108 protein-coding genes and 1 other RNA gene (1 of these 109 cut by a window edge) are annotated in these 112,282 nt (G+C 62.1%); 57 read left to right on the forward strand and 52 right to left on the reverse strand.

The window, feature by feature from the left end; all coding sequences use genetic code 11:
* The 3 genes from Q7U49_RS04110 to Q7U49_RS04120 form a co-directional block, all read left to right on the forward strand.
* Positions 1-232, forward strand: a 232-nt coding sequence (locus Q7U49_RS04110) for an FAD-binding protein (RefSeq protein WP_304762488.1), incomplete at its 5' end; no start/stop codon positions are given.
* A gap of 68 nt (positions 233-300) precedes the next feature.
* Positions 301-1,074 (forward strand): SDR family oxidoreductase, encoded by a 774-nt coding sequence (locus tag Q7U49_RS04115; protein ID WP_304762489.1) that lies wholly within the window; start codon positions 301-303, stop codon positions 1,072-1,074.
* A 16-nt stretch (positions 1,075-1,090) separates the two neighbouring features.
* The gene (locus Q7U49_RS04120) at positions 1,091-1,447 is read left to right on the forward strand and encodes a nuclear transport factor 2 family protein (RefSeq protein WP_304762490.1); all 357 of its coding nucleotides are present in this window, start codon (positions 1,091-1,093) and stop codon (positions 1,445-1,447) included.
* Between the two features lie 12 nt (positions 1,448-1,459).
* Here Q7U49_RS04120 and Q7U49_RS04125 read toward each other — a convergent pair whose 3' ends face one another.
* From Q7U49_RS04125 to Q7U49_RS04135, 3 genes are all read right to left on the reverse strand, one after another.
* Positions 1,460-1,777, reverse strand: coding sequence for a CcdB family protein (locus Q7U49_RS04125; RefSeq protein ID WP_304762491.1), 318 nt, complete (start codon positions 1,775-1,777; stop codon positions 1,460-1,462).
* Positions 1,777-2,049 (reverse strand): type II toxin-antitoxin system CcdA family antitoxin, encoded by a 273-nt coding sequence (locus Q7U49_RS04130; protein ID WP_304762492.1) that lies wholly within the window; start codon positions 2,047-2,049, stop codon positions 1,777-1,779. Before Q7U49_RS04130 ends, Q7U49_RS04125 begins: the two co-directional genes overlap by 1 nt.
* 103 nt (positions 2,050-2,152) lie before the next feature.
* Positions 2,153-2,965: an enoyl-CoA hydratase gene (locus Q7U49_RS04135; RefSeq protein ID WP_304762493.1), complete on the reverse strand. Its 813-nt coding sequence runs from the start codon at positions 2,963-2,965 to the stop codon at positions 2,153-2,155.
* Between the two features lie 112 nt (positions 2,966-3,077).
* Here Q7U49_RS04135 and Q7U49_RS04140 point away from each other — a divergent pair, with 112 nt between their 5' ends.
* The 13 genes from Q7U49_RS04140 to Q7U49_RS04200 all read left to right on the forward strand — a co-directional run bounded on the left by Q7U49_RS04140 (position 3,078) and on the right by Q7U49_RS04200 (position 18,942).
* Entirely contained in the window at positions 3,078-3,857 is a 780-nt protein-coding gene (locus tag Q7U49_RS04140) for an SDR family oxidoreductase (RefSeq protein WP_304762494.1), read from the forward strand.
* Between the two features lie 57 nt (positions 3,858-3,914).
* Positions 3,915-4,892 (forward strand): bifunctional MaoC family dehydratase N-terminal/OB-fold nucleic acid binding domain-containing protein, encoded by a 978-nt coding sequence (locus Q7U49_RS04145; protein ID WP_304762495.1) that lies wholly within the window; start codon positions 3,915-3,917, stop codon positions 4,890-4,892.
* Between the two features lie 11 nt (positions 4,893-4,903).
* Positions 4,904-6,007: an acyl-CoA dehydrogenase family protein gene (locus tag Q7U49_RS04150; protein ID WP_304762496.1), complete on the forward strand. Its 1,104-nt coding sequence runs from the start codon at positions 4,904-4,906 to the stop codon at positions 6,005-6,007.
* A gap of 4 nt (positions 6,008-6,011) precedes the next feature.
* Entirely contained in the window at positions 6,012-6,419 is a 408-nt protein-coding gene (locus Q7U49_RS04155; protein WP_304762497.1) for a MaoC family dehydratase, read from the forward strand.
* A 27-nt stretch (positions 6,420-6,446) separates the two neighbouring features.
* On the forward strand, positions 6,447-7,625 hold the full coding sequence (locus Q7U49_RS04160; RefSeq protein WP_304762498.1) for a lipid-transfer protein: 1,179 nt from the start codon (positions 6,447-6,449) through the stop codon (positions 7,623-7,625).
* A 23-nt stretch (positions 7,626-7,648) separates the two neighbouring features.
* Entirely contained in the window at positions 7,649-8,830 is a 1,182-nt protein-coding gene (locus tag Q7U49_RS04165) for an acyl-CoA dehydrogenase family protein (protein ID WP_304762499.1), read from the forward strand.
* Between the two features lie 28 nt (positions 8,831-8,858).
* Positions 8,859-10,667, forward strand: a complete 1,809-nt coding sequence (locus Q7U49_RS04170) for a long-chain-acyl-CoA synthetase (RefSeq protein ID WP_304762500.1) — start codon at positions 8,859-8,861, stop codon at positions 10,665-10,667.
* Complete coding sequence (locus Q7U49_RS04175; protein WP_304762501.1) at positions 10,664-11,707, forward strand: MBL fold metallo-hydrolase; 1,044 nt, start codon at positions 10,664-10,666, stop codon at positions 11,705-11,707. Before Q7U49_RS04170 ends, Q7U49_RS04175 begins: the two co-directional genes overlap by 4 nt.
* 20 nt (positions 11,708-11,727) lie before the next feature.
* Positions 11,728-12,915: an acyl-CoA dehydrogenase family protein gene (locus tag Q7U49_RS04180; RefSeq protein WP_304762502.1), complete on the forward strand. Its 1,188-nt coding sequence runs from the start codon at positions 11,728-11,730 to the stop codon at positions 12,913-12,915.
* 39 nt (positions 12,916-12,954) lie between these two features.
* On the forward strand, positions 12,955-14,094 hold the full coding sequence (locus tag Q7U49_RS04185; RefSeq protein ID WP_304762503.1) for an acyl-CoA dehydrogenase family protein: 1,140 nt from the start codon (positions 12,955-12,957) through the stop codon (positions 14,092-14,094).
* Between the two features lie 4 nt (positions 14,095-14,098).
* A complete protein-coding gene (locus Q7U49_RS04190) occupies positions 14,099-15,805 on the forward strand; it encodes a class I adenylate-forming enzyme family protein (RefSeq protein ID WP_304762504.1) in 1,707 nt (568 codons plus the stop codon).
* 178 nt (positions 15,806-15,983) lie between these two features.
* Entirely contained in the window at positions 15,984-17,366 is a 1,383-nt protein-coding gene (locus Q7U49_RS04195; RefSeq protein ID WP_304762505.1) for a DUF1329 domain-containing protein, read from the forward strand.
* 22 nt (positions 17,367-17,388) lie between these two features.
* A complete protein-coding gene (locus tag Q7U49_RS04200) occupies positions 17,389-18,942 on the forward strand; it encodes a DUF1302 domain-containing protein (RefSeq protein WP_304762506.1) in 1,554 nt (517 codons plus the stop codon).
* Between the two features lie 122 nt (positions 18,943-19,064).
* Here the strand turns inward: Q7U49_RS04200 and Q7U49_RS04205 are convergent, their stop codons facing one another.
* The 3 genes from Q7U49_RS04205 to Q7U49_RS04215 are packed head-to-tail and all read right to left on the reverse strand — an operon-like array spanning position 19,065 to position 22,876.
* Positions 19,065-19,505, reverse strand: a complete 441-nt coding sequence (locus Q7U49_RS04205) for a nuclear transport factor 2 family protein (RefSeq protein ID WP_304762507.1) — start codon at positions 19,503-19,505, stop codon at positions 19,065-19,067.
* Between the two features lie 9 nt (positions 19,506-19,514).
* On the reverse strand, positions 19,515-21,878 hold the full coding sequence (locus Q7U49_RS04210) for an RND family transporter (protein ID WP_304762508.1): 2,364 nt from the start codon (positions 21,876-21,878) through the stop codon (positions 19,515-19,517).
* Positions 21,875-22,876, reverse strand: coding sequence for a YCF48-related protein (locus Q7U49_RS04215; protein WP_304762509.1), 1,002 nt, complete (start codon positions 22,874-22,876; stop codon positions 21,875-21,877). Before Q7U49_RS04215 ends, Q7U49_RS04210 begins: the two co-directional genes overlap by 4 nt.
* Positions 22,877-23,077: 201 nt before the next feature.
* Here Q7U49_RS04215 and Q7U49_RS04220 point away from each other — a divergent pair, with 201 nt between their 5' ends.
* Together Q7U49_RS04220 and Q7U49_RS04225 are read left to right on the forward strand one after the other, a co-directional pair.
* Positions 23,078-24,292 carry a thiolase family protein gene (locus Q7U49_RS04220; RefSeq protein ID WP_304762510.1) on the forward strand — a complete coding sequence of 405 codons (1,215 nt, stop codon included), beginning with the start codon at positions 23,078-23,080 and terminating at the stop codon, positions 24,290-24,292.
* A gap of 2 nt (positions 24,293-24,294) precedes the next feature.
* On the forward strand, positions 24,295-25,239 hold the full coding sequence (locus tag Q7U49_RS04225) for an OB-fold domain-containing protein (RefSeq protein WP_304762511.1): 945 nt from the start codon (positions 24,295-24,297) through the stop codon (positions 25,237-25,239).
* 147 nt (positions 25,240-25,386) lie between these two features.
* Here the strand turns inward: Q7U49_RS04225 and dmpG are convergent, their stop codons facing one another.
* Genes dmpG through Q7U49_RS04250 form a run of 5 tightly spaced genes read right to left on the reverse strand, consistent with a single transcriptional unit; the run spans position 25,387 to position 30,011 of the window.
* Positions 25,387-26,424: a 4-hydroxy-2-oxovalerate aldolase gene (dmpG, locus tag Q7U49_RS04230; RefSeq protein ID WP_304762512.1), complete on the reverse strand. Its 1,038-nt coding sequence runs from the start codon at positions 26,422-26,424 to the stop codon at positions 25,387-25,389.
* 11 nt (positions 26,425-26,435) lie between these two features.
* On the reverse strand, positions 26,436-27,353 hold the full coding sequence (locus tag Q7U49_RS04235; protein ID WP_304762513.1) for an acetaldehyde dehydrogenase (acetylating): 918 nt from the start codon (positions 27,351-27,353) through the stop codon (positions 26,436-26,438).
* A gap of 9 nt (positions 27,354-27,362) precedes the next feature.
* Positions 27,363-28,154, reverse strand: coding sequence for a fumarylacetoacetate hydrolase family protein (locus Q7U49_RS04240; RefSeq protein WP_304762514.1), 792 nt, complete (start codon positions 28,152-28,154; stop codon positions 27,363-27,365).
* A gap of 4 nt (positions 28,155-28,158) precedes the next feature.
* Positions 28,159-29,001, reverse strand: a complete 843-nt coding sequence (locus Q7U49_RS04245) for an alpha/beta fold hydrolase (protein WP_304762515.1) — start codon at positions 28,999-29,001, stop codon at positions 28,159-28,161.
* A gap of 14 nt (positions 29,002-29,015) precedes the next feature.
* The gene (locus tag Q7U49_RS04250; RefSeq protein WP_304762516.1) at positions 29,016-30,011 is read right to left on the reverse strand and encodes a flavin reductase; all 996 of its coding nucleotides are present in this window, start codon (positions 30,009-30,011) and stop codon (positions 29,016-29,018) included.
* A gap of 199 nt (positions 30,012-30,210) precedes the next feature.
* Between Q7U49_RS04250 and Q7U49_RS04255 the strand changes: the two genes are divergently transcribed.
* From Q7U49_RS04255 to Q7U49_RS04285, 7 genes are all read left to right on the forward strand, one after another.
* The gene (locus Q7U49_RS04255) at positions 30,211-31,407 is read left to right on the forward strand and encodes an acyl-CoA dehydrogenase family protein (RefSeq protein ID WP_304762517.1); all 1,197 of its coding nucleotides are present in this window, start codon (positions 30,211-30,213) and stop codon (positions 31,405-31,407) included.
* A 47-nt stretch (positions 31,408-31,454) separates the two neighbouring features.
* Positions 31,455-33,173 carry an FAD-binding protein gene (locus tag Q7U49_RS04260; protein ID WP_304762518.1) on the forward strand — a complete coding sequence of 573 codons (1,719 nt, stop codon included), beginning with the start codon at positions 31,455-31,457 and terminating at the stop codon, positions 33,171-33,173.
* A 2-nt stretch (positions 33,174-33,175) separates the two neighbouring features.
* Positions 33,176-34,849, forward strand: coding sequence for an FAD-binding protein (locus Q7U49_RS04265; protein ID WP_304762519.1), 1,674 nt, complete (start codon positions 33,176-33,178; stop codon positions 34,847-34,849).
* Positions 34,850-34,895: 46 nt separating this feature from the next.
* Positions 34,896-35,660, forward strand: coding sequence for an SDR family oxidoreductase (locus tag Q7U49_RS04270; RefSeq protein WP_304762520.1), 765 nt, complete (start codon positions 34,896-34,898; stop codon positions 35,658-35,660).
* A gap of 2 nt (positions 35,661-35,662) precedes the next feature.
* A complete protein-coding gene (locus Q7U49_RS04275) occupies positions 35,663-36,721 on the forward strand; it encodes a ferredoxin--NADP reductase (protein WP_304762521.1) in 1,059 nt (352 codons plus the stop codon).
* 4 nt (positions 36,722-36,725) lie between these two features.
* Complete coding sequence (locus tag Q7U49_RS04280) at positions 36,726-38,330, forward strand: FadD3 family acyl-CoA ligase (RefSeq protein WP_304762522.1); 1,605 nt, start codon at positions 36,726-36,728, stop codon at positions 38,328-38,330.
* Positions 38,331-38,865: 535 nt separating this feature from the next.
* The gene (locus Q7U49_RS04285; protein WP_304762523.1) at positions 38,866-39,684 is read left to right on the forward strand and encodes an HpcH/HpaI aldolase/citrate lyase family protein; all 819 of its coding nucleotides are present in this window, start codon (positions 38,866-38,868) and stop codon (positions 39,682-39,684) included.
* 20 nt (positions 39,685-39,704) lie between these two features.
* On the opposite strand, the gene pyrC is transcribed toward Q7U49_RS04285, so the two are convergent.
* The 4 genes from pyrC to Q7U49_RS04305 all read right to left on the reverse strand — a co-directional run bounded on the left by pyrC (position 39,705) and on the right by Q7U49_RS04305 (position 43,726).
* A complete protein-coding gene (pyrC, locus tag Q7U49_RS04290) occupies positions 39,705-40,751 on the reverse strand; it encodes a dihydroorotase (RefSeq protein WP_304762524.1) in 1,047 nt (348 codons plus the stop codon).
* Positions 40,752-40,759: 8 nt separating this feature from the next.
* Positions 40,760-41,734 carry a LysR substrate-binding domain-containing protein gene (locus tag Q7U49_RS04295; protein WP_304762525.1) on the reverse strand — a complete coding sequence of 325 codons (975 nt, stop codon included), beginning with the start codon at positions 41,732-41,734 and terminating at the stop codon, positions 40,760-40,762.
* A 46-nt stretch (positions 41,735-41,780) separates the two neighbouring features.
* Positions 41,781-42,386, reverse strand: a complete 606-nt coding sequence (locus tag Q7U49_RS04300; protein ID WP_304762526.1) for a hypothetical protein — start codon at positions 42,384-42,386, stop codon at positions 41,781-41,783.
* 326 nt (positions 42,387-42,712) lie between these two features.
* Positions 42,713-43,726 (reverse strand): aldo/keto reductase, encoded by a 1,014-nt coding sequence (locus tag Q7U49_RS04305; protein ID WP_304762707.1) that lies wholly within the window; start codon positions 43,724-43,726, stop codon positions 42,713-42,715.
* A 128-nt stretch (positions 43,727-43,854) separates the two neighbouring features.
* Here Q7U49_RS04305 and Q7U49_RS04310 point away from each other — a divergent pair, with 128 nt between their 5' ends.
* A complete protein-coding gene (locus Q7U49_RS04310) occupies positions 43,855-44,316 on the forward strand; it encodes a hypothetical protein (RefSeq protein WP_304762527.1) in 462 nt (153 codons plus the stop codon).
* A 92-nt stretch (positions 44,317-44,408) separates the two neighbouring features.
* Positions 44,409-44,840: a hypothetical protein gene (locus Q7U49_RS04315; RefSeq protein ID WP_304762528.1), complete on the forward strand. Its 432-nt coding sequence runs from the start codon at positions 44,409-44,411 to the stop codon at positions 44,838-44,840.
* 32 nt (positions 44,841-44,872) lie between these two features.
* On the opposite strand, the gene Q7U49_RS04320 is transcribed toward Q7U49_RS04315, so the two are convergent.
* The gene (locus tag Q7U49_RS04320) at positions 44,873-46,711 is read right to left on the reverse strand and encodes an ABC transporter ATP-binding protein/permease (RefSeq protein WP_304762529.1); all 1,839 of its coding nucleotides are present in this window, start codon (positions 46,709-46,711) and stop codon (positions 44,873-44,875) included.
* A 43-nt stretch (positions 46,712-46,754) separates the two neighbouring features.
* Between Q7U49_RS04320 and Q7U49_RS04325 the strand changes: the two genes are divergently transcribed.
* Positions 46,755-47,171 (forward strand): acyl-CoA thioesterase, encoded by a 417-nt coding sequence (locus Q7U49_RS04325; RefSeq protein ID WP_304762530.1) that lies wholly within the window; start codon positions 46,755-46,757, stop codon positions 47,169-47,171.
* A 50-nt stretch (positions 47,172-47,221) separates the two neighbouring features.
* Here Q7U49_RS04325 and Q7U49_RS04330 read toward each other — a convergent pair whose 3' ends face one another.
* The 10 genes from Q7U49_RS04330 to Q7U49_RS04375 all read right to left on the reverse strand — a co-directional run bounded on the left by Q7U49_RS04330 (position 47,222) and on the right by Q7U49_RS04375 (position 59,593).
* Complete coding sequence (locus tag Q7U49_RS04330; protein ID WP_304762531.1) at positions 47,222-47,710, reverse strand: thioesterase family protein; 489 nt, start codon at positions 47,708-47,710, stop codon at positions 47,222-47,224.
* 16 nt (positions 47,711-47,726) lie between these two features.
* Positions 47,727-48,266: a TlpA disulfide reductase family protein gene (locus Q7U49_RS04335; protein WP_304762532.1), complete on the reverse strand. Its 540-nt coding sequence runs from the start codon at positions 48,264-48,266 to the stop codon at positions 47,727-47,729.
* Between the two features lie 4 nt (positions 48,267-48,270).
* On the reverse strand, positions 48,271-49,047 hold the full coding sequence (locus Q7U49_RS04340) for an enoyl-CoA hydratase (protein WP_304762533.1): 777 nt from the start codon (positions 49,045-49,047) through the stop codon (positions 48,271-48,273).
* A 32-nt stretch (positions 49,048-49,079) separates the two neighbouring features.
* Positions 49,080-50,276, reverse strand: a complete 1,197-nt coding sequence (locus Q7U49_RS04345) for an acetyl-CoA C-acyltransferase (protein ID WP_304762534.1) — start codon at positions 50,274-50,276, stop codon at positions 49,080-49,082.
* Positions 50,277-50,345: 69 nt separating this feature from the next.
* Positions 50,346-52,766 (reverse strand): 3-hydroxyacyl-CoA dehydrogenase/enoyl-CoA hydratase family protein, encoded by a 2,421-nt coding sequence (locus tag Q7U49_RS04350; RefSeq protein WP_304762535.1) that lies wholly within the window; start codon positions 52,764-52,766, stop codon positions 50,346-50,348.
* Positions 52,767-52,827: 61 nt separating this feature from the next.
* Positions 52,828-53,280 (reverse strand): DUF2147 domain-containing protein, encoded by a 453-nt coding sequence (locus Q7U49_RS04355; protein WP_304762536.1) that lies wholly within the window; start codon positions 53,278-53,280, stop codon positions 52,828-52,830.
* Positions 53,281-53,324: 44 nt separating this feature from the next.
* Complete coding sequence (locus tag Q7U49_RS04360; RefSeq protein ID WP_304762537.1) at positions 53,325-55,121, reverse strand: acyl-CoA dehydrogenase C-terminal domain-containing protein; 1,797 nt, start codon at positions 55,119-55,121, stop codon at positions 53,325-53,327.
* Between the two features lie 28 nt (positions 55,122-55,149).
* The gene (locus tag Q7U49_RS04365) at positions 55,150-55,833 is read right to left on the reverse strand and encodes a TetR/AcrR family transcriptional regulator (protein ID WP_304762538.1); all 684 of its coding nucleotides are present in this window, start codon (positions 55,831-55,833) and stop codon (positions 55,150-55,152) included.
* Between the two features lie 180 nt (positions 55,834-56,013).
* Positions 56,014-57,051: a serine/threonine protein kinase gene (locus Q7U49_RS04370; protein WP_304762539.1), complete on the reverse strand. Its 1,038-nt coding sequence runs from the start codon at positions 57,049-57,051 to the stop codon at positions 56,014-56,016.
* Entirely contained in the window at positions 57,044-59,593 is a 2,550-nt protein-coding gene (locus Q7U49_RS04375; protein WP_304762540.1) for a GspE/PulE family protein, read from the reverse strand. The genes Q7U49_RS04370 and Q7U49_RS04375 overlap by 8 nt, the downstream gene beginning before the upstream one ends.
* 136 nt (positions 59,594-59,729) lie before the next feature.
* On the opposite strand from Q7U49_RS04375, the gene Q7U49_RS04380 reads away from it, so the two are divergent.
* From Q7U49_RS04380 to Q7U49_RS04410, 7 genes are all read left to right on the forward strand, one after another.
* Positions 59,730-61,328 carry a GMC family oxidoreductase gene (locus tag Q7U49_RS04380; RefSeq protein ID WP_304762541.1) on the forward strand — a complete coding sequence of 533 codons (1,599 nt, stop codon included), beginning with the start codon at positions 59,730-59,732 and terminating at the stop codon, positions 61,326-61,328.
* 43 nt (positions 61,329-61,371) lie between these two features.
* Positions 61,372-62,415: an L-glyceraldehyde 3-phosphate reductase gene (mgrA, locus tag Q7U49_RS04385; protein ID WP_304762542.1), complete on the forward strand. Its 1,044-nt coding sequence runs from the start codon at positions 61,372-61,374 to the stop codon at positions 62,413-62,415.
* Positions 62,382-63,299, forward strand: a complete 918-nt coding sequence (locus Q7U49_RS04390) for a DMT family transporter (protein WP_370653958.1) — start codon at positions 62,382-62,384, stop codon at positions 63,297-63,299. Before mgrA ends, Q7U49_RS04390 begins: the two co-directional genes overlap by 34 nt.
* A gap of 28 nt (positions 63,300-63,327) precedes the next feature.
* The gene (locus tag Q7U49_RS04395; protein WP_304762543.1) at positions 63,328-64,530 is read left to right on the forward strand and encodes a threonine ammonia-lyase; all 1,203 of its coding nucleotides are present in this window, start codon (positions 63,328-63,330) and stop codon (positions 64,528-64,530) included.
* A gap of 182 nt (positions 64,531-64,712) precedes the next feature.
* Positions 64,713-66,560, forward strand: coding sequence for a phosphoenolpyruvate carboxykinase (GTP) (locus Q7U49_RS04400; protein ID WP_304762544.1), 1,848 nt, complete (start codon positions 64,713-64,715; stop codon positions 66,558-66,560).
* 136 nt (positions 66,561-66,696) lie between these two features.
* A complete protein-coding gene (locus Q7U49_RS04405; RefSeq protein ID WP_304762545.1) occupies positions 66,697-67,116 on the forward strand; it encodes a universal stress protein in 420 nt (139 codons plus the stop codon).
* Between the two features lie 88 nt (positions 67,117-67,204).
* Positions 67,205-68,308, forward strand: coding sequence for an NDP-sugar synthase (locus Q7U49_RS04410; protein WP_304762546.1), 1,104 nt, complete (start codon positions 67,205-67,207; stop codon positions 68,306-68,308).
* A gap of 3 nt (positions 68,309-68,311) precedes the next feature.
* Here Q7U49_RS04410 and Q7U49_RS04415 read toward each other — a convergent pair whose 3' ends face one another.
* The gene (locus Q7U49_RS04415; RefSeq protein ID WP_304762547.1) at positions 68,312-69,580 is read right to left on the reverse strand and encodes an anion transporter; all 1,269 of its coding nucleotides are present in this window, start codon (positions 69,578-69,580) and stop codon (positions 68,312-68,314) included.
* A gap of 59 nt (positions 69,581-69,639) precedes the next feature.
* On the opposite strand from Q7U49_RS04415, the gene Q7U49_RS04420 reads away from it, so the two are divergent.
* Positions 69,640-69,864, forward strand: a complete 225-nt coding sequence (locus Q7U49_RS04420; RefSeq protein ID WP_304762548.1) for a hypothetical protein — start codon at positions 69,640-69,642, stop codon at positions 69,862-69,864.
* Positions 69,865-69,874: 10 nt separating this feature from the next.
* Here the strand turns inward: Q7U49_RS04420 and Q7U49_RS04425 are convergent, their stop codons facing one another.
* A complete protein-coding gene (locus Q7U49_RS04425; protein ID WP_304762550.1) occupies positions 69,875-70,801 on the reverse strand; it encodes a LysR family transcriptional regulator in 927 nt (308 codons plus the stop codon).
* Between the two features lie 86 nt (positions 70,802-70,887).
* On the opposite strand from Q7U49_RS04425, the gene Q7U49_RS04430 reads away from it, so the two are divergent.
* Positions 70,888-72,249, forward strand: a complete 1,362-nt coding sequence (locus Q7U49_RS04430; protein WP_304762551.1) for an aspartate aminotransferase family protein — start codon at positions 70,888-70,890, stop codon at positions 72,247-72,249.
* A 68-nt stretch (positions 72,250-72,317) separates the two neighbouring features.
* The gene (locus tag Q7U49_RS04435) at positions 72,318-73,841 is read left to right on the forward strand and encodes a CoA-acylating methylmalonate-semialdehyde dehydrogenase (RefSeq protein WP_304762552.1); all 1,524 of its coding nucleotides are present in this window, start codon (positions 72,318-72,320) and stop codon (positions 73,839-73,841) included.
* Positions 73,842-73,852: 11 nt separating this feature from the next.
* Here the strand turns inward: Q7U49_RS04435 and Q7U49_RS04440 are convergent, their stop codons facing one another.
* Positions 73,853-74,284: a YbaN family protein gene (locus tag Q7U49_RS04440; protein ID WP_304762554.1), complete on the reverse strand. Its 432-nt coding sequence runs from the start codon at positions 74,282-74,284 to the stop codon at positions 73,853-73,855.
* Positions 74,285-74,347: 63 nt separating this feature from the next.
* On the opposite strand from Q7U49_RS04440, the gene ald reads away from it, so the two are divergent.
* Together ald and Q7U49_RS04450 are read left to right on the forward strand one after the other, a co-directional pair.
* The gene (gene ald / locus Q7U49_RS04445) at positions 74,348-75,463 is read left to right on the forward strand and encodes an alanine dehydrogenase (protein ID WP_304762555.1); all 1,116 of its coding nucleotides are present in this window, start codon (positions 74,348-74,350) and stop codon (positions 75,461-75,463) included.
* 43 nt (positions 75,464-75,506) lie between these two features.
* Positions 75,507-77,483, forward strand: a complete 1,977-nt coding sequence (locus tag Q7U49_RS04450; protein ID WP_304762556.1) for an ATP-binding cassette domain-containing protein — start codon at positions 75,507-75,509, stop codon at positions 77,481-77,483.
* Between the two features lie 35 nt (positions 77,484-77,518).
* Here the strand turns inward: Q7U49_RS04450 and Q7U49_RS04455 are convergent, their stop codons facing one another.
* On the reverse strand, positions 77,519-78,007 hold the full coding sequence (locus tag Q7U49_RS04455) for a MarR family winged helix-turn-helix transcriptional regulator (protein WP_304762557.1): 489 nt from the start codon (positions 78,005-78,007) through the stop codon (positions 77,519-77,521).
* Between the two features lie 66 nt (positions 78,008-78,073).
* Positions 78,074-78,832 (reverse strand): 4-hydroxy-tetrahydrodipicolinate reductase, encoded by a 759-nt coding sequence (locus Q7U49_RS04460; protein WP_304762558.1) that lies wholly within the window; start codon positions 78,830-78,832, stop codon positions 78,074-78,076.
* A gap of 154 nt (positions 78,833-78,986) precedes the next feature.
* Between Q7U49_RS04460 and Q7U49_RS04465 the strand changes: the two genes are divergently transcribed.
* The 3 genes from Q7U49_RS04465 (at position 78,987) to hemG (ending at position 81,616) form a co-directional block, all read left to right on the forward strand.
* Positions 78,987-80,321 (forward strand): chloride channel protein, encoded by a 1,335-nt coding sequence (locus Q7U49_RS04465; RefSeq protein ID WP_304762560.1) that lies wholly within the window; start codon positions 78,987-78,989, stop codon positions 80,319-80,321.
* A gap of 213 nt (positions 80,322-80,534) precedes the next feature.
* On the forward strand, positions 80,535-81,053 hold the full coding sequence (locus tag Q7U49_RS04470) for a flavin reductase family protein (RefSeq protein ID WP_304762561.1): 519 nt from the start codon (positions 80,535-80,537) through the stop codon (positions 81,051-81,053).
* A 14-nt stretch (positions 81,054-81,067) separates the two neighbouring features.
* Complete coding sequence (gene hemG, locus Q7U49_RS04475) at positions 81,068-81,616, forward strand: menaquinone-dependent protoporphyrinogen IX dehydrogenase (RefSeq protein ID WP_304762562.1); 549 nt, start codon at positions 81,068-81,070, stop codon at positions 81,614-81,616.
* Here hemG and Q7U49_RS04480 read toward each other — a convergent pair.
* The 3 genes from Q7U49_RS04480 to Q7U49_RS04490 form a co-directional block, all read right to left on the reverse strand.
* Positions 81,606-82,178, reverse strand: a complete 573-nt coding sequence (locus Q7U49_RS04480) for a YceI family protein (protein WP_304762564.1) — start codon at positions 82,176-82,178, stop codon at positions 81,606-81,608. The two genes, hemG and Q7U49_RS04480, sit on opposite strands and share 11 nt — an antisense overlap.
* 56 nt (positions 82,179-82,234) lie before the next feature.
* Positions 82,235-82,807, reverse strand: coding sequence for a YceI family protein (locus tag Q7U49_RS04485; protein ID WP_370653959.1), 573 nt, complete (start codon positions 82,805-82,807; stop codon positions 82,235-82,237).
* Between the two features lie 68 nt (positions 82,808-82,875).
* The gene (locus Q7U49_RS04490; protein ID WP_304762565.1) at positions 82,876-83,451 is read right to left on the reverse strand and encodes a cytochrome b; all 576 of its coding nucleotides are present in this window, start codon (positions 83,449-83,451) and stop codon (positions 82,876-82,878) included.
* Positions 83,452-83,633: 182 nt separating this feature from the next.
* Here Q7U49_RS04490 and Q7U49_RS04495 point away from each other — a divergent pair, with 182 nt between their 5' ends.
* Positions 83,634-84,428: a class III extradiol ring-cleavage dioxygenase gene (locus Q7U49_RS04495; protein ID WP_304762566.1), complete on the forward strand. Its 795-nt coding sequence runs from the start codon at positions 83,634-83,636 to the stop codon at positions 84,426-84,428.
* Here Q7U49_RS04495 and Q7U49_RS04500 read toward each other — a convergent pair whose 3' ends face one another.
* Both Q7U49_RS04500 and Q7U49_RS04505 read right to left on the reverse strand, forming a co-directional pair.
* Positions 84,429-85,679, reverse strand: coding sequence for a CaiB/BaiF CoA-transferase family protein (locus tag Q7U49_RS04500; RefSeq protein ID WP_304762567.1), 1,251 nt, complete (start codon positions 85,677-85,679; stop codon positions 84,429-84,431). It lies immediately after the preceding gene.
* Positions 85,680-85,684: 5 nt separating this feature from the next.
* Entirely contained in the window at positions 85,685-86,878 is a 1,194-nt protein-coding gene (locus Q7U49_RS04505; protein WP_304762568.1) for an acyl-CoA dehydrogenase, read from the reverse strand.
* Positions 86,879-87,040: 162 nt separating this feature from the next.
* Here Q7U49_RS04505 and Q7U49_RS04510 point away from each other — a divergent pair, with 162 nt between their 5' ends.
* Positions 87,041-87,970, forward strand: coding sequence for a LysR family transcriptional regulator (locus tag Q7U49_RS04510; protein WP_304762570.1), 930 nt, complete (start codon positions 87,041-87,043; stop codon positions 87,968-87,970).
* Here Q7U49_RS04510 and Q7U49_RS04515 read toward each other — a convergent pair.
* Positions 87,944-89,449, reverse strand: a complete 1,506-nt coding sequence (locus Q7U49_RS04515) for a potassium/proton antiporter (protein WP_304762571.1) — start codon at positions 89,447-89,449, stop codon at positions 87,944-87,946. The two genes, Q7U49_RS04510 and Q7U49_RS04515, sit on opposite strands and share 27 nt — an antisense overlap.
* 164 nt (positions 89,450-89,613) lie before the next feature.
* On the opposite strand from Q7U49_RS04515, the gene Q7U49_RS04520 reads away from it, so the two are divergent.
* Together Q7U49_RS04520 and htpX are read left to right on the forward strand one after the other, a co-directional pair.
* Positions 89,614-90,750, forward strand: coding sequence for an aminotransferase class V-fold PLP-dependent enzyme (locus Q7U49_RS04520; protein WP_304762572.1), 1,137 nt, complete (start codon positions 89,614-89,616; stop codon positions 90,748-90,750).
* Positions 90,751-90,884: 134 nt separating this feature from the next.
* Positions 90,885-91,760, forward strand: a complete 876-nt coding sequence (gene htpX / locus Q7U49_RS04525; protein ID WP_304762573.1) for a protease HtpX — start codon at positions 90,885-90,887, stop codon at positions 91,758-91,760.
* Here htpX and Q7U49_RS04530 read toward each other — a convergent pair.
* Together Q7U49_RS04530 and cysK are read right to left on the reverse strand one after the other, a co-directional pair.
* The gene (locus Q7U49_RS04530; protein WP_304762574.1) at positions 91,732-93,471 is read right to left on the reverse strand and encodes an NAD(P)/FAD-dependent oxidoreductase; all 1,740 of its coding nucleotides are present in this window, start codon (positions 93,469-93,471) and stop codon (positions 91,732-91,734) included. The two genes, htpX and Q7U49_RS04530, sit on opposite strands and share 29 nt — an antisense overlap.
* A gap of 75 nt (positions 93,472-93,546) precedes the next feature.
* Positions 93,547-94,464: a cysteine synthase A gene (gene cysK, locus Q7U49_RS04535; protein ID WP_304762575.1), complete on the reverse strand. Its 918-nt coding sequence runs from the start codon at positions 94,462-94,464 to the stop codon at positions 93,547-93,549.
* Positions 94,465-94,578: 114 nt separating this feature from the next.
* On the opposite strand from cysK, the gene rnpB reads away from it, so the two are divergent.
* Positions 94,579-94,922: RNase P RNA component class A (rnpB, locus tag Q7U49_RS04540), an RNA gene on the forward strand.
* 1 nt (position 94,923) lies between these two features.
* Here rnpB and Q7U49_RS04545 read toward each other — a convergent pair.
* Positions 94,924-95,451: an Rrf2 family transcriptional regulator gene (locus tag Q7U49_RS04545; protein WP_304762576.1), complete on the reverse strand. Its 528-nt coding sequence runs from the start codon at positions 95,449-95,451 to the stop codon at positions 94,924-94,926.
* 138 nt (positions 95,452-95,589) lie between these two features.
* Between Q7U49_RS04545 and nhaR the strand changes: the two genes are divergently transcribed.
* Entirely contained in the window at positions 95,590-96,486 is an 897-nt protein-coding gene (gene nhaR, locus Q7U49_RS04550; RefSeq protein WP_304762578.1) for a transcriptional activator NhaR, read from the forward strand.
* A gap of 34 nt (positions 96,487-96,520) precedes the next feature.
* Entirely contained in the window at positions 96,521-97,069 is a 549-nt protein-coding gene (gene ddpX / locus Q7U49_RS04555; RefSeq protein ID WP_304762580.1) for a D-alanyl-D-alanine dipeptidase, read from the forward strand.
* On the opposite strand, the gene Q7U49_RS04560 is transcribed toward ddpX, so the two are convergent.
* The 3 genes from Q7U49_RS04560 to Q7U49_RS04570 are packed head-to-tail and all read right to left on the reverse strand — an operon-like array spanning position 97,066 to position 100,450.
* A complete protein-coding gene (locus tag Q7U49_RS04560; RefSeq protein ID WP_304762581.1) occupies positions 97,066-97,881 on the reverse strand; it encodes an RNA pseudouridine synthase in 816 nt (271 codons plus the stop codon). The genes ddpX and Q7U49_RS04560 overlap by 4 nt on opposite strands.
* 30 nt (positions 97,882-97,911) lie before the next feature.
* Entirely contained in the window at positions 97,912-98,727 is an 816-nt protein-coding gene (locus Q7U49_RS04565) for a zinc-dependent peptidase (protein ID WP_304762583.1), read from the reverse strand.
* Between the two features lie 13 nt (positions 98,728-98,740).
* Positions 98,741-100,450, reverse strand: coding sequence for an MBL fold metallo-hydrolase (locus Q7U49_RS04570; protein WP_304762585.1), 1,710 nt, complete (start codon positions 100,448-100,450; stop codon positions 98,741-98,743).
* A gap of 81 nt (positions 100,451-100,531) precedes the next feature.
* On the opposite strand from Q7U49_RS04570, the gene Q7U49_RS04575 reads away from it, so the two are divergent.
* Positions 100,532-100,807 (forward strand): type II toxin-antitoxin system ParD family antitoxin, encoded by a 276-nt coding sequence (locus tag Q7U49_RS04575; protein WP_304762586.1) that lies wholly within the window; start codon positions 100,532-100,534, stop codon positions 100,805-100,807.
* Positions 100,804-101,097 (forward strand): type II toxin-antitoxin system RelE/ParE family toxin, encoded by a 294-nt coding sequence (locus Q7U49_RS04580; RefSeq protein WP_304762588.1) that lies wholly within the window; start codon positions 100,804-100,806, stop codon positions 101,095-101,097. The genes Q7U49_RS04575 and Q7U49_RS04580 overlap by 4 nt, the downstream gene beginning before the upstream one ends.
* Before the next feature lie 34 nt (positions 101,098-101,131).
* Here the strand turns inward: Q7U49_RS04580 and Q7U49_RS04585 are convergent, their stop codons facing one another.
* A complete protein-coding gene (locus tag Q7U49_RS04585) occupies positions 101,132-101,287 on the reverse strand; it encodes a hypothetical protein (protein WP_304762590.1) in 156 nt (51 codons plus the stop codon).
* Between the two features lie 281 nt (positions 101,288-101,568).
* Between Q7U49_RS04585 and Q7U49_RS04590 the strand changes: the two genes are divergently transcribed.
* From Q7U49_RS04590 to Q7U49_RS04610, 5 genes are all read left to right on the forward strand, one after another.
* Positions 101,569-102,015 carry a prepilin-type N-terminal cleavage/methylation domain-containing protein gene (locus Q7U49_RS04590; protein WP_304762592.1) on the forward strand — a complete coding sequence of 149 codons (447 nt, stop codon included), beginning with the start codon at positions 101,569-101,571 and terminating at the stop codon, positions 102,013-102,015.
* A gap of 103 nt (positions 102,016-102,118) precedes the next feature.
* Positions 102,119-103,810 (forward strand): PglL family O-oligosaccharyltransferase, encoded by a 1,692-nt coding sequence (locus Q7U49_RS04595; protein WP_304762594.1) that lies wholly within the window; start codon positions 102,119-102,121, stop codon positions 103,808-103,810.
* A gap of 47 nt (positions 103,811-103,857) precedes the next feature.
* The gene (locus Q7U49_RS17405; protein ID WP_370653960.1) at positions 103,858-104,070 is read left to right on the forward strand and encodes a hypothetical protein; all 213 of its coding nucleotides are present in this window, start codon (positions 103,858-103,860) and stop codon (positions 104,068-104,070) included.
* Positions 104,067-104,345 carry a type II toxin-antitoxin system RelE/ParE family toxin gene (locus tag Q7U49_RS04605; protein WP_304762596.1) on the forward strand — a complete coding sequence of 93 codons (279 nt, stop codon included), beginning with the start codon at positions 104,067-104,069 and terminating at the stop codon, positions 104,343-104,345. The genes Q7U49_RS17405 and Q7U49_RS04605 overlap by 4 nt, the downstream gene beginning before the upstream one ends.
* A gap of 23 nt (positions 104,346-104,368) precedes the next feature.
* Complete coding sequence (locus tag Q7U49_RS04610; RefSeq protein WP_304762598.1) at positions 104,369-104,674, forward strand: HigA family addiction module antitoxin; 306 nt, start codon at positions 104,369-104,371, stop codon at positions 104,672-104,674.
* A 227-nt stretch (positions 104,675-104,901) separates the two neighbouring features.
* Here Q7U49_RS04610 and Q7U49_RS04615 read toward each other — a convergent pair whose 3' ends face one another.
* The 8 genes from Q7U49_RS04615 to Q7U49_RS04650 all read right to left on the reverse strand — a co-directional run.
* The gene (locus tag Q7U49_RS04615; RefSeq protein WP_304762600.1) at positions 104,902-106,047 is read right to left on the reverse strand and encodes a hypothetical protein; all 1,146 of its coding nucleotides are present in this window, start codon (positions 106,045-106,047) and stop codon (positions 104,902-104,904) included.
* Positions 106,048-106,189: 142 nt separating this feature from the next.
* Positions 106,190-106,738 carry a crossover junction endodeoxyribonuclease RuvC gene (ruvC, locus tag Q7U49_RS04620; RefSeq protein ID WP_304762602.1) on the reverse strand — a complete coding sequence of 183 codons (549 nt, stop codon included), beginning with the start codon at positions 106,736-106,738 and terminating at the stop codon, positions 106,190-106,192.
* Entirely contained in the window at positions 106,735-107,724 is a 990-nt protein-coding gene (locus tag Q7U49_RS04625) for a phosphatidate cytidylyltransferase (RefSeq protein WP_304762711.1), read from the reverse strand. The genes ruvC and Q7U49_RS04625 overlap by 4 nt, the downstream gene beginning before the upstream one ends.
* Positions 107,725-107,733: 9 nt before the next feature.
* On the reverse strand, positions 107,734-108,402 hold the full coding sequence (locus Q7U49_RS04630) for a 1-acyl-sn-glycerol-3-phosphate acyltransferase (RefSeq protein ID WP_304762604.1): 669 nt from the start codon (positions 108,400-108,402) through the stop codon (positions 107,734-107,736).
* A complete protein-coding gene (locus tag Q7U49_RS04635; protein ID WP_304762606.1) occupies positions 108,399-109,172 on the reverse strand; it encodes a transglycosylase domain-containing protein in 774 nt (257 codons plus the stop codon). Before Q7U49_RS04635 ends, Q7U49_RS04630 begins: the two co-directional genes overlap by 4 nt.
* A 4-nt stretch (positions 109,173-109,176) precedes the next feature.
* On the reverse strand, positions 109,177-110,013 hold the full coding sequence (aroE, locus tag Q7U49_RS04640; protein WP_304762609.1) for a shikimate dehydrogenase: 837 nt from the start codon (positions 110,011-110,013) through the stop codon (positions 109,177-109,179).
* A 21-nt stretch (positions 110,014-110,034) separates the two neighbouring features.
* On the reverse strand, positions 110,035-110,892 hold the full coding sequence (locus Q7U49_RS04645; protein ID WP_304762611.1) for an energy transducer TonB: 858 nt from the start codon (positions 110,890-110,892) through the stop codon (positions 110,035-110,037).
* Positions 110,889-112,282 carry the 3' portion of a ribonuclease catalytic domain-containing protein gene (locus tag Q7U49_RS04650; RefSeq protein ID WP_304762614.1) on the reverse strand. The gene runs 670 nt beyond the window's last position, so 1,394 of the gene's 2,064 nt are visible here — the last part of the coding sequence; its start codon lies off the right edge, out of view; its stop codon occupies positions 110,889-110,891. Before Q7U49_RS04650 ends, Q7U49_RS04645 begins: the two co-directional genes overlap by 4 nt.

Below are 112,282 nucleotides of genomic sequence, written 5' to 3' on the forward strand. Positions count from 1 at the left end.
CGCCGCCAACGACCTGCAGGTGGGCCAGACCGGCAAGATCGTGGCGCCCCAGCTCTACATTGCGGTGGGCATCAGTGGTGCCATCCAGCACCTCGCCGGCATGAAGGACAGCAAGGTCATCGTGGCCATCAACAAGGACCCTGAGGCGCCGATTTTCAGCGTGGCCGATTACGGCCTGGAAGCTGACTTGTTTGTGGCCGTGCCTGAACTCACCCAGGCGCTGGCACACTGAGGCCTGAACCTGGTCTGTTGTCGCCCTGGTCGCGAGTCATCATTTCAATCACACAAAGGAGTCATTTCATGCCCTGTACCCTCATCACCGGTTCTGCTTCCGGCATCGGCGCTGCGGCCCGTCAAGCGCTGCTGGCGGCTGGCCATATCGTCATTGGCGTCGATTTGCGCAATGCCGATATCATCGGCGACCTCTCCAGCGCCGAGGGCCGCAAGGCCGTCATTGCCGAGGCGCTGGCGCGCTGTGGCGGCGTGCTCGACGGACTGGTCCTGTGCGCGGGGCTTGGTGTGCAGACCAAGCCGGTCAGCCTGGTGGCCTCGGTCAACTACTTTGGCGCAGTCGAGTTGCTCGATGCCTTGCTGCCGGCGTTGCAAAAAGGCGTTAATCCGGCGGCGGTTGTGATTTCCTCTGTCGCCTCGGCGCACCTGCCCTGGGACAAAAATCCGCTGGCCGCCGCCTGCGAGGCCGGTGACGAGGCCCGGGTCAACGCCATCGTCAACGGTGCCGGAGAACACGGTGGCAATCTGGCCTACGCCGGCTCCAAGAATGCCCTGACCGTGGCCGTGCGCCGCCGCGCCGCCGCCTGGGGCAAGGCCGGTGTGCGCTTGAACACGGTGGCACCCGGTGCCACGGAAACCCCGCTGTTGCAGGCCGGCCTGGACGACCCGCGCTACAGCGAATCGATCAAGAACTTTGTCGCCCCGATCGCGCGCCGCGCCGACCCCAGCGAGATGGCTTCGGTGATCGCCTTCTTGATGAGTCCGCAGGCCAGCTTTGTGCATGGTGCGCAGTTCTATGTCGATGGTGGCGTGGACGCGCTGATGCGTCCGACGCAGTTCTGACAGACCGGAGCCAACCATGCTGAACCCCGAGCAGATGCAGGCTGCCGTGCACGAGTACGTGCGGGCGCTCAACGCCGCCGACTTGGACGCCATCGTCGCCCTGTTTGCTGACGACGCGGTGGTGGAGGACCCGGTGGGCTCCGAGCCCCGGCGCGGCCTTGCCGCGATCCGAGACTTTTATGCCGCCTCGGTGGCCATGAAACTGGTGGTGGCGCTGGAAGGGCCGGTGCGGGCGGTGGCCAATGAGGCGGTTTTCCCATTCAGCGTGTCGCTGGTGTTCAATGGCCAGCCGGTGGTGATTCGCCCGATTGACCATTTCCGCTTCAATGAGGCCGGGCGCATCGTGCAGATGCGGGCCTTTTTTGGGGGGTGACAACGCTCGCGTTCAATAACCTTGGAACAAAAAGTCCAACGCAGCGGTAATGCGCGCCTGATCATCACCCAGTGAAACGACGCAGTCTTTCAAGATGCGCTGGGGCACTGCACCCATTTTGGGTGTCTCCAGCAAGTAGTCCTTGCCCAGGATGTTGAACACCGGTGTCAATCGGGTGGGGAGTTTGACTGGTGCAAAGTGATCCAGGCTGCGTAGCGGAATCACCATGCGGCTGTCCAGGCTGTCGAGCAAATCGCTTTGGACATCGAGTAAATACGGCGTGGTTCTGGTCTGTGCACCCGGGTTGGGGTACACATCAAAACGCGCCATCAGAAAGTTCTCCACTGATCCAGCGGCAGACCTTCAGTTCCGATCGTGGCGTTATAGGCAGCAATGAAATCAGCATGCTCACTTCGCCAGCGATGCCGCTGTTCTTGCGCCACCAGTTCACGCAAGTAGCTGTCGCAGACCTGCGAGATATTGAGTTCAAGGGCCTTGGCTGCGTCGAGTACGTCGGCGCTCAAGCTCAAATTGGTGGCTCTTTTTAAGGGTTGACGAACTCGGACGCTGCGTTTTGCTGCGGTGGTTTGAATGGCAGACATATTGACTCTCAATGCGCATTAAATGATGCGCATATCTTAGCGACTATTTAATCGACACACTGTTTTTGTTCTTTTACCCGTGGCCAACAACCCTATCGCCGTTTCAGTTGCCCTTGAACTCCGGCTTGCGCTTCTCGATGAAGGCTTGCATGCCCTCTTTCTGGTCGCGGGTGGCAAACAGCAACTGGTTGGCCTTGCGCTCCAGCATCAGGGCGGCCTCCAGCGAGGCATCCACGCCCGCCAGCACCACCTCCTTGATTTGCATGGCTGCCAGTGGTGGCATGGCCGCAATCAGCTGCGCCATTTTCAACGCTTCGGGCAAGACCTGGTCATCTGGCAACACCTGGCTGACCAGCCCCATGATGCGCGCTTCTTCGGCGCTGACCGCTTTGCCGGTGAGCAGGATGCGCATGGCGTTGAACTTGCCCACGGCGCGCACCAGACGCTGGGTGCCGCCGATGCCGGGCATGATGCCGATGCGGATTTCAGGCTGGGAAAAGCTGGCGCTTTGGCCGGCCAGGATGACGTCGCAGTGCATGGCCAATTCGGCCCCGCCGCCAAAGGCGTAGCCGCAGACGGCGGCGATGATGGGTTTGGGGCAGCGTTCAATCGGGGCCCAGACGCGCTCGGTGTGGCGCTGCATGATCTCGATGGCGCCGCAACCCTCCATGCTTTTGATGTCGCCACCGGCGGCAAAAACGCGTTCGCCACCGGTCAGCACGATGGCGCGCACGCGCTCGTCGGCACTCAGTGTGCCAAAGACCTCTGAGAGCTGGGCCTGCAGCGTCAGGCTGAGCGCGTTGGTGGCCTCAGGGCGGTTCAGCCGCACCACGGCCACGCCGTCGCTGGGGTAGTCGAGAAGAATTTCTGGAGCTGTCGGGCTGGCAGACGGTGGCAATGGGGCGCTGGAAATCATGCAGAGGTCCTGTGGGTGATGGCACCACCGGATCGTCGTTCTTCCAAAGTGCCGCGACATCGTCCTTTTGGACGTATCTGGCAACAGCTGCAGCACTTAAATTCAAGACCATATGAATACAAATCCAGATTTTGATCAGCGTGTGGTTCTTGTCACCGGTGGCACCAAGGGCATCGGGCGCGGCATTGCAGAAGGCTTTTTGGCCGCGGGTGCCACCGTAGTGGTCTGCGCCCGCAGCACGCCCGAGACCCTGCCCGCGGCCCAAGGGCGCAGCGCCAGTTTTTTGCCCTGTGATGTACGGGACGCTGAGGCGCTGGCGGCGCTGATGGACTCGATCGTGCAGCAGCATGGCCGGCTCGATGTCGTCATTCATAACGCGGGCGGCAGTCCATCGGTGGAGGCGGCCACGGTGTCGCCACGTTTTCACGAGGGTGTGATTCGCCTGAACTTCATTGCCGCGCTGCACACGGCGCAGGCCGCCAATCGGGTCATGCAGCGCCAGGAGCAAGGCGGCGTCATTGTTTTGATTGGCAGTGTCAGCGCCATGCGCCCCTCGCCCGGTACGGCGGCTTATGGCGCTGCCAAGGCGGCGGTGCTGAGTCTGGCCTCGTCACTGGCCGTGGAATGGGCGCCCAAGGTGCGCGTGGTGGCGGTGAGTCCGGGGCTGGTGCGCACCGAGCAATCCGATTTGCATTACGGCGATGCCGCGGGAATCTCGGCGGTTGCTGCCACGATTCCCGCCGGTCGCCTCGCAGAGCCGGCTGATGTGGCGCAGGCGTGTTTGTTTGTCGCTTCATCGCGCGCTTCCTACCTCAGCGGCACCAATTTGCTGTTGCATGGCGGCGGCGAGAAGCCGGCGTTTCTGGAGGCGGCCCAAAAGGGCAAGGCATGACGATGGCAATGGCAATGGCCTCACAACAAGGAGAAAGTCTTGGCTGAACAAGCGTTTATGAAAGATGTCCGCGCACTCGTGGGCAAGGTGTATGGGCGTGTCTATGCATGGGACAAGGTGAATGCACCGATGATCCGGCAATGGTGCGAGGTGATGGGGGTGGACAACCCGCTCTACACCGACCCGGCGTTTGTGGCCAGCTCGGCGCACCAGGCGCCACGAGGCTTGGTGCTGGCGCCGCCTGCCATGCTGCAGGTCTGGTGCATGGAGGGCATGCACGCCAACAACTACCCGCCTGGCTCCACTACCGAGAACCCCTATGAGGTGCTCAAGCTGTTTGAAGCGCAGGGCTTCCCGGCCGTGGTGGCGGTGAACTCTGACTTGAGCTTCGCGCGCTACCTGCACGAGGGCGAGCGCGTTTATTACACGACCCTGCTGGAGAGCGTGGGGGAAGAAAAAACCACTGGTCTGGGCACCGGCTATTTCGTCACGCTGATCATGACCTTCTTTTCAGAGCAAGGCGAGGGCGCGGACGAGCAAGTCGGGCAGCTGTTGTTCCGTGTCTTCAAGTTTCGTCCGGCGGCTGCGAACAAGCCCGCCACCGATCAGGCGGCGCCAGCTGTTGCACCGGTCGTCAAACGCCCGCGTCCGGGCATCAGCGACGACACACGCTTTTTCTGGGACGGCGCACGCGAAGGCAAGCTGCTGATCCAGCGCTGCAAAAGCTGTGGTGCATTGCGTCACCCGCCCGGCCCGGTGTGCCCGAGCTGCCACTCGTTTGAGTGGGACACGCTGCAAGCGTCCGGTCGCGGCACGGTCTATTCCTTTGTGGTCATGCATTACCCCGAGGTGCCACCGTTTGATCACCCGAACCCGATTGCCCTGATCGAACTTGAGGAAGGGGTGCGGCTGATTTCGCAGTTGGTCGGTGTCAAGCCCGGCGCTGTGCAGATTGGCGCTACGGTGCAAGTTGAGTTCAATACCTTTGATGGCGACCTGGTGTTGCCCCAATTCCGGCCGGTGGCCGCTGACTGAGGACCTCCAAGATGGATTTTCAATTTTCCGAGGACCAGCGCGCCTTTGCCGACATGGCACAAGGCTTGTTCGCTGATTTTTGCAGCGATGAACAACTGCGCAAACATGACGTTTCTGGCGCGCCCTTCATGCACGATTTGTGGCAGCAATGCGTCGCGGCCGGTTTGCACACCATGATTCTGTCTGAGGCTGACGGCGGTCTGGGGCTGGGCATGACCGAACTGCTGGCCGTGTTGGAGCAGCAGGGCCGGGCCTTGGCGTTGGTGCCCTTGTGGGAACAGCAGGTGGCGGCGGCGGCGCTGGCCCGGTTCGCACCGCAAGCCAGTGCTGACGCACTGGCGCAGGCGCTGGCGGGTCAACCGCTGGCGCTGTCGCTGGCCGCCTTGTCGGCGTCCCGGGGGCCGGCCTTGCAGGTGCGGGATGGCCAACTGCTTGGCTTGGCACCGGCGGTGGCGCTGGCTGGGCAGGCATCGTTTGCCCTGCTGGCTGCCGACGATGCGGGCAGCTTGCGCCTTGCTCTGGTTGATCTGAGCCAGCCAGCAGTTCGGCTTGAGACGGGTTTGAGTCAGCACCACCTGGGACTGGCGGACGTGCATTGTGATGCTGCTGCCGTGCTGGCGCTGCTACCTGTTGAGGCCACCGTCTGGGTCGAGCAGCGCGCGATTGCCGCACTGGCGGCATTACAGCTGGGGGTGACCGAGCAGCAACTGCGGCGCACGGTCGAGTACGTCAGCGAGCGCAAACAGTTTGACCGGGTGATTGGCAGCTTTCAGCTGGTGGCCGGCCAAATGGCCGATGGCTACATCGCGCTAGAGGCGCTGCGCAGTTCGCTGAGCCAGCTGGTGTATCGCCTGGATGCCGGCCTGGGTTGTGAGCCGCAGGCGCTGGCCACACGCACCCTGTCCAACGACACCGGCCACCGCGTCGGCCATATGGCACAGCATGTGCACGGTGGCATTGGTGTTGATCTCACGTACCCGATCCACCGCTTTTTGTACTGGAGCCGCGCGCTGGGCAGCACGCTGGGCGGTACCGAACAGCACCTCGAAAAGCTGGGCAACTGGCTGGCGGACAACGACACCCTGGGATGGAAATATGACCTCGCCGAAAACTGATCTCATGACCCAAGGCTTTGACAGTGTGGCGCTTGGCACTGAGTTGCCGCCGCTGGCCGTGCCCATCACGGTGCCGCTGATCGCGGGTGGCGCCATTGCCACACGTGACTATTTTCCGGGCCATCACGACCTGGAAGCCGCGCGTGGCTTGGGCACACCGCACATCTTCATGAACATCCTGACCACCAACGGGCTGGTGCAGCGCTTTGTGGAAGCCTGGTGTGGTCCGGGCGGCGTGTTCTGTGATCTGAAAATCAAACTGGGCGCGCCCAATTTTCCGGGGGACACCATGACCTTCAGCGGCACGGTCAGTGACAAGCGCGATGCCGACCGCAGTGTGGAGATCACGCTCAAAGGCAAAAACTCGATGGGCAATCACGTCACCGGCACGGTGCGTGTGCGCCTTCCCTGACGTGGCATGACCAGGAATCTTCCCTCTATGAACGACACAAACATCTCCGGTCGCGCCGCCATTGTTGGGCTTGGCGCCACGGAATTTTCCAAGAACTCGGGTCGCACCGAGATCAGACTGGCCATGGAGGCCACGCTGGCGGCGCTGGCCGAGGCGGGCATTGACCCTTCTGAAGTGGACGGCTTTTCGTCCTATTCGATTGACAAGGTGCCCGAGTACGAAATCGCCCGCCTGCTGGGCGCCAACAACATCAAGTTCTTCTCCCAGGTGCCGCACGGCGGTGGCGCGGCTTGCGCCCCGGTGTTACATGCCGCCATGGCGGTCGCCACCGGCATTGCCAAGACCGTGGTGGTCTACCGTGCCATGAACGAGCGCAGCTGGTACCGCTTTGGCAACGGCAATTACGGCTTTGGTTCCTCGCCGATTGTCGAGAACGTCAATTACGGTTGGTACATGCCTTACGGCTTTCACACCCCGGCGGCCTGGGTCGGCATGTTTGCCCAGCGCTACATGCACACGTATGGTGCGACCAGCGAAGACTTCGGCCGGGTCGCGGTGGCAGCGCGTGATTTTGCCGCCACCAACCCGGCGGCATTCTTCTATGGCAAGCCGATCACTTTGGCCGACCACCAGGCCTCGCGCTGGATTTGTGAACCGCTGCATTTGCTGGACTGCTGCCAGGAGTCTGACGGTGCGGTGGCCATGGTCATCACGTCTGCTGAGCGGGCCCGTGACCTGCGCGCCAAGCCCGTCATCATCAAGGGCGCGGCGCAAGGCATGAGCGATGGCCAGCAAATCATGACCTCCTACTACCGCGAGGACATCACCGGCCTGCCCGAGATGGGCCTGGTCGCCAGGCAGCTCTGGCAGCAAAGCGGCCTGACGCCGCAGGACATCCAGACCGCCGTGATTTACGACCATTTCACGCCCTTTGTGCTGCCCCAGCTCGAAGAGTTTGGTTTTGTGAAGCGGGGCGAGGCGAAAGACTTCATCCGTGCCGGCCAGCATGCACGCGGCGGCAGCCTGCCCATCAACACCCACGGCGGCCAGCTCGGCGAAGCCTACATCCACGGCATGAATGGCATCGCCGAAGGCGTGCGCCAGGTGCGTGGCAGTGCCGTCAACCAGGTGGCCAATGTGCACAACGTGCTGGTCACGGCCGGTACCGGCGTGCCGACCAGCGGCCTGATCCTTGGCGTCGACTGATTCATCCAGCAGGAGCAACACCCATGTTCATCGATTTAACCCCCGAACAGCACCGCCTGCGTCTGCAGGTGCGTGACTACTTCAATGCCTTGATGACGCCCGAGTTGCGCGTCACGCTGCGCGGCGCCGAAAGCGGCGACGACTACCGCCAGACCATTCGCCAGATGGGCCAGGACGGCTGGCTGGCCATTGGCTGGCCCAAGGCTTTTGGTGGCCAGGGTCTTTCGGCCACGGAGCAGCTGATCTTTTTTGAAGAGGCCAATATCGCGGGCGCACCGCTGCCCTTCGTGACCATCAGCACCGTGGGGCCGGCCCTGATGGAGTTCGGTACCGCGGCGCAAAAGGCGCGCTACCTGCCGGGCATGGCGCTGGGTGAGACGATTTTTGCGATTGGTTACTCAGAGCAGCAGGCCGGTTCTGACCTGGCGACCCTGAAAACGCAGGCCCGCCTGGAGGGCGATCTGGCCACCGGCCGTTTCATTGTGAATGGCGCCAAGCTCTGGACCTCGGGCATCGAGGCGGCCGACCATGTCTGGCTGGCGGCCCGCACCAGCCCGGACCTGCCGCGTCACAAGGGCATCTCGCTGCTCATTTTGGACACCGGCGCACCGGGTTTGTCGCACACGCTGATCCAGACCGTGGGTAATTACACCTCGGCCACCTACTACGACAACGTCGAGGTGCCCGCCGACCGGCTGGTGGGGGAGTTGCATGGTGGCTGGAAATTGATCACCGCCCAGCTCAACCATGAGCGCCTCGGCCTGGGTTCCTGGGCCGACAAGGTGTTTGGGCCGTTTCGCAAAGTCTTGTTGTGGGCCAAGGCCCGTGATGAGCAGGGCCGCCGCGCGGTCGATCAGCCCTGGGTGCGTCGCGCGCTGGCTGAATGTTATGCGCGGATGGAGGCCATGCGCCTGATCAATTTCCGTATCGCGGCCAGTCTGGACGCGGGCGGCATGGACGTGGCGCTGGCGTCTGCCACCAAGGTCTATGGCTCGGAAGGCATGGTGGACATCCTGCGCCGCTTGATGGACATCGTCGGATCCAGCGCCCTGGTGCGTGACGGCTCCAGCGCCGCCTTTTTGATGGGTGAGCTGGAGTACGAGCTGCGCTCGGCCGCCATCAACACCTTTGGCGGCGGCACCAATGAAATCCAGCGCGAGTTGATCGCGCAGTTTGGCCTGGGTATGCCGCGCCCGGTGCGCTGACATTGAAGCCGTTAAAAAAGGAGATCACGTGACAGCAGCAAATACCGTACCGCGTGAAGTGACACAGGCCAAGCTCGACCGCCGTGCGGCAGTGAGCATGGCCTTTCGGGCCTCGCAAACGGACACCACCGCCGAGCGTGTCGAGGCGTGTGCGCAGCAGTTCGGTGCGCGCCCCTGCATTTATTACGGTGACCAGCGGTGGAACTACAGCCAGTTCAATGAAGCCGTCAACCAGGTCGCCCACGCGGCGCAGGCACTGGGCGTGCGCAAGGGCGACACCGTGGCTTTGGCCATGGAAAACCGGCCTGAATTTTTCTTTGCCTGGATGGGACTGAGCAAGCTCGGCGCCGTGGTGGCCTTCATCAACACCCATGTCAGTGGCAAAGTGCTGACACACGCCCTGGACGTGCTGGGGGCCAAAACGGTCATCGTCGGCGAAGAGTGCCTGCCCCACTTCGCCACGACCCCTGGCTTGCCCGCAGATCTGCGTTGCTGGCTCTGGCCTGACGTGGAGCATCCCGCCACACCCGCGCAGCGTGCCCTGTGCGCGCTTGACCTGGGCGCGTTGGTCCAGGCGGCACCACGGACCAACCCGCCGCTTGCGTGGCGCGCCGGCCTGGTGGCGGGTGATACCGCCCAGTACGTCTTTACCTCGGGCACCACCGGCCTGCCCAAGGCTGCCGTCATCAGCCATGCGCGCTGGCTGATGGCCGGTGCCAGCATGAAAGAGGTCTGGGAGGTTAAGCCTGAAGACTGCATTTATTGCTTCCTGCCGCTGTACCACGGTGCCGCTTCCATGTCGGCCACCGCCACGGCCCTGGCTGCGGGTGCCAGCCTGGCGGTGCGGCGCAAGTTCAGCCGGCGTGAATTCTGGGGTGACGTGAGGCGTTATGGTGTCACCATGTGCCAGTATGTGGGCGAAATCTGCCGTTTCCTGCTCAGCACGCCCGCTAGTCCGGACGACAAGAATCACACCCTGCGAAAAATGACCGGCACGGGTATGGCGCCCGAGGTCTGGAACCAATGGGTGGATCGGTTTGGTGAGACCCAGATTTTTGAGGGGTGGGGGTCGACGGAAGCCAATGCCAGCACCATCAACCTGGACAACCGGATCGGTTCCTGTGGCCGTGTCCCATTTTGGGACAAGACCAATCTGCGTTTGGTGCGTTACGACATTGAGACCGATAGCCACCCGCGCGACGCCAACGGCTTCATGCAACTCGCCGACATCGACGAGCCGGGCGAGGCCATCGGCATGATTTATGACTACCCCGACATCGTGGCGGGCCGCTTTGAGGGCTATACCTCCGTGGAGGCGACCGAGAAGAAAATCTTGCGCGACGTCTTCCAGAAAGGTGATGCCTGGTGGTCCTCAGGCGACATGCTGCGCTGCGATGCCGACGGTTATTGCTGGTTTGTCGACCGCATTGGCGACACCTTCCGCTGGAAGAGCGAGAACGTGTCGACCACTGAGGTGGCTGATGCCCTGGGAGATTTTCCGGGTCTGGATGCCCTGACCATTTACGGCGTACGTGTGCCGGGCCATGACGGGCGCGCCGGCATGGCTGCGTTGGTGCTGCATCCGGGCGCCAGCTTTGACCCGGCGGCGTTCTGGGCCTTGGCGCTGGCGCGCCTGCCGCGCTACGCCGCACCGCTGTTTTTGCGCCTTGCCGCCACCGCCGACATGACGGGCAATTACAAGTTGCGCAAGGTCGATTTGCAGCGCGAGGGCTTTGACCAGGCGCTCGTACGCGACCCGTTGTTTGTGCGCGACGACAAGGCCAAAACCTATGTGCCGCTGGAAACCGCCAGCCTGCTGCGGAGCACTTCGGCATGACGCGCCTGCATGCCAGCGCCGTGCTTGACTACCCGTTTGAGGCACCAGCCACCGATGGCTCGGTGGTCGAAATTGCACCGGGCATCTTGTGGGCGCGCATGCCCATGCCGATGGCGCTGGACCACATCAACGTGTACCTGCTGCGCGGCGACGCGGGCTGGACCCTGATCGACACCGGCTTGAACACCGACACCGCACGCGCGCGCTGGGAACATATCGCGGCCAAGCACCTGCAAGGCCTGCCCATCGTTCGTCTGGTCTGCACCCACATGCACTATGACCATGCCGGGCTGGCGAGCTGGCTGTGCGAACGCTTTGACATTCCGCTGCACATGACGCATGGTGAATACTTCATGATGCGTGCGTTGTCCGAGCCCATACCCGACCCCCTGCCACCGTCGCAAATGCTGTTTTACCAACGTGCCGGGCTGCCCCAGGAGCGGCTGGACCGCATGTGGAACGCCATGCGTCAGGACCCGTTCCGGGCCCCGCAACCGCAGTCGTTCACGCGGCTGCGCGGGGGCGACGTGATTCGGCTCGGCACGCGCGACTGGCGTGTGGTCATTGGCGAAGGCCACTCGCCTGAACATGCCTGCCTGTACTGCGAGCAGGAGCGCATTTTGATTGCGGGCGACCAGCTGCTGCCACGCATCAGCTCCAACGTGCTGGTCACCAGCATCGAGCCCGAGGCCAATCCGCTGCAGCTGTGGTTAGACTCGCTGTCCCGTCTGGAGGGGCTGGCGCCCGACACGCTGGTGTTGCCCTCACACGAGCGGGTATTTCGCGGGCTGCATGCGCGCACCCAGGAGCTGCGCGAACACCATCAGCGCCAGTTCGACATGCTGCGGGAGCACCTGGCCGAACACCAGGCTTGCACCGCATTTGAGGCCATGCTGTGCCTGTTTCCGCGCTTGCGGGGGCCGGTGGACGACATGCTGGCCCTGGGCGAGACCATTGCGCACCTGTCGTGGCTGCGCTACGCTGGCGTGCTGCGTCGTGTGCTCGATGAAGATGGTGTTTACCGTTTCAGGCTGGCTTAACAAAACGCAAGGAAGCTTTTATGCAAGACATGGATACATTTCGCAATGAAACCAGGCAATGGCTGGAAGCCAATTGCCCGATCGCCATGCGTGAGCCGCTGACCGCCGATGGCATGGTTTGGGGCGGTTCGCTAGTTGAGTTTGGTAACGAGGACCAGCGCGTCTGGTTCGAGCGCATGCGCGACCGCGGCTGGTTTGCGCCAGGCTGGCCTGCCGCTTATGGCGGCGGTGGCCTGTCGCCCAAGCAGGCGCGCATTGTGGATGAAGAGATGCAGCGCCTGGGTTGCCGCCAACCCCAGTTCAACCTGGGGGTCTGGATGCTGGGTCCGGTACTGCTGGAGCTGGGCACCGAAGAGCAAAAGCTGGAACACCTGGTGCCGATGATGCAGGGTCGGGCGCGCTGGTGTCAGGGCTTCAGCGAGCCCAATGCCGGCTCCGACCTGGCCAGCCTGAAGACGTCTGCGCGCAAGGACGAGCACGGCGATTTCATCGTGAATGGCTCAAAAATCTGGACCTCTTACGGCGACAAGTCCGACTGGATGTACGCCCTGGTGCGCACCGACACCACGGTGCGTAAACAAGAAGGCATCAGTTTCCTGCTGATCGACATGAAAGCCCCGGGCATCACCGTCAAGCCGATCGAACTCATCAGCGGCAAGTCGAGTTTTTGCCAGGTATTTTTTGACGAGGTACGGGTGCCAGCGAAACAACTGGTCGGCCCGCTCAATGGCGGCTGGACCGTGGCCAAGAAATTGCTGCAACACGAGCGTGCCGCCATGTCCAAGTTCAGCGAGGGTGCAGCGCCCTCTCACGATGCGCTGGCGGTGGCACGGCCCTTCCTGCTCGACGAGACCGGTGCCGTTTGCGAGCCCGTGTTGCGCGACCGCCTGGCCGGACTGCTGATGGATGCCCATGCGTTCTCGCTGACCCATCGCCGGGTCATGGCGCAGGGTATGGCACGCATGGATGTCAGCGGCCCGCTCTCCATCATGAAACTGGTGCAAACCGAACAAGAGGTAGCCAAGTACGAGTTGCTGATGCAAGTCATGGGGCTGCGCGGCCTGAGCTGGGAGGGGCCGGAGTTCAGCCAGGACGAGCATGACATTGGCCGCCAGTGGATGCTGGCCAAGACCACCACCATTGCGGGCGGCAGCAGTGAGGTACAGCTCAACATCATTGCCAAGCGCGTGTTGGGGATGCCGGGTTAAAACAAATGATGCAAGCACAACACAACAGAGAGCCATGTGATGAATTTTTTGCTGAATGATGAACAAAGACAGCTCGCTGACAGTGCCCGCGAATTCCTCGCCGCCCAGTCGCCCGTGAGCTTGCAGCGCCGCCTGCGCGACACCCGTGCGCCGTTGGCTTATGACACGGCGCTGTGGCAACAGGTGATTGATCTGGGTTGGCCTGCAGCCGTTTTTCCGGAAGACGAGGCTGGCCTGGCTGTGGGTTACATGGGGCTGGGTGCCGTTTTTGAGGCCATGGGGCGCACGCTGGCCGCCTTGCCGCTGCTGTCCTCGGTGGCCCTGTGTGGCGAGTTGCTGCTGGCGGCCGGTGACGCGGCGCAACGGGCGCGCTGGCTGCCCGGCCTCATGACCGGCGAAGCGCGCATGGCGCTGGCGCTCGATGAGCGTGGACGCCACGACCCGACGCGCATTACCACCCGTGCCCGGCACCAGGATGCCGGCTGGGTGCTGGATGGCGAGAAGTGGTTTGTGATGGACGGTATCGGCGCCCAGGCACTGATGGTGGTGGCCCGTGTGCTCGGCGCAGCAGGCGAAGACGAAGGTCTGGGCCTGTTTGTGGTTGAGACCGATCAGCCCGGCGTGACGCTGGCGCCGACCTGTCTGGCCGATAGCCGAAATTATGCCCGGCTGACCCTGACGGGTGCGCAAGTCGCGGGCGATCACCGCCTGAATGAGGCCAGCGATGTCAAACAGGCGCTTGATGCGGCGCTTGACCGGGCTTGCGCCTGCCTGGCGGCCGAGGCGCTTGGCGTGGTGCGCGAGGTCTTTGAGCGCACCGTCAGTTACCTGAAGGAGCGGGTCCAGTTTGACGTGGTCATCGGCAGCTTTCAGGCCTTGCAGCACCGGGTCGCCCGGCTGTATGTCGAGCTGGAAATGTTGGAGAGCTGTGTCCGTGCTGCACTGGCGGCGATCGACGCGGCGGACCCTGAGTTGCCGCTGCTGGCCAGCCTGGCCAAGGCACGGGCCGCCGATTTGTGTGAAAAAATCGCCAACGAGGCTATTCAATTACACGGTGGCATTGGCGTCACCGACGAGTTTGACCTGGGCCTCTTTGTCAAGCGTGCCCGGGTGTTGCAACAAAGCTTGGGCGACGGTTTGTATCACCGCAATCGCTATGCTCAACTGAAAAGGTTTTAAAGCCATGACGACCCATTTGTCTCATTCTGATTTGCTCGCCAGCGCGGCGCAATGCCGCGCCCAACTGACCGGGCCAGGTGCCCCGTTCGAGCTTGAAACCATTGCGGTGAATGGCCAGGCGATGCAGGTCTACCGCCATGCCTCCAGCAGTTTGCCCGCATTGATCAATGCCGGGCGTGTCCATGCTGATCTCGAATTCATGGTCTATGAAGGTGATCGCTGGAGCTTCGGCCGATTCTTTGCCGCCGTCGATGCGCTGGCCGGGCGCTTGCAAGCCGATCACGGCGTGCAAAAGGCAGACCGGGTGGCGATTGCCATGCGCAACCGTCCTGAGTGGGCTGTGGCCTTTGCGGCCGTGGCACTGCTGGGTGCGATACCGGTGCCACTGAACAGCTTTGGCTTGCATGACGAATTGATGGACAACCTGCGCGATGTTCAGCCCGTGCTGTTGGTCTGCGACCAGGTCCGTCATGAGCGTGTTGCTGCTGATCTGCCTGCTATCGGATGCCGTTCCATCGTGGTCGATGCGCCGTCGTCCGGCACCCCGGACTGGGCGGCCCTGATCAGTCCGGGCGGGCCCGTGATGGTCAGCCCAGCTTTGCAGGCCGATGATCCCGCGCTGATTCTCTTTACCTCGGGGGCCAGCAGCAAGGCCAAGGGGGTGCTTTCTACCCAGCGCGCCGTGTGTCAGGCACTTTTCAATATTGACTACATCGGGGCGATTTCGGCCATGACTTCGCCCGCAGTGATCGCGGTGATGATGGCGCGCCGGTTGCAGCCCACCACTTTGACGGCTGTGCCGCTGTTCCATGTCAGCGGCTTACATGCGCAGTTGCTGGCCTCCTTGCGCCACGGCCGTCGCCTGGTGTTCATGCACCGTTGGGATCCAGCCACAGCGCTCGAAACAATTAGGGCCGAGCGCATCACCCAATTCAATGGGGCACCGGCCATGGTTCAGCAATTGCTGGCCCAACCCGGCTTTGACGACCCCGCACTTACCAGCACGCTGATGGGCATCGGGTTTGGCGGCGCCGGCTTGCCGCAGCGCCTGATTGACGAGGTGCTCAAGCGCCGTGGCGACGGCATGAACGGCGTTGGTTTTGGCATGACCGAGACCAACGGTGTCGGCGCAGCTGCAGCGGGCAGCTTGTTCAAGGCCTACCCGGATAAATCAGGCTTGCTGTCGCCCATCATTGAGCTGCGGGTGGCTGAATTCGATGGCACCCCTTTGCCTGCCGGCGAGGCCGGCGAGTTGTGGTTGCGCGGAGTGACAGTAATGCAGGCTTATTGGGCCCAACCCGAAGCCACTGCCGCCGTGTTCAGCGATGGCTGGTTGCGCAGCGGCGACATTGGTTTTCTGGATGCCAACGGCTTCATTCGCGTGGTGGACCGCATCAAGGACGTGATCAACCGCAATGGCGAAAAAATTGCCGCCGCCGAGGTCGAGTCCTGCCTGTTGCAACACCCCGGACTGGTCGAGGCAGCCGTCTTTGCCCAGCCTGATGACGTGACTGGTGAAGCGGTGGTGGCAGTGGTGGTGACGCAACCAGGTGTTGTCTTGACGCAGGCCGCCGTACGTGACCACGTTGCCGCGCATCTGGCCGCCTACAAGGTGCCAGTTCGGGTGTACTTGCGCGATGAGCCCTTGCCTCGCAATCCGGCAGGCAAGATGCTCAAGACCGTGCTCAAACGCGAATTGCTAAAAACTTGAGTATTGCGGGATTAGGGTCCACCATTAGTCTAATTAGACGATGAAGCGACGGACCACCGCGCCAACAATAACAAGGTCGAAACATTTGTATGCGCAGGATGCCTGCCAGCTTCAGCAACTGTATCGACAGTCGCATCCAGCGGCAAATGATCAGCTATCCCTACCGAAGGAAACTTGAATGAAAAATGTGATGACTTACGCGCCCATCGTCGTTGCGATGAGCCTGCTAACTGCTGGCGCAGCACTGGCCAAAGTGCCCGCCGCTGAAGCCGACAAACTTGGCAAGGAGCTGACCTGTCTCGGTGCTGAAAAAGCGGCCAGCAAAGACGGCAGAATCCCCGAGTTCTCCGGCAAGTGGCTGGGTACCCCACCGGGAATCCAGTACACCCCGCACGTGGGTCAGCACCCGGTGGACCCCTACCCGAATGACAAACCGCTGTTCAGCATCACGGCCGACAACATGGCCCAGTATGCGGACCGCTTGACCGAGGGGCAGAAGGCACTTTTTGCGAAGTTTCCAAAAGCTGCGCGCATGGACGTGTACCAGAGCCGCCGCGACTTCCGCCACCCCGATTCCGTCTGTGAGATCGCCAAGAAGAACGCCCTGAGCGCGGAGCTCACTGAAACAGGCATGGGCGTCAAGGGCGGCTTCAAGGGTGCGATTCCGTTCCCGATGCCAAAGAACGGCAACGAGGTCATCATGAACAACATGACGCCCTACCGCGCGTTCACCGAAACCACAGTGCGCGATTTTGCCGGCGTCCTGTCCAATGGCAACATCACGTGGGGCCGCCAGGACAACAGTAGCCTGAACATTGTTGGCGCGCCGGGCGAGATCGGCAAACCGCTCGAAGGACTGATGGCGAAGAGCCGCGTCAAGACCTTGTTGCCCGAGCGCGACAAGGGCGGCATGAGTGTGTCGCAGGAGCCGCTGGATTTTGGCAAAGACAAGCGTTTGGCCTGGGTCTACGATCCTGGCACACGTCGCGTTCGCATCGTGCCCGAATATGGTTTTGACCAGCCTATTGGCGGCAGCGGTGGCAAGATGACGATTGACTCTGACCGTCTGTTCAATGGCTCGCCCGAGCGCTACAACTTCAAACTGGTGGGCAAGCGCGAGGTGTTCATTCCGGCGAATGCCTACAAGGTGCACGGCAAGGACGTCAAGTACGCAGACCTGCTCAAAGTCGGTGTGCCCAACCCCGATTTCATACGCTGGGAAGCACGCCGCGTGTGGGTGGTGGAAGGCACCGTCAAGGAAGGTTACCGCCACCTGTATGCCAAACGCGTGATCTACTTCGACGAGGACACCTGGCATGCCGTGATGTCTGATTTTTATGACGCCCGTGGCCAGTTGTGGCAGTACGCCTACATCAACTACTACTACGCCTTCGACATCAATGGCTGGCAGGCGGGTACCAGCTTCTACCATGACCTGAACGCAGGCAGCTACATCGGCTACAACCTGTTCCAGGAACGTGACAAGGGTCCGGTGCTCAACAAGGGCGACCTGAAGGACGCCATGTTCACTCCTGAATCCGCTCGCTCGGCAGGCAACTGATCCCCTTCAAGGACTACTCATTATGAAAACTCGTCTCCTCTTTACCCCTGTCGCCGCCGCGGTGCTGGCACTGACAGCCGGTGCCGCCGCCCATGCCGGTGAAACCATTGAATTCGAAAACGGTGCCAAGCTGGAATGGCGTGTCAACGCCAACTACACCCTGGCGCAGCGCATGGAAAGCCCCGACGCCGTGCTCGCCGCCAGTGCCGCGGGCAATGACGGCAACAACAATTTTGCCAAGGGCGCACTCACGGCCAACCGGCTCGCCCTGTTGTTCGAAAGCAAGTTGTCCAAGGGGGACAGCGGTTTTGTGCTGTCGGCCAGCAGCTTCTATGATGCGGTTTACCACGGCACCAATGACAACAATCCGTCTGCGGCGAACCCCAACCGGGTCAGCAAACCGGCTCCGTTCAATGAATTTACGAACGACACCAAACGCTACCACGGCGGTTACAGCCGCATCCTGGATGCGTACGGTTACACATCCTTTAACTTGGGCGATACGAGTCGCGCGACCGTGCGCCTGGGGCGCCACGTGGTCAATTGGGGCGAGGCCTTGTACTTTCCCAACATCGCTGCGGCTCAAGGCCCGTTTGATGGCACCAAGGCAGCCGTTCCCGGGACCGAGGTAAAAGACTCCATCCTGCCCGAGGACCAGATCTCGGCCAGCTTCGAGATCTCGCCGCGCTGGACGGTGGTGGCGCAGGCGCAATACGGCTTTCACGAGACGCTGGCGCCAGCCGCTGGCTCGTTCATGAGCACCTCGGATGTCACTGGCAATGGCGCCGTGTGTGCTGGTGTGTACTTTGGCTCGACGTGCTTCGGCATGACCCGCCAGGCCGATATTGTTCCTGGCGACACCGGCCAGTGGGGCATTGGTACACGTTTTCGCGTCACCGACGAGACCGAGGCCGGACTGTACTACCTGAGCTACAACGACCGGATGCCGCTACCGATCATGAAGCCTACTGGCCCGACGACCGGCAGCTATAACATTCGCTACCATGACGATGTCAAGATGCTGGCCGGCACGGTCAGCACCACGTTTGGCAGCTTCACCACCTACGGCGAAGTCAGCTTGCGAAAGGACACTCCGATTTTGGTGGGCGCCCTTGGAACACCCCAGCGTGCTGACGCCACCCAGATCAACATCGGCACCATGTACAACGTGGGCCGCACCAGCTTTGCGGATGCCATCACGGTGCTGGGCGAACTTTCATCGGTCAAGTACAGCAACTACGGTGTGCCCGAAAGCGGCCTGACTTTCAAGACCGATTCGGGCCTTGCTTTTGCAGGCACGGTGGCCCTTTCCTGGCCCGGCATCTTTGAGGGCTGGGACCTGAGCGTGCCGATCAGCTACTCCAGGCAGCTTGATGGCCGCACGCTGATTGGCACCTCCCTGAATGGCGAGAAAGATGAACGCTACAGCATTGGCGCCACCTTCACGCGCCGAGGTAATTTGTCGCTGGGCGTGACTTACCTGGGTTACAACGGCAGTGCCTCCACGGCAACACCGGGCAACCGGCTGTCCACCGACCGCGACCAATTGTCTTTCAACGCGAAATACTCGTTCTGAGGATTTATGAATTAAAAAAACGCCCGGGAAACCGGGCTTTTTTTGACTCAAAATTTGTGCAACTGAAGCAAGTGCAGTGCGAGGTCATCGCCAGTTGCGCAGGGCGGCCGCAAGCAAGGTGTTCAGGGTGCTGGCCGCAAGACCGCGCGGTTGCCGGTTTCCAGCAGCAGGTGCATCTGTCGAAACGAAATGCGCCAACCTGCCGGGGTGAGTTCCCATTGGTCATGGTATTCACCAATGGCTTCATAGTACAGCGGTGCCAGCTCGGCGCTGCCGCGGTGGGCTGCACGCACTGAAATTCGGCTGCTGACATGGCTGTCGGTCACATCGACCTGCAGATTGCCCAGCAGATGCTGGGTCGGGCCGCAACCACCCAGGTGTTTGCGCAGCATCGAGAGAATGGCCGCGCGATCCCGCAAGGGCCAGCCGCCGTATTCGGCATGGGCACTGTCGCTGAACACCGCGTCTATCCGCGACCAGTCGCGTTCATCACAGAGCCGGGCATAGCGGCACAGCACCTCGTGCAGATCGCGTTCGAGCAGCAGGTGTTCCAGATCGTTCAAGGCAGGTTTCTATTGCTTGCCGGCTTTTTCGGGCTTGCCCACCCCGAGCCAGCAGGCCATGGCGGGTAGCAGGAAGATCGCACCCAGCACGTTGACCAGGAACATGAAGGCCAGCAGGATGCCCATGTCGGCCTGGAACTTCAGGGCCGAGAAGAACCAGGTGCCCACGCCGATCGACATGGTGATGGCGGTGAACACGGCAGCGGTGCCGCGTTGCACCATGGCCTCGTAAAAGGCGTGACGCAAGGTGGCACCCAGATCGTCGATCTCGTGCTGAATACGTTCGAACAGGTAGATGCCGTAATCGACACCCACGCCTACGCCCAGCGCCACCACGGGCAGCGTGGCCACCTTCAGGCCAATGCCGGCGACGGCCATCAAGGCATTGCACAGAATCGAGACCAGGGTCAAGGGCACCACGATGCAGAGCACGGCGCGCCAGTTGCGAAAGGTCAGCCAGCACAGCACCGCGATGGCGCCGAAGATGGCGGCGAGCATGTTGACCTCGGCGTGTTCGACGGCTTCGTTGGTTGCGGCGGCCACCCCAGCGTTGCCGCCGGCAAGACGGAACCTGACGTTGGGCGTCTTGTCGGCTTCGATGAACTTGCTCACTTCCGTGACGACATGCTTGAGGGTGGCGCCTTCGTGGTCCTTGAGATAGAGCTGCAGGTGGATGACCTTGCAGCTCTCGTTGTTCATGCCGAGTTCGGGGTTGGCTGCCTTGGCACCAGTGCGCAAAGCCGCTTCGGTGCGTTGCAGCGCGGCCCAGCGCGGGTTACCTTCGTTGCTGCCGCCGGTGGCCAGTTTGGCCAGGCCGGCCACCGTGGTGACGGAGCGAACGCCGTCAACACCGCGCATGGTCAGGTCAAAGCGCTCCACGGCATTCATCACTGGCCAGTTCAGGCAAGCTTCATCAAGATTTTGGGTCTCCGCATAGACCGAGAGCACATCCATGCCAATGGAATAGTCGCGCACGATGGCGCTGTTGTCGCGGTTGTAACGCGACTCCTCGCGCAATTCGGGCACACCTGCGCCAATGTCGCCGGTCAGCAGGTGGCGTGACAGGGCGGTGCCACCGACCAGCAGTAGCACCGACACCAGCAGTGTGATCAAGGCGGGCTTGGGCTCGGCCAGGGCGGACACCCGCCACCAGACGGGATGCAGCTTGATGCTGTCGGCGGGCTCCTTGTCCTTTGATGCCTGTCCGGGCAGGTAGGAAAGAGCGACTGGCAAAATGACCTTGTTGGTGAGAATCATCAGCGTGACGCCAAGGCAGGCGGTCACCCCCAACTCGTGCACGATCGGGATGTCGATCAGCATGATGACCATAAAGCCAAGGGCATTGGTCAAGAGTGCCAAGGTGCCTGGAACTGCCAGCCGCCGGAAAGAATTCTTGGCAGCATTTTTTGAATCAACGCCCATGCTGACCTCGTATTTCCAGGCATTGGTCATCTGCACCGCATGGGATACCCCGATCGAGAAAATCAGGAATGGCACAAGGATGGACATGGGGTCAATGCCATAGCCGCCCAGTGGCAGCAGGCCGAGAAGCCAGAGCACCGGCAGCAAGGCCACTACCAGTGCCAGCAGCGTGAGATTGAGCGAGCGTGAGTAAGCCAGCAGCAGCAGGGCAGTGATGGTGAAGGCAATCGCAAAGAAGCTGATCACGATGACCAGCCCTTCCATGACATCTCCCAGCACCTTGGCAAATCCGACGATATGGATTTCGATATCGGGACCATTGAACTTGGTCCGGATGTCTTCCAGGCGCTTCGCCACATCGCTGTAGTCCAGGCGGTCACCCGTCTCGGGGTTGATTTCCAGAAGGTCCGCACGCACTAGCGCCGATTTGAGGTCATTGCCGACCAGTCGGCCAATTTGGCCGGATTTGGCCACGTTGGACCGCACCTGCGCCAAGCCCTGGACATCGGGCGTGAAGCGTGACGGAATGATGACTTCACCAACAAACCCGTCTTCCGTGATTTCCACGTAGCGCACGTTGGGCGTGTACAGCGAATACAACTGGCCACGGTTGACGCCTGGGATAAAGAACACCTCGTCGGTCACGTTGCGCAGCACATGAAGAAAGCGCTCGTTGAAAATATCGCCTTCGCCCTTCCATTTCACACTCACCATGACGCGGTTGGCGCCGGAAAAAGTGCTGGAATGCTCAAGGAAAGCCTGCATGTACGGGTGGCTCATCGGGATCAGCTTGTTGAAGCCGGCATCAAGGTGGGTGCGCAGGGCCGAAGCCCCCAGCAGCGAACTGAGCAAAACGGTCAGGACCAGAATGGATTTGCGCCAGTTGATCAGCTGATGTGCGATGGTTGCAATCAGCCGCTCGATGCGGGTCGCGGGTGCTCTGAGGGTCATGGTGCAACTCCAGTGGTGGCTTTGGCAGTTTCAGTGGTGTCAGTGCGGTGCATTTGCAGGCCTGCATCGCTTGCGATCCAGACCGTCCCGTCTGGCTGTAATTGAATGTCGGTGAGCGTGGCCCGGCCCTTGAGTCGGGTCAGGCTGAATGCCGCCCCCTGGTTGCTGCTGGTCGCCAGCATGCTGCCTTGTCCGACCAGCAGAAGCCGGCCGTCGGGCAACACCGCGTGGCCAAAGAAAGCCACCGGAGCAGGGATGGTGGCTTGGGTCCAGAGGGCGTCGCCCTGGTTGACATAGGCGTTGCCGCGCATGCCATAAGCCAGCCAGCCGCTATTGGGCAGCGACAGTGCGTTGTAAAAAGAGCCGTTGTAGAACTCGGGCACAGTTTTCCAGTCCTGACCCTGGTTGTCCGAGCGCAAGACCAGGCCGCGCTCACCCACGATCAGCCAATGCTGGCCGTCGGCTGAACCGACGATCCGGTTGAGGTGCTTGTCGTCTACTTTGGCATCCGGAAACTCAAGGGCGGTCCAGTCCTTGCCCTCGTTGCTGGATTGGATCGCGCGGCCAAAGGAACCCACTGCGATCCAGTTGCCGGAAGGCAGTCGCGCCACGCTCATGAGTGGTTCGCCGTTTTTCTCCTGGAATTGCAGCTCGCTCCAGCTCAGACCACCGTCGCGGGTGCCGAGAATCCAGCCCTCGTGGCCGACGGCCATGCCGGTCAGCCCGTCTTTGTCGAACACAATTTGGGTGATCAGGGCCTGGCGGTCATGCGACAGCTGCGTGGGCTGCCAGCTTTTGCCTTTGTCCCTGGAAATCAGAATATGCCCAAGTTCGCCGCCCGCCAGCAGGCCTGCCGAGGACGTTGCAAGGGTGTTGAAGTGCATTTTGTCGACTGCCAGCCGGGTTGCTGCCAGCGGCGGTGTGTTGCGGGGCGCAAAGGCCTGGGCCGCCGCCAGGGCCACCAGGGCAGCCATGGCCAATCCAACTAGGGTTCTCACGAATTGTCTCCTTCGAATTTGGCCGTGACGTGTGTCAGGCAGCTTGAATAGGCCGTATTCTTCACGCTGCAGTCATTCTTGCATCGTCCGAAAGGACCATCATGGGTCGGCTTGCAGGGGTTCAAAAGGTAGTCTTGTCGGACGATGAGACAGACACTTTGTGTTGCAAGAATCAAAGCATTCATATTACCGAAAGATCGCATGGGACTTAAAGGACAGGCGGCACTGGTCGGCGCCGCCCAATACAAGCCGGAGAAATATGCCAGCGCGCCGCGGATGTTCCATCTGGAGCAGGTGGCCGACCTGGCCACGCAGGCACTTGACGATGCCGGGCTCCAGCTGCCGGACATCGACGGCCTGATTACCACGGGCGCCTATTTTCATGAGGCCAGCAGTTTTGTGCCCGCCATGGTGGGTGAGTACCTGGGCGTGCCACTCAACTTTGCCGAGGTGATTGACCTTGGCGGGGCCAGCTCGGTGGGCATGGTCTGGCGCGCGGCGGCCGCGATTGAACTGGGCTTGTGCGACACCGTGCTGTGCGTGATTCCGTCGCGCCTGGCGCCCATGTCAGTGCATGACGACCACGCGCTGGAGGTGATGCGCTCCAGCCGTTTTGGCGGCCACAGCACGCGTTACGGCGCCCCCGAGGCCGAGATGGATTTGCCGTATGGGCACATGGCACAAAACACCGGCTACGCCATGATTGCGCAGCGTTATGCCGCCCAATATGGTTATGACGCTGCCGCCATGGCGCGCATCTGTGTTGACCAGCGCTTTAACGCCTGCCACAACCCCGACGCCATGTTCTATGGCCAGCCGATCACGGTCGATGACGTGCTGAATTCACGCATGGTGGCAGAGCCCCTGCGCATGCTGGAAATTGTCATGCCGGTGGCTGGCGGGGGCGCCATGATCGTGACCCGCGCCGACAAGGCCAAAAGCTGCCGTCACCGGGGTGTCAACATCATTGGCTGCGGCGAACATGTGCACAGCAAGTCGCCGACCTATGCGGCTGACATGCTGGCCACGCCGATTGGCCCGGCGTCGCGCAAGGCGTTTTCGATGGCCGGCTTGACACCTGCCGACATGCACATGGCCCAGGTGTATGACTGCTACACCATCACCGTCATGCTGACGCTGGAGGACGCAGGTTTTTGCGCCAAGGGCGAGGGCATGCGTTTCCTGCGCGAACATGATTTCACCTTCAAAGGCAATTTTCCGATGAACACCCACGGGGGTCAGCTCAGCTTTGGCCAAACCGGCAGTGCCGGTGGCATGACACAGGTGATCGAAGCCATGCACCAGATTCAGGGCCGCGCCGGTGCGCGCCAACTGGCCCGCCACGATCTCGCTTACGTCTCCGGTACCGGTGGCGTGATGAGCGAGCAGGGCGCACTCATTCTGCAAGGAGCCTGATCATGGCCTGGAACAAACCCCTGCCGCATCCGACCCCGATTTCGGCCCCCTTCTGGGATGGCCTCAAAGCCCACGAAATCCGTCTTCAGCAATGCGAAGCGCACGGCCACTGGCTGTTTTTCCCGCGCACCCACTGCCCCACCTGCGGCTCGCGCCAACTGGCCTGGCGCACCGTCTCAGGCGCCGGCACGCTTTACACCTTCACCGTCGGGCGCATCCCCACCTTGCCCGAATTCACCGACGAGATGCCGCAACTGTTGGCCGTGGTTGAACTGGACGAAGGTGTGCACATCAACACCACCCTGGTGGGGGTTGACCCGGCGGCGCTGAAAATCGGCATGCGTGTGCGCCCGGTGTTTGATGATCGGCCGGGCGAGGTGACCCTGCTGCGCTACACGCCAGCTGAGTCAGCGCATGCCAACGTCATGGCCGTTGATGTCGTCGACGCTGCACCGGCGCCCGAACTCGTCCCTGCTGCGCCCAAGCGGCAGGTCAGCTGCAAGGACCTGGAGGCCATGAAGTCGCTGATATCAGACCAGTACTCGGGCTGGTCCAACCAGGTTGAGGTGACGCAGGAGCTGATCAACCAGTTTGCGGCGCTCTCCGGGGATGACTACTGGATTCACACCGACCCCGAAAAGGCGCGCCGTGACAGTCCGTTTGGAACCACCATTGCGCACGGTTCTCTGGTCCAGGTGCTGGCCAGTCGGCTCAAGATGCCGATGGACTTCGAGATCGTTGATTTCGGCAATATCGTCAACTACGGCTCGGATCGTCTGCGTTTTCCAAGCATCGTCCCTTCAGGCTGCCGTATTCATGGACGCTACCGCATCAAGGCGGTTGAGCAGCTCAAGAGCGGTGTGCAGGTGACGATGGAGATCAATATTCACGTGGTCGGCCAGGACCGGCCCTCTGTCATCAACGACCTGGTGATGCTCTACATGTAAGCGCAGCATCACGAGTCTGGTTGTGAATCCTCGTGATGGCTGCCAGACTCGCTTTCATGCCATTGACCAACTCTTGAGTTGTCGCCACCGCCGGACATGCCGATCAGCATGCCGCTTTGCTGTGGATCGGCATACTGATGGCCCCACTCAGGCTGCGTTGCGCCTATTGCGCTCCTTGACCATGGTCAGGGCAGCGTCCTCAATCATGTCCTCCTGGCCGCCAACCATTTTTCTCCGACCCAATTCCAGCAGGATGTCGCGTGGCGAAATACCGTATTTGGCACCGGCACGTTTTGCAAACAGCAAGAAGCTGCCGTACACGCCGGCGTAACCGGAGGCCAGGGCATCGCGGTCAATGCGGATCGGGAAATCCATCAGGGGCAGCACCAGATCCTCGGCCACGTCCTGGATCTTCCAGACATCGACGCCGGTTTCGATGCCCATGCGGGCGCACACTGCCACCAGCACTTCCATGGGGGTGTTGCCGGCGCCAGCGCCCAAGCCGGCCGCCGCCGCATCAATGCGGTTGGCGCCGACTTCAATGGCAGCGATCGAGTTGGCAACGCCCATGGCCAGATTGTGATGGCCATGAAAGCCCAGTTCGGTCTCAGGCTTGAGTGCGTCACGCACCGCTCCCAATCGGGCTCGCACGTCGTCGGGCAGCATGTGGCCGGCCGAGTCGGTGATGTACAGGCAGTTGGCGCCATAACTTTCCATCAGTTTGGCTTGCTTGACCAGGCCCTCGGGGCTGTTCATGTGCGCCATCATGAGGAAACCCACGGTGTCCATCTCCATTTTTCGAGCCAGGCTGATGTGTTGTTCACTGACATCGGCCTCGGTACAGTGGGTCGCCACACGGATGGTGTGTACGCCAAGACCGTGCGCCATCTTCAGATGGTCGACGGTGCCAATGCCCGGCAGCAGCAGGGCTGACACTTTGGCTTGCTTCATGAGTGGTATCACTGTGCTCAGGTACTCCTCGTCGGTATGGGCCGGGAACCCATAGTTGACCGAGCTGCCACCCAGACCGTCGCCATGGGTGACTTCGATCAAGGGAACGCCCGCCTCGTCGAGGCCACAGGCCACCGACTTCATCTGTTCCAGCGTCATCTGGTGGCGCTTGGGGTGCATGCCGTCACGCAGGGTCATGTCGTGAACGGTAATTTTCTTGCCTTGCAAATTCATGGTGTTCTCCTTCAAGCCTCAACGGGTGCCAGCGTCAGTGCGCCGGACAAAATTTCTTGCGCAAACATCTCGGCGGTACGCGCAGCCGCGGCCGTCATGATGTCCAGATTGCCCGCGTACTTGGGCAGGTAGTCGCCCAGGCCTTCGACCTCCATGTAGATCGATACCCGGTTGCCGTCGATGACCGGGCCGTTGACCAGGCGGTAGCCCGGAACGTATTTCTGCACCTCCGCCAGCATGGCATGCACCGAGGCCTCAATTTCTGCGGCTTTTGGGGTGTCCACCGTCAGGCAGTGAATGGTGTCGCGCATGATCAGCGGTGGTTCGGCCGGATTGATCACGATGATGGCCTTGCCCTTGGCAGCTCCGCCCACTTTTTCGACGGCACCGGCTGTGGTGCGGGTGAATTCGTCGATATTTTTTCGCGTGCCGGGTCCCACCGAGCGGCTCGATACCGTGGCCACAATCTCGCCGTAAGACACTGCTTGCACCCGACTCACCGCGGCCACCATCGGAATGGTGGCCTGGCCGCCACAGGTGACCATGTTGACATTCATTTCACGCTTGCCCACGTGTTCGGCCAAGTTCACCGGCGGCACGCAATAGGGGCCAATCGCGGCGGGTGTCAGGTCGATCATCATCACGCCCAGGGCATTGAGTTTGCGGCTGTTTTCGGCATGCACATAGGCACTGGTGGCATCAAAGGCAATTTGCACACCATCAGCCAGCACGTGGGGCAGCAGGCCGTCGACCCCGTCGGAGGTGGTCTTGATGCCCATCTCACGGGCACGTTTGAGGCCGTCGGACTCGGGGTCAATGCCCACCATCCAGACCGGCTCCAGCACCGCGCTGCGTTGCAGCTTCATCAGCAAGTCGGTGCCGATATTGCCTGGCCCGATCAGGGCACATTTGATTTTTCTTTGCGTCATTGTTCTTCCTTAGTCTGAAAAGTTGATTGAGCAGCCACCCAGGCCCTCAATTTGCATCGTGAAGCGGTCACCCGCCACGGCGGTGACCAGGGGTGCGAGTGAGCCCGAGAGAATAATCTCTCCCGCCTTGAACGGAATATCGAAAGCGCCCAGCGTGTTAGCCAGCCAGGCGACTGCTTCGGCCGGATGGCCTTGCACCGCCGAGCCCAGGCCGGAGCCTGCCAGTTGCCCGTTTTTCCAGAGCTGCATGTTGGCCGTTGCCAGGTCCAGTGCCGCTGGGTCGGTGTGCTGTTGTCCAATCACAAACACACCGCACGAGGCGTTGTCGGCCACCGTGTCCTGAATCTTGATCTTCCAGTCCCGGATGCGCGAATCAACAATTTCGAAGCATGGGGCCACCCAGGCGGTCGCTGCCAGCACGTCGGCACGCGTGACCCCGGGGCCTTGCAAATCTGACTTGAGCATGAACGCAACTTCGCCCTCGGCCTTGGGTTGAATCAGGCCTGTCCGACGGATTGACACGGTGGCGCCGTCGGCACATTGCATGGCATCGGTGAGGAAACCAAAGTCGGGCTGGAACACGCCCAGCATGTCCTGCACCGGCTTGGAGGTAACGCCGATTTTTTTGCCAATCACACGCTCGCCGCTGGCCTCGCGCAAGCGCAACATGTGGAGCGAGATACGGTACGCATCTTCAACACTGATATCGGGGTGGCGCTCAGTGAGCGGCGCAACAGTGTGTCGCTGGCGAAGTGCGTCAAAAAGTTCTTCACCGAGTGTGGGGATGAGGCTGTTATCCACAGGCTTAACCGTTTTGTAGAAAATCGATGCAGGCGCGGTTGAACATGTCTCGGTGTTCTACCTGAACCCAGTGGCCGCAGCGGTTGACCAGTGTGATGCGGGCGTTCGGGCAGTTTTCCACCAGCTTCATGGCACCACCAACCGGGTTGAACTGGTCGTTCACCCCCCAGAAGCCGAACACCGGGCAGGCCAAGGAGTGCAGTTGTGCGGTCATGTTGGGCACTTTCAGCACCGATCGGGCGGCGTTGGTCTGGGTCGCGGCAATCGGGGCCCGTTCATTGATGATGTCGTCGGTCAGCAAGGACGGGTCGAACAACTGCATGGTCATGACAGAGCGCATGGCCTCGGCGCCGGTTTTGCCGGACTTGTAAATGGCAAACATGTTGGCGATGCCGGGCATGGCCAGGTAGGTGTCGAGGTCTTCAACGCCGCCTGGCGCCATCAGGATCAGGCGCTTGACGTCCTGAGGGTAGGCCAGCGCGTAGCCCAGTGCCACCGCGCCACCCAGCGAATTACCGAGCAGGGTGATGTTTGTCAGCCCCAGTTTGTCAACCAGGCCCTTGACGCCGGCAATGAAAAAGTCAAGGTCGTACTGGAGCGGCAACTCGGTCTTGCTCGACAGACCATAACCCAGCAGGTCGGGCACGATGGTGCGGTAACCCGCCTCGGCGAAGACCGGGCAGTTGCCTTTGAAATTGCTGTAGCCGCTGGCGCCACCCCCTGCGCCGTGCAGGAAGATCACGGCTTCGCCCGTGCCTTGATCATGGTAGTGGACACGTTGTGCTGCGCCGGCAATAGAGCCAATGTCGGCGTAATGGCCGACCGGAATGGGAGAGTCGTGGTTCATGGGAAATGTGTTGGTTAATGGGAGGAAGTGGGTGCGGTGGCTGTCCAGAGTTTGGGCAGGCCCGGGTCGGTCGCCAGGATCAGTCGCTTGAGCAGGTTGCGCAGCAGCGACGCTTCTTGTTCGCCGAGGCGGTCCACCACACTGGCCTCGACGTCTTTGGCGGCCGCCAGAATATGCAGCACAGCATCGCGACCATTGGCGCTGAGGGTGTAGCTCGTGCCTGCTGCCCCGCTGTGCTGCAGCAGGCCGCGTTCACACAAGGCCTCTGGCGCATGTTGGTCCAGGTTGACTGCGGTATAGGCCACATGCTGGGCGATTTCTTCAGCGCTCAGCGGTTCGCGCACGCTGAGCGTGGACAGCACATAAAAATCGCCATCACTCAGCTGGCGCTCATTCAGCCGGGAGCGAAAGCCCGCCATGAACTGGTGATGGCTGCGCCCCAGCAGGTAACCCAGCAGTTCCTCGGAGTACAGCGCGGCGCCGATATCGGCGAGCGGCTCGGTCGAGACCGGTTCGGCTTTGGGGGTGGCGAGCGCGTAATTGCCGGTCACGTAAAGCAGGGGTGGGCGCTCGCTGCGGTCGTAGCCGAGAACTTCGCCGACAAAAATAATGTGATCACCGCCCTCATACTGGAACATGGTGCGGCACTGGAAGCGTGCACTGCAGGCGTGCAACAGCGGCGTGTTGTTGAGCCCGGTGTCGAGCTGCAGGCCGCTGAACTTGTCCTCGCCGGCGCGGGCAAACAGGTTGGACATGGCCACCTGGTCTTCGGCCAGCACATGCACATTCCAGTGGCTGGCGTCGCTGAAGGCCTGCAGGCTGCGCGCGCTTTTGGCCAGGCTCCAGAGCACCAACGGGGGTGTCAGCGAGACCGAGTTGAAGCTGTTGGCTGTGACCCCCACCGGCGTGCCGTCCCCGGCCTGCGTCGTGACAATGGTCACGCCCGTGGCAAACATGCCGAGTGCACGGCGGAAGTCTTTCGGGTCGAAGTGTGTGGTGTTGTCGTCCATGCTGTCTCCTGTGTTGCCCGCAGTGTGCGATGTTGTTCCCGCTGCCAAATCCTCCACATGGACTAGATTGGGTGCAGGGTTTACGCGGCTTGACTTTAGTCCAAGTGGACGATGATGGTCAGTTGCGCTCGGTGGGACGATAGAGTCCGCAAGGCATCCTCCTTGTCCCACAGATTTCATGCGCCACCGGAGACCAGAAATGAACACAACGAATGAAGACTATTTGACCCCTGAAGCCCTTGAATTGATCGCCCGCGCCAAAGCCCTGGCCCCGAAGCTGGCCGAGCGTGCGTGTGCCGCGGATCGCGATGGGCGTGTCAGCGAGGAAACCATTGCTGAAATGGCGGCTGCAGGCTTGTTTCGTATCTTGCAGCCCAGGCGCTGGGGTGGCTATGAGCTGGACCCACGCGTTTTCTACACCGTGCAAATGGCCCTGGCGGAGGGCTGCATGTCCACCGCCTGGATGTACGGCGTGGTGGGCGTCCACCCCTGGCAGCTGTCGCTGTTCCCCGAGCAGGCGCAGCAGGATGTGTGGCACGAAGACAGCGGCATCCGCATCGCCTCAACCTACATGCCCACCGGCAAGGCGGAACCCGTTGAGGGTGGCTACAAATTCAGTGGACGCTGGGGTTTTTCCACGGGCATCGAGCATTGCGACTGGGTTTTTCTGGGTGGCCTGTTGCCCAAAAAAGATGGCTCTGGCGCGCTCGAGCATGCGACCTTTTTGTTGCCAAAGGCGGATGTCAAGGTCGAGGAAAACTGGGATGTGCTGGGTTTGCGTGGCACGGGCAGCCACGACATCGTGATCGGCAGCGCCTTCGTGCCCGAGCACCGCATTCACCGCACCAATGACCATAGCGATGCCGGCTGCCCGGGCCGCGCCACCAACCCCGGCTGGTTGTACCGCGTGCCGTTTACCCAGGTGTTCCAGCGTGCGGTCTCGAGTGCCTGTATTGGTGCGCTGGAAGGTGCGATTACCAGTTTCCGCGAGCGTTCAGCGTCCCACGTCGGCAAACATGGCAACAAGATGGCCGAGGATCCAAACGCCCAGATGGCAGTGACCGAGGCCATGATGGCAGCCGACCAGTTGCGTCTGGTGTTGTTTCGCAACTATGCCCGCATCGTGCACTGCGCCAAGACGGGCGAGAAAATGCCGGTCGAGGAACGTCTGATGCAGCGCGCCCAGGCCTCTGCTGTGCCCAAGATCACGGGCGAGCGCGTCAATGACTTGATGCGCGCCTGCGCCGCTTCGGGGACCTACAAAACGAATCCGATCGAGCGCATATTCCGCGACATCCACCAGGGCCGTGGCCATATCGCCAACAATACCGATGCTTATGCGCGTGCGCATGGCGGGGTGATGCTGGGCTTGCCGAATATGGATGCCTTCGTCTGAGCGATCAGAAATTGGCCGATGGACATCAATAAAACCGAGGTGGAAGCGTGCAGCAGACATACGATGTGATTGTGGTGGGGTCAGGCGCTGGCGCGCTGCTGGCGGCGGTGCGCGCGGCGGACGAGGGGCTGCGCACGCTGGTGGTCGAAAAGACCGAGCTCGTGGGCGGAACTTCTGCCATCTCGGGCGGTGGCATCTGGATCCCGGATAACTACGACATGCCCAAGGCCGGCCTGAAGGACAGCATCGACGCGGCCTACCGTTACGTCAAGGCCTGCGCCAAGGGCCTGGCCAGTGATGACCGCGTGCTGGCTTATGTCGAGACGGCGCGCGAGATGGCGCTGTACCTCAAGCAGATCGGTATCCCTTACCGCTGTGTGCCGGGCTACAGCGACTACTACCCGGACATGCCGGGGGCCATGCCCGGCGGGAGAACCATGGACCCGGTGGACTACAACGCCGCCAAGCTGGGCTTGCAGGCGCTGCCCTTGCTGCGTCCGACCAGCCCCGGACAGCTCATTCTTGGCCGTATGCACATCAATGCCTTCGAGGCGCGTTCCATGTTGGCACGCGAGTTCAAGTCGCACTTCACCCTGGCGGGCATGATGCTGCGCTACTTTCTGGATTACCCGTGGCGCAACAAGACCAGGCGCGATCGTCGATTGACCGGGGGGCAGGCCTTGCTGGGTGGTCTGCTGGCCGCGTTGCGCCAGCGCAAGATCGAGCTATGGCTCAAAAGCCCGTTGCAGTCGCTGGTGTTTGAAGACGGGCGTGTGGTCGGTATTGTGGTTGAACAAGAGGGAAGGGCGGTGACAGTGCACGCACGCCGCGGCGTATTGTTGGGTGCCGGGGGTTTTGAGCGCAATGCGGCGATGCGAGAGCAGTATCTTCCCAAACCGACCGACGCCAACTGGCCTGCCACGCCACCCCATGCCAACACCGGTGACGCGATCCGCGCCGGGGCCGAGGTGGGCGCTGCCCTGCACCTGATGGCGCACACCTGGGGCGCGCCCACGCTGGAGGTGCCGGGTGAGGAGAAGTACCGAGCCATGTTCGTCGAGCGTTCGCTGCCGGGCTGCATGGTGGTCAATGCCCGGGGTGAACGCTTTCTCAATGAGTCCGGCCCCTACCCCGAATTTCAGCAGGCCATGTTTGCCAACCATGCGGCGACGGGTGGCGCTATTCCCGCCTGGATCGTGTTTGATGCCGACTTCCGTGCCAAGCAGCCGATCGGCCCGCTGATGCCCGGCTCGGCCGTGCCCGACAGCAAGCTGCGCAAGCGCTGGTTGAACACGGTTTATTGGAAAGCCGAGACGCTGGAGGCCCTGGCGCAACAGATCGGTGTTGATGCTGCTGGACTCAAGCGCAGCGCCGCGCGCATGACCGAATTCGCCGCCACCGGCAAAGACCTGGACTTTGACCGTGGCGGTAATGCGTTTGACCGTTACTACGGCGACCCACGATTGAAGAACCCAAATCTGGGTCCGATTGCCAAGGGTCCGTTTTATGCCATGAAACTGTTTCCGGGTGACATTGGCACCAAGGGCGGTCTGTTGACCGACCGCGAAGCGCGTGTGCTCAACGACCAGGGACAAATCATCAAGGGTCTTTATTGCGTGGGCAACAATTCGGCCTCGGTCATGGGGCCTGCCTACCCGGGCGCCGGCTCAACGTTGGGACCGGCGATGGCCTTCGCTTTACGTGCCATCGCCGAGATGACCGGCAAGCCGATGGCACTGCAGCGCACCGATCTGTTGTCTGTCTGAGCATGAACGGCACCCCAAAGACGAGGGTCAGCACGGTTACGCCGATTGCGCCCGCACTGGTGGTCGCCAGTGCTGCTGATGTGCCCTGGCATGAAGAGGCCGACGTGCTGGTGGTCGGCTGGGGAGCGGCCGGTGCCAGTGCCGCCATCGAGGCGCGCAGCCAGGGCGCAGATGTGATCGTGATCGACCGCTTTGGTGGTGGTGGCGCCAGCGCGCTGTCCGGCGGCGTGGTTTATGCCGGTGGTGGCACGGTGTACCAGCAGCAGGCGGGTTATGACGACAGTCCGCAGGCCATGGCCGACTATTTGCGGCACGAGGTGAATGGTGTCGTGTCGGACGACACGGTGCAGAAATTCTGCAATGAAAGTGTGGCCAACCTGCAATGGCTGGAGGCCCAGGGGGCACGTTTTGCGGCAACCATGCCCAGGTACAAGACCTCCTACCCGCCGGAGGGCGTTTTTTTGTACTATTCCGGCAACGAGCTTGTGCCCGCTTATGGCAACCCGGCAAGTACCGCCAAGCCAGCACCGCGCGGCCACCGCGTGGTCGCCAAAGGCCAGTCGGGGGCCACACTGTTTGCAGCACTGAAAAGCGCCACGCTGCGCGCCGGTGTCCAACCAATCACGCAGGCCAGCGTGCGTCGACTGGTGCGCGAACAAGGCAGCGGCCGGGTGCTGGGCGTCGAGATCTGGCAATTGCCGGCAGGTCATGAAAAGACGCTGCGTCATGCCGAGCTGGATGGCTTGGTGGCCAAATGGCGACTCTACCAGTCCAAAAAGGCCGATGCAGCGCGGCGCGAGCAGGCTGGTATTGAGCAGGCGCTTGGCAGCCCCCGTTTTGTGCGCGCGCGCCGTGGCGTGGTGCTGTCAACCGGGGGTTATATCTACAACCCGGCCTTGATCGATCAGCACGCCCCGCATTACCGCAAAGGTTGGCCTGTGGGCGGCGCGGGTTGCGACGGTTCGGGTTTGCGCCTGGGTCAGAGTGTCGGGGCGAGTGATGCCGAGTTGAACAACGTGTCGGCCTGGCGCTTCATCACACCGCCAGCCGCCTGGCCCAAGGGCTTGGTCATCAACCAGCGCGGCGAACGGTTTTGCAACGAGCAAGTTTATGGCGCCAAACTGGGCTATGAGATGGTGGAGAACCAAGGCGGCAAAGCCTGGCTGCTGCTCGACAGCAAGCTGCGCTGGGAGGCGGTGCGCCAATGCCTCTTTGGGGGCCTGTGGGCCTTTCAATTCCTGCCCGCGCTCATGCTGATGTTCAAAGTGGCCAGAAAAGCCAGGACACTGGAGGACTTGGCGCGCCACATCGGTGTTGATGCCGCCAGGCTACGCACCCAGGTCGAGACGGCCAATGCGGCGGCACGGGGCGAGCGCGAGGACGCTTTCGGCAAGTCGGCCGACATGCGTCAGGAGCTCAAGCACGGCTCGTTCTTCGCGATCGACATTTCGATCGACCAGAAAATGTTTCCGCTGGCCACGCTCACGCTGGGCGGCCTGCAGGTCAACGAGCTTGATGGCCATGTGCGCAATGCGCAGGGCCAGGACATTGCGGGTCTGTTTGCGGCTGGCCGCACAGCCATCGGTCTGGCTTCGTCCCGCTATGTCAGTGGTTTGTCGCTGGCCGACTGTATTTTTTCTGGTCGGCGCGCCGGGCGCGCAGCGGCACGCGAATGATGGTGCCTTCGACCAGGTGTTTGAAAAAATGAATGAGGAGAAGGTAATGACAGGACGTGTAAAAGACAAGGTGGCGCTGGTGACCGGCGGCGCCAGTGGTGTGGGTCTGGAGGTTGTCAAGCTGCTCCTGGCCGAAGGTGCCAAGGTGGCGATCAGTGACATCAATATCGAGACCGGCGAGAAACTGGCCGCTGAGTTGGGCGAGCGTGCCCTGTTCGTGCGCCATGATGTGACCTGTGAGAGCGACTGGACAACTGCCATCACCGCTGTGCAGCAACGTTTTGGCGCACTCAACGTGCTGGTCAACAACGCCGGTATCCTGATCGCCGGCGACATGGAAAGCGGCCGCATCGAGGACTTCCGCCGGCTGTTTCAGGTGAACGCCGAATCCGTTTTTATGGGTTGCCAGCAGGGTATCGCGGCGATGAAAGCGCAGGGTGGCAGCATCATCAACATGGCCTCGATTTCATCCTGGTTGCCGGTGGAGAACTATGCTGGCTACAGTGCCACCAAGGCTGCAGTTTCGGCGCTGACGCGCGCCGCCGCGCTCAAATGCCGCAAACAAGGCTATTCAATCCGTGTCAATTCGATCCACCCTGACGGGATTTACACGCCGATGATGGCGGCTACTCTGCCCAGGGGCGTGACCAAGGAGATGGTGTTACACGATGCCACGCGCAACCGCGGTGGCCGTGCCTACATGCCCGAGCGCATTGCCCCGTTGGTCCTGTTTTTGGCTTCGGACGAGTCCAGTGTGATCAGTGGCAGCGAACTGCACGCCGACAACGCCATTCTGGGTATGGGGCTTTGATCATGGAAGCTGTTGCAGCTTCCCGCTACCACGCGCTTCGCGTCAGTGCGGTGATCGAAGAGACACCTGATGCAAAGTCCTTCGTCTTCGACGTGCCGACCAAGTTGGCTGACCTCTATCGCTACAAGCCGGGACAGTTCCTGACGCTTCGCCTGCCGGTAGAAGGTCGTCATGTGCCGCGTTGTTATTCGATGTCGAGCGCGCCGATGGTGGACGGTGCCTTGCGTGTGACGGTCAAGCGCGTCCAGCAGGGGCGCGGCTCGAACTGGATGTGCGACAGGCTCAAAATCGGTGACCCTGTTGAGGTAATGCCGCCAGCCGGGGTCTTCACGCCGCGCTCGTTGGACGGCGATTTTTTGTTGTTGGGGGGCGGCAGTGGCATCACGCCTGTGCTCTCCATCCTGCGCTCGGCCCTGTTTCAGGGTCAAGGCCGTATCGCGCTGCTGTATGCCAACCGCGACGAACGCTCGGTGATTTTTCGTGACGAACTGAAGGCGCTGGCGGCAGCCCATCCGTCCAGGCTGCAGGTGATCCACTGGCTCGATTCGGTGCAGGGCGTGCCCTCGGTGGCACAACTGGCCGAGTTGGCCAAGCCTTTCCGCTTGGCCCAGGCCTTCATTTGTGGCCCTGGTCCATTCATGGATGCGGCCGTCGCCGCGCTGCAAGCGGTGGAGATGGCGCCCGAGCAGATTCATGTGGAGCGTTTTGCGTCCCTGCCTGACGAGGAGGACGCGGCAGCGCTAAACGCCACGGTGGCGGCCGATGCGCCTGCGCCGTCGGTTGATGAAGCCGAAGTCGAGCTGTCACTCGATGGAACCATACACAAGATTCAATGTGGCGGCGGCCAGACCCTGCTGGACGCTGCGCTGGCAGCCGGCATCAAGGCACCGTATTCCTGTCAGGCCGGTCTGTGCGCGTCTTGCATGTGCCAGGTGGTGGAGGGCAGCGTGCACCTGCGCCATAACGAGGTGCTGGACAAAAAAGATCTGGCCAAGTCCTGGACGCTGGCCTGCCAGGCGGTGCCGACCAGCACCCATCTGCGCATCAAGTTTCCGGAGTAATCAAATGAGTTCAAACACCGTGTCGGCATCCGCGTCGACCACCTTACCGGCTACCTTGCCCGCATTGATCCGCCAGGCGGCAGCCCAGTTTCCGCAGCGTACTGCCGTTGTGGACGAGGGACTCACGATCAGCTACGCCGAGCTGCTTTCCGCCAGCGAGACCGTTGCGCGGAGTCTGATTGCCAAGGGGGTACAAGCGGGTGACCGTGTCGCCATCTGGGCACCCAATGTGCATGAGTGGATCTTGGCGGCCTGCGGCACACACGCTGCCGGTGCCGTGCTGGTGCCTCTCAATACCCGCATGAAGGGGGCTGAAGCCGCCGACATCCTGGGCCGCAGTGGTGCCAGGGTTCTTTTTTGTATTGGTGATTTTTTGGGTCAGTATTACCCCTCGCTGCTGATGGATCAACGCCCGGTCACTCTTGAGCACATTGTGGTCCTGAGAGAGGGTTTTCGCGAGTCACCCGCGCAATCCGGTGACCTGTGCTGGAACGACTTCCTGGCGACAGGCCGTGCGGTCGATCGACAACGCGTGTTGGAACGGGAGCAGGCCCTGAGTGCGGACAGCACCGCTGACCTGATGTTCACCTCAGGAACCACCGGCCGCCCCAAAGGCGTGATGGCGGCGCATGGTCCGACGATCCGGGCTTTTTATGCCTGGTCGGAGGTGGTGGGCCTGGGTGAGGGCGATCGCTACCTGATCGTCAACCCCTTCTTTCATACCTTTGGCTACAAGGCGGGCTGGGTGGCGGCCTTCATTCGTGGCGCCACGGTGTACCCCGAGCAGGTGTTTGACGCCGAAAAGGTACTCACACGCATCCAGCGTGACCGCATCAGCTTCATGCCCGGGCCGCCGACATTGTTCCTGACCATGTTGGGCCATCCGGGTCTGAAAGACTTTGATATTTCCTCGCTGCGGGCCACGGTCACCGGGGCGGCCACGGTGCCACCGGTGCTGATCGCCCGCATGCGTGATGAGCTGGGCATCGCCAGCGTCACCACCGCTTATGGTCTGACCGAATGCGGTGGCTGTGCCACGGTCTGTGACCCCGGTGACAGCGTTGAAACAGTTGCCGGCACTTGTGGTCGCGCCTTGCCTGGCACCGAGGTGTGCTGTGTCGATGAGCAAGGGGCCCGTGTGCCGGCGGGTCAGCCCGGCGAGGTGCTGCTGCGCGGTTACCACGTAATGCAGGGCTATTTTGAAGATCCCAAGGCGACCGCCGAAGCAATAGACGCTGATGGCTGGCTGCATACCGGCGACGTCGGCGTGCTTGATGAGCGCGGTTACTTGCGCATCACCGACCGCCTCAAGGATATGTTCATTGTGGGCGGTTTCAATGTTTACCCGGCGGAAGTCGAGCGCTTGCTGAGCCCGCATCCGGACATTGCCCAAGTGGCGGTGATTGGCGTGCCTGACGAGCGCATGGGCGAAGTGGGGTGTGCTTGCGTCGTGCGACGGTCAGGATCTACGCTCACAGAGAAAGAGCTTGTTGCCTGGGCGCGTGACAACATGGCCAACTACAAGGTGCCACGCCAGGTCCGGTTCCTGGAGTCGCTGCCTGTGAACGCCTCCAACAAAGTTGACAAGAAGCGACTCAGAGTGATTTGAGCAGAATCAAGCGTTATACATTTAGGCCATGAGTTGGGTGGGTACGCTGTGCCTCTGGGGCATGGCGTGGGCTTTTTTTCTACCTTCCTTTGCGCAGCAGCCACCTTCTGCGGTCGCCAGTCAGGAAAGCAAAGAAGCAGCGCGCGTCCAGGCGATGCTGGACCGTGCCGTGGTGTAGCACAGGAAGAATGGTAAACCAGCCCTTGCAGCTTTCTCCCGCGCGGGCGAGTTTCTTGATGGCGAGCTTTATGTCTACGTGATCGACAAAAATGGCCTGATGCTGGCAAGTGGCTCTCCGCCTTAACGAAGCGCCAGAGACCATTAAAGTTGAGATTAAGTGGTATGCCAAGACACATGTAAAATGTCAGTCACGGATCGCGGTCCTTGTGAATGCCAAGTAAATAAGACGCTGTGAGAGCTCTTAATATGACTGTTCTACAGACACCGCTTCCGCCAGAACCCCTTATTTCATGCGGGCAGCAAAGGAGTTTCGTTGAATGCGTACCATCCTATGGGTTACAAGCGATAAGACCTCATGAAAACACCTGTCAATACCTTCAAAAACGCCTTGCAAAAGCAGCAGGTCCAAATCGGCTTGTGGGTGAATTTGGCCGATGGCTTGTGCGCCGAACTGGTCGCCGGCATCGGCTATGACTGGCTACTGCTCGATGGCGAGCACGGCCCCAGTGACCTGCGCACCATGCTGGCGCAATTGCAGGGCGTCTCCAGTGCACAGGGCTCCCTTCCCGGCCTGGTCACGCATCCGATCGCGCGCGTGCCAGTGGGCGAAACCTCACTCATCAAGCAATTTCTCGACCTTGGCGTGCAAACCCTGCTTGTGCCCATGGTGGACACGCCCGCGCAGGCTGAGCAGTTGGTGCGGGCCATGCGCTACCCGCCTGACGGCGTCCGCGGCATGGGCAGCGCCGTGGCCCGCTCTTCGCGTTGGCAGGGCTATCCCGACTACATTCATGAGGCCAATGCCCAGGTCTGTCTGCTGGTGCAGGCTGAGACGGTGGAGGCCATGCGCAACCTCGACGCCATCGCCGCCACACCGGGCGTGGACGGCGTGTTCATCGGTCCGGCCGACCTGTCGGCGTCGATGGGTTATCTCGGGAACCCGGGTCACCCCGAGGTGCAGGCCGCCATTGCGGATGGCATCGCACGCATTCTCAAAGCCGGCAAGGCCCCTGGCATTATCGCCACCTCGGAGGAGCAGGCGCGCAAATGGCTGGCGGCTGGCGCGTTGTTCGTGGCTGTGGGTGTGGACACCATGCTGTTGTCAGATGCAGCACGCAGCCTGCTGGCCAAGTTCAAGTCGTCCGCCCCCAAGTCGTCCGCTGGCGCATACTGAACGCACCGCTTCCGCCTGGTTCAAACCACCCGCCAAGCCAGTGACTCGCCGCCCCCCAGCGGCTTGAGTTCGGCTTCACCAAAGGCAAAACTTTCCGGTACCGTCCAGGCTTCGCGCTTGAGCGTGAGCGTGCCGGTGTTGCGCGGCAGGCCGTAAAAGTCGGCGCCGTAGAAACTGGCAAAGGCTTCCAGTTGCCCAAGTGCACCCATGGCGTCAAATGCCTGGGCATAAAGTTCCATGGCCGCATGCGCGGTGTAGCAGCCGGCGCAGCCGCTGGCGTGTTCCTTCAGGTGCACCGCGTGCGGCGCGCTGTCGGTACCCAGGAAAAACTTCGGGCTGCCGCTGCCCGCCGCGCTGAGCAAGGCCTGGCGATGGCTTTCACGCTTGAGCACCGGCAGGCAGTAGTAGTGTGGGCGGATGCCGCCGGTGAAGATGGCGTTGCGGTTGTACAGCAGGTGGTGCGCAGTGACCGTGGCCGCGACAAACTGGTCAGCTTCAGCCACGTACTGCGCGGCTTCGCGCGTGGTGATGTGTTCGAAGACAATTTTCAGCTCGGGAAAATCGCGGCGCAACGGGATCAATTGGGTGTCGATGAACACCGCCTCGCGGTCGAACAGGTCGATGTCGGGCGAGGTCACTTCACCGTGCACCAGCAACGGCATGCCGGCGCGCTGCATGGCTTCGAGCGTGGCGTAGGTTTTGCGCAGATCGGTCACGCCGGCGTCGCTGTTGGTGGTGGCGCCAGCCGGGTAGAGCTTGGCGGCCACGATGCCGGCCTCGCGGGCGCGGGCGATTTCGTCGGGCGGCAGGATGTCGGTGAGGTAAAGCGTCATCAGCGGCTCGAACGCCAGTCCGGCCGGTACGGCGGCCTGGATGCGCGCCTTGTAGGCCAAGGCTTGGGCGGTGGTGGTCACCGGTGGGCGCAAATTGGGCATGATGACGGCGCGACCAAACTGGGCTGCGCTGTGCGGCACCACGGTGCCAAGTGCAGCACCGTCGCGCACATGCAGGTGCCAGTCATCGGGGCGGGTCAGTGTCAGGGTGTCGGTCATGGTGCGGGTTGTCATGAAGTAACTTAAAGGGCGCCATGGTGGGCGATCAGGTAGTCCCACAGGGCTTGTGCGTTGTGTTTGTGAACCTCAGGGTCGGGGCGACCGCCCGCATGGGCGGGCTTGTGCGCATCGCGATGCGTTGGACGTTCGCGGTAGGCGCGTACTTCCATGGTGATGCTGAGGTCCTTGAGTTCGGGCGGGGCGGCGCTCACCAACTTGTTCGCGCGCAGGTCCTTGCGCACCGCGCTCAAGGGCAGGAACGCCACGCCGTGACCTTCCAGCGCCATCGCCTTCAAACCTTCGGCCATGTCGGTCTCGTAGACCCGGTCGAAGTGGATCGGGGCGCTGCTGTGTTTCAGGATCAGCTCCACCATCTGGCCCAGGTAGGCGCCTTGCGCGTAGCCCAGGTAGGGCAGCGGGCGGCCGGCCTTGCCGGGCAGCTCGAACAGGGGCTTGCCGTGCGCGTCCGGTTTGGCATAGGGGGCGACCGTTTCCTCACCCAGGCTCACCATCTCGTAGCGGTCTGCGTCAAGCTGGTTGGGCTGGGACGGGTGGTGGTAGGCAATCAGCAGGTCGCAGCTGCCCTCCACCAGGCGCATCACCGCATCATGCACATTGAGCGCAATCAGCCGGCTTTTGATGGGGCCGAAGCTTTCACGCAGGGTGGACATCCAGGCCGGAAAAAAAGTGAACGCCAGCGTGTGCGGCACGGCAAACTCGATCACGTCCTGCGCCGCGGTGGCGTGGCCGCGCAACATGGCGCGCGTGGTCTGCAGCGCCTGCAGCACCTCCAGCGCCTGGTCATGCAGCGTTTCACCCGCCGGTGTCAGGCGCGTGGGGTAGCTGCTGCGGTCCACCAGATCGGAGCCGGCCCAGGCTTCCAGTGACTGGATGCGCCGGGAAAACGCCGGTTGCGTGACATGGCGCAATTGCGCCGAGCGGCTGAAACTGCGGGTTTCAGCCAAGCTCACAAAATCTTCAAGCCATTTGGTTTCCATGAGGCGGGATTGTCTACCAGAGCAGATGGATTACGATGCCCACAACTCAATTTCCGGTTAATTGGAGGTAGGCATGCCGGGTGGACGGCGCCACGGCGTCCAGCACCTGGGCATAAGCGGTTTGGTGGCGTGCCAGCAAGCGCGCCGAGGCCACCATTTTGGAGCGACAAAACCAGTGGCAACTGTGTTGCATCAGCATCAGCTCGGCCGACAGGGTGAATGCCCTGCGCTTGGCGGGCTGGGTCGGGTCGTTTTGCACGGCTTGGCTGATGCCATGGGCATGCAGGCTGAGTAATTTGCGCAGGTCCAGCGTGCTGGCGGGGAAGTACTGCGACACAAAAGGCAGGGCCAGCGGCAGTCGGCTGAGCCGGGCCTGCGGCTCGGGGACCTTGGCAAATTCGAGCACAAAACGGCTGAACTGCTCGCTCAGCGTTTGTTCTGCGGTTTCCAGATGGCGCCATACCTGGGTTTGGCGTTGTTCGTCGGTCTCACTCAGCGCGCGCTGGTAGCCGCCCAGCACATCCTGCATCAGCTTCTCAATCTGGAATTGCCCCAGGTAACCGCCCAGCAGGGCAATGCGCTGCGCTTGCTCTCGCGTTTTAAGAACATGCATGCCAATGGCCAGCAGGATGAAGAGAACAAAAGTATCCATGGGGAAAGTGCGGGGAGATAAAAAGCCACTTGAGTGTAGTGGGCCGGGCTGACGTTCAGGCTGCTTGGGCTGCGATTCAAAGAGTTGTGGCGGAGAGGTCGGGCCGAAGGATGCATGACGGTGTTTGCCCAATCACCCGACTGATTTCATGAGCTGGTGAGTCGATCAGAATGGGACTTCTTGCAGGCTAGTCCGTCAAAACCGCATGCGCATGGCCCGGTCGCCGCACCGGGTTTGGCGTCAAGCCTGTTGTCGGAAAAGTTGGCGGATCAGACCATTTGTGCAGCGATGTGCTCTGACCCCAACTGATTGCGTGTCAGTTTGAATCACCCCCCGGCTGCTTGACGCCTGCCTGTGGGCGGGTAGATCGGGTCGGTGTAACCCGGTGTGGATGGATGGCCGGGGTGGACCAGGTTGTCCACCAGGGTTTCGTCTTCCGCGGTGAACACGTAGTCGAGCGCGGGCAGGTAGTCCTGCCACTGCCTGAGCGTGCGCGGCCCGGCGATGACCGAACTGATCACCGGGTTGGCCAGCACCCAGGCCGTGGCGAATTGGGCCAGGCTGATGCCCCGGTTTTCGGCGTGCACCTTGAGCTGTTGCGCGATCAGCAGGGATTCCTCGCGAAACTCGGTCTGGGCCAGGCGCTGGTCACCGCGGCCGGCGCGGCTGTCGGGGGCGGGCGTTTGACCCGGCAGGTATTTGCCGGTGAGCACGCCGCGCGCCACCGGGCTGTAGGGCGTGACGCCAATGCCGTAATGGGCGCAGGCCGGCAGCACCTCGACTTCGGGCATGCGGTTGAGCAGGTTGTAATAGGGCTGGCACACCACCGGCCCCGGCATGCCGAGTTGTGCGGCGAGGTGCACCATTTCGGCCATGCGCCAGCCCCGAAAATTGGACACGCCCCAGGCGCGAATCTGGCCCGCGCGCAGCATGGCGTCGAGGGCGCGCAAGGGCTCCTCCAGGTTCATGCCGTCAAAGTCACGGTGCAGGTACAGGATGTCGACGTAGTCGGTTTGCAGGCGCGCCAGCGAGGCTGCGATTTCGCGCAGCATCCAGCTGCGCGAGTAATGCCCCTCGTTGACCCGGTCCGACATGGCGTTGCCCATTTTGGTGACCAGCACCCAGTCATGGCGCTGTCCCTTGAGCAACTGGCCCACCATGGTTTCCGAACCACCTTTGCTGTAATTGTCGGCGGTGTCGATGTAGTTCACGCCGTGACTGCGGGCGTCTGCCACGATGGACGCGGCTTCTGCCAGCGCAGTCTGGTCGCCAAACATCATGGTGCCCAGGCACAGCGCCGAGACTCTCAAATTGCTTTTACCAAGGTGACGGTAGTGCATGGTGGGGCTTTCGTTGAAGTGGATGTCAATGACAAAAATGCGTTGCGGCATGCGGATCCTCATTGTTGCTTGAGTTTTGCTGGCGCAGAATACGTTCGGGTTGATTTTTGTTCTTTGAAAGGCAAACCATGACATCCAAATCGATGAAATCCCTCACGTTGGCGGCGCTGCTGGCGAGCGCGGGCCTGGTCTTTGCGGCGCCACCCGAAGGGGCAGGGCAGGCCGGGGCGGGCAAGTCACGACCTGCTGCGCAAGCGAAACCAGAAGTCCCGATCGGCGCCTACTTTCAAGACAGGCAACGCCAGGCGGTGTTGCAGTACTACGGCAGCCAGCAGGCCAAAGGGCGCTGTCCCCCCGGGCTGGCCAAGAAAAACAACGGCTGCATGCCGCCCGGTCAGGCCAAGAAATGGTCCGTAGGGCAACCGCTGCCTGGAACGCTCACCTACTATCCCGTGCCCCGGGGCGTGGTTACCCAAATCGGACTGCCGCCTGCGGGGTACAAATATGTGCGCGTGGCCAATGACCTGCTGCTGGTGGCGATCGGCACCATGATGGTGGTGGACGCCATCGAGGACCTGATGCGGCCCTGACGACACCCGGGGAACAACTGCTTACAAAGCTGTTTCCAGGCGCAGCCCAGCGGGCATAGACTGGGCTTTTCCTCAAATCCACGGAGTAGCTTATGAAATTCACTCAAAAATCCCTGGCCGTTTGCCTCATCTCAGCCGCCTTGCTTGGCAGTTATGGTGTCTCGGCGCAAACCTCGCCCAGCCGAAGCTTCACCACCGATCTGGCCAAAGCCAGTCTGGCCAAGGGCGGCGACAGTGTGAAGACCGAGGCGGACATTCAGAAGATGCGCGATGACGGCATGGGCTGGGGCCAGATCGCCAACGCCCTGGGCCTGAACCTTGGTGCCGTGGTCAGTGCCGCCAACCGTGCCGAGCCGGCGACGCAAAACGCAGCCAACAAGGCTGCAGCAACCGGTCAGTACGGCCAAAGTGCCAACGCAATCAGTCGCAGCGGCACCAGTGCCGGCAGCTCTGGTGGCAAGGGCGGTGGCAACGGTGGCGGTAACGGCGGTGGCAATGGCGGCGGTGGCGGACGCGGCAAGTAAGCGCGCCTTGCCATCGCGCACGCTGCAGTAGGCTACTCCGCGCTTTGCTGCAGCGCCCACATTTGCGCGTAGCGTCCGCCTGAAGCCAGCAACTCCGCGTGGGTGCCGCGCTCCAGGATGCGACCGGCCTCCATCACCAGGATTTCGTGCGCATCCACCACGGTGGACAGGCGGTGCGCGATCACCAGCGTGGTTTTGTTTTTCGCCACGCTTTGCAGCTCGGCCTGGATGGCGCGCTCATTGGCCGAGTCCAGCGCCGAAGTGGCCTCGTCAAAGATCAAAATCGGCGGGTTTTTGAGCAGCGTGCGGGCAATCGCCACGCGCTGCTTTTCGCCGCCCGACAATTTCAGGCCGCGCTCACCCACCATGGTGTCATAGCCTTTGGGGGTGGCGGCAATGAAGCGGTGGATGTGTGCTGACTGGGCCGCCTCGATCACCTGCTCGCGGGTGGCGCCGGGTTGGCCGTAGGCGATGTTGTATTCGACCGTGTCGTTGAACAGCACGGTGTCTTGCGGCACGATGCCAATGGCCTGGCGCACGCTGGCCTGCGTCACCTGTTTGATGTCCTGCCCGGCGATCAGGATCTGTCCGCCTTGCACGTCGTAGAAGCGAAACAGCAGCCGCGCCAGCGTCGACTTGCCCGAGCCCGAGGGTCCGACCACCGCTACGGTTTTGCCCGCCGGGATGTCAAAACTGATGTCGTGCAGGATCGGCCGCGCCGGGTCGTAGGCAAAGTTGACATGCTGAAAGCGCACGCTGGCGCTGTCGGGTGCCAGCGTCAGGGCGGGCGCGCCGGGCACATCGGCAATCTCGCGCTCGCGCTCCATCAGGGTGAACATCTTTTCCAGGTCGGTCAGGCCCTGCTTGATCTCGCGGTACAGCACGCCCAGAAAACCCAGCGGAATGTAGAGCTGGATCATGAAGGCGTTGACCATCACCAGGTCGCCCAGCGTCATGCGGCCGTCGACCACGCCCTGGGTGGCGCGCCACAGCATGGCCACCAGGCCGGCGGCAATGATGAGCTGCTGGCCGGTGTTGAGCAGGCTTAACGTGGTCTGGCTCTTCAGCGCCGCCTTGCGGTAGCGCTCCAGGTTGTCGTCATAGCGGCGCGCCTCGAACTCCTCGTTGTTGAAGTATTTCACCGTCTCGTAGTTCAGCAGCGAGTCGATCGCCCGACTGTGCGCGGTCGAATCAAGGTCATTCATGACCTTGCGAAACTGGGTGCGCCACTCGGTCACCACGATGGTGAAGGTGATGTAGAGCACGAGTGCCGCGATGGTGATCCAGGCAAACCACATGTCGAACTTGACCGCCAGAATGCTCAGCACCAGTGCCACCTCGATCAGCGTCGGGAAGATGCTGTAGAGCGAGTAGCTGATGAGCGAGTGCACGGCGCGGGTGCCGCGCTCGATGTCGCGCGTCATGCCGCCGGTCTGGCGTTCCAGGTGAAAACGCAGGCTCATGGCGTGCAAATGCCGGAACACCTGCAGGCTGATGGAGCGCGAGGCGCCTTCGGTGGCCTTGGCAAAAATCAGCTCGCGCAGCTCGGCAAACAGCGTGGTCGACAGGCGCAGCAGTCCGTAGGCCACCAGCAGGCCCAGCGGCACCACCAGCAGGGCTTCGACACCGATGGGGCCCTTGGGGTTCATGGTGTCGACCAGTTCCTTGAGCAGCAGCGGCACACTCACGTTGGCCAGCTTGGCGCCCACCATGAAGGCCAGTGCCGCGATCACGCGCCATTTGTATTCCCACAGGTAGGGAAACAGGCGCTGCAGGGTGGCCCAGTCCGAGCGGGTGGGGGTTGCAGTCTGGGAGTCAGAGGGGCTTTGGGATGGGGTTCCGCTTTGGTAGGCGGATGAATGGCGGCTCATGGGGGACAATCTCAATTAAATTTCATACCCCAGGATTGTGCCCATGTCTGCAAACACCGACTCCAACCCCGTGCAACTGCCCAAGGACGAAAAATTGGTGCTCAAGGTCATTCCCATGCCGGGTGACCTCAATGCCAACGGTGATATTTTTGGTGGCTGGGTGATGGCGCAGGTGGATTTGGCCGGCGCCGTGATGGCTGCGCCTTATGCCAGCGGCCGCATGGCCACGGTGGCGGTGAACGAATTCATCTTCAAGCAACCGGTGCGCCTGGGCGATGTCTTGTCGTTCTTTGGCAAGCTGGTGCGCATTGGCCGCACCTCGATCACGGTCAAGATCGAGGTCTATGCCGAGCACATCGCAGCGCAGGGCAAGTACACCAAGGTCACGGAAGCCTCGCTGACCTATGTGGCCATCGACGACCAGGGCCGGCCGCGCGAGGTACCCCGGCCGGTGGGCTGACCAGGAACCTGGGCGGCAGAGCGTTCTGCTGCGTGTCCCCCGCCTAGCTCCTAGGACACAATGTAAGCGGCCGAGCCGGTGGACAGCAGCTTGCCGTCAGCCCCGAGGAATTCCATCCGGGTGGAGGCCACGCGCGAGCCCAGGCGCATCACCTCGGCGCGCAACTCGAACCACTCGCCAATGCCCGGGCGCAGGTAGTCAATGCGCAAATCGATGGTGCCGAGTTTGGCAAAGCGCTGCAGGCGCTGTTGCGGTGTCTCGTTCATGTGGCGCGCGCCAATGGCCGCCATCACGGCCAGGCCGCCCATGGCGTCCAGACTGGCGCTGATGACGCCACCGTGAATGCGGTTGTAGGCAAAGTGGCCGACCAACTCGTTGCGCATGTCGATGCGCGCCCTGACCCGGGTCGGTGCCACCGACGTGATTTTGAGGCCCAGCATGCGGTTGAAGACGATCATTTCTTCAAAGATGCTCTTGACGCCAGCGATGAACTCGTCTTCAAACTCGACGTCGGCAGGGGGTGTGATGGTGTGGGGCATGCGTTGATTGTCTCTGTTACCTTTTCAGCAGCGACGGCGCAGCCGCTGGCAGCCGAAAGTTGCTGCGGATCAGGGCCATGGCCTGCGGGCCGTCCCACTCGCGCGCGCCGACCACCTTGGCCAGCACCCGGCCCTTGGCATCGACCAGCAGCGTGAGCGGCAGGCGATTGGCACCCAGCATGTTTTCCAGTTCCAGCTGGCGGTCGATGTAATGGTTCAGGGTGGCATGGCTCTTGGTCAGAAAAGCCTTGGCGTTTTGCGGGTAGTCGTCGGTCGATATGCCGATCACGGTGAAGTGCTGGCCCAGCTCACTCCAGGCCAGTCGCTCCAGCGAACCCATCTCGGCAATGCAGGGCGGGCACCAGCTGGCCCAGACGTTGATGATCAGGGGCTTGCCGCGAAAGCTTGAGAGTTTTTGGTCCGGACCGTTCAGTCCGCGCAGGGTGGCTTCGCGCAGCACGCTGCCCACGGGTACTTCGCCGGGCGTTTGGGCGTGCACGGCGGCACCCAGGGTCAGCCCAAGCGCCAGGGCGACGGTGGCAAAGACGGTGCGCATTCTTTTAGAAAGCGCTGAAATCCGGCTTGCGTTTTTCCATGAACGCGGCAAAAGCTTCCTGCGCGGCGGGCTGGGCCAGCATCTGGCCAAACAGCGTGCCTTCTTCGGCCATGCGTTGCGCCACCAGATCGGCTTGTCCCTGCTTCATCAGGCGCTTGCTGGCGAGCACCGAACTCATGGGCTTGGCGGCCAGTTTTTGGGCCTGGCGCTGGGCCAGGGCATTGACCTCGCTTGGGGGCACGATGCGGCTGATCAGTCCCATCTCAAGAGCCGCTTCGGCCATGAAGGGATCGCCCAGCAGCAGCGCCTCGGCGGCGCGGCCGTAGCCCATGCGCTGCGGCGCCAACAGGCTGCTGGCCGCCTCGGGGCAGACACCGAGGTTCACAAACGGCATGGAAAAAGCAGCGTTGTCGCCGGCATAAACCAGGTCGCAATGGAACAGCAGGGTGGTGCCGATGCCCACCGCCGGGCCGCACACCGCCGCCACGATGGGCTTGGTGAAGCTGCTGATGGCGCGCATGAAGCGAAACACCGGCGCGTCCAGCGTGGTGGGCGGCGTTTGCAGAAAGTCGGCAATGTCATTGCCGGCGCTGAAAATGGTCTCATGGCCCTGAATCACCAGCACCCGCACGGCCGGGTCGGCCTGTGCCTGGTCCAGCGCATCGGCCATGCCGGCGTACATGGCGGTGGTGAACGAGTTTTTCTTCGCCACCCGGTGGATCGTCAGGGTGGTGACACCGCCGGCGGTGTCGAGCAAGAGGTCAGAGGTCGGATTTTTCATGGGCCGTAGGTTATCAGACTCAAGTTCCCGGCTCAGACACGCTCAAAAATGCCGGCGGCGCCCTGGCCCATGCCGATGCACATGGTGACCATGCCGTATTTGCCGCCGGTGCGCTGCAAGCCATGCACCACGGTGGCAGCGCGAATGGCGCCGGTGGCGCCCAGCGGGTGGCCCAGTGCAATGGCGCCGCCCATCGGATTCACTTTGGCCTGATCCAGCCCCAACGTGTTGATGACGGCCAGTGACTGTGCGGCAAAGGCCTCGTTGAGCTCGATCCAGTCGATCTGGTCCAGCGTCAGGCCACCGTTGCGCAGCGCCGCGGGAATGGCCTCGATCGGACCAATACCCATGAACTGTGGCGGCACACCCTTGGCGGCAAAACTGACAAAACGCGCCAGCGGCTTGAGGCCGAACTGCTTGACCGCTTTTTCACTGGCCAGAATCAGCGCGCCGGCGCCGTCCGAGGTTTGTGAGCTGTTGCCCGCCGTGACCGTACCGCGCGCGGCAAACGGGTTTTTCAGCTTGGCCAGACCTTCGAGTGAGGTGTCGGCGCGGGCGCCTTCGTCCAGTGTCACCACGCGCTTTTTCTCAATCACTTCGCCGGTGGCCAGATTCGGCGAGCGGTCGGTGACTTCGATCGGGGTGGTCTCGGCGGTGAAATAACCCGCGGCCTGGGCCGCCAGCGCGCGCTGATGCGACTGCAAGGCAAAGGCGTCCTGCGCCTCGCGACTGACCTTCCACTGGGTGGCCACTTTTTCAGCGGTCAGGCCCATGCCGTAGGCAATGCCGATGTCTTCGTCGCGCTCGAACATCAGCGGCGAGAACGACGGCGCGTTGCCAGTCATCGGCACCATGCTCATGCTCTCCACGCCGGCAGCGATCATCACGTCGGCCTCGCCCACCCGAATCCGGTCAGCGGCCATCTGGATCGCCGTGACACCCGAGGCGCAAAACCGGTTGATGGTGACGCCACCCACGCTCACCGGCAAGCCGGCCAGCACCGCACCAATCCGGGCAATGTTCAGGCCCTGCGGTCCTTCGGGAATGGCGCAGCCACAGATGATGTCTTCAATGGCGCTGGGGTCGAGCCCCGGAGCCTGCGCCAGCGCCGACTGCAGCACCTTGACCAGCAGGTCATCCGGGCGGGTGTTGCGGAAGTAGCCGCGGTGCGATTTGCCAATGGGGCTGCGCGTGGCCGCGACGATGTAGGCTTCTTGAACTTGTTTCATGGTGGTCTCTTGATCAGTTGGGGACAGAGCAAATTTGCTTCGCAAATCTTGGTCTGTCCCGCAAGGTTATTAGTTTCGAACCGGCTTGCCGCTTTGCATCATGCCCATGATGCGCTCCTGCGTTTTGGGGTTGCCCAGCAGGGTGCCAAAGGCCTGGCGTTCCAGGGTCATCAGGTAGTCTTCGTCGACCAGGCTGCCGGCATCCACGTCGCCGCCGCACACCACCCAGGCGATCTGGCAACCGATGAAGTAGTCGTAGGCGCTGATGAAACCGCCGTCGCGCATGTTGACCAGGCTGCCCTTGATGGTGGCCAGGCCGCTGCGCCCTGCCACCGGGAACTGGCGCTTGAGCGGGGCCCGGTAACCTGAATCGAACATGGCGCGGGCCTCGTTGAGGGCGACAAACAGCAACTCGTCCTTGTGCGGCACGATCACGTCGCTGTCCAGCAGATAACCGAGTTTGCGTGACTCGTGGGCGCTGGTGCCGACTTTGGCCATGGCAGCGGCCGTGAAGCCCTCGGTCAAAAACGGCAACAGGTCTTTGCCAGTGGACAGCGCGGCATTTTCGGCTGCGCGCCGGGCAACGTAGGCCAGACCGCCGCCGCCGGGTACCAGGCCTACACCCACTTCGACCAGACCGATGTAGCTCTCCATGGCCACCACTCGCCGGGCCGTGTAGCAGGCCAGTTCACAGCCGCCGCCCAGCGCCAGGCCGCGCACCGCCGAGACCACCGGCACATTGGCATAGCGCAGCTTCAGCATGGCTTGCTGCATCTCCAGTTCGGCCTCCGCGATGGCTTTGACACCGCCCATCATGAAGGCCGGCAGCATGGCCTGCAGGTCGGCCCCGGCCGAGAATACCTCCTCGTTGGACCAGATCACCAGGCCTTTGTACTGCGCTTCGGCCAGCGCCACACCGTGTAGCAGGCCGGCGATCACGGCCGGGCCGATGGCGTGCATCTTGGTCTTGATGCTGGCAATGACGACTTCGTCGTCCAGCGTCCACAGGCGGATGGCGTCGTCCTCGAACAAGGTGGTGCCGGCCTTGGCGGCGGAGGGCGCTTGGGCGCCCAGCACGCTCTCGGGGAAGTGCTGGCGCGCATAGACCGGCAGACTTCGCACCGGCACAAATTGGCCTGCTGAAGGGTTCCATGAGCCCTGCGGCGTGTGCACGCCGCCCGCGTCGGCCACCGGGCCGCTAAAGACCCAATCCGGCAGTGGCGCATTGCACAGCGCCCGGCCGGCGTCGATGTCCTCTTTCACCATGTTGGCCACGGTGAGCCAACCGGCTTCCTGCCAGAGCTCGAACGGGCCCTGCTTCATGCCGAAGCCCCAGCGCATGCACAAGTCGACATCGCGCGCGTTGTCGGCGACATCGGCCAGATGCACGGCGGCATAGTGGAAGGCGTTGCGCAAAATTGCCCACAGGAATTGCCCTTGCGCGCCCTCGGCATTGCGCAGCAGTTGCAGGCGTTCATCGGCGGGTTTTTTCAACATGCGGCTGTAGACCTCGTCGGCTTTTTCTCCGCCCGGCACGTAGGTCTTGGACGCCAGGTCAAAACGCAAAATATCGCGGCCCACTTTCTTGAAAAAACCAGCCTTGGTTTTTTGCCCCAGGTGACCCATCTCGAGCAGCGTTTTCAGCACCTCGGGTGTGGCAAAGCTGGCGTAGAACGGATCAAACTTTTCCGCCCCTGCTGCTGCGTCGCCACTCAAGGTGTCTTGCAGCGTCTTGATGACGTGGGCCATGGTGTCCAGACCCACCACGTCGGCGGTGCGGAAGGTGCCCGAGCTGGCACGCCCCAGCTTTTTGCCGGTCAGGTCATCGACCACGTCATAACTCAGGCCGTAGTTCTGCACCTCTTTCATGGTGGCCAGCATGCCGGCCACACCGACGCGGTTGGCAATGAAGTTGGGTGTGTCCTTGGCGCGCACCACGCCCTTGCCCAAAGCGCTGGTGACAAAGGCCTCCAGGTCGTCAAGGATGTGGGCTTGGGTCGTGGGCGTGTTGATCAGCTCCACCAGCAGCATGTAGCGCGGCGGGTTGAAGAAATGGATGCCGCAAAAGCGCGGCTTGATTTCCTCGGGCAGCACCTCGCTCAATTTCGTGATGGACAGGCCCGAGGTGTTCGACGCGACGATGGCGTGCGGCGCCACAAAAGGCGCAATTTTTTTGTACAGGTCGAGTTTCCAGTCCATGCGCTCGGCGATGGCTTCGATCACCAGGTCGCAACCCTTCAGCAGTTCCAGGTGCTCTTCGTAGTTGGCCTGCTGGATCAGCGCGGCGTCGTCGGCCACCCCGAGTGGCGACGGCTTGAGCTTTTTGAGGCCGTCCACAGCGCGGGTCACGATGCCGTTCTTGGCGCCTTCCTTGGCCGGCAAGTCGAACAGGATCACGGGCACCTTGCAATTGACGAGGTGCGCGGCAATTTGTGCGCCCATGACACCGGCACCGAGCACGGCGACTTTTCTGACATTGAAACGAGACATGTTTTTTCCTGACTATTTCATTTGATCAACATCGTCACTGCGTTTGCAATGACGGGTAAGCTTATTGAACCCGTACCCAGGTCTGGGTGCGGCCAAAGAACGCGATCGAGCCGCGCACTTCGAGCTTTTTGCCACCCTCGATCGGGGTCATGCGCAAGGTGTATTCCTTGCCGTTTTCAGGGTCCAGAATCTTGCCGCCTTCCCAGACTTCCTTGCCATCTGCCTGCTTGGCGCCGCGGATGATTTCCAGGCCCAGCATGGGTTTGTCCTTGCGGTCGTCACTGCACTCCTTGCACACGCCTTTCTGGTCGGCTTCCTTGCGCAGCAATTTTTCAATGTGACCGTTCAAGGCGCCACCCTTGTCGGCGATCACGATCAGGCTTTTGAGCTCACCGGTTTTTTCATCCATGCTGTGCCAACTGCCCACGGGCGTCATTTGCGCCTGGGCGCTGGCGAGCGTGAGCAAGGTGGCCGCTGCGATCAGCAGGGATTTGAGGCTTTGGGGTGTTGTCATGTCAGTCTCCGGTTTATAAGAAGCAGGTCAGGGTAGGCGCTGGTTCAGGCCAGCGCCGCGTCGGTGTCCATCAGCACTTTACTGCCGGTGCGGGCGGTGCGCATCAGGGTGGCGGTCTCGGGGAACAGTTTGGCAAAGTAAAAGCGCGCGGTTTGCAGCTTGGCGACATAGAACGGGTCGGTGTTGCCGGCAGCAATCTGGCGCAAGGCCGCCTGCGCCATGCGCGCCCAGAAGTAGCCAAACACCAGGTGACCGGCGACGCGCAGGTAGTCCACGGCGGCCGCGCCCACTTCGTCGGGATTCTGGAAGCCCTTGAAGCCGATCTCGGTGGTGAACTTGGTCATTTGGTCGCCCAGAATGGCGATCGGGGTAATGAACTCGGCCATCTTTTCGTTGACGCCTTCCTCGGCCACCAGTTCACCAATCAGCTTGCCGAACTTCTTGAGGGTGGCGCCGTTATTCCCCAGAATCTTGCGGCCCAGCAGGTCCAGGCTCTGGATGGTGTTGGTGCCCTCGTAAATCATGTTGATGCGGGCGTCGCGCACAAACTGCTCCATGCCCCATTCCTTGATGTAGCCGTGGCCGCCAAACACCTGCAGGCAGCCCGAGGTGGTGGTCCAGCCGTTGTCGGTGATGAAGGCCTTGACAATGGGCGTCAGCATGGCCAGCAGCTCACCGGAGTCCTTGCGTACCGACTCATCGGGGTGGTGGTGTTCTTTTTCGAGCAGCATGGAGCTAAAGCACATCAGGGCGCGTCCACCTTCGGCGTAGGCCTTGGCGGTGAGCAGCATCTTGCGCACATCGGGGTGCACGATGATCGGGTCGGCGGCCTTGTCTGGCGCCTTGGGACCGGACAGGGAGCGCATCTGCAGGCGGTCCTTGGCATAGGCCAGCGCGTTCTGGAACGCCACTTCGGTCAGGCCCAGCGACTGGTTGCCGACACCCAGGCGCGCCGCGTTCATCATCACAAACATGCCCTGCATGCCCTTGTTGGGTTGACCCACCAGCGTGCCGATGGCGCCGTCAAGGACGATCTGCGCGGTGGAATTGGACTTGATGCCCATCTTGTGCTCCAGGCCGCCGCAGTAAATGTCATTGCGCGCGCCCAGCGTGCCATCGGCATGGACCAGGAATTTGGGCACGATGAACAGGCTCACGCCCTTGATGCCGGGGGGCGCATCGGGCAGGCGCGCCAACACCAGGTGGATGATGTTGTCGGTCAGGTCGTGTTCACCGGCACTGATGAAGATCTTGTTGCCGGTGAGCTTGTAGCTGCCGTCGCCTTGCGGTTCGGCCTTGGTGCGCATCAGCCCCAGGTCGGTGCCGCAATGGGGTTCGGTCAGGCACATGGTGCCGGTCCACTCGCCACTGGTCATCTTGTGCAGGTAGGTGGCCTTTTGCTCTGCGGTGCCGTGGGTGGCCAGCGCGGCATAGGCGCCGTGGGTCAGACCCGGGTACATGGCCCAAGCCTGGTTGGCCGAATTCATCATCTCGTAAAAGCACTGGTTGACGATCAAGGGCAAGCCCTGGCCGCCAAACTCCGGCTCGCAGGCGAGCGCTGCCCAGCCGCCTGCCACGTATTGCGCGTAAGCCTCTTTGTATCCTGTTGGGGTGGTGACGGCGTGGCTGGCAACATCGTACTTGCAGCCTTCGGTGTCGCCACTGATGTTGAGTGGCAGCAGCACCTCAGCGGCAAACTTGCCGCCCTCTTCGAGCACCGCGTTGATGGTGTCGGCATCCATGTCGGCATGCACCGGCATGGCCTGCAGGTCGGCGCTGACCTTGAGGACTTCGTGCATGACAAACTGCATGTCGCGCAGCGGTGGGGTATAGACGGCCATGGTGGGTTCTCCTAAAGCAATGATGAATTCAGATGGATGGGATGGGGCTGTGTTTGACGGTCTTGCCGTAACGCAGCAGGATGTTCTCGAAGCCGGTGTGGGCGCGCTCAATGGCACCCGGATGTTTCAGGAAGCGCGCCTCGTAATGCAGCGACAGGATCAGGCCATGGATTTCGAACACCACTTGGGCCTCGTCGGCATCGGGCACCAGGTGACCCTCTTGCTTGGCCAGCGCCACGGCGCGGTGCAAGGCCGCCAGCCAGGTTTGCACCGAACTCGCCAGGGCGTCGCGCACCGGGCCGGGACGGTCGTCAAACTCGACCGCACCGCTGATGAAAACACAACCCGACTGAATCTCGACGGCAACCCGTTTCATCCAGTTGGCAAACAGCGCGCGCACCCGTGGCAAGCCGCGCGGCAAGTTCATGGCCGGGAAAAACACTTCATGGGAAAAGCGCTGGTAATACTCGCGGATGACCGAGATCTGCAGCTCCTCGCGCGAGCCGAAGTGCGCAAACACGCCGGATTTGCTCATGCGCGTCACCTCGGCCAGGGCGCCAATGCTCAGGCCCTCCAAGCCGATCTGTTCCGCCAGGCCGAGCGCGGCATCAATGATGACCTGCTTGGTTTGCTGACCTTTTTGCAACGCCCGCGCACTGTTGGTGCGCAAGCCGGAGCGCTCAGGGGTGGCGGTGGGAGTCAAAGGGTTCATGGCGGTGCTGTATAAATAGTACGATCGTGCTATTTTGCAGCAGTTCACTGTCCGGTGCTGCCCGAATCGGTACTTTAGATGGTCTTATCTAGGGGTTTTTCGGGTAAACCCCTAGGAGCCAGGGCGGCAGAACGCTCTGCCGCCCTGGCTCCTGGTCAGATTCCTGGGCCGGAGCCGCTGTTACACCACCAGCGGTTCTTCCTGCATGGCCTCGATCTGCTCCTGCAGCATTTGCACCTGGCCTTGCCAGTAATCGCTGGAGCCGAACCAGGGGAAGTGCCTGGGAAAGGTCGGGTCGTCCCAGCGCCGCGCCAGCCAGGCGCTGTAATGCAACAGGCGCAGGGTGCGCAAAGGTTCGATCAAAGCAAGTTCACGCCGGTCAAAAGGACGAAACTGCTCGTAGCCATCCACCAGGGTGCCCAACTGGCGGGCCCGTTGTTGCCGGTCACCGCTGAGCAGCATCCACAGGTCCTGCACGACCGGCCCCATGCGGGCATCGTCCAGGTCGACAAAATGCGGTCCCGGCCCGGCGCTGGCGGGCAGTTCCAGCGGCGTCCACAAAATATTGCCGGGGTGGCAGTCGCCATGCAGGCGAATCCGCTGGATCGCCTCGCCCTGGCTGGGCGCCCCGGTCAGGCAGGCATGGCCGGCAATCAGGTCCAGTGCCTGCTGCGAGGCCTGGGCCCAACGGGACTGCACGTCAAGCGGCACCTGGTCATGGGCCAGCAGCCATTCGCGCGAGGCCATGCCAAAGCTGGCCAGGTCGAGCGCAGGCCGGTGTTCAAAGGGCTGCACCGCACCCACCGCGTGAATGCGCGCCAGAAAGCGGCCCACCCATTCCAGCACGTCGGGGTCGTCCAGCTCGGGCAGGCGGCCGCCGCGCCAGGGGCTCACGCTGAAGGCAAAGTCGCCAAAGTGGTGCAGTGTGCTGCCCTGCAAGACGAGCGGCCCGACCACCGGGATCTCGGCGTCCATCAGCGCTTGCGCGAAACCGTGTTCCTCAAGGATCTGCGCATCAGACCAGCGCTGTGGGCGGTAAAACTTGACCACCACCACGCCACCATCCTCCAGGTGCAACTGGTAGACGCGGTTCTCGTAGGAGCTCAGGGCCATTTGCCGCCCGTCGCCAAACAGCCCCACGCTGGCCAGCGCGTCCATCACCACATCCGGGGTGAGCGACTGGTAGGGGTGGCCAGCGGCCGCTGTGCGCTCAGGCATTGCTGTTGGCCCGAACCTCTTCGATGGTGGTCAACCCGGCCAGCACCTTGCCAATGCCGTCCTGGCGCAAGGTGCGGAACTTGCCCGACTGAAAGGCCTCGAGCTGCACCAGCTCCGAGCGTGCACCGGTTTGAATCAAACGCCTCACGCCCGGGTTCACGCTCATCAACTCGTGCAGGCCGACGCGCCCCGACAAGCCCGTGCCCATGCATTTGGGGCAGCCCGGTGCATGGTAGTGCTTGAGGCTGCCGTCGCTGCCAAAGTCGTGCAGCCACTGCGCCAGCATGTCGTCGCGGGTGGGGCGCAAGGCTTCCGGGAAAGCGTGCAGGTAATCATGCAAGAGCTCATCGACGTAGTCGTCGGTGGCGCGTTCGGAGGTGCGGCAGGTCGTGCACAGCTTGCGCGCCAGCCGTTGCGCCAGCACCGCCAGCAGGGAATCGGCAAAATTGAATGGGTCCATGCCCATGTCGATCAGCCGGGTCACGGTTTCGGCCGCACTGTTGGTGTGCAGGGTGGACAGCACCATGTGCCCGGTGAGCGAGGCCTCGATGGCGATCTGGGCCGTTTCCGCGTCACGAATCTCACCGACCATGATGATGTCGGGGTCGGCACGCAGGAAGGAGCGCAGGGCCTTGGCAAAGGTCCAGTCGATCTTGGGGTTGATCTGCACCTGGCGCAAGTCGGGCTGGGTGATTTCGATCGGGTCTTCGGCGGTCCAGATCTTGCGGTCGGGCGTGTTGAGGAAGCCCAGCACCGAATGCAGCGTGGTGGTCTTGCCCGAACCCGTGGGGCCCACGCACAGCACCATGCCGTAAGGCCGTGAAATGGCGTCGTGCAACTGGGTGTAATTGACCTCGGTCAGTCCGAGCTTGTTCATGGCAATGGGTTTGCTGGATGCCAGCAGGCGCATCACCACGTCTTCGAGGCCGTTGGCCGTGGGGATGGTGGCAATGCGCAATTCCAGCCGGTGTTTCTTGGAAAACTTGCTGAAGTTGATCTTGCCGTCCTGGGGCTTGCGCCGCTCGGAAATGTCCAGGTCGGCCATGATCTTGAGACGGGCCACCAGCGCGGCCCGGTAGGTGTGCGGCAACTCCAGGTAGGGTGACAGCATGCCGTCCTTGCGGAAGCGGATGCGCACCTTGGCGCGCCGTGGTTGCGATTCGACGTGGATGTCGGACACGCCCCGGGCGTGGGCCTCGATGATCATGGTGTTGATCAGGCGCACCAGCGTGTTGTCAGACTGCTCAATGGCTTTCTCTTCCTCTTCGGCCGCTTCATCACCGGAATTGAGCTCCATGGACTCCAGTAATTCGCTGGAGCTGGATCGCTCCGCGCTGGTTTCTTCAAGAAGGTCCAGTTCTCCGTCGACCACGTTGTGGTGCAAGCCGAATTTCTCGTAGGTCTCGCGGATCTTCTGCCGGATCTGGACTTCATCGCCCAGCGTGGCAATGACCCGGCCCTGCACCAGGAACTCCAGTTCTTCGAGCATTTTGCGCTGGGTCGGGTCCACTGCGGCCACCACCGTCATGTTGTCGCGCAGCATCAGCGGCATCACGTTGAGGCGCAGTGCGGTGGACATCGGGATCTTTTTCAGGGCGGCGTCTTCAATGGGAAACTGCTTGACATCGACCACCGGGTAGCCCATCTTGCGCGCCAGGGCGGTGATGAGGTCGTGCCGCGTCAGAAAACCCATCTTGACGAGCAGCTCGCCAATGGGCACCGAGCGTTCGGTCTTTTGTTTTTCCAGTGCGAGTTTGAGTTGATCGTCGCTGATGTAACCCAGCAGGGTCAGCGCTTCACCGACCCGGATCATCGGCATCTTGGACTGCTGCGCCAGGGCCTGTATCAACTGCTCGGGAAACAGCACGGCGGTATCGAGCAGGTAATCCCCCAGTTTGCGATTGCGCAAGTAGTTTTGCTCTTCTGCAGCCTGTTCCACTTGCTGCTCGGTGACGATCTGGTGGTCGACCAGCACTTTCCCGATGTGGCTGCCCAGCGTGAAACTGGTGAACGCTTCGTGCGGCATGAAGACGCGTTCAATCGTCCCTTCCTGGCCGACAGGCGGAAACAGGAACAGCCCATAGTCGGTTTCGACACAACCGATGGTCAGGCCCGAAACCTTCGTGCTGTTCTTCAGTTGCAGGTGGTAGTCCACGATGGCGCGGTGCCCCAGAATATCGGAAAACTGTTCGCTGGTGCTGATCTCCTGGGGGTGCAGCAGTTTCTTCAGGGTGATACGCAAAAACTGTGAGAACGGCAGCGACACCGGAGTTTTGCTCTGTTCGATCTGGATCACAGCCACCTTGCGGCCCGGGTCCAGCGTGATCAACAGGCAGCGACGGATGGCGCCATTGAGCCCTTCGATGTCACATTCCTCGGGCTCGCGCCAGGACTGTGGCGACTGGTAGATGGCAAAGGGCGGTGCCGGCCAGTTGAAGGCCTGGGCTTGTGCCTTGTCCTGGCCTGCTGCGGGGGTTTTGGGCAGCCCGTGGTGCGGGGTTTTTGCATCTTCTTTGGGGAACAGGGTGTCGGCCAGGGTCATCTTCGCCTCAACATCAAAAAGTTTGTCGTTACAAAAGCCATTTTGCGGCCAATTTTGGGTCCAACCTCTACCAGCATGGTTTATTTTGCGCTAACGTGAACCAACGCGTTAAGGCTTGTACCACCAGAATAGTTCCATGTTTGACTACCTCATTATCGGCGGCGGCTCGGCGGGTTGTGTGCTGGCCGGTCGCCTTTCAGAAGACCCTGGCGTCACGGTGGCGCTGCTCGAAGCGGGTCCGGCAGACCGCAGCGTGCTGATCCATTGCCCGGCGGGGCTGGCGGCGATGGCCAAGTTCGGCCTGTTGGGTTGGGGCCTTCATACCGTGCCGCAAGCGGGTTTGAACGGCCGCTGCGGCTACCAGCCACGGGGCAAGGTGTTGGGCGGCTCCAGCTCCCTCAATGCCATGGTCTACACCCGTGGTTTCCCGGCCGACTACGACTTCTGGGCCGCCCAGGGCAACCCCGGCTGGTCTTATGCCGAAGTGCTGCCCTATTTCAAAAAAGCCGAGCACAACGAACGCGGCGCTGATGACTTTCATGGCGTGGGCGGCCCGCTCAATGTGATGGACTTGCGCAGTCCGAACCGCTTTGGCGAATTGTTTGTCCAGGCGGGCGAGCAGGCCGGCTGCCCGCGCAATGCCGATTTCAACGGCGCCAGCCAGGAAGGCGTGGGTCCTTATCAGGTCACGCACAAGAACGGCGAGCGCTGCAGCGCTGCCAAAGCCTATGTCACACCCAATTTGTCACGACCCAACCTCAAGGTGTTTACCGGCGCACTGACCACCCGCATCCTGCTGGATGGCAAGCGTGCGGTGGGTGTGGAGTACCTGCACGAGGGCCAGACCCGGCGCCTGAAATGCCGCCGCGAGGTGCTGCTGAGCGCCGGGGCCATCCAGTCACCGCAGATTTTGATGTTGTCGGGTATCGGCCCGCGTGAGCACCTGCTGGCGCACCAGATCGCTTCGGTTCACCACCTGCCAGGTGTGGGTCAGCATTTGCACGACCACATCGACATGGTGCAGGTGGTCGACGCGCCGCGGGCCAAGGACCTGTTTGGCGTCTCGCCCCGCGGCGCCTGGCGCATGTTGAAAGGTATTTTTGAGTGGCGCAAGCAGCGCAGTGGCATGCTGACCACCAATTTTGCCGAAGCCGGTGGCTTCATCAAGAGCGAACCCGCCGCGGCCATCCCCGACCTGCAGCTGCACTTTGTCATTGGCAAGCTCATCAACCATGGCCGCACTACCGCGCTGGGCCATGGCTACTCGTGTCATGTGTGCTTGCTGCAGCCGCAAAGCCGTGGCAGCGTGCGCCTGTCCAGCAAGGACCCGCAGGCGCTGCCGTTGGTGGACCCGGCTTTTTTCCGGGAGCCCGACGACATGGCGCGCATGGTGTGCGGCTTTAAATTGATGCGCCACATCCTGCAGCAACCCGCGCTGGCGCAATTTGGTGGGCGCGAGCTGGCCGCCACGGCCAAGGCGCAAACCGACGATGAGATCGCGCAGACCATCCGTAACCTGGCCGATACCATCTACCACCCGGTGGGCAGTTGCCGCATGGGCCCGGGTGCCATGGATGTGGTCGATGCCGAGCTGCGCGTGCATGGGCTGCAGGGTTTGCGCGTGGTCGATGCGTCCATCATGCCGCGCATCGTGAGCGGCAACACCAATGCGCCGGTGATCATGATTGCCGAGAAAGCCGCCGACCTGATTAAGCAGGATGCCAGACGCGCTTGAAGGCGGGTGCTAGCATGCAGCCCTTCAAGCTGCATTACTCCCCATGTCCTACCAAGCCAGTCCTGCGCGCTACAACACCATGCCTTACCGCTTGTGCGGCAAGAGCGGCCTCAAGCTGCCCGCCATTTCATTGGGGTTGTGGCACAACTTTGGCGATGCCACGCCGCTGGCCAGCCAGCGCGAGATGCTGCGCACCGCCTTCGATCTGGGCATTACCCACTTTGACCTGGCCAACAACTACGGCCCGCCCTATGGCAGTGCCGAGACCAATTTTGGTGCACACCTCAAGCGCGACTTCAAGCCCTACCGCGACCAGCTCATCATCTCCAGCAAGGCGGGTTGGGACATGTGGCCCGGCCCCTACGGCTCGGGCGGCGGCTCGCGCAAGTACCTGCTGGCCAGCCTCGACCAGAGCTTGCAGCGCATGGGGCTGGACTATGTCGACATTTTTTATTCGCACCGCTTCGACCCCGACACGCCGCTGGAAGAAACCATGGGTGCGCTGGCCAGCGCGGTGCAGCAGGGAAAGGCCCTGTATGTGGGCATCAGCAGCTATTCGGCCAGCAAGACGCGTGAAGCTGCGGCCTTGTTGCGCAGCATGGGTGTGCGCCCGCTGATTCACCAGCCGTCCTACAGCCTGCTGAACCGCTGGATCGAGGAAGATCTGCTGGACGCGCTGGATGACACCGGCATGGGCTGCATTGCCTTCAGCGCGCTGGCGCAAGGCCTGTTGACCGACAAATACCTGAACGGCACCCCCAACGATGCGCGCATCAACCGCCCTGGCGGTGGTTCCTTCAAGCCCGACTTTTTGAGCGAAACCAACCTCAAACACGTGCGCGCCCTGAACGACCTGGCGCAAGCACGCGGCCAGAGTCTGGCGCAAATGGCCATCGCCTGGGTGCTGCGTGATGGCCGCGTCACCAGTGCCCTGATCGGGGCCAGTTCGGCCGCGCAAATCACCGAGTTGGCCGGCGCCTTGCGCCAGCTGTCGTTCAGCGCCGGGGAACTGCAGGCCATTGACCAGCATGCGGTCGAGGGTGGCATCAACCTGTGGCAAAAACCGTCGACCGACCAGCGCCCTTGAAGCCCGATCTGCATGCGCGCGCCAAGCTGCTGGCGCTGGCCGCCATTGCCATGTGGGGCAGTCTGGCCGCCCTCGGGGTGGCCTTGCGCCATGTGCCGCCTTTTTTGCTCACCGGACTGTCGTTGCTGGTGGGCGGCCTGATCGCGCTGCCGCTGTCCAACTTCAAGCTGGCGGCGTGGCGGGTGCCGCTGCCAACGCTGGCACTCGGTGTCTATGGCCTGTTCGGCTACCACTTTTTGCTCTTTGTCGGTCTGCAAAACGCACCGCCGGTGCAGGCCAATCTGGTCAATTACCTGTGGCCACTGCTGATTGTGGTGCTGGCGCCGGTGCTGTTGCCCGGGCTGGCGGTGCGCTGGCAGCACATTGTGGCCGGGCTGATTGGTTTTGTCGGGGCCGCCGTGGTGATTTTGGCGGGCGTTGACGGCGCTGGCGACGCCGGCGCCCAGGCATCCGCCGGCCTGCAGACCGAGTGGCTGTGGGGCTACTTGGCCTCCGCCGTGGCCGCCGTCATCTGGGCCACCTACTCGCTGCTGACGCGCCGGGTGCCGCATTTCCACACCGCCGCGATTGGCACCTTTGCCTGGATCTCGGGCCTGCTGGCCCTGCTGTGCCACGCACTGATGGAGCCTGCGGTGAGCTTGAGCCCGCGCGACTGGGCGCTGATCGGCCTGCTGGGCCTGGGGCCGTTGGGCGGCTCCTTCTTTTTGTGGGACAAGGCGCTCAAGATGGGTGATGCACGCCACATCGGCCTGCTGAGTTACCTGACGCCGCTGCTGTCCACGTCGCTGCTGCTGTGGGTCAGCGACCGGGCTTTGACCTGGCCGGTGGCGCTGGCGGGCGTGCTGATTGTGGGCGCGGCCTGGCTGGGAACACGCGTCAAATAAGCACGCTTTGACCGTGCACAATCCGGCCATGATTGAACTCATCCACATTCAGCAAGCCGCCGAGCGCCTGCAAGGTCACCTGCTGCGCACCCCCTGCGTGGCCTCCAAAACACTGTCGGACATCACCGGGGCGCAGGTGGTGCTGAAGTTCGAAAACCTGCAGTTCACGGCCTCGTTCAAGGAGCGCGGTGCCTGCAACAAGCTGTCACAACTCAATGCCGAGGAGCGCGCCCGCGGTGTCATCGCCATGAGCGCGGGTAACCACGCGCAGGGGGTGGCCTACCATGCGCAGCGCCTCGGCATTCGGGCGGTGATCGTCATGCCGCGTTTCACGCCGGGTGTCAAGGTCGAGCGCACCCGTGGTTTTGGCGCCGAAATCGTGCTGCATGGCGACACGCTGGATGAGGCACGCGCCCACGCCTTGCAGCTGGCCGGGCAGCAGCGGCTGGTGTTTGTGCACCCCTATGACGATCCTGACATCGTGGCCGGGCAGGGCACGGTGGCGCTGGAGATGCTGGAAGACGAGCCCGACCTCGACACCCTGGTGGTGGCGATTGGCGGTGGCGGTCTGATTGCCGGCATGGCCACAGCGGCCCGGGCGCTCAAACCCGGCATCGAGATCATCGGCGTGCAGGCCGCGCGGTTTCCCGCCATGTTCAATGCCATCAAGGGCACCCACCTGCCGCAGGGCAACAGCAGCATCGCCGAAGGTATTGCAGTGGGCACGCCTGGCGTGTTGCCGCAAGCCATCATTCGCGATAAGGTGAACGACATTGTGCTGGTGGATGAAGGCGACATCGAGCAGGCCATCGTGATGCTGCTCGAGGTCGAGAAAACCCTGGTCGAAGGCGCCGGTGCCGCTGGCCTGGCGGCGCTGCTGAAGTACCCTGAGCGTTTCAAGGGCAAAAAGGTGGGTGTGGTGCTGTGCGGCGGCAACATCGACCCGCTGCTGCTGGCTGCCATCATCGAGCGCGGCATGGTGCGGGCCGGGCGGCTGGCGCGCCTGAAGGTGAGCGCGCGCGACGTGCCCGGCACGCTGGCCCTGATCACCGCCACCGTGGCCAATGCCGGGGCCAACATCAACGAGGTGCATCACCAGCGCGCCTTCACCACGCTGGCGGCGCAAAACGTCGAGATCGAGCTGGTCATCCAGACCCGTGGCCCGCAGCACATCACCGAGGTGCTGGACGCCCTGCAACAGGCCGGTCTGCAGGCGCAACTGGTGCAATGAGCCCGGCGCAGAGCCGGGTTGATGCATCGACGCATTTCTTGGTTTGGATCAATAAGCCTTCAACTATTGCTGTAACCGTCAGGTAACTGTGGGCCACTTTCCCTAAAATCAATTATTTTGAGTGGTCGCCCCGAAAGCCGAACACCCTGTCAGTTTCACAACATCCAGAGGACTCATCCGCCATGCCAAGCCAGCAAACAAACGCACCAAGTTTTGTCAAGAACGCCAAACTCATCGCCTGGGTGGCGGACATGGCCGCCCTGACCCAGCCGGACAACATTTATTGGTGTGACGGTTCCGACGAAGAATACGCCCGCCTGTGCCAGCAGTTGGTCGATGCCGGTACTTTCAAGAAGTTAAACCCTGCCAAGCGCCCCAACAGCTTCCTGGCCTGCTCTGACCCGAGCGACGTGGCGCGCGTCGAAGACCGCACTTACATCTGTTCCGAGAAAAAAGAAAACGCCGGCCCGACCAACAACTGGATGGCTCCCTTGGAGATGCGCGCCACCCTGCAACCGCTGTTTGCAGGCTGCATGAAGGGCCGCACCATGTACGTGGTGCCTTTCAGCATGGGACCGCTGGGCTCGCACATTTCGCACATCGGCATCGAACTCACCGACAGCGCCTACGTGGCGGTCAATCAGAAAATCATGACGCGCATGGGCAAGGCGGTGTACGACGTGCTCGGCGCCGATGGTGCGTTTGTGCCCTGCATGCACACCGTGGGCGCGCCGCTGGCAGCCGGGCAGGCTGACGTGAAATGGCCCTGCAACAGCACCAAATACATCGTGCATTTCCCTGAAACCCGTGAAATCTGGTCTTACGGCTCGGGCTACGGTGGCAACGCGCTGCTGGGCAAAAAGTGTTTTGCGCTGCGCATTGCCTCCAACATGGGCCGGGACCAAGGCTGGCTGGCCGAGCACATGCTGATTTTGGGCGTGACCAACCCGCAAGGCAAAAAATACCATGTGGCGGCGGCTTTCCCCAGCGCCTGTGGCAAAACCAATTTCTCCATGCTGGTGCCGCCGGCCGGCTTTGAAGGCTGGAAAGTCACCACCATTGGCGACGATATTGCCTGGATCAAGCCGCACGCCGACGGCAAGATGTACGCCATCAACCCGGAAGCCGGTTATTTTGGCGTGGCCCCGGGTACCAACTTTCACACCAACCCCAACTGCATGGCCAGCCTGGACAAGAACGTGATCTTCACCAATGTCGCACTCACCGACGACGGCGACGTGTGGTGGGAAGGCATGGAGCAGGACGGCGGTGGTTTGCCCGCGCACTTGATCGATTGGCAGGGCAAGGACTGGACCCCCGAGATCGCCCGGGCCACCGGTGCCAAGGCGGCCCACCCCAACTCGCGTTTCACCGTGGCCGCAGGCAACAACCCGGCGCTCGACCCCGAGTGGGACAACCCGGCCGGCGTCGCCATCGACGCCTTCATTTTTGGTGGTCGCCGTTCCACCACGGTACCGCTGGTGACCGAGTCTCGCAATTGGATGGAAGGCGTCTACATGGCGGCCACCATGGGCTCCGAGACCACCGCAGCGGCTGTCGGCCAGATGGGCGTGGTGCGGCGTGACCCGTTTGCCATGCTGCCGTTCTGTGGCTACAACATGAGCGACTACTTCCAGCACTGGCTCGACATGGAGCACAAGCTCGAAGCGCAGGGTCACACCCTGCCCAAGATTTTCTGCGTCAACTGGTTCCGCAAAGACGCCGCTGGCAAATTTGTCTGGCCCGGCTACGGCGAAAACATGCGTGTGCTCAAGTGGATGATTGACCGCCTGGAGGGCACGGCGCAGGGCGTGGAGACCATGTTTGGTGTGGCACCGCTGTTCGATGAACTCACCTGGACCGGCCTGCCTTTTAGCGCCGAACAGTTCAGCACCGTGACCAGCATCGACAAGGCGGCCTGGGCTGAGGAGCTCAAGCTGCACGCCACCCATTTTGAGCAGTTGTCCTACCATTTGCCACAGGCCCTGCTTGATACCAAGGCGGTGCTGGAGCAGCGCCTGAACGCCTGACGTTTTCTTTGGGGCGGCGCCGATGACGGGGTGGCCGTTGCGGCAAGGCCGTCTCGTTTACCCTGATCCCTTGACAATAGGCAACACGCTGTGTTGCCGCTTGGGTAAACTGGCGACCTGTTTAAGGAGTTCCCTCATGAAGATTCTTCTCGCCGTTGACGGCAGTTCGTACACCAAAAAGATGCTGGCCTACTTGGCTGCCCACGAGATGTTTTCGCCTAAAAATGAATACACCGCCTTCACCGCCCAGTTGATGCTGCCCAGCCAGGCGCGCGCCGCGCTGGGCAAGGAACTGGTCGCCAAATATTACGAGGACGAAGGCCAGCGCATCATGAATCCCGTGCACAAATTCCTCGAGCGTCAAGGTGTCAAGGCCAAGGGCGTCTGGAAAACCGGCAATGCGGGTGAGTTGATTGCCAAGCTGGCCGAGGCTGATAAATTTGATCTGGTGGTGATGGGCTCCCACGGACGGGGCGCCCTGGCCAATCTGGTGGTGGGTTCGGTGGCCACCAAGGTGCTGGCCAGCTGCACGGTGCCGGTGTTGATCGTGCGCTAAGGGCTTGCCCAAGGGCAAGCCGTGTATTTTTCCGACAGGTTTCGGATAGGGCCCGGGGCTCATTAAAACAATTCAAAAGGGAGTCACAATGGCAAAGGGCATGATTTTGGCTGCCGGGCAAGGCACTCGCGTGCGGCCCCTGACGCGCGATTTACCGAAACCCATGGTGCCCATTCTGGGCAAACCGGTGATGGAATACCTGATCGAGCACCTGGCGCGTCACGGTATCACCGAGATCATGGTCAACGTGGCCTGGCACCATCAAAAAATTGAAGAGTATTTTGGTGACGGCAGGCGCTGGGGTGTGCAGATTGGCTATGCCTACGAAGGCGTGCGCGACCATGGCGAGATCTTGCCGCGGCCGATGGGCTCGGCCGGTGGCATGCGGCGTATTCAGGACTTCAGCGGCTTTTTTGACGAGACCACGCTGGTGCTGTGCGGTGACGCCCTGATCGACCTCGACATCACCGCCGCCCTGGCCGAGCACCAGGCCAAAGGCGCCATGGCCAGTGTGGTGGCCATGGACGTGCCGCTGGTCGACGTGCAAAACTATGGCGTGGTGGTGGCGGGGGCTGACGGACGTATTGCCTCGTTCCAGGAAAAACCCAAGCCGGCGGAAGCCAAGTCGACGCTGGCAAGCACCGGCATTTATATTTTTGAGCCCGCCGTGATCGGCTTTATTCCGCCGGGTCAGGTGTATGACATTGGTTCCCAGCTGTTCCCGGATCTGGTCGCGCATGAGCTGCCGTTCTATGTGCAAAACCGGCCTTTTCACTGGCTCGACATCGGCCGGGTGGGAGACTACTGGTCGGTCTTGCAGCGGGTGCTGAGTGGCGAAGTGGCCGACATGACCATGCCCGGGCGTGAAATCAAACCGGGCATCTGGGTCGGGATCAATACCTCCATCCCCTGGCATCAGGTCAACATCGAGGGGCCGGTTTATATTGGTTCCAGCGTGCGCATCGAGCCCGGCGTGTCGATCGTGGGGCCGGCCTGGATCGGCCACGGCTGCCATTTGCGCACCGGCTGCAAGCTGGTGCGCAGCATTTTGTTTGAATACACCCGCATTGCCGCCGACATGCGCATCAACGAAATGATCGTGTCGCCCGACTACTGCGTCGACCGCCATGGCGACACGCTTTACCACGATGACGACGCCACCCAGTTGCGCTGGGGTGATGCGCGGGCCTAGGGGTTAAAGCCAGCGCAGCCAAGCCCACACCAAGCCCAGCGTTATCAGCGTGACTGGCACACCCACGCGGGCGTGCATGCGCCAGTTGATGGTCACTCCGCTTTTTTGCGCCAGATCCACCACGATCAGGTTGGCAATCGAGCCCACCAGCAGCAAATTGCCCGCCAGCGTGCTCACCAGCGCCAGCATGACACCCGCATCCGGGCCTTGCAGGTGCGGCAGCAGCAGCATCACGGCGGGCACGTTGGACACCAGGTTGGACAAACCGACCCCGGCCACAAACAGCACGCCGGGGTCGGCCAGCTGCACACCCTGCGCTGCCAGCCAGGCCACCGCCTGTGCTGCCAGACCCGTCGACTCAAACGCGTGGTTGACCACGAACAGGCCCGTGAACAGCACCAGCAGTTGCCAGTCGATGAAACCCATGACGTCGGACGAGTGCAAGCGCCGGCTCAATAACAACACCCCCGCACCGACCAATGCCGCGACTTCGCGTGGCCAGTCGGTAAACAAAAAAACCAGCAGCAGCGCGCCCGCAACCGCCAGGCCCTTGGCGGTTTGCCAGGCGTCAAACGGCGGTGCCTGCAGCGGGCCGTAACCGGAGGGCAGATCGACGGGCATGGCCGCTGACGGTTTGGCCGGCGCCGTGGACTCGGCATGGCCCGGACCCCACACCAGCCAGGCCCACAACACGCCCAGGCTCAATACCACTGGCGGCAGCGCCTGGCGCACATAAGCGCCAAAGGGCAATTGCAGCACCGAGCCAATCAGCATGTTTTGCGGGTTGCCGATCAGGGTCGCCGCCGAGCCGATGTTGGCGGCGCAGGCCAGCCCCAGCAAAAACGGCACCGGGTTCAGGCGCCGCTGCAGGCACAGTTGCGCCACCACCGGGGTCATGGCCAGGCAAATGATGTCGTTGGAAAACACCGCCGACAAGGCACCGGCCACAGCAATGAGGGCGCCCAGCAGCGCGTTGCGCCCCAGCGGCAGGGCCGCCACCTGGCGCGTGACGGCGGTGTAAAAACCGCCCAGGCGCATTTGCGCCGACACCACCATGAAGGCAAAGAGCAACAGCATGGTGGGCAAATCCACGGCGCTGGCCGCTTGCGTCGTGCTCATCGCGCCCAGGCCGATCACGCCAATGGCGCCCAGCAGCGCCACCCCCGAGCGGTCGAGCTTGAGGCGCGGCAGGCCGCCCAATATCATGCCGATATAAACGGTGACAAAAATTGCCACAATGCCCCAGTCGGTCAGGCTGTGTTCGGGTGTCATGGGGTGGGTTGGGCAGTCCGTAGAATTGCGCCCAACTTTAACCTTTTTATAAATGCACCATGACTTCAAAACACCTGCAACGTGGCGCCTTGAACGGCGCCACGGTCACCATGCTGATCGCTGCGCTGGTGCTGGGCGGCTTGCTCGTGTCGTCCGCCGTCTCGGGTTATGAGTTGCCTTTCTGGCCGGCGATGGCCGTGATCGCCGTCAACGTGGTCGCCGCCGGCCGCCTGGCCTGGACCGTGATTCAGGCAAAAAAGCAGCGGGACTCGGGCAAGCCGTAAGGCGGGGCCGCTAATGTGCCTGGCGCAAGGCCGTCTGAAACGCCTGCGTCACACGTGCTGGCTGCGGCGAAGTCCGCACAATGCTGAAAAAGCTGCAGTGGTAAGTGAACAGCTCGGGCTGCACTGCATGCATGCGACCCTGACGCACAAAAGACTCGGCGTAGTGGTCGGGTAAAAACCCCAAAAAACAACCGGACAGGATCAAATTCGCGATCGATTCCTGGTCGTAGCCAGTGGCGGCGCGGCTGAGTTTGACCTGCTGGGTCAGTTCCATGTTGGGCGAGTGGTAGCCCAGACCGGCAAAAGCGTAATCCTGCAGCGACTCCCAGTTGTGCGGCTGTTGCCTGGCATCCGGCGCAAACAAGGGGTGGCCCGCACTGGCATACAGGTACATGGTCTCGGTGAAGAGCTCGTCATAGGTCAGCACGGCCGAGCTGCGGTGGCCGGGGATGATGCCCACCTGGAACTGGCCGTCGAGCACGCCGCGCTCGATCGCGTTGAGTGGCGCCACATGCAGGTGCAGGCGCACGTCCGGGGCCAACTGCACAAAGCGCCGGATCGCGTCGCCGATATGGGCAGCTTGGTTGCTGGCGGTTTTGTCAAAGACGGCAATGTGCAGCTCGCCGCCCATGCGCTGGTGAATCTCGTCGACGCGGCTGCGAAAGGCATCGACCCCGGCCAACAGGCGCAGCGTCTCGGCATAGATCTGCTCACCCTCGGGGGTCAGGGCAAAGCCGGCGCGACCCCGGCGACACAAGCTCAGGCCCAGGCGCGTTTCCAGGTCTTTGACGTGACGACTCACGGTGGAAGTGCCAATGTTGAGTTCCAGCTCGGCTGCCGCCATGCCGCCGCAGTCCACCACGGTTTTGAAAACGCGCAGCAGGCGGATGTCCATGTCACTCAGTTGACCCAGGGCGGCGCGGGTTTTTACTTGCATAAATTGGCAACCAAGTTGTGATAGTGAAGCATTTATAAGAGTAACAGAGTCACGCAAAATCGGCAAATTGCTTTTTTGGAGTCCTTATGAACATGACCGATGCCCAAGTCCTGGCCCGCCCCCGTACCGATGCGGCCTGGCTCGATGCCCACTGGATGCCTTACACCGGCAACCGCGACTTCAAGGCCAACCCGCGCATGATGGCCTCGGCCAGTGGTTGTTATTACACCGACATCGACGGTCGCCAGATCTTTGACGGCCTGTCAGGCTTATGGACTTGTGGCCTGGGCCATGGCCGCCCTGAGATTGTCGAAGCGGCCAGCCGCCAGTTGGCCACACTCGACTACTCGCCGGCCTTCCAGTTCGGTCACCCGCTGTCGTTTGCGCTGGCCAACAAGCTGAAAGAGCTCACCCCGGCCGGCCTGGACTATGTGTTTTTCACCGGATCGGGGTCGGAGTCGGCCGACACCTCGCTCAAGATGGCGCGTGCCTACTGGCGCGCCAAAGGTCAGGCCAGCAAGAGCCTGCTGATTGGCCGCGAAAAGGGTTACCACGGCGTCAACTTCGGCGGTATCTCGGTGGGTGGCATCGGCGCCAACCGAAAGATGTTTGGCCAGGGCATTGCGGCCGACCATCTGCCGCACACCCAGCCACCCGCCGGTGTGTTCCACCGCGGCATGCCGCCGGCGGAAGGTCCGCATGGCGTGGTGCTGGCCGAGGACCTGCTCAAGCTGATTACGCTGCACGATGCGTCCAACATTGCTGCCGTCATCATCGAGCCGATGTCGGGTTCGGCCGGTGTGGTGGTGCCACCGGTGGGTTATCTGCAGCGCATCCGCGAGATTTGCACCGCCCACAACATCCTGCTGATTTTTGATGAAGTCATCACCGGCTTTGGCCGCATGGGTGCGAACACTGGGGCCGAGGCCTTTGGTGTCACACCCGACATCATGAACGTGGCCAAGCAGATCACCAACGGCGCGCAGCCGCTGGGCGCGGTGCTGGCCAGCAAGGACATTTACGACACCTTCATGGCGCAGGGCGGGCCCGATTACATGCTCGAATTTGCCCACGGCTACACCTACTCGGCGCACCCGGTGCCCTGTGCCGTGGGTCTGGCGGTGCTCGACATCCTGGAGCGCGAAAGCATGGTGGAGCGCGTCAAAGTCTTGAGCCCGTACTTTGAGAACGCGGTGCACAGCCTGCAGGGGGCCAAGCACGTGACCAGCATCCGCAACTATGGCCTGGCCGCCGGCTTCACCATTGACGCGTTGCCCGGAGAGCCAGCCAAACGCCCGTACCAGATTGCCATGGCCATGCTGGCCAAGGGCTTTTATGTGCGCTACGGTGGCGACACCATCCAGTTGGCACCGCCTTTCATTGCCACGCCCGCGCAGATTGACAGCCTGGTCAATGCCCTGGGTGAGTCGATCAACGCCACCGCCTGACAAAACCGTGGCCTGACGAGACAGCGACAATAGCCAAGCATCATTTTTCAAATAACAGAGACAAACCCATGCAAACCCTTCCCACCATTCAAGACCTTCCGCAAATCCACCACCTGATTGACGGCCAACTGGTCGCTGGCGGCACACGCCAGGCCGATGTCTTCAATCCCGCCACCGGCCAGGCTGAAAAGCGCGTGCTGCTGGCCGACAAGCTCACCGTGGAGCAAGCCATTGCCAGCGCGCACGCGGCCTACCCGGCCTGGCGCAACACGCCGCCGCTCAAGCGCGCCCGCGTCATGAGCAAGCTCAAGGTGCTGCTCGAAGAAAACGCCGACGCTATTTGCGCACTGGTGACCGCCGAGCATGGCAAGGTGCTGTCAGACTCCATGGGCGAGCTGCAGCGCGGCATTGAAAACGTCGAATACGCTTCTTATGCGCCCGAGCTGCTCAAGGGGGAGCACAGCAAGAATGTCGGCCCCAACATTGACAGTTGGAGCGAGTTCCAGGCGCTGGGCGTGACCGCCGGCATCACCCCGTTCAACTTCCCCGTCATGGTGCCGCTGTGGATGTGGCCGATGGCCGTGGCCTGCGGCAACACCTTCATTTTGAAACCGTCCGAACGCGACCCGTCCAGCACCTTGCTGGTGGCCGAACTGGCGCTGCAAGCCGGCCTGCCCCCGGGCGTGCTCAACGTGGTGCATGGCGACAAGGAGGCGGTCGACACGTTGCTCACCGACCCGCGCGTCAAGGCCGTGAGTTTTGTCGGCTCGACGCCGATTGCCCAATACATTTATTCCACCGGCTGTGCCCACGGTAAACGTGTGCAAGCGCTGGGTGGTGCCAAAAACCACGCCGTGGTGATGCCCGATGCCGACATTGCCAACGCGGTCAACGCCCTGATGGGCGCGGCCTATGGCTCTTGCGGCGAGCGTTGCATGGCGATTCCGCTGGTGGTGGCGGTGGGTGATGCGACCGCTGACGCGGTGGTGGCCGGCCTCAAGGTCGAGATCGCCAAGATGAAGGTCGGCCCCGGCACCAATGCCGCCTGCGACATGGGCCCGTTGGTGACCAAGGCGCACTTCGACAAGGTCAAGGGCTATGTCGATCAGGGTGTGAAGGAGGGCGCCACGCTGGTCGTCGATGGTCGCGGTATCAGTGTGCCCGGCCATGAGAATGGCTATTTCCTGGGCGCTTGTTTATTTGACAACGTCAAGCCCGGCATGGTCACCTACCAGGAAGAAATCTTCGGCCCGGTGCTGGGTGTGGTGCGCGTCAAGACGCTGCAGGAAGCGATGGAAATGATCGATGCCCACGAGTATGGCAACGGCACCTGCATCTTTACCCGCGACGGCGAGGCCGCCCGTTTCTTCAGTGACCACATCCAGGTCGGCATGGTCGGCATCAACGTGCCGTTGCCGGTGCCGGTGGCCTACCACTCGTTTGGCGGCTGGAAGCGTTCGCTGTTTGGCGACTTGCACGCCTACGGCCCGGATGCCGTGCGTTTTTATACCAAGCGCAAAACCATCACCCAGCGCTGGCCGAGTGCCGGCGTGCGCGAGGGCGCGGTGTTCAGTTTTCCGAGCAGCCGCTAAAGGACAGAGGATCAGCGCCTGTCCGACGTGGGCAGGCGCCACATCCAGAGCGCCACCAGCGCGCAGCAGGCGCCGGGAATCCAGCCGATGTTGGTGGGCATGAACCACCAGGCGATGAACGAGCTGATTGTCATGGTGCCCCAGGCGACCTGCTTGGCGCGCAGCGGCACGGCGCGCTGGCTGCGCCAATCCCGCACCATCGGGCCGAAGCGCGGGTGCGCCAGCAGCCACTGCTCGTAGCGCGCACTCCCAAGTGAAAAGCAATAGGCGGCCAGCAGCACAAAGGGGGTGGTGGGCAGCAGCGGCAGCACGATGCCAATCACGCCCAGGAGCAGGCACAGCGCGCCGCAAATCAGCCAGAACCAGCGCACCCAGCGAGGGCGTGACGGTGGTGGCAAAGCAGGTGGCAGGATGGGCGACAAAATTTGGTGTGGTTTGAACAAACAGATCGCCATTGTCAGGTGGTTTGACGCACACTTCGGGTTTTCCATTGCAAGGAGACGCGCATGCTGGTCGGACTACCCAAGGAAATCAAGAACCATGAATACCGCGTCGGCCTGACGCCGGCCAGCGTGCGCGAGCTGACCCAGCACGGCCACCGGGTGTTGGTGCAAACCGGGGCCGGCGCCGCCATCGGCTTGAGCGATGACCAGTATCTGGCTGCCGGCGCCACGCTGGCCCAGGATGCGGCGCAGGTTTATGCGGCAGCCGAGATGATCGTCAAGGTCAAGGAACCGCAAGCCCACGAGTGCGCCCTGCTGCGCCCGGGGCAAATCTTGTACACCTATCTGCACCTGGCGCCCGACCCGGAACAAACCGCCGCCCTGGTCAAGTCGGGTGCGGTGTGTATTGCTTACGAGACCATCACCGGCCCCGGTGGCGGTCTGCCGCTGCTGGCGCCCATGAGCGAGGTGGCGGGGCGCATGGCGGTGCAGGCCGGCGCCGCGCATCTGGAAAAGTCCAAGGGCGGCATGGGTGTGCTGCTGGGTGGCGTGCCCGGGGTGCCTGCCGCCCATGTGGTGATTCTGGGCGCCGGTGTGGTCGGCACCCATGCGCTGCAAATGGCGGTGGGCATGGGCGCCCGGGTGACGGTGCTCGACAAGAATGTGGACCGACTGCGCCAGCTGGACCTGATCTTTGGCAACCGCATCAGCACCCTCTATTCAAGCTCCCACAGTGTCGAAGAGGCGGTGCTGGACGCTGAACTGGTGGTCGGTGGTGTGCTGATTCCGGGTGCCGCCGCGCCCAAGCTGGTCACGCGCAGCATGATCTCAAACATGAAGCCAGGTGCCGTGGTGGTCGATGTGGCGATTGACCAGGGCGGTTGTTTCGAGACCTCGCACGCCACCACGCATGCCGAGCCCACCTTTGTGGTCGACGGTGTGGTGCATTACTGCGTGGCCAACATGCCCGGTGCGGTGGCGCGCACCAGCACCTTTGCCCTCAACAATGCCACCATCACCCATGCCGTGACGCTGGCGGACAAGGGCTGGCAGCAGGCGCTCAAGGACAACCCGCACCTGAAAAACGGCCTCAATGTGGCTCACGGACACGTCACGTATGAGGCGGTGGCGCGCGCTTTGGGTTACGCCTACGTGCCGGCGGATTCGCTGCTGGGCTGAGCCAGCCGAAGGGGCAGGCAGGGCAGGGGATAATGCGCGCCACATGGCACTTATCACACTCCTTGACGGACAACTGGCTTTCGGACACGTCCCGCTGCTGGATCACACCACTTTTTCACTCGAAACGCAGGAGCGCGTCGGTCTGATCGGGCGTAATGGCGCGGGCAAATCCTCGCTGCTCAAGATTCTGGGCGAGCTGGAAAAGCCCGACGACGGCACGCTGCAGGTGCAGGGCAACACCCGCATTTCGTATGTGGCGCAGGAGCCGCAACTCGATTCCGACGCCACTGTGTTCGAGGCCGTCAGCGCCGGCCTGGCCCGGGTGCGGGAACTGATTGACGAATATTCGCAGGGCCACGGCGACCTCGACGCGATGCAAAGCGAAATCGAATCGCTGGACGGCTGGAACTGGGAGCAGCGCGTGGGCGAGACCCTGCACCGGCTGCACCTGGACGCCGATGCGCGCATCAGCACGCTGTCCGGCGGCAACAAGAAGCGCGTGGCGCTGGCCCAGGCACTGGTGGCGGCGCCCGACGTGCTGCTGCTCGACGAGCCCACCAACCACCTGGACCTGGACAGCATCGAGTGGCTGGAAGGCCTGCTGTGTGACTTCAAGGGCAGCATCGTCACCGTGACGCACGACCGCTCGTTTCTGGACAATGTGGCGACCCGCATCGTCGAGCTCGACCGGGGCAAGCTGCTGAGCTACCCCGGCAACTTTGCCGCCTACCTGGTGCAAAAAGAAGAACAGATGGCCCAGGAGGCGGTGATCAACGCGCGCGCCGACAAACTGCTGGCGCAAGAAGAGGTGTGGATCCGCCGCGGCGTGGAAGCCCGGCGCACCAAGGCGCAGGGCCGTATCAACCAGCTCGCCGTGCTGCGCGCCAACCGCGAAGCGCGGCGCGAGGCGCTGGGCAGCGTCAAGCTCGACGTGGCCAGCGGTGCCGTCAGCGGCAAACTGGTGGCCGAACTCACCCATGTTTCCAAAAGCTTCGGTGATCGCAAAATTGTCGACGACTTCTCCACCGTCATCCTGCGCGGCGACAAGGTCGGGCTGCTCGGCCCCAATGGCGCCGGCAAGACCACCTTGCTCAAACTGATTCTGGGGGAACTCAAGGCCGACCCCGCGCCAGCCAACGCGCCCAGGCCGGGTCCTGGGGAGAGCGCCTGGGGCACGGTGCGCCAAGGCGCCAACATCACGGTGGCCTATTTCGACCAGATGCGCAACGCGCTCGACCTGGATGCCACGCTGGAAGACTTCATCAGCCCGGGCAGCGAGTGGATCGAGATTGGCAATCGGCGCCAGCACGTCAAGAGCTACCTTGGCGACTTTTTGTTCTCACCGGCGCGCGCCAATTCGCCGGTGCGTTCCCTGAGCGGTGGCGAGCGCAACCGCCTGCTGCTGGCGCGCCTGTTTGCCCGCCCCGCCAACGTGCTGGTGCTCGATGAGCCCACCAACGACCTTGACATCGACACGCTCGAACTGCTGGAAGAGCTGCTGCAAAATTTCGAAGGCACGGTGTTCCTGGTCAGCCACGACCGCACCTTTCTCGACAACGTGGTCACCAGCACCATTGCCTACGAGGGCGATGCACGGTGGCGCGAGTACGAGGGCGGCGTGACCGACTGGCTGACCCAGACCAAGCGCGCCAACGAGATTGCCAAGAGCAAGGGCCAAAAAGGCGCGCAGCCGTTTCACTATGAGCGCGAGTCGGCAGCCAAGGCGCAAGTGGCGGCATCAAGCAGCGCCGCTGCGCCCACCCCAGCGCCTGCCGCCAGTGCCACGCCCGCCAAAACCCGCAAGCTCAGCTTCAAGGAGCAGCGCGAGTTGGATGCCTTGCCCGAGCTGATTGCGGCGCTGGAGAACGAGCAAAAGGAAATTGCCGAATTGCTGGCCGATGGCAGCCTGTACGCCATTGACAATGCCCGCGCCCTGAAACTGGCCACCCGCAGCGCCCAGATTGACGAGGCGCTGATGACCGCGCTGGAGCGTTGGGAAATACTGGGTTCGCCGGCCTGACGCAATCGCCGGTCCGGTGTCCTGATATGGCCGTGTTACAGCTGCGCCAGCGGAATACTCCCGGCTCTTTCATCGGCTTTGAGTAGCGTGATCAGTTCGGCCAGGTCCTGATCCAGTCGTTGCAGGGTTTGCGGGCTCAACTCGTCGAGTGCAGCCGGTAATACGCCTTCAAGCGGACCCGGCACCTTGGCCAGCAGTGCCAGCGCCGCGGGCGTGGTGTAGAGGTGCACATGGCGTTTGTCGTGTTCGTCCTTGTCCATGCGGAGCAGCTCTTTTTGCTGCAGGGCACGCACCAGATTGCTGGCGGTGGACTGGTGCACATCCATGCATTTGGCCAAGTCACCCATGCCAATGCCTGGCTGATCACGGATCACGCTCAGCGCCCAGACCTGTGCGCCACCCAGTCCAACCTGTTTTTCAATTTGCTTGAAGTGGCTGCGTATGGCGTTGAAAACCACCCTAAAACGCCGTAACACCTGGCTGGATGGGATGGTTTGACTGTCTTGTGCATTTTTGCGCGGCATAGAAATTCTTGGGCTAAAGCGTTAACCCGGAATCATAGGGCCGAATGCGTCAGCGCGGCGCAAGTTTCAGTGGTCAGCTGCGCTCAGCAGTTCTTTTCGCACCATGCGCATCATCAGGTCGTCAAAAGTGTAGAAGCCGTTTTCGCACTGTTGCAGTTCTGCCAGGGCAAAGGCGGCCCCCGTGCCAAAGGCGCGGCGCTCGATCGAGTTGTGAATCAGCCGCACGGTCTGGTACGGGAAACCAAAGATCACCTCATGGTGCCCGACGATGCCGCCGAGCCGCAGCGAGGTGATGCGGTCCTCGTCGACATCGATGCTCTGGGCAATTTTGCGCGCCGTGCCGGAGACCTCGGGTTTTTCCCGGAAGTGTTGTTCGACAATTTCGACGTCGGCAAAGGGCGCGATCTTGCGCAACAGCCGCGCCGCCATGATCAAAAAGTTGATGCCCACGGTGATGTTGGGCGAGCACAGCACGCGTGCATCTTTGGCCAGGGACTGCGCGTAGTCGAGGTCGGCGGCGCTGTAGGCCGAGATCGCGCTGACCAGCATGAGTCCCCTTTGGCGCAACGGTTCACCGTAGAGGTGCAGGCTCTCGGGCTGCGAAAAGTCCACCAGTGCGTCGACCGGGTGGGCGTCCAGCCAGTGCCCCCAATCCTCAGTCGAGGCCAGGGCGGCCATGGGCACGTCCGGGGTCGGCGCGGCTTTGGCGGGATCGGCAGCAGAGCGGCGTGCAATCCAGCACAATTCATAACGCGGGTCGTCTTGCAGCACCTGCGCCACCGCCTGTCCCGCCTTACCGTAACCTATCAAACCGACTTTGACCATGTCGCTCCTCCTTGTTGCTGACTGTGGCACCTGTCCAACACGGTGACCTTCTCGCGGACATTATCCTTAAATACGTTTGTCTCAATGTTCTTTGCCCCCACAATCTGTCCTGACATGTTTGTGCCCGAGGCCTGCGACCCACCCCATGAAGCCGATGAATTCTGACGTCAACAGCGATGAAATCCTGAATGCCATCCACAAGGAGGTGATCGACTGGCGCGCCTGGACCGGGCGTGTGCTGGTGATGGTCTTTGCCGCTTTGGCTGGACTGACGGTGGTGGCGTTCACCTGGATGACCGAGCTGGCTTTTGGTGCGTTCGAACAGGTGCAGCAGCTTTACTGGTGGTCGCCGCTGCTGTGGACACCGGTGTGCACTGCGGCCATTGTCTGGGTCATGCGCCGTTATGCCATGGGCAGCGCGGGCTCGGGCATTCCGCAGGTGATGGCTGCTTTGGACGGCAGTGTGGCGCCGGCCAACCGAGGCTTGTTTGTCTCGCTCAAGCTCACTTTCGCCAAAATGGCGCTCGCCACCTGGGGTTTGCTGGCCGGCTTGTCGTTGGGGCGCGAAGGGCCTTCAGTGCAGATTGCGGCTGGCGTCATGCACCACGCGCGGCGCTGGTTGCCTGACAAGTCGCAGGTGTCCGAACACGGCCTGATGATGGCCGGCGGCGCGGCTGGCATAGCGGCGGCTTTCAACACGCCGCTGGGGGGTGTCATGTTTGCCATTGAAGAGCTGTCGCGCAAGCCCGAGCAGCGCTCCAGTGGTCTGCTGCTGGCGGCCATCGTGCTGAGCGGCCTGATGGCGGTGTCGGTCTACGGCAACGCCACTTACTTTGGGGTCATCCGGGTGGACAACCTGAGCATGGCGCTGCTGCTGCCTGGCCTGGCCGTGGCTGTGCTTTGCGGCCTGGCAGGTGGCCTGTTTGCCCGTGTCTTGCTGGTGTCGATCCGGGGTGATTCAGGCGACCGTTTCAGTCGCTGGCGCCAACGCAGCCCGGTGGCCTTTGCCGCGGGCTGCGGCCTCGCCATTGCCGTCATTGGCCTGGTCAGCCACGGCAACACCTTTGGCACCGGCTATGCCCACAGCCGTGCCATGCTGGAAGGCAACGATGACACCTCGCCGCTGTATGTGCTGCTGAAGTTCATGGCGACCTGGATCACGGCCTGGTCCGGCGTGCCCGGTGGCATTTTTGCGCCGGCGCTGTCGATTGGCGGCGCCCTGGGCAACGACGTGGCGCAGTTCATTGGTTATGCCAATGCCCCCACCCTGATCGCACTCGGCATGGTGGGTTTTCTGGCGGCCGTCACGCAAGCGCCGCTGACCTCATTCATCATCGTCATGGAAATGGTGGCCGGCCACCAACTGGTGCTGAGCCTGATGGCCACGGCGGTGGTGGCCAGCGGGATCTCGCGTCTGCTGTCCGTGCCCTTGTACAGCGCGCTGGCGCAGCTGCAATTACAGCGCCTGCCAAAAACCACGGGCGCATAAAAAAAAGGAGCCCCGGAGGGCTCCAACTCGCTTGCTGTCCAGATCGCAGAATATTGAACAGCCATTCCATTGTATTTGACCAAATGCATCGCTGATTCAGTGAATACCCTTAGCGTGGACGGTCGCATTGAAAAGACGCCTGGCGCACGGTATTTTTCCTCGCATTGTCCTGAGGCGTGCAGCGTGGATGCGTTATCGGTTAAATTGCGGGGGATGTTTTTGAAATCCCAGGGCCTGAGCGCCCGCCCCCCCCTTTTTTCCAGCACCGAATTTCGCACCGCCCTGGGCATGTTTGCCACCGGCGTCACCATTGTCACGGCGCGCGCACCCGACGGCCATCTGGTGGGGCTGACCGCCAACTCCTTCAACTCGGTGTCGCTGGCACCGCCGCTGGTGCTGTGGAGCCTGTCGCAGGCAGCCAGCTCGATGGAGGCGTTTCGCAAAGGTTCGCATTACGCCATCAACATCCTGGCGGCCGACCAGCAGGCGCTGGCACTGCGTTTCGCCACGCGGGGAACAGATCGATTTGCCGATGTGGAATTTGTCGAGGGCGCCTGCGGTGCGCCCTTGTTGGCCGGTGCCGTGGCCACCTTTGAATGCTTCAACCGCAGCCGCTACACCGAGGGTGATCATGTGATTTTTGTTGGCGAGGTCGAGCACTGCGCACACCGCACCGGCGTCTCACCCTTGCTTTACCACGGGGGCAAATTTTTTACCGAACACCCCTTGTGAATCGGAGTTCAACCATGACAGAACCCGCTGCGGAACGTATTTTGATCGCCTATGCCACCACCGATGGCCACACCCGACACATTTGTGAGCGGCTCAAACGGGTCATGGAAGGTCTGGGGCGGCAGGTCACCGTGGTTTTGCTGTCAAAGGCCGGTGCGCTGAATGTGCGCGACTTCGACCGCGTGGTGATCGGTGCCAGCATCCGGTATGGTCACCACCAGTCCGTCGTGGCCGAGTTCATTGGCCGGCATCAGGCGCTGTTGGAGAGCCGGCCCAGCGCCTTCTTTTCGGTCAACATTGTGGCGCGCAAGCCCAACAAGAACACACCCGAGACCAATCCGTATTGCCGCAAGTTTCTCAAAAGTATCGCCTGGCAGCCGCGCTTGACGGCGGTGTTTGCCGGCAAACTGGACTACCCCAGTTATGGTTTCTTTGATCGCCAGATGATCCGCCTCATCATGCTGATCACCAAAGGCCCGACCAACCCCAAGGCAGTGGTGGAGTTCACCGACTGGGCTCAGGTGGAGGCCTTTGGCCGCAAGGTCTGCGCGCTTACTGCTTGACCGCTTCGACCTGGATCAACAGGCGCACTTGCTTCGGGAAACCCCAGTCAATGCCGTAGTTCACGCCAAACTGGGTGCGGTCGATGGTGGTCTCGAAGTCGCCACCGCACACTTCGCGCTTGAGCATCGGGTTGTCATAGCAGTTGAAGTTGGTGGCGGTGAGCGTGACCGGCTGGGTCTTGCCAAGCAGGGTCAGGTTGCCGGTCACGTCAGCCAGCTTGTCGCCGTTGAAGTTGAATTGGGTCGAGACAAAGCGGATCTTGGGGTGCTTGGCGGCGTTCAGCAGATCAGCGCCTTGCAGGTGCTCGTTGAAGGCGCCAAAGCCGGTGTTGACCGAGTTGGTGTCAAACGCGATCTCGACTTTGCCGGTCTTGCCGACGCGGTCAAATTCCACCTTGCCTTCTTTTTTGTCAAAACGGCCGCGGTTGGTCGAGGTGCCAAAGTGGCCAATCTCAAACGTCACGTAGGTGTGGGCCGGGTCGATGGCGTAGTTGGCCGCCTGGGCTTGCGAGCCCAAGGCGAGCAGGGACAGGGCAGCAGCAGAGAGGAGGGATAAACGCATGGAAAACTCCAAAGGACAGTTAAGGGAAAGGTTGAGGGAAAAATGAAGTGGGTGGCTTACAGCTTGCCCACGCCGCTGAGTGCGAGCTTGAACCTGACCTGAACGTCGTCGGCCACCATCGAGGTGTCGGCCCAGTCGCCTTCGCCGATCCTGAAAGCCAGCCGTTTGATGGGCAGCACGCCGCTGACTGTGGTGGCGGCACCGGCTTGGGTCATGGTCAGCGGTACCGTCACGTCCTGGCTTTGGCCCTTGATGGCGAGCTTGCCGGACACTTCGTATTTGCCGCCGCCCAGGGACTTGAAAGCCGAGGAGGTGAACTGGGCTTGCGGGAATTTGGCGGTGTTGAACCAGGTCGGCTTGGGCAACTCGGCATCCATTTCAGGTGCGCCCAGTGTGGTGCTGGCAATGTCCACGGTGAAATGCACCTTGCTGGCGGCCAGTTTGGCGGCATCAAAGTTGATCTGGGCGTCAAACTTTTTGAAGTGCCCCTGCACCGGAACCCCCATTTGTCTGATCTCGAAGCTGATGCTGCTTTGCGCCGGCAGCAGCTTTTGCTGGGCCGCAGCGGGCAGGGCGACAGTGCCCAGGGTGGCCACCAGCAAGGCGGGCATGAAATGACGAACGTTCATGTGAGTAACTCCAAAAAAAAGGTTCTGTAGCCCGGTTGCCATCCGGGGATCTTCGTGGTGGCACCCGCTTACCGGCCGCCCGGGAGCATCCGCTCGAGCAGCCCGTCCCGGTCGACCCATTGGTGTTTGATGGCCGCAGCAATGTGCAGACCCGCCAGCGCCATCAGCGCGAGCGCCAAATATTTGTGCAGCGGCTTGATCAGCTCGGCCAACTCCTTGTTGACCGGCAGCAAATCGGGCAGCGGGAGCTGGCCGAACCAGACAATCGGGAAACCCGCGGCCGAGCTGTAGGCCCAACCGACCAGTGGCACGGCAAAGAACAGCAGGTACATCAGGTGGTGCGTGGCGTGGTAGGCGCGGTGTTGCCAGCCCGGCATGGTCCGGGTCACTGCGACGGGCAGCGCCAGCGGGCGATGTGTCAGGCGCCAGACCAGGCGCAACAACGTGAGTGCCAAAAATGTCACGCCGGCCCATTTATGCCAGTTGTAGAGCTTCAGGCGCTGCGGTGAAAAAGGCAGGTCGGTCATGTAGAGGCCGACCGCAAACATGGCCAGGATCACCAGCGCCAGCAACCAGTGCAAGACGATGGCCACCGTGCTGTAGCGCCTTGGCTGTGCGGCGTGGTCGGGCAGGGCTGTGGTCAAAATGCTTCTCCGGAAATGGGGTGGTCAGGGTGTTCCCTGATGTGTGGGATAAAGTTTAGGAGTCGGACTATCCAAATGGATTCAATTTGATTGACGTTGAAATTCGATTTATTTCAACGATGGTGTGACGTGTTCTTGCATACTGGCCAACTTCCCATTCCTGAAACACCCAGAAAACTGCCATGAACACGACTTTGCCGCGCGCCCCCGCTTTTTTCATCTCGCACGGTGCCCCCACGTTTGCCCTGGAGCCCGGCCAGCTGGGCGCCAATCTGCGTGCCTTGGGGCAGCAGCTCACAGCAATCAAGGCCGTGCTGGTGGTGTCGCCGCATTGGCAAACCCGCGAACTGCAGGTCTTGACCACAGCCAAGCCTGAGACGGTTCACGATTTTGGCGGTTTCCCGGCTGCGCTTTACCAACTGCAGTACCCGGCGCCAGGCCAGCCTGAGCTGGCCCGGGAAGCGATGCGCCTGTTGGAGCAAGCGGGCTGGCCCGTCACCATGGACGCCAACCGTGGCCTGGACCATGGTGCCTGGGTGCCGCTGTTTCACTTGTTGCCACAAGCGACTGTGCCGGTGTTTCAGGTGTCGATGCCGCACCGGCTGGATACCGCTGGTGCACTGGCGCTGGGCCGGGCCCTGGCACCGCTGCGTGACCAGGGGGTGCTGATCGTCGGCTCCGGCAGCCTGACGCACAACCTGTACGATCTTCAAGCCCCCGCCACACCCGCAGTGGCTTACGCGGTGGAGTTTGCCCACTGGATTCGCCAGGCTGTGAGCCGGGCCGATGTGGCGGCACTGCTGGACTACCGCCGGCTGGCGCCGCACGCCGAGCGCGCCCATCCCACCGAGGAGCACTTGCTGCCCCTGCTGGTGGCGCTGGGTGCCAGCCATGAGGCGGAATCCGCGCAGGCCATTGCCGGTGACATCACCTACGGCGTGCTGTCGATGGCGTCCTTCGCCTGGGGCTTGAACTGATCAAACCACGCCGCGCTGGCGCAAGCTCGCCACCTGGCGCACATCCAGGCCCAGTTCCGCCAGCACCTCGTCGGTGTGCTCGCCCAAGGCGGGCGGCGGGCGCTGCAACACCGGCGGCGTTGCCATCAGGCGCAGTGGGCTGGCCACCGTCGTGATGGATGCCACCGCACCAGAGACAGGCTGGCTGCTGGTGACAGCCTGCGTCACCTTGAGGCCGCGCGCCTGCACTTGGGCATCAGCAAAGGCCTGAGCCATGTCGTTGATCGGGCCGCAGGGCACCGCCTTGTCTTCCAGCAGGGCAATCCACTGCGCCGTGCTGCGCGTGCGTGTGACGGCCTGCAGCACAGGGATCAAGGCTTCGCGATGTTTCACGCGCAAGGTGTTGCTGGCAAAGCGTGCATCCGCGGCCCATTCGGCGTGACCGGCGGCCTCGCAAAAGCGCGCAAACTGGCCGTCGTTGCCGATCGCCAGCAGCATGCTGCCGTCCAGCGTCTCGAAGGTCTGGTAGGGTGCCAGGCTCGGGTGGGTATTGCCCTGACGCTGCGGCACCTTGCCGGTGTTCAAGAAGCCCGCCGCCTGGTTGGCCAGCACCGCCATGCCGACGTCCAGCAGCGCCATGTCGATGTGCTGACCTTCACCGGTGCGATGCCGCACCTCGACCGCCGCCAAAATGGCACTGCAGGCGTAAATGCCGGTGAGCACGTCGATCAGCGCCACGCCCATGCGCATCGGGCCGCCGCCGGGCTCGCCGTCCGCGTGGCCGGTGATGCTCATCAAGCCGCTCATGGCCTGGATCATGAGGTCGTAACCGGCGCGTTCGGCATACGGCCCGTCCTGGCCAAAGCCGGTGACCGAGCAGTAAATCAGGCGCGGGTTGACCGCCTTGAGGCTCTCGTAGTCAAGCCCGTACTGTTTCAGTCCGCCGACCTTGAAGTTCTCCACCAGCACGTCGCTTTGTGCAGCCATTTTCAGGATCAGCGCCTGCCCCTCGGCCTGCGCCATGTCGAGCGTGATGGCGCGCTTGTTGCGGTTGCAGGCGGTGAAATAGGTGGCTTGGGTCGTGTCATCGCCCTGCGCGTCTTTCAGGAACGGTGGCCCCCAGTGGCGCGTGTCGTCCCCCGCGCCGGGGCGCTCGACCTTGATCACGTCGGCGCCCAAATCCGCCAGCATCTGGGTGCACCAGGGGCCGGCCAGCACGCGCGAGAGGTCGAGGACCTTGAGGTGGGCGAGGGCAGCGGCTTGGGTGCTCATGGGAATCAGCAAAACGCCTGAATGCCGGTCTGTGCGCGGCCCAGAATCAGTGCGTGGATGTCGTGCGTGCCTTCATAGGTGTTGACCACTTCCAGGTTGACCAAGTGGCGCGCCACGCCGAATTCGTCGCTGATGCCGTTGCCGCCCATCATGTCGCGCGCCAGGCGAGCCACGTCAAGCGCCTTGCCGCAGCTGTTGCGTTTCAGGATGGAGGTGATCTCCACCGCCGCCGTGCCTTCGTCCTTCATGCGGCCCAGGCGCAGGCAGCCTTGCAGGCCCAGTGCGATCTCGGTTTGCATGTCGGCCAGCTTCTTTTGAATCAGCTGGTTGGCAGCCAGCGGGCGGCCGAACTGCTGGCGGTCCATCACGTACTGGCGTGAGCGGAACCAGCAGTCTTCGGCCGCACCCAAGGCGCCCCAGGCGATGCCGTAGCGCGCACTGTTGAGGCAGGTGAACGGGCCTTTCAGGCCTTGTACCTCGGGGAAGGCGTTTTCTTCGGGGCAGAACACGCCGTCCATGACGATCTCGCCGGTGATGCTGGCACGCAGGCCCACCTTGCCGTGGATGGCTGGCGCGCTCAAGCCGGTGGCGCCCTTGTCAAGCACGAAGCCGCGGATCGGGCCGACCTGGCCGGACTCTGACACCTCTTTGGCCCAGACCACAAACACGTCGGCAATCGGGCTGTTGGAAATCCACATCTTGCTGCCAGACAGCTTGTAGCCGCCGGGCACTTTGACGGCGCGGCTCAGCATGCCGGCCGGGTCGGATCCGTGGTTGGGTTCGGTCAGGCCGAAGCAGCCGATCCACTCGCCAGTGGCCAGCTTGGGCAGGTATTTTTGTTTGGTGGCCTCGTTGCCGAATTCAAAAATGGGCACCATCACCAGCGAGCTTTGCACACTCATCATGGAGCGGTAGCCGCTGTCCACACGCTCGACTTCGCGCGCAATCAGGCCGTAAGCCACGTAGTTGAGGCCGGGGCCGCCATAGGCTTCGGGGATGGTGGGCCCAAGCAGGCCCAGTTCGCCCATTTCACGGAAGATGCCGGCGTCGGTTTGCTCCTTGCGAAAGGCCTCGATCACGCGCGGCTGCAGTTTGTCCTGGCAGTAGGCGGCGGCGGCCTCCTTGACCATGCGCTCGTCGTCGCTGAGTTGACTGTCGAGCAAAAAAGGATCTTGCCAGTTGAAGCTTGCGTGGGCCATGCGGGTTCTCCAGTGCGTGTTGAATGGGTCAATGGTAGCGTCCAAGCTGGCTCTTTGGCAAACGACTTGTTCTCACTTTGACTTGCGTAAAACTCATATATTGAAGCTGAAATTGTTAAAAAGTGCGTTTAAAGCAGGCTTTATGTGTACATTACGCACATCATGCGCAGAAAAATCCCGTCCCTGCAGGCGCTGGCCTGCTTCGAGGCCGCGGCGCGTCACCAAAGCTACACCCGCGCCGCTCAGGAGCTGGCGCTGACCCAGGGCGCGGTATCACGCCAACTCACCGCGCTGGAAGACTTTGTCGGCGTGGCGCTGTTCAAGCGCACCCGGCATGGCGTCACGCTGACCGGGCGCGGGCGCGACTACGCGGTGCAGGTGGCGCTGCGCCTGCAGGCACTTGAGCAGGACACGCTCGACGTGATGAGCACGCAGGGGCGTGGCAGCGTGTTGCATCTGGCGGCCGTGCCCACCTTTGCCACGCGCTGGCTGATTCCGCGCTTGCCGGACCTGAAACGGGTGCAGCCCGAACTCACCGTGCACATCGAGACGCGCACCCGCCCCTTCATGTTTGCCGACACACCCTTTGATTGCGCGCTGTTTGCCGGCACGCCCGAGCAGGTCAGCCAATGGGCCGGCACCCTGGCCACCAAACTGCTCGATGAAGTGGTGCTGCCGGTGTGCCACCCCAGCCTGCTGCAAGGCCATGGCCGCGGGACGCCTGAAGCACTTGCGGAGCTGCCGCTGCTGCAGCAAAGCACCCGCCCCGACGCCTGGCGCCAGTGGTTCGAGGCCCAGGGCGTCGCCGCGTCGCAGGCACTGGCAGGCGCGCGTTTTGAACTGTTTTCGATGACGGTGGCCGCCGCTGTGCACGGCATGGGCCTGGCGCTGGTGCCGCGCTTGCTGATCACCCAGGAGCTGGCGCGCGGCGAGCTGGTGGTGGCCTGCGACCGGCCGCTCGCGAATCAGCGTGCGTATTACCTGGTGCGACCCGATGGCGGCGATAACCCGCCGGCATCGCAGATTTTTCTGGACTGGTTGCTGCAGCACACCCGTGAGCGGGATTCAGGCGGATTCGTCCAAGGGTTCTGACGATGACGGCAGCTTCAGCCCGACGCTGGTCACAACACCTTCGGACATGGTTCGTACACTCAATTTGGCACCATCCAGCGCCACCTGGTCGCCCACCACCACCGGGCGCATGATGGCCTTGGCCAGCCAGGTGTCCACGCGCAGGTCGGCATCAGGCGGTGGCTGTAGCCCGTAAACCTCGCACAAGTCTGCCACCCGGGTGTTGGCCTGCAGGGCGAAGTCGCCAAACGTGGCGCGCACGGCAGAGGCGTCGTTCTTGTCGGGCAGAATCACGCCCATGCGGTGTGCGAACCAGCCAATCGTGCTGCCTTGCAGCAACAGCGACGCCAGCACCACCACAAACGCCACGTTGAAAATCAGGCGCGCGTCGGGCAGGTTGGCCATGAATGGAAAGATCGCCAGCACAATCGGCACCGCGCCGCGCAGGCCCACCCAGGCGATATAAACGATTTCCTTGGGCTTGAAGCGCAGGGGCGCCAGGCACAAACCCACCGCCAGCGGCCTGGCCACAAACATCAGTACGGCAGCCACCCCCAGCGCGGGCCAGGCAAAGCCTTCGATCTCCGAAGGGGTGACCAGCAAACCCAGCAGCACGAACATCAGCGCCTGGGACAGCCAGGCATAACCGTCGAGCGCCGACAGCGCCGATTGCACAATGGCCGGCGCCCGCCGGTTCAGCACGATGCCCAGCAGGTACACCGCCAGAAAGCCCGAGCCGCCGACCCAGGTGGTCAGGGCGAAAGTGCTCAGGCCGGCCATCGCCAGCAGCAGGGCAATGACGGCGCCCGACTCTTCCAGTTGATGGATGCGTGGCAACACCAGGGCAAACACCCGGCCAATCCCGATGCCCAGCAGCGCGCCCCAGCCAAACTGCGCCAGCATGGACCTCCCGACGGTAGCGAACGAAAAATCGGCGGCGGTACCCGCACTGGCCGCAGCCGCCAAGCCGATCAGCGCAAGGGTCAGATACACCGCCATCGGGTCGTTCATGCCCGACTCGATTTCCAGCGTGGTGGCCACCCGCTCATTCAACTGGACGCCCGAGGTCTTGAGCAAGGAGAACACGGCCGCCGCGTCAGTGGAGCCGACAATCGCGCCCAGCAACAAGGCACTGGTCCAGTTCAGTTTCAGCAGCCAGACCGCAGCCACGGCGGTGAAGCCCGCCGTCAATACAACGCCCAGCGACGCCAGCAGCAGCGCGGGTTTCAAGCCGGTGCGAAATCGCGGGTAGTCGGTGCGCAGACCACCGTCGAGCAGGATGATGACCAGTGCGATATTGCCCACCCAGAAACTGACGCGGTAGTCGCTGAACTCCCAGCCGCCCGGCCCGTCCACGCCAGCCAGCATGCCGGTCACCAGAAAAGCAAGCAGAAAAGAAAACCCCGCCCTTTTCGAGAACACGCCCACCAGCACGCTGGTAAAAATCAGCGCGGAGGCACCCAGCAAGGGCAGGCTCAGAAAGTCGAGGTTCAGGTTCATCTTGACGCAGATTATGCGGTGGCCCCCCCAAAATGAATGACGTGACTCACCGCATGGGCTGTCGGGCCAAGGACTTGTCCGGGTGTTCAGTGCGTCCCCTCCGTGCTAAGCTAAACGCCATTGACAACCGGTTCGTAGATAACCCATACCCAGGAGCGTTTTTCATGCCCGGACTTCTTCCCACGATCGACCCCGACGGTCTGCTCGAGTTTTCGGTGGTGTACACCGACCGCGCGCTCAACCACATGTCGCAACGCTTTCAAGGCGTCATGAAAGACATCTCCAGCATCTTGAAAGAGGTCTACCACGCCCCTTCAGCGGTACTGGTACCGGGCAGCGGCACCTTTGGCATGGAGGCGGTGGCGCGGCAATTTGCCACTGGCAAGAAGACCCTGGTGATTCGCAACGGCTGGTTCAGCTACCGCTGGACGCAGATCTTTGACATGGGCCAGATTCCGAGCGAGTCCATCGTGCTCAAGGCGCGCCGCGAGGGTGATAACCAGCAGGCGCCGTGGGTGCCCTGCCCGGTCGACGAGGTGGTCGCCAGTATCCGCGCCAACAAGCCCGATATGGTGTTTGCCCCGCATGTGGAAACCGCTGCCGGCATGATCCTGCCCGACGACTACCTCAAAGCCGTGGCCGATGCAGTGCATGAAGTGGGCGGCCTGTTTGTGCTCGACTGCATTGCCTCGGGTGCCATGTGGGTTGATATGGAGGCCACTGGCGTGGACGTGCTGGTGAGCGCACCGCAAAAAGGCTGGAGCGGCTCGCCCTGCTGCGCCATGGTGATGCTGAGCGCCCGCGCTCGCGCGGCCATTGACGCCACCAGCAGCACCAGCTTTGCCTGTGACCTCAAAAAATGGTTGCAAATCATGGAAGCCTATGAAAAAGGTGGCCACGCCTACCACGCCACCATGCCGACCGATGCCCTCGTGCGCCTGCGCGAGGTCATGCAGGAAACCCGCGCCTACGGTTTCGAGAAGGTCAAGGCCGAGCAGGCCGCGTTGGGCGCCAAGGTGCGTGCCTTGTTCGAGAGCCGCGGCATCCGAAGCGTGGCTGCCGAGGGTTTCAAGGCCCCGGGTGTGGTGGTGAGCTACACCACTGACGCCGACATCCAGAACAGCAAGAAGTTTCTGGCTTTGGGTTTGCAAACCGCCGCCGGCGTGCCCTTGCAATGTGACGAGCCGGCTGATTTTTCGAGCTTCCGCGTCGGCCTGTTCGGCCTGGAAAAGCTGCACAACGCCGACCGCAGCGTGGCGCAGCTTGCGGCAGCGCTCGACGCCATGGGCATGACGGCCTGAGGGGCTGGCCGCCCGCTAAATGGGCACTTGATGTGGGGGAATTAATCCCTCCCCGGCTTGATTTCCAGCGCTTCACCACTACCATTCGAGCCCTTGAACGGGGATTCCGTTTGACTTAGTGAAAAAAGGAAAACATGAAACGCATTATGTTGTTTGTTCTGACCAATGTGATGGTCGTGGCGGTGCTGGGCATTGTGGCCAGCCTGCTGGGCGTGAACCGCTACCTGACGGCCAACGGTCTGGACCTGGGCGCCTTGCTGGGCTTTGCGCTGATCATGGGTTTTGGCGGCGCCATCATCTCGCTGCTCATCAGCAAGCCCATGGCCAAATGGACAGCGGGTGTGCGCATCATCAACCAGCCGGCCAACGTGGACGAAGCCTGGATCGTCGAGACCGTGCGCAAGCTGGCTGACCAGGCCGGCATTGGCATGCCCGAGGTCGGTATTTTCGAGGGAGCCCCGAACGCCTTTGCCACCGGTGCTTTCAAGAATTCGGCCCTGGTGGCGGTGAGTACCGGCTTGCTGCAAGGCATGACGCATGAGGAAATCGAGGCCGTGATTGCTCACGAGGTAGCGCACGTGGCCAATGGCGACATGGTCACCATGACGCTCATTCAAGGTGTGATGAACACCTTTGTGGTGTTCCTGAGCCGCGTTATTGCGTATGCCATCGACAGCTTTTTGCGCAAAGGCGACAGCCAGAACTCCGGCCCTGGCATTGGCTACATGGTGACCACCATCGTGCTCGACATCCTGCTCGGTTTTGCCGCCGCCATGGTGGTTGCCTGGTTCAGCCGCCACCGCGAGTTCCGCGCCGACGCGGGTGCCGCGCAACTGATGGGACGGCGCCAGCCCATGATCAACGCGCTGGCGCGCCTGGGCGGCTTGCAGTCCGGCGAACTGCCCAAGAGCGTCGCCGCTTTTGGCATCACAGGCGGTATTGGCAAGTTGTTCGCGACCCACCCGCCCCTCGAAGACCGTATCAGCGCACTGCAGAACGCGCAAGCCTGATGGCCAGCGCCTCGGCCACCTTGATGCCATCGACCCCGGCCGACAAAATCCCGCCGGCATAGCCCGCGCCTTCACCCGCCGGATACAGGCCGCGGGTATTGACACTCTGAAAATCATCGCCGCGCGGCATGCGCAAGGGTGACGAGGTGCGGGTTTCTACCCCGGTCAACACCGCATCGGGCATGTCAAAGCCCTTGATCTTCTGGCCAAAGGCCGGCAGCGCCTCGCGCAGCGCGGCAATGGCGTAATGCGGCAGGGCAGGGTGCAGGTCGCCCAGCTTCACACCGGGCTGGTAGGACGGCACAACAGCACCCAAGGTGGTCGATGCCTTGCCCTCGATGAAGTCCCCCACCAGTTGCCCGGGCGCCTCGTAGTTGCTGCCACCCAGCACATACGCGCCGGATTCGAGCTGGCGCTGCAGGTTGATGCCCGCCAGCGGGTGTGTGGCGCCGGTACTGACCGCTTTCATCTGCTCGGCTTCTTCGGCATATCGCTGGCCCGCCGCAGCGCCAAAGGCCTGCACAAAGGCCGCTTCATCCTGGCAAAAGTCTGCGGGCTCGATGCCCACCACCATGCCGGCATTGGCGTTGCGCTCGTTGCGCGAATACTGGCTCATGCCGTTGGTCACCACGCGGCCCGGCTCGCTGGTGGCCGCCACCACGGTGCCGCCGGGGCACATGCAAAAGCTGTACACCGCGCGGCCATTGCTGGCGTGGTGCACCAGCTTGTAGTCGGCCGCGCCCAGGCTGGGGTGGCCGGCGTGGCGGCCCCACCGGGCGCGGTCGATCACACTTTGCGGGTGCTCGATGCGAAACCCCACCGAGAACGGCTTGGCATCCACCGTCACACCACGTTCATGCAGCATGGCAAAGGTGTCGCGTGAGCTGTGGCCCAGCGCCATCACCACCTGGTCGGCGCGTATCTCATACGTTTGTCCAGTAGCCTGGTCCAACACGGTCAGGCCGCGCAGCTGCCGGCCTTGTGCGCCGTCTTCCACCAGCGCATCTGTGACGCGCTGCTCAAAGCGGATTTCACCGCCCAGCGCGATGATCTGGGCGCGCAGGTTTTCCACCACCTTGACCAGCTTGAAGGTGCCGATGTGCGGGTGTGACTCCACCAGAATCTCGGGCGGCGCCCCGGCCTTGACGAACTCTTCCATCACCTTGCGCCCCAGATGGCGCGGGTCCTTGATCTGGCTCCACAGCTTGCCGTCGGAAAACGTGCCGGCGCCGCCCTCACCAAATTGCACATTGCTCTCGGGGTTGAGCACATGTTTGCGCCACAGGCCCCAGGTGTCCTGGGTGCGTTCACGCACCTTTTTGCCGCGCTCCAGCACGATTGGCTTGAAACCCATGTGGGCCAGGATGAGCGCTGCAAAAATGCCGCAGGGGCCAAAACCCACCACCACCGGCCGTAGCGCCAGATCGGTCGGGGCTTGCGCCACCAGTCGGTAAGCCATGTCGGGCGTGGCAATGATGTGCGGGTTACCCGTATGCTGTTGCAGCAAGGCGGCTTCTTGTTCGGGCTTGGCCAGCGTCACATCGACGATGTAAACCACCCGCACCTGCGCCTTGCGGGCATCAAAACTGCGTTTGAAAATGTGCCACTCAAGCAGATCCGCCGGCTGTAGCGCCAGTGTGTGCAGGATCAACGTGCTGAGGTCGTCGGGCGTGTGGTCAAGCGCGAGCTTGAGTTCAGAGAGTCGGATCATGGTGCGTACCGGTTGGGCTTGTGTTTATCAAGCAGAAGCCACGCATTTTAGAAAAGTCGACCCCACAAATTTAAATCAGCTTGGCAAAAAACCTTCCACCGACAGATAACGCTCACCGGTGTCGTAGTTGAAGCCCAGCACCTTGGCGCCAACTGGCAGCTCGGGCAATTTCTGCGCAATGGCGGCCAGTGTGGCGCCGCTGGAAATGCCGACCAGCAGACCTTCCTGTGTGGCGCTGCGGCGGGCGTATTCGCGGGCGGGTTCGGCATCAACCTGGATCACGCCGTCGAGCAGGTCGGTGTGCAGGTTTTTCGGGATGAAGCCGGCGCCGATGCCCTGGATCGGGTGCGGGCCGGGCGTGCCGCCTGAGATCACCGGCGAGAGCACGGGTTCGACCGCAAACACTTTCAGCTTGGGCCATTGGGCCTTCAACACCTGCGCCACGCCGGTCAGGTGGCCGCCGGTGCCCACGCCGGTGATGATCACATCCAGGCCATCGGAGAAGTCGGCCAGGATTTCTTCAGCGGTGGTGCGCGCGTGCACCTCGATATTGACCGGGTTCTCGAACTGCTGCGGCATCCAGCTTCCCGGCGTGGCGGCCACCAGTTCTTCGGCACGGGCAATCGCGCCCTTCATGCCTTTTTCACGCGGCGTCAGGTCGAAGCTGGCGCCATAGGCCAGCATCAGCCGGCGGCGTTCGATGCTCATGCTGTCGGGCATCACCAGAATGAGTTTGTAGCCCTTGACCGCCGCCACCAGCGCCAGACCGACACCGGTGTTGCCCGAGGTGGGTTCGATGATGGTACCGCCGGGCTGGAGCGCGCCGGATTTTTCAGCCGCTTCGACCATGGCCAGCGCAATGCGGTCCTTGATGGAACCACCCGGGTTGCCGCGCTCGGACTTGACCCACACCTGGTGCGTGTCGCCAAACAAGCGGTTGATGCGGATGTGCGGCGTGTTGCCTATGGTTTGCAGGACGTTGTCGACTTTCATGCGGGGCTCCTCAAATTGATGGAGCAGTCATTTTGAACCACTTGATCGATTGTTTTCGGCATAAGCTTAAATGCCCGGGTTGCAAGCGCTGGGATGCCGCGATAATCAAGGCGTGAAGCCCGCCAGACTGCCGCTGGTGCAATTCTGGAAACAGAGCACTGGAGGAACGTCCGGACTGCATAGGGCAGCGTAGCAGCTAACGGCTGTCCACTGAAAGCCCGGGGCGCAAGCCCTGGGTATAAGGTGAGGATCAGAGCAACAGAGACGAGCCGATTGAGTTCGGGTGAAACGGGCAATCTCTACGCGCAGCAATACCAAATAGGCACACGTTGATGGGGCCCCCGGAGTGTGCGGGTAGGTAGCACCGAGCCACGCAGTGATGCGTGGCCCAGATTAATGGCAGTCACGCTGAAGGCAACTTCGGCGCACAGAATCCGGCTTATCGGTGGGCTTCACAACTTATCCGCGTGCCAGCAGTGACTGGCCCAGCGCAAACACCGAGTTGGGCGCGTTGGTGCGCACCGGCTGGTGCGCCGGCTTCTTGAACACACCGCGATTGGGTGCCGGCTTTTGCTCGATCTTGACGCCCTTGGCCAGTTGGTCGAGCACCAGGCTGCGCAGCGTGACCGACTGCATGAAGTCGAGCACCTTGGCGTTCATGGTGTCCCACAGGTCTTGCGCCATGTCGGGGGTGGTCGACATCGTTTCGGTGCTGGATTTGGCGGGTGCCTCGTCTTCTACCGCGCCAATGATGTCCGCCACTGTGATGGCATCCGCACGATGGCCCAGGGTGTAGCCGCCACCGGGCCCGCGCGTGCTGGTCACCAAGCCTTGCTGGCGCAATTTGCTGAACATTTGCTCCAGGTACGACAGCGAAATTTGCTGCCGTGTGGCAATGTCAGACAGCGGCACGGGACCCAGCTTTTCGCGCAGGGCGACGTCGATCATGGCGGTCACGGCAAAACGGCCTTTGGTACTTAATCGCATGGTAAATCCTCCTGTCAGTGTCGCTAAATCAGACACAGTGCAAACTATAAGGTTCAAATCACTTCGTGTAAATTCGAATAATCGACTAATTTACTTCGAAAAAAATGAACAATAGGGTGAATAACTGAGGGCATTCGCATGAATTTCAAGCACCTTTACTATTTTTGGGTGACCGCGCGGGCTGGCGGCGTCATGCGCGCTGGTGAGCAGCTGCACACCACGCCGCAAACGCTCTCTAGCCAGATCAAGCTGCTGGAAGACTGGCTGGGGCGCAAGCTGTTTCGCAAGAGCGGCCGCGGGCTGGAGCTCACCGAGCACGGCCGCATGGCGCTGGGTTATGCCGATCAGATCTTCAGCCTGGGCAGTGAACTGGAAAGCAGCCTGCGCCAGGTGCGTGGCGCCGCGCGGCGGCTGGATTTCAGGGTGGGGGTGGCGGACTCGTTGTCCAAATCCATCGCCTACCGGTTGCTGGAGCCTGCTTTTTCCATTGCTGAACCGGTCAAGTTGTTGTGCAGCGAGGGCAGTTTTGACGACCTGCTTGCCGCCTTGGCCCTGCACCGGCTCGACCTGGTGATTGCCCACGAGCCCATGCCCAGGCGCGTCAGCGTCAAGGCCTACAGCCATGCGCTGGGCAGCAGCGTGATGAGTTTTTTTGCGGCCCCGGTCCTGTTGCCAGGCATTCAAGGCAAGTTTCCCGCCTGTCTGGATGGTGTGCCCATGCTGGTGCCGGGCGCCACGGCCTCGGTGCGCCAGCAGCTGGAAGGCTGGTTTGCCAGGCACCAGATTGCGCCCGTGGTGGTGGGTGAGTTTGACGATGCCGCGCTGATGAAAGCCTTTGGCCGCGAAGGTCAGGGGGTGTTCATGGCCCCGCGCGTGCTCGAAGAAGAAACCTGTACCCAATTTGGCGTGCAGGTGATAGGCCACACCGCCGAACTGGTCGAAGAGTTTTATGCGATATCGGTCGAGCGGCGCATCAGCCACCCCTGCGTGCTGGCCATCACCGACGCCGCGCGCGGCCAGTTGTTCAGCGTGTGATTTTTTCAGACCGCTGCAACCGGATAATGCCCCCATGCCCCTCAGAGAAATCAGCCACCCCGCCATCGACGTGGACCTGCGCTACGCCACGCCCGACAACTTCACCGGCAAAACCATTTACGACCACGCAGTGGCCTACCTGCATCAGGACGCCCTGGTGGCGCTGGTGCGCGCCGCCGAGCTGGCAGCGGCCCAGGGCCTGCGCCTGCGGGTGCTCGATGCCTACCGGCCATCCGCCGCGCAGTGGCGCCTGTGGCAAGCGCTGCCCGACCCGCGCTTTGTCGCCGACCCGCGCCTTGGGTCCATGCACACGCGCGGCGTGGCCGTGGACCTGACCCTGTGTGACGCCAGCGGCGTGCCGCTGGACATGGGCACCGCCTTTGATGAAATGACCGAGCAATCCTTTCATGATGCGACCAGCATTGCGGCTGAAGCCCAGCGCCATCGCTGCCTGCTGCTGGGCCTGATGACCCTGGCCGGCTGGACGCACCACCCTTACGAGTGGTGGCACTACAACCTGCCGGATCCCACCCGCTACCCACCGCTCAGCGACGGCGCCGAGGGCAGCTTCTTGATGGACTAAAACCGCTCGCCCTCGTGCAAATACCGCCACTGGCCCTCGGGCAAGCCCGACAGCGCCACGCGCCCCACGCGCTGGCGCTTGATGCTCTGGATGTGCAAGCCGACGCGTTCGCACAGGTAGGCGATCAGCCCGGGGTGCGCGCCCTTCAGGGCCACACGCAGCCGCGTCGACGTGTCCGAGGTGCTGTTGATGCTGACCTTCACCAGCGGTAGCGGCTGGCCGTCGCTGCTCAGTCCGGCGTTCAGGCGCAGCAGCAGCTCGGGCGCCACTTCGCCGGCCACTTCCACCACCAGTTCGTGTTCCATGAGGGCCGCGTCTTCGGTCAGCTTGCGCAGCACGCGCCAGTCCTGGGTAAACACCACCAGCCCGCTGGCAGCCACTTCCAGCGGCACACAGGCGCTGAGCTTGGCAAAGTGGTGCTTCAGCAGGCGCACCCCTGAGGCGTCCTGCGCCCAGTGGTTCGCGGCCAGCAACAACTGGTGCGCGGGTTTGACGCGTTTGCCCGCTTCACCGGGTAGGGCCATGGCCTCGAAGCCGGGCGGCTTGTGCAGCAGCAGCGTGACGTCGGTGAGTGTCATCAGGCTGGCGTGCGGGTCGACCACCACGGTCTGGTCGGTCACCCGCGCCATGGGCTCTTCGACCACTTTGCCGTTCACGCTGACCCAGCCGCCCTCGATGTACTGCTCGGCCTCGCGGCGCGAGCAGCGCATCAGGTGCGCCACATGTTTGGACAGGCGCTCGCCGTCCTGGGCGGGCGGCTTGGGTGGTGGCGCGGCTTTACGCGGCGGCGCGGGTTTGTGAGGTTTGATCATTGGCCGCAATGGTAACCAATGATGTGTTGGCTACCAGCTCAGCGGGTCCAGCTGGTAAAACTGGCTGAGTTCCCGGTACAGCGCGGCGTGTTCTTGCGCCATGGCCTCGGGCTGCTCAAAAAACACCTCGGAGATCACGGCAAAAAATTCGCCCGGGTCGGTGGCCCCGTAGTCGCAGAACAGTGATGGCGCGCCCCGCATCACGCGGGCCTGCAGCGTCATGAATTCGTTGCCCAGCACGCGCGACCAGCTTTGTTGCGCGTGCTGCCCGAGCATGGGCGCGCCGTTGGCGCTGCCGCTTTCCTGATCGAGCTGGTGCGCAAACTCATGAATGGCCACGTTTTGCCCGTCGTCGACCACCGCCGCACCCTCCAGCGTGTCTTGCCACGACAAAATCACCTGCCCGTCTGACCACGATTCACCCGCCAGCACCTCGCGCGTGCGGTGCGCCAGGCCGATGTGGTCCAGCTGGTCGCGCTGCACCACAAAGCTGTCGGGGTACACCAGAATCTGGCGCAGATTGGGGTAGTAGCCGCTGGGGCGGTTCAAAATCAGCAGGCAGGCGTGGGCGGCAATCGTGACGCGAATCTCGTCGTTGATTTCCAGCCCGTTGCAGCCAATGAACGCCTTCTCGGCCAGAAACACCTGCATGTGCTGCTTGAGCCGCAATTGGAGGTCGGCGGGCAGCCGGCGCACATAGGGCACGCGCTGTTGCAACACCGCGCGCCAGGGCGCCGGAAAGGCCTGGGCACGCAGGTGCTGGCGCTTGCGCTCAAGCAGCCAGGGCGCGCCCACCAGCCACAGCACCACCAGCAGGGCCAGGCAAGCAATGATGACCGCTGGCATGCCGCAACAGTGCCTAGGGCATCAGCGACGTGATACGCGCCACATGCGCCATCAGCGAGCGCTTGGCCACCGGCCACATGCGCTGCGGCACGTCGGCATACACCAGCGCCAGCCAGTCGTCGAGTGTGCCGTCAGGCTGCGCCTGCATGGCGGCCATCACCTTGGCTTCGCGCTGCAGGCGATGCGCCTTGAGCCGGGTGATGGCCACTTGCGCCTCGTCGTCCGGTCCGCCGATCACATAACCATGGGCCGGCAGGATGTACTTGAGCTGGTGTTCGGTGCAGGCCGCGTGCAGCAAGTCCAGCGAGTTCAGGTAGTCGCTCATGTCGCCATCGGGCGGGTCGACCACCGTGGTGCTGCCGTTCAGAATGTGGTCGCCGCTGAACAGCAAGCCGTCTTCCAGCAGCATCAGGCACAGGTGGTTGGCCGCGTGGCCAGGGGTGTGGATGACCTGCAGCGTGTGGCGGGTGTCTTCCGCTGTGGGGCAGACTTCAGTCTGCCATGGTCGACTGAAGTCGACCCCACTGGAGCCGCCACCATGCCTTGAAAGCGTCAGCCGTTCATGGTTCAAAAGAGCCCGGTCGGGCGTGAAAGCACTGTTCGCCCGCGCTGTCTCCGCGCTTGCCAGCCCCAAAATCGGCGGCACCGTGTCGCACATGGCCTGCAGCGGCCGGGCGCCGGGGGCATGGTCCGGGTGCGAATGGGTGCAGACAATCAGGCGGATGTCGCCGCCCGCGGCGCGCCACAGCTTGGCCAGGTGCTCGTCGTCGGCCGGGCCGGGGTCGATGGCAATGTAGCCGGTGCTGGGGTCGCCCACCAGATAGCTGTTGGTGCCCGGGCCGGTCATGGCGCCGGGGTTGGGCGCGGTCAGGCGCAGCACGTTCTTGAGCAGGGCCACGGGCTGTTCACTCTGCCAGTCCAGCGGGTGCACGATTTGCCCGTCCGGGCACACCAGCGCCAGCTCACCATAGGCCGACTCAGGTTCCATGTGCCGTTGCTCGCGCCCGGCCAGCAGCCCGGTGCGCGGGCAACTGGACCACAGCGGCTCCTCAGACACCGCGCAGGCCTGCAGCACGGCATCGACCGTGGCCAGGTCTTGCAGACGCTCCAGTGTGATGATGGTCGGGTAAATCATGAAAAAGTTGCCCGCCTGATGCCGCGCCAGCGCATCACCCGGGCGCACCCACACCGGTTCGAACTGCTCGGTCTCGTCGGCCACGGGCGTTTGCCCGGGCGGCACGCGCGCCACCAGAAACGGCACATCAAAGCGCTTGGGCAGGTCGCGGTCAGTGATCCAGCGGGCCAGCACAAACATGTCGCTGGCGGCCAGTGTCAGCCCGCGCGCTGCGCACTGCGCGCCCAGGTCGCCCTGCCGGTCCATCGCGTCAATCTCGGCCTGCGTCGCCCAGCTGCCGTCGGCATGGCGCGCCAGCAGAATGCCCAGCTCCTCAAAATTTTCACGAATGGCGGCAATCGCCTCGGTCAGCGCCTGCGCGCTTTGCGTGGCGCGGCGTTGCGTCAGGGCATGGCAGCAGGCGTCTGCCGCATCAATGCCGCCGCCCGGAAACACATAGGCGCCCGGCACAAAACTCGCGTTGCTGGAGCGTCGCGTCATCAGCACCTCCAGCCCGTTGGGCGTGTCGCGCAGCAGCAGCACGGTGGCGGCATCGCGCGTGGGCGCGGGAGGGCGGGCAGGGTGCAGGAGTTGGGAGGGGCGGGGCATGGGCAGAGGATATCAGGCTGGAATTGACGAAAAGTACCTTACACATAGAATGGCAAACTCTGCCATTCCAAGGAGGCTTTTATGTCCCTCAATGTTTCCCTCCCTATTGAGCTTGAAAATCGCGTCCGTGACCATGTGGCTTCTGGCCTGTATGGTTCTGCCAGCGAGGTGATTCGCGAGGCTTTGCGCCTTTTTGAAGCCTATCAATCGGTGCAGGTCGCTAACTTGAGCTCTTTGAAATCTGATATCGCAATGGGCTTGGCTGATGTGCAAGCCGGGCGTGTGTCTTCACTTGACGTTGCCGCCATCCAGGCACAAGGGCGCGCTGCCTTGCAGGCCAGAACCGCCAAGCAATGACGCAAGTGCTGTATGCGCAAAGTGCTCAAACTGATTTGCTTGAGGCTTGGCTGTTTATTGCAGAAGAAAACATGCCTGCGGCGGATCGGACCATTGAGACCATTGAGCACGAGGCCGAAACTTTATCGCTTCAACCCAAGATGGGACGATCTCGGCCGGAGCTGGGTAAAGCTGTGCGTAGCTGGCCAACTTCGACACCCTATGTTTTGTTCTATCAAGTAGGTCATTCGAGCCTGACTGTGCTTCGCGTACTGCACCACGCACGCGACATTGGGCAGCAATTATTTTGAGCATCAGATCGATTCAAGCCGAATTTTTGTGCAGTTAATAGCCGCCCGGCACAAAACTCGCGGTGCTGGAGCGCCGCGTCATCAGCACTTCGAGCCCTTGCTGCGTGTGGCGCAGCAGCAGCACGGTGGCGGCATCGCGCGTGGGCGCGGGAGGGCGGGCAGGGTGCAGCAGTTGGGTGGGGCGGGGCATGGCGGATGTGTATGGGTGGAGGATGCACTTTACAGGACGAACGACAGCCACGCTGATCGGCTTGTGCGGCCAATCTGTTTTGTGGCCAACGAAGTTCAGAATTTTGTGACAAAAATGTCAATCCATGCAATACGGGGTGACGGGATGTGTCACGTTTTCGGATCCTTCTCGCCGATAAACGCTAAAAATCAGCTTGATTGGAAGTCTGTAGACCTGGCACGAAGTCTGCGTGCCTTGGCCGAGTGTTCCCGTGATAGATTTTTTAACCTGAAGGAGTAAGTATGAAACGTTCTATGCAAAAGGGTTTTACCCTGATCGAATTGATGATCGTGGTTGCGATCATCGGTATTTTGGCTGCCGTGGCTTTGCCGGCTTATCAGGACTACACGGTGAAGGCGAAAGTGTCTGAAGCCGTGGGCATTTCCGCACCAGCGCGTACAGCGTTGGCGCTTGCTTGCAGTGAGCAAACCTTGGCGAACGGCATTACGCATACGTCTTTGGGGCTGCCTGCCTCCATTACTAGCACGTACGTCACCTCTGTGGATGCTACAGCTTCAAGTGCAACTGCTGCGACGATTACAATCAGGATTGCAACTATCGGAACATCCGTTACCAGTACTACTAATGGCATCCTGTACACAGGTACATGCAATGATGCTGGCATGACTTGGGCTATTGCGCCTACTACAGTTAGTCCAATTGCAACAAAATACCTGCCTAAAATCTAAGTAGAAATTTCATCTTTTTACTAACGCCGACTCAGTTTTTCGGTATCAAAGGCACCCTTCAGGGTGCCTTTTTTTTACTAATTTTTGCTCGATTCGTAACAATGTGAATATTTCAAAACTGGTGATGTCACCTTTCTGGCTAGTTCTATGGTCATTTGTTTTGGCCTTTGGCTGGGTGTTACCCAACCATCAGCGGCCATGGACAGCGTTTCATTCGGATGCGTGGGTCGCGTTGGCGTTCTTATTGGCTTCTGCGGCGGTTTTCATTCGCGTGCGCGAACCGCTGGCATGGCACCGAATTACCGTACTAGCTGCACTTCTGGTCTGCATCCCCTGGCTGCAATATGCGTTTGACCTGGTCCCCTTGGCTGGCAATGCCTGGATTTCGTCAGCTTACTTGTTAGGGTTCTTGTTGGCCTTGCTGACAGGGGCACATTGGGAAAAGTTCTCTCCTGGGCAAGTTGTTGATGGCCTGTTTCTGGCGATCGGTATCGCAGCCGTTCTTTCTGTGGGTTTGCAGTTGCGGCAATGGTTTGTGCTCGAAGGTCTGGAGATTTGGACGATGGGCGGCGGTCCGGACCGACCGTTTGCCAACTTGGGTCAACCCAACCAGTTAGGCACCTTGTTGCTGTGGGGTTTGTTGGCTGGTGTGTGGGGGCATATTCGAAACCACATCAGTGGCAAAGTGGCAGTATTGCTGATGGTCTATTTGCTGTTTGGAGTCGCCTTGACCGGCTCCCGAACGGCCTGGATCGGCGTGGCCTTACTGGTTGTTGCCAGCTGGTGGTGGCGGTCCTTGTGGCGCAGCGCGCGCCTGCCTTGGATCGCCACTAGTTTGGGCGGTTATTTTGTGTTGTGCGTTGTGGTTCAGGGTTGGTGGCATGCTTTGGATGGAGCAGCACCCACTGACTTGGTTCGCATGAGCAGCGAGTTGCGTCCTCTGGCCTGGGCTGTTTTCTTGGACGCCGCTTGGCAGCGCCCTTGGTTCGGCTACGGCTGGAACCAGACGGCGCTGGCGCACTTGGACCTGGCAACAGCGCACCCGTCATTGCACAACATTTTTTCCTATTCGCACAATCTGTTCCTTGATCTGGTGTTGTGGTGCGGCATTCCGGTGGGATTCACTGTGTCGGCGGCCTTGCTCTGGTGGTTTTGGAAGCGGGTGCGAGCTGTCAAGAAGGCGGACGACGCTGTGCTCATATTGTTCTTGCTTGTGATTGCCAATCACGCGATGCTGGAACTGCCTTTGTTTTACGCTTATTTTTTACTACCTGTCGGGATGGTGATCGGGGCACTCAACACTCGGCTAGGGGCGCGGCCAGTCATTGCGATGGGGCGCAAGTTGGCAATGGGCTTGTGGCTGGCAACGACTGCGCTTCTCGCGCTCATCATTCGAGATTACGGGCGCGTTGAGTCAAGCTATCAAACACTGTTCCTGGAATGGTCGCGCATCAAAATCACGATACCTGTCGGGCCACCTGATGTGCTGCTGTTGACACAATGGCATGACTTCATCAAGTTCGCGCGGGTAGATCCCAAAAGCAATCTGAGTGATGACGAATTGGCGCGGATGAGAAACATCACCGGACTATTTCCCAGTGGCATCACTCTCCATAAATTTGCAACGGTTCTGGCTTTTAACCAGCGCCCGGAAGAGGCTCAACTATGGCTTAAACGGATGTGCAAGACCATTCCAAAAGCCGATTGCAAGGCTGTCAAGGAAATTTGGGCAAGGCAAGCATTGAAGTATCCCCAAATTGCAGCCGTTCCTTGGCCAGTCAAAACGACAGACTAGCAGCTGGCACGCACGGTCACCGGGTCCGCCCCGCCTTGTATTTCCCCTTGCCCGCCCCAATCACCCCGTCGGCCAGCGCCAGCCGGGCCATGGCCTTGTGGGCGTGGGTGATGGCCAGGCCCAGGGCGTCGGCGGCGTCCGGGCCGGCTGGGCAGATTCAGCAGGCGCTTGACCATTTCCTGAATCTTGCCTTTGTCCCGACATTTGCTGTCGATGTGCTTGCCGCTTACCGGCAAGCGGTATATGATGCCCGCTCATGATTCAGTCATTTAAATGCCAGGACACGCAATTGCTTTTTGAAACAGGCAAGTCCAAGCGTTTTGGCAACGTCCGGGATGTCGCCGAGCGCAAGTTGACTCAATTGGCGGCTGCCATGACTTTGGAGTTTCTCAAGTCGCCACCTGGTAACCATCTTGAACGACTGACGCGTGATCGTGAGGGGCAGTACAGCATTCGCATCAATCAGCAGTGGCGCGTTTGCTTCGTTTGGACTGCAGAGGGGCCTTGTGATGTTGAGATTGTTGATTACCACTGATTTTTTCTGCCACGGAGGGCAACATGATTAAAAACGGTATGCGTGCAATTCACCCGGGCGAGTTCCTGCGTGAAGACTATTTGAAGCCATTGGGCATGACAGCCAATGCGCTGTCAAAGGCACTGCATGTGCCTGCCGGGCGCATCAATGACATCGTGCTGGAGCGGCGCGGCGTCACGCCTGACACCGCTTTGCGTCTGGCGCGTTATTTTGGCGGTGACGCGCAGTCATGGTTGAATTTGCAGCAAATGTATGACCTCAAACTTGCTGAACGCGACAAGGCAAAACAAATCGAAGCTGAAATTGAACCTTTGGCGCTTGCGGCCTGAGCTAGAGTTGCTTTTCACCGACTCCGCCCCGCCTTGTATTTCCCCTTGCCCGCACCAATCACGCCGTCGGCCAGCGCCAGCCGGGCCCACACACTGTGCATTTCCTCTTGCCTTAATGACGACATGGAAATCTCGGATCCAGACTCCAAAATATCCATGTGAATCTATTCAATGCTTACGCCTGCTCGTCTTTCAATTGAGCAGGCACATCTGGCGCCACATTGTCATTAAAGACTTTTGTCTTTGGTGCGGTGCTGGTACCAAGTGACCATGCTCTCGTCCTCCAAGGCATAGTCACCGTAGGCTGCTTGCCAAACAAGGTTCTTGTCGCGCAAGCCTTTCAGTGCGCCTTGCGCGGCCGCTGCATCTATTTCCTGGCCGGCCAGGGCGGAATAGGCCTTCAAGGAATCCTCGGTGAACGGGGCGTACTTGGCCCCGGTCTGCAGCATGCGCTCCAGGACAGCCCGCTGTGCCGGCGATAGCGCGGCAAACTCACTTTCCATGGCACCCCAGACGTGCTCCCGAAAGGAGGACGCCTCTGCCTTCAGTTCAGCCGCAAGATTCTCGGCTGCGCCGTCAAGCGCCAAGTCAGCAATGATGCCTCGCAGCAATTCCGGTCGGTGTCCGACCAATTTAAAGGCTTCAAAAACATCGTCTGCATTGAATTGATTGGTGGCGGCAAGTTTCAGGTTAATGTCATCGGTATAGGCATCAGAAAATTCCTTCCCAAGTTTGGGGAACTTTGTAATGCGACAACCAAAAAATGGTTGATTGCGTTTCAGGACCAATTGGGTCAGCTTGTCCTGATTAGAGCCGGTAAATACCAGGAATAGCCGTTGTCCCCCGGCACCCTGGTTTAACCTGTCCCGAGCTGCCTTCAAGCCAAACATGGCGTCCATGCCTTCTTTTGAATTGAGCGCATGCTGGGCCTCATCGACGATGAGCACGACCGGCTTTCCCGATGCCTCGACCAAGGCTTCCAACGCATCCGCCAGGGACACGTTTTCCGGCAAAGACAGCGAGGCCATGCTCAGGCTCAGAGCCCCGAAAACTGTGACTCGTTCAAGTCCTGCGGCCTTGGCCAGTTTTGTGATGGCACCGGAAAACTTGAACAAGGATTTGCGCACCTCCCGAGCAATAAGAATTGCCGGAGATGTCTCCTTCTCGGTCCACAGATCGACGTAAACAGTCGTCCAGCCCAATTTGTCCAGAGCGGGCAGGAGGTCTTCACGCAAGAAAGTGCTTTTGCCAGTTCGGCGAGGCGCGGCCAGGAATAAGCCCGAGCGCGCATCCATGATGCCCGTGCCTTGTAGGGCCTCGCAGTACCCACGCGCTAACTCGGGGCGATGAAACTTGAAGGGTTGGTGTGACATGTCATTGCTCCAGTTAGGCGAACTTATTTGGGCTATTAAAACTTATAACTCAAAAAATAACCAAGTATAAGTACCTTCTTTCGAGCGTCTCTCCTTACGCACGATTGAAGAAGCCGACAGCCATTTAGGGCTCAACACCAACTCACCGGCTCCTGCCCGCCTTGTATTTCCCCTTGCCCGCACCAATCACCCCATCAGCCAGCGCCAGCCGGGCCATGGCCTTGTTGGCGTGGGCGTGGGTGATGGCCAGGCCCAGCGCGTCGGCGGCGTCGGGGCCGGGTAGGCCGGGCAGATTCAGCAGGCGCTTGACCATTTCCTGAATCTGGTCCTTGCTGGCGCGGCCCCAGCCCACCACGGCCTGTTTCATTTGCAGCGCGGTGTACTGCGACACCGGCAAATCGGAAAACACCAGCGCGGTGATGGCCGCACCCCGGGCCTGGCCCAGCAGCAGGGTGGACTGCGGGTTGACGTTGACAAACACGATTTCGACGGTGGCGGCGTCGGGCTCGTAGCGCGCCACCACTTCGCGAATGCCGTCAAAAATCACCTTCAGGCGCTCGGGCAGCAGGTCCTTGTCGAGGTGGGTGGTGCTGATGGTGCCGCTGGCCACATAGCGCAGTTCGGCGCCGTCCACGTCGACCAGGCCAAAACCGGTGGTGCGCAGGCCGGGGTCGATGCCGAGGATTCTCATAGGCCGAAGTACCAGCGCACCGAGTGAAAGAACACCGGCGCGGCAAAACACAGCGAGTCGATGCGGTCCAGCATGCCGCCGGCCCCGGTCACACTTTTGACCTGGCCTTGCCAGATGGGGATGCCGCGGTCGCGTTTGAGGGCTTTCATGACCAGGTGCCCGAGCGACCCCGCCGCGCAGGCAATGAATGACAGGGCAAAGGCCTGGCCCGGCACAAAGGGCGTGATGCCCGCCAGCAGGGCACCCAGCAGGCTGCCCACGGCCATGCCCCAGCCCCAGCTGTGCCAGGTAAAACTCTGACTGATGTTGGGCGCCGCCGAAGTTTTGGGCCGGTAGCGGGCCACCAGATGCTGCGTGACCATGCAGCTTTGCACCACCAGCACCAGAAACAGCACCAGAAAAGCGTTTTTCTTGTCGTAGTCTGGAAAGTCCAGCAGCATCAGCGCCGGCACATGGCTCATGCCGTAAATGCAGACCATGATGCCCCATTGCAGCTTGGCGTTGCGTTCCAGAAAGCGCACCGGGTCGTTGGCCAGCGCGCTGGCCACGGGCAGCGCCAGAAACACATAGACCGGGATGAACACCGTGAACAGGTCAAAGTGCTCGGTGGCCACCAGGTAGTACTGGAACGGCAGCACGCCAAAAAAAGCCAGCACCAGGCTGCGGTGGTCGCCCTGGCGCGTCGGCGACAGTGTCAGAAACTCGCGCAGGGCAAAGAAGGAACCGAGCGCAAACAGCACCAGCCGGGTGATGTCGCCCGCCAGCCAGGCCACCCAGAAAACAAAGATCAGCGCCCAGCTGGTGCGCAGCAACCGGCTCAAATCGCTGATGCGGTCCTGGTGGTTTTGCTGCGCCTGCACGTCTTCCTGCTCGCGCATCGACAGCAAAAACAGGGTCAAGGACGCAATCACCAGCAGGCCGAACACCAGCACGAACATGGCGCCCACCTGCTGCGCCGCGCTGAGGTTTTTCAGGGTTTGGTACAGGGACATGGTTCAGATGTCGCGCAAGGCGATGACGGCGCTGCGGGCGCGTGGCAAAAAAGTGTGACAGTCTTCACCGGCTTGCACCTGCATGGGCGCGCCAAAGGTCACCGAGCACAGCACCGGCACCGGCACCACTTCGCCCTTGGGCATGACGCGCTGCACATTGGCGATCCAGGCCGGGATCAGCTCCACATTGGGGAACTTGATGGCCAGGTTGTACAGCCCGGCCTTGAAGGCCTGCGGGTCGTCAAAGTGGCCGCGCGTGCCTTCGGGAAACAAAATGAGCGAGTCGCCCGCCGCCAGGGCTTCGACCAGCGGCTCCAGCGGGTCCTCCAGCGCGTTGCGCTCGCGCGAGACATAAATCACGTTGAACACCGCCGTGGTGATCCAGCGCTTGAAGGGCGACTTGGTCCAGTACTCCCGCGCGGCCACCGCCCGGGTGCCGCGACGCAATTCCTTGGGCAGCGCTGCCCAGATCATCACCAGGTCGGCGTGGCTTTGGTGGTTGGCAAAGTAAATGCGCTGCTCGGCTTTGGGCGGGCAACCCCACCAGCGCGCCTGGGCGCCCGTGAGCACCCGAATCAGCCCGAGCAAAAACAGGCTGACCGCCGTGGCGGCCAGCGGCGACAACCAGGCCGCCGTGCGCTGGCGCCAGGGGTCGGGCTGGGCTTGGCTCATGGCAGCTCAGCCCCCTCCAGGCGCCGCGCAATGCGGGCTGCGCGCCCGGCCACGTAGCTGGAGTTGGGCAGCTTTTCAAAATACTTGGGGCGCGGCAGCATCACCGCCAGCCGCGCGGCTTCATAGGTGCTGAGCTGGGCGGCAGACTTGCGGAAGTAGTGGCGCGCGGCGGCCTCGGCGCCAAACACGCCTTCGCCCCATTCCACGTTGTTGAGGTAGATTTCCAGAATGCGCTCCTTGCTGAGCACGGCTTCCAGCAGCAGCGTGAGCACAAACTCCTGGCCTTTCCTGAGCAGGGTGCGCTCACCCGACAAAAACAGGTTTTTCGCCAGTTGCTGGGTGATGGTGGAGCCGCCCACCACCTTGGGCGGCTTGACCACCTTGGCGGGTGGCGTTTTGGCGGCCACCTTGGGCGGGTTGCGGGCGTCCAGCCGGGCCTGCGCCCGGGCGGCCTGCTCTTCGGCTTTGGCGTTTTTTTCCCAGGCTTTTTCCAGCGCTGTCCAGTCGACGCCGTCGTGGTTGGCAAAACCGTCGTCTTCGCTGGCGATCACCGCGCGCTTGAGGTTGTTGGAAATCTTGTCATAAGGCAGCCATTGCTGGCGCCAGCGCAGGGCGTCTTTCTGGGTGGCCACGCGCCAGGCTTCGGAGCGCTGAAAGGCGGTGGACTGCGGGTCGATGACCAGCATGGCGACGATGCGCAGCACAAAATACAGTTGCAACAGCACCAGGGCGAGAGCCACCAAGCTGAGCCAGCGCCAAAACGGTTTCATGGCGTTACCCCGAAATGACCTTGCGCAATTCCGCCAGCACCTGACCAGACGGTGGCCGCACGCCGCGCCAGATCAAAAAGGCTTCGGCGGCTTGCTCCACCAGCATGCCCAGGCCGTCGCGCGGCACGGCGCCGTGGGCTGTCGCCCAGTCCATGAAGCCTTGGGCACCGGGGCCGTACATCATGTCGTAGGCCAGGGCGCCCGGCTTCAGGGAGCGGGCTGCCACCGGCACCGACGCGCCGCTCAGGCTGGTGGCTGTGCCATTGATGATGACGTCAAAAGGCGCCTCGAAACCGTGCAGGGTGTGCGCTTCAAGTTCGGTGTTGTGTTGCGCGGCCAATGCCATGTGGCGCGCCACCAGTTCGGTGGCCTTGTGCAGCGTGCGGTTGGCCACGCTGATGTGCGCCGGGCCGGCCTGCAGCAGCGGGCCCAGCACGCCGGCTGCGGCACCACCAGCGCCAATCAGCAGCAGGCGCAGGCCCTTCAGGGACAAGCCGGCGTTGCGTTCAATGTCATCGACCAGGCCGATGCCGTCGGTGTTGTCGCCCAGGATCTGGCCGCTCTTGAATGTCAACACATTGCAGGCTTGGGCCAGCAAACCGCGTTCGCTGGTCTGGGTGGCCATCTTGGCGGCCTCGAACTTGAACGGCACGGTGACGTTGCAGCCCAGTCCACCGTCCGCGATGAAGGCCCGCACGCTGCGGTCAAAGTGGTCGAGCGGGATCTCGCGTTTGTCGTAGTGCAGTTGCTGGCCGGTGAGTTCGGCAAAACGGCCATGAATCCAGGGCGATCGGCTGTGAGCGACCGGATGGCCCATCACGCAGTAGTGGTCGGTGGTCATTGGGTGTTTCGGAGGATGGGTTTATTTGGCGCTGACTCGGGTTTCCAGGGTGTCGTCGCGGGTGAAATTAAAGCGCGACACCACGGCGATTTCATCGGATTGCACACGCATGGACGCGCTGAATTTACCAAATGGGCCGGCGCTGTTGGCGATGGCGCGGGCGCGCTCGTCCAGCGCCAGGTTGCCTGAGCTTTGCACCACCTCGGTCGACAGCACTTCGCCGGTGTGGTTGATGGTGACCACCATGGTGAGTTCGCCGTAGAGTTTGCGGCCGTTGGCCTGCGGGAAATTCACCGTGCCGCGGTCTTCGATGCTGCGGCGCAGGTGGTCGTAATAAACCGCGTACACCGCCTCACGCGTGGCCGGGCTGATGTAGCGCTTTTTCGGGCGAGCGTTTTCCAGGTTGATGCGGCGCTCAATTTCCGCCAGCAGCTTGACCAGCTGTTTCTGCTTTTGCTCGCGTTGCACCTGTTCGGCGCTCAGGGTTTGCTCGCGGGACTCGGTGTCTGGCAGGCTGCTCAGCAGGCGGTTGACCTTGAGCAGCAGCAGGTTTTGCTGTTCCTGCATTTCGCGCAGCTGGCGCTCCTGCTCTTGCGCCTTGTCTTGACCGTCCAGGTCCGTCATGGCCGGTGGCAGCGGGCTTTTGGCCCGGCCACGCTCCGCCTCACCGCCGCCCGCCATGGCAAACTGGGCAATGGCCTGGGCTTTGTCTGGCCGCTCCTGCGGGTTGGTATTGACCAGGATCACCTCCAGCGGGCTGTCCTGCATGATGCGCTTGAAAGCCCCGGGCTCCACCAGCCGCACGGTCAACAAGGCGGCGTGCACCGCGATGGACGCACCCAGTGCCAGCTGAAGGGTTCCAAGGGGCAGCAGCTTCACGGCGTGTCAAGGGCCTCGGGCTCGGTGGCTGCCGGCTTGGCTTCGGCATCGTTGAGGTCCACGGCAATCGCAATCGGGCCGGCCACGCTGTCCTCGTCCTGTTCTTCGTCGGCGTCAAAGGCCTCGGGCTCGGCGTCGAGGCGCTCCAGCACGGTGCCGTGGATGTCGAGCGACACCAGGTCGATGTCGCCCAGCTTCACCAGCACCCGTGCGCCGCGCGGCAAGGTTTGCGCGCCCATCACCGGCAGCACCAGCGGCAGGTGGTCGGCGCGCACCAAATTGTCCTTGAACAAGGTGGCCTCGATCTCGGTGATGCCCTGCTGCTGCACGTATTTCAGCGTCCAGAAACGCTCGATGGCGTTTTGGTAGCCGTTGTAGGCAAAGTAGGCGGCGTCAAAGCTGGAGATGATCGAGAACAGCTCGGCGTCTTTGGGCTTGAACGGTGCCACCAGCGCGGCCGTTTTGCCGTGGCGGGCGCAGGCAATGATCTGCCACTGGTTGACCAGGTCCACATAGCGGCGCAGCGGCGAGCTGCTCCAGGCATAACTCTTGACACCAATGCCGGCGTGCGGCAACGCCCGGGTGCCCATGCGCACCTTGACGCCGGGCAACATCGAGGCCTGGCTGCGGTAAATGCCCGGCACCCCGAGCTCGGCCATCCAGTTGCCCCAGGTGCTGTTGGCCAGGATCATGGCTTCCGACACGATCAAATCGAGTGGCGCGCCGCGCTGGCGCACGCTGATCTGTACCTGCTCGGTGCCCTGCGGCTCGGCGCCGTTGTTGCCGACCAGCCGGAAGTTGTAGTCGGGCCGGTTGAAGTTTTCGGGCTTGCCGCGCACCACTTCGCGCTTGGCCTTCAGGTCTTGCGCCAGCCGGTACAGAAAAGAGAGTTGCGGACGTTTGTGCTGCAGCGGCGGCGGGTCGGTGTCGTGCATGAAAGCCGGGTCTTGCAGCCAATCCAGCGTGACCACGTTGTCGAGCTGGTCGTGGCGCAAGTTGGCGCCAATGTGCACCCGCTCCAGCTTGGTCTCGGTCGCCGTGATCTCCAGCGTGGCTTCATCCAGCGTCACATAGAGCGACACCGCCGGGCAGTCGCAGCCCTCTGACAGCGTGTAATTCTGCACCACTTCGTCGGGCAGCATGGTGAGTTTGTAGCCTGGCATGTAGACCGTGGACAGGCGCGCGCGGCCCAGCAGGTCGGCCGCGCTGCCGGGCTGGATCGCCAGGCCGGGCGCGGCAATGTGAATGCCCAGCACCACGGTGCCGGTGCCCAGGCCCTGCACCGACAGCGCATCGTCGATCTCGGTGGTGGCCGAATCGTCAATCGAAAAGGCCCGCGCCGGGGACAGCGGCAGCTCGTCCTTGATCGGGGGCGCGTCAAATTTCGGGA

The sequence above is a fragment of the Rhodoferax sp. genome, from assembly GCF_030653815.1.
GTDB lineage: Bacteria > Pseudomonadota > Gammaproteobacteria > Burkholderiales > Burkholderiaceae_C > Rhodoferax.

Bases quoted from the DNA above. Each gene is read 5' to 3' on its own strand.
- Q7U49_RS04115 (WP_304762489.1), top strand. From the start codon at position 301: ATGCCCTGTACCCTCATCACCGGTTCTGCTTCCGGCATCGGCGCTGCG.
- Q7U49_RS04120 (WP_304762490.1), top strand. From the start codon at position 1,091: ATGCTGAACCCCGAGCAGATGCAGGCTGCCGTGCACGAGTACGTGCGG.
- Q7U49_RS04125 (WP_304762491.1), bottom strand. From the start codon at position 1,777: ATGGCGCGTTTTGATGTGTACCCCAACCCGGGTGCACAGACCAGAACC.
- Q7U49_RS04130 (WP_304762492.1), bottom strand. From the start codon at position 2,049: ATGTCTGCCATTCAAACCACCGCAGCAAAACGCAGCGTCCGAGTTCGT.
- Q7U49_RS04135 (WP_304762493.1), bottom strand. From the start codon at position 2,965: ATGATTTCCAGCGCCCCATTGCCACCGTCTGCCAGCCCGACAGCTCCA.
- Q7U49_RS04140 (WP_304762494.1), top strand. From the start codon at position 3,078: ATGAATACAAATCCAGATTTTGATCAGCGTGTGGTTCTTGTCACCGGT.
- Q7U49_RS04145 (WP_304762495.1), top strand. From the start codon at position 3,915: ATGAAAGATGTCCGCGCACTCGTGGGCAAGGTGTATGGGCGTGTCTAT.
- Q7U49_RS04150 (WP_304762496.1), top strand. From the start codon at position 4,904: ATGGATTTTCAATTTTCCGAGGACCAGCGCGCCTTTGCCGACATGGCA.
- Q7U49_RS04155 (WP_304762497.1), top strand. From the start codon at position 6,012: ATGACCCAAGGCTTTGACAGTGTGGCGCTTGGCACTGAGTTGCCGCCG.
- Q7U49_RS04160 (WP_304762498.1), top strand. From the start codon at position 6,447: ATGAACGACACAAACATCTCCGGTCGCGCCGCCATTGTTGGGCTTGGC.
- Q7U49_RS04165 (WP_304762499.1), top strand. From the start codon at position 7,649: ATGTTCATCGATTTAACCCCCGAACAGCACCGCCTGCGTCTGCAGGTG.
- Q7U49_RS04175 (WP_304762501.1), top strand. From the start codon at position 10,664: ATGACGCGCCTGCATGCCAGCGCCGTGCTTGACTACCCGTTTGAGGCA.
- Q7U49_RS04180 (WP_304762502.1), top strand. From the start codon at position 11,728: ATGCAAGACATGGATACATTTCGCAATGAAACCAGGCAATGGCTGGAA.
- Q7U49_RS04185 (WP_304762503.1), top strand. From the start codon at position 12,955: ATGAATTTTTTGCTGAATGATGAACAAAGACAGCTCGCTGACAGTGCC.
- Q7U49_RS04190 (WP_304762504.1), top strand. From the start codon at position 14,099: ATGACGACCCATTTGTCTCATTCTGATTTGCTCGCCAGCGCGGCGCAA.
- Q7U49_RS04195 (WP_304762505.1), top strand. From the start codon at position 15,984: ATGAAAAATGTGATGACTTACGCGCCCATCGTCGTTGCGATGAGCCTG.
- Q7U49_RS04200 (WP_304762506.1), top strand. From the start codon at position 17,389: ATGAAAACTCGTCTCCTCTTTACCCCTGTCGCCGCCGCGGTGCTGGCA.
- Q7U49_RS04210 (WP_304762508.1), bottom strand. From the start codon at position 21,878: ATGACCCTCAGAGCACCCGCGACCCGCATCGAGCGGCTGATTGCAACC.
- Q7U49_RS04220 (WP_304762510.1), top strand. From the start codon at position 23,078: ATGGGACTTAAAGGACAGGCGGCACTGGTCGGCGCCGCCCAATACAAG.
- Q7U49_RS04225 (WP_304762511.1), top strand. From the start codon at position 24,295: ATGGCCTGGAACAAACCCCTGCCGCATCCGACCCCGATTTCGGCCCCC.
- dmpG (WP_304762512.1), bottom strand. From the start codon at position 26,424: ATGAATTTGCAAGGCAAGAAAATTACCGTTCACGACATGACCCTGCGT.
- Q7U49_RS04235 (WP_304762513.1), bottom strand. From the start codon at position 27,353: ATGACGCAAAGAAAAATCAAATGTGCCCTGATCGGGCCAGGCAATATC.
- Q7U49_RS04245 (WP_304762515.1), bottom strand. From the start codon at position 29,001: ATGAACCACGACTCTCCCATTCCGGTCGGCCATTACGCCGACATTGGC.
- Q7U49_RS04250 (WP_304762516.1), bottom strand. From the start codon at position 30,011: ATGGACGACAACACCACACACTTCGACCCGAAAGACTTCCGCCGTGCA.
- Q7U49_RS04255 (WP_304762517.1), top strand. From the start codon at position 30,211: ATGAACACAACGAATGAAGACTATTTGACCCCTGAAGCCCTTGAATTG.
- Q7U49_RS04265 (WP_304762519.1), top strand. From the start codon at position 33,176: ATGAACGGCACCCCAAAGACGAGGGTCAGCACGGTTACGCCGATTGCG.
- Q7U49_RS04270 (WP_304762520.1), top strand. From the start codon at position 34,896: ATGACAGGACGTGTAAAAGACAAGGTGGCGCTGGTGACCGGCGGCGCC.
- Q7U49_RS04275 (WP_304762521.1), top strand. From the start codon at position 35,663: ATGGAAGCTGTTGCAGCTTCCCGCTACCACGCGCTTCGCGTCAGTGCG.
- Q7U49_RS04280 (WP_304762522.1), top strand. From the start codon at position 36,726: ATGAGTTCAAACACCGTGTCGGCATCCGCGTCGACCACCTTACCGGCT.
- Q7U49_RS04285 (WP_304762523.1), top strand. From the start codon at position 38,866: ATGAAAACACCTGTCAATACCTTCAAAAACGCCTTGCAAAAGCAGCAG.
- pyrC (WP_304762524.1), bottom strand. From the start codon at position 40,751: ATGACAACCCGCACCATGACCGACACCCTGACACTGACCCGCCCCGAT.
- Q7U49_RS04295 (WP_304762525.1), bottom strand. From the start codon at position 41,734: ATGGAAACCAAATGGCTTGAAGATTTTGTGAGCTTGGCTGAAACCCGC.
- Q7U49_RS04300 (WP_304762526.1), bottom strand. From the start codon at position 42,386: ATGGATACTTTTGTTCTCTTCATCCTGCTGGCCATTGGCATGCATGTT.
- Q7U49_RS04305 (WP_304762707.1), bottom strand. From the start codon at position 43,726: ATGCACTACCGTCACCTTGGTAAAAGCAATTTGAGAGTCTCGGCGCTG.
- Q7U49_RS04310 (WP_304762527.1), top strand. From the start codon at position 43,855: ATGACATCCAAATCGATGAAATCCCTCACGTTGGCGGCGCTGCTGGCG.
- Q7U49_RS04315 (WP_304762528.1), top strand. From the start codon at position 44,409: ATGAAATTCACTCAAAAATCCCTGGCCGTTTGCCTCATCTCAGCCGCC.
- Q7U49_RS04320 (WP_304762529.1), bottom strand. From the start codon at position 46,711: ATGAGCCGCCATTCATCCGCCTACCAAAGCGGAACCCCATCCCAAAGC.
- Q7U49_RS04325 (WP_304762530.1), top strand. From the start codon at position 46,755: ATGTCTGCAAACACCGACTCCAACCCCGTGCAACTGCCCAAGGACGAA.
- Q7U49_RS04330 (WP_304762531.1), bottom strand. From the start codon at position 47,710: ATGCCCCACACCATCACACCCCCTGCCGACGTCGAGTTTGAAGACGAG.
- Q7U49_RS04335 (WP_304762532.1), bottom strand. From the start codon at position 48,266: ATGCGCACCGTCTTTGCCACCGTCGCCCTGGCGCTTGGGCTGACCCTG.
- Q7U49_RS04340 (WP_304762533.1), bottom strand. From the start codon at position 49,047: ATGAAAAATCCGACCTCTGACCTCTTGCTCGACACCGCCGGCGGTGTC.
- Q7U49_RS04345 (WP_304762534.1), bottom strand. From the start codon at position 50,276: ATGAAACAAGTTCAAGAAGCCTACATCGTCGCGGCCACGCGCAGCCCC.
- Q7U49_RS04350 (WP_304762535.1), bottom strand. From the start codon at position 52,766: ATGTCTCGTTTCAATGTCAGAAAAGTCGCCGTGCTCGGTGCCGGTGTC.
- Q7U49_RS04355 (WP_304762536.1), bottom strand. From the start codon at position 53,280: ATGACAACACCCCAAAGCCTCAAATCCCTGCTGATCGCAGCGGCCACC.
- Q7U49_RS04360 (WP_304762537.1), bottom strand. From the start codon at position 55,121: ATGGCCGTCTATACCCCACCGCTGCGCGACATGCAGTTTGTCATGCAC.
- Q7U49_RS04365 (WP_304762538.1), bottom strand. From the start codon at position 55,833: ATGAACCCTTTGACTCCCACCGCCACCCCTGAGCGCTCCGGCTTGCGC.
- Q7U49_RS04370 (WP_304762539.1), bottom strand. From the start codon at position 57,051: ATGCCTGAGCGCACAGCGGCCGCTGGCCACCCCTACCAGTCGCTCACC.
- Q7U49_RS04375 (WP_304762540.1), bottom strand. From the start codon at position 59,593: ATGACCCTGGCCGACACCCTGTTCCCCAAAGAAGATGCAAAAACCCCG.
- Q7U49_RS04380 (WP_304762541.1), top strand. From the start codon at position 59,730: ATGTTTGACTACCTCATTATCGGCGGCGGCTCGGCGGGTTGTGTGCTG.
- mgrA (WP_304762542.1), top strand. From the start codon at position 61,372: ATGTCCTACCAAGCCAGTCCTGCGCGCTACAACACCATGCCTTACCGC.
- Q7U49_RS04395 (WP_304762543.1), top strand. From the start codon at position 63,328: ATGATTGAACTCATCCACATTCAGCAAGCCGCCGAGCGCCTGCAAGGT.
- Q7U49_RS04400 (WP_304762544.1), top strand. From the start codon at position 64,713: ATGCCAAGCCAGCAAACAAACGCACCAAGTTTTGTCAAGAACGCCAAA.
- Q7U49_RS04405 (WP_304762545.1), top strand. From the start codon at position 66,697: ATGAAGATTCTTCTCGCCGTTGACGGCAGTTCGTACACCAAAAAGATG.
- Q7U49_RS04410 (WP_304762546.1), top strand. From the start codon at position 67,205: ATGGCAAAGGGCATGATTTTGGCTGCCGGGCAAGGCACTCGCGTGCGG.
- Q7U49_RS04415 (WP_304762547.1), bottom strand. From the start codon at position 69,580: ATGACACCCGAACACAGCCTGACCGACTGGGGCATTGTGGCAATTTTT.
- Q7U49_RS04420 (WP_304762548.1), top strand. From the start codon at position 69,640: ATGACTTCAAAACACCTGCAACGTGGCGCCTTGAACGGCGCCACGGTC.
- Q7U49_RS04425 (WP_304762550.1), bottom strand. From the start codon at position 70,801: ATGCAAGTAAAAACCCGCGCCGCCCTGGGTCAACTGAGTGACATGGAC.
- Q7U49_RS04430 (WP_304762551.1), top strand. From the start codon at position 70,888: ATGAACATGACCGATGCCCAAGTCCTGGCCCGCCCCCGTACCGATGCG.
- Q7U49_RS04435 (WP_304762552.1), top strand. From the start codon at position 72,318: ATGCAAACCCTTCCCACCATTCAAGACCTTCCGCAAATCCACCACCTG.
- ald (WP_304762555.1), top strand. From the start codon at position 74,348: ATGCTGGTCGGACTACCCAAGGAAATCAAGAACCATGAATACCGCGTC.
- Q7U49_RS04450 (WP_304762556.1), top strand. From the start codon at position 75,507: ATGGCACTTATCACACTCCTTGACGGACAACTGGCTTTCGGACACGTC.
- Q7U49_RS04455 (WP_304762557.1), bottom strand. From the start codon at position 78,007: ATGCCGCGCAAAAATGCACAAGACAGTCAAACCATCCCATCCAGCCAG.
- Q7U49_RS04460 (WP_304762558.1), bottom strand. From the start codon at position 78,832: ATGGTCAAAGTCGGTTTGATAGGTTACGGTAAGGCGGGACAGGCGGTG.
- Q7U49_RS04465 (WP_304762560.1), top strand. From the start codon at position 78,987: ATGAATTCTGACGTCAACAGCGATGAAATCCTGAATGCCATCCACAAG.
- Q7U49_RS04470 (WP_304762561.1), top strand. From the start codon at position 80,535: ATGTTTTTGAAATCCCAGGGCCTGAGCGCCCGCCCCCCCCTTTTTTCC.
- hemG (WP_304762562.1), top strand. From the start codon at position 81,068: ATGACAGAACCCGCTGCGGAACGTATTTTGATCGCCTATGCCACCACC.
- Q7U49_RS04480 (WP_304762564.1), bottom strand. From the start codon at position 82,178: ATGCGTTTATCCCTCCTCTCTGCTGCTGCCCTGTCCCTGCTCGCCTTG.
- Q7U49_RS04485 (WP_370653959.1), bottom strand. From the start codon at position 82,807: ATGAACGTTCGTCATTTCATGCCCGCCTTGCTGGTGGCCACCCTGGGC.
- Q7U49_RS04495 (WP_304762566.1), top strand. From the start codon at position 83,634: ATGAACACGACTTTGCCGCGCGCCCCCGCTTTTTTCATCTCGCACGGT.
- Q7U49_RS04500 (WP_304762567.1), bottom strand. From the start codon at position 85,679: ATGAGCACCCAAGCCGCTGCCCTCGCCCACCTCAAGGTCCTCGACCTC.
- Q7U49_RS04505 (WP_304762568.1), bottom strand. From the start codon at position 86,878: ATGGCCCACGCAAGCTTCAACTGGCAAGATCCTTTTTTGCTCGACAGT.
- Q7U49_RS04510 (WP_304762570.1), top strand. From the start codon at position 87,041: ATGCGCAGAAAAATCCCGTCCCTGCAGGCGCTGGCCTGCTTCGAGGCC.
- Q7U49_RS04515 (WP_304762571.1), bottom strand. From the start codon at position 89,449: ATGAACCTGAACCTCGACTTTCTGAGCCTGCCCTTGCTGGGTGCCTCC.
- Q7U49_RS04520 (WP_304762572.1), top strand. From the start codon at position 89,614: ATGCCCGGACTTCTTCCCACGATCGACCCCGACGGTCTGCTCGAGTTT.
- htpX (WP_304762573.1), top strand. From the start codon at position 90,885: ATGAAACGCATTATGTTGTTTGTTCTGACCAATGTGATGGTCGTGGCG.
- Q7U49_RS04530 (WP_304762574.1), bottom strand. From the start codon at position 93,471: ATGATCCGACTCTCTGAACTCAAGCTCGCGCTTGACCACACGCCCGAC.
- cysK (WP_304762575.1), bottom strand. From the start codon at position 94,464: ATGAAAGTCGACAACGTCCTGCAAACCATAGGCAACACGCCGCACATC.
- Q7U49_RS04545 (WP_304762576.1), bottom strand. From the start codon at position 95,451: ATGCGATTAAGTACCAAAGGCCGTTTTGCCGTGACCGCCATGATCGAC.
- nhaR (WP_304762578.1), top strand. From the start codon at position 95,590: ATGAATTTCAAGCACCTTTACTATTTTTGGGTGACCGCGCGGGCTGGC.
- ddpX (WP_304762580.1), top strand. From the start codon at position 96,521: ATGCCCCTCAGAGAAATCAGCCACCCCGCCATCGACGTGGACCTGCGC.
- Q7U49_RS04560 (WP_304762581.1), bottom strand. From the start codon at position 97,881: ATGATCAAACCTCACAAACCCGCGCCGCCGCGTAAAGCCGCGCCACCA.
- Q7U49_RS04565 (WP_304762583.1), bottom strand. From the start codon at position 98,727: ATGCCAGCGGTCATCATTGCTTGCCTGGCCCTGCTGGTGGTGCTGTGG.
- Q7U49_RS04570 (WP_304762585.1), bottom strand. From the start codon at position 100,450: ATGCCCCGCCCCTCCCAACTCCTGCACCCTGCCCGCCCTCCCGCGCCC.
- Q7U49_RS04575 (WP_304762586.1), top strand. From the start codon at position 100,532: ATGTCCCTCAATGTTTCCCTCCCTATTGAGCTTGAAAATCGCGTCCGT.
- Q7U49_RS04580 (WP_304762588.1), top strand. From the start codon at position 100,804: ATGACGCAAGTGCTGTATGCGCAAAGTGCTCAAACTGATTTGCTTGAG.
- Q7U49_RS04585 (WP_304762590.1), bottom strand. From the start codon at position 101,287: ATGCCCCGCCCCACCCAACTGCTGCACCCTGCCCGCCCTCCCGCGCCC.
- Q7U49_RS04590 (WP_304762592.1), top strand. From the start codon at position 101,569: ATGAAACGTTCTATGCAAAAGGGTTTTACCCTGATCGAATTGATGATC.
- Q7U49_RS04605 (WP_304762596.1), top strand. From the start codon at position 104,067: ATGATTCAGTCATTTAAATGCCAGGACACGCAATTGCTTTTTGAAACA.
- Q7U49_RS04610 (WP_304762598.1), top strand. From the start codon at position 104,369: ATGATTAAAAACGGTATGCGTGCAATTCACCCGGGCGAGTTCCTGCGT.
- Q7U49_RS04615 (WP_304762600.1), bottom strand. From the start codon at position 106,047: ATGTCACACCAACCCTTCAAGTTTCATCGCCCCGAGTTAGCGCGTGGG.
- ruvC (WP_304762602.1), bottom strand. From the start codon at position 106,738: ATGAGAATCCTCGGCATCGACCCCGGCCTGCGCACCACCGGTTTTGGC.
- Q7U49_RS04630 (WP_304762604.1), bottom strand. From the start codon at position 108,402: ATGAGCCAAGCCCAGCCCGACCCCTGGCGCCAGCGCACGGCGGCCTGG.
- Q7U49_RS04635 (WP_304762606.1), bottom strand. From the start codon at position 109,172: ATGAAACCGTTTTGGCGCTGGCTCAGCTTGGTGGCTCTCGCCCTGGTG.
- aroE (WP_304762609.1), bottom strand. From the start codon at position 110,013: ATGACCACCGACCACTACTGCGTGATGGGCCATCCGGTCGCTCACAGC.